The 115,343-nt window shown below is 35.2% G+C and carries 86 protein-coding genes, 2 tRNA genes and 1 pseudogene (1 of these 89 running past the window's edge); 52 read left to right on the forward strand and 37 right to left on the reverse strand.

The annotated features are described in order from the left end of the window. The 7 genes from BW942_RS03020 to BW942_RS03055 all read right to left on the reverse strand — a co-directional run. A partial coding sequence (locus tag BW942_RS03020) for a TIGR04388 family protein (RefSeq protein WP_082279630.1) occupies nt 1–494 on the reverse strand: 494 nt, incomplete at its 3' end. 140 nt (nt 495–634) lie between these two features. Further along, on the reverse strand, nt 635–2,167 hold the full coding sequence (locus BW942_RS03025) for an Ig domain-containing protein (protein WP_001973203.1): 1,533 nt from the start codon (nt 2,165–2,167) through the stop codon (nt 635–637). Between the two features lie 217 nt (nt 2,168–2,384). Further along, on the reverse strand, nt 2,385–2,810 hold the full coding sequence (locus BW942_RS03030) for a hypothetical protein (RefSeq protein WP_000688885.1): 426 nt from the start codon (nt 2,808–2,810) through the stop codon (nt 2,385–2,387). 620 nt (nt 2,811–3,430) lie between these two features. Continuing rightward, nucleotides 3,431–3,970: an Lcl C-terminal domain-containing protein gene (locus tag BW942_RS03040; RefSeq protein WP_000702258.1), complete on the reverse strand. Its 540-nt coding sequence runs from the start codon at nt 3,968–3,970 to the stop codon at nt 3,431–3,433. Between the two features lie 540 nt (nt 3,971–4,510). Beyond that, nucleotides 4,511–7,378 (reverse strand): Lcl domain-containing protein, encoded by a 2,868-nt coding sequence (locus BW942_RS03045; protein WP_000048631.1) that lies wholly within the window; start codon nt 7,376–7,378, stop codon nt 4,511–4,513. Between the two features lie 7 nt (nt 7,379–7,385). Next, nucleotides 7,386–7,688: a hypothetical protein gene (locus tag BW942_RS03050; protein ID WP_001014223.1), complete on the reverse strand. Its 303-nt coding sequence runs from the start codon at nt 7,686–7,688 to the stop codon at nt 7,386–7,388. Between the two features lie 247 nt (nt 7,689–7,935). Further along, the gene (locus BW942_RS03055) at nt 7,936–11,115 is read right to left on the reverse strand and encodes an Lcl domain-containing protein (RefSeq protein WP_000601490.1); all 3,180 of its coding nucleotides are present in this window, start codon (nt 11,113–11,115) and stop codon (nt 7,936–7,938) included. 499 nt (nt 11,116–11,614) lie between these two features. Here BW942_RS03055 and BW942_RS03060 point away from each other — a divergent pair, with 499 nt between their 5' ends. Genes BW942_RS03060 through BW942_RS03105 form a run of 10 tightly spaced genes read left to right on the forward strand, consistent with a single transcriptional unit; the run spans nt 11,615 to nt 25,544 of the window. Continuing rightward, entirely contained in the window at nt 11,615–13,108 is a 1,494-nt protein-coding gene (locus BW942_RS03060) for a TolC family protein (protein WP_001984489.1), read from the forward strand. A gap of 11 nt (nt 13,109–13,119) precedes the next feature. Then, entirely contained in the window at nt 13,120–14,946 is a 1,827-nt protein-coding gene (locus BW942_RS03065) for an Ig-like domain-containing domain (RefSeq protein WP_000222559.1), read from the forward strand. A 23-nt stretch (nt 14,947–14,969) separates the two neighbouring features. Then, complete coding sequence (locus BW942_RS03070; RefSeq protein WP_001072501.1) at nt 14,970–15,665, forward strand: lipoprotein; 696 nt, start codon at nt 14,970–14,972, stop codon at nt 15,663–15,665. A 1-nt stretch (nt 15,666) separates the two neighbouring features. Then, complete coding sequence (locus BW942_RS03075; RefSeq protein WP_001037109.1) at nt 15,667–16,308, forward strand: tetratricopeptide repeat protein; 642 nt, start codon at nt 15,667–15,669, stop codon at nt 16,306–16,308. Between the two features lie 2 nt (nt 16,309–16,310). Further along, nucleotides 16,311–16,658, forward strand: coding sequence for a hypothetical protein (locus BW942_RS03080; RefSeq protein WP_001191636.1), 348 nt, complete (start codon nt 16,311–16,313; stop codon nt 16,656–16,658). Next, nucleotides 16,655–18,148: an efflux RND transporter periplasmic adaptor subunit gene (locus BW942_RS03085; protein WP_000584329.1), complete on the forward strand. Its 1,494-nt coding sequence runs from the start codon at nt 16,655–16,657 to the stop codon at nt 18,146–18,148. Before BW942_RS03080 ends, BW942_RS03085 begins: the two co-directional genes overlap by 4 nt. Continuing rightward, a complete protein-coding gene (locus tag BW942_RS03090) occupies nt 18,145–21,225 on the forward strand; it encodes an efflux RND transporter permease subunit (RefSeq protein ID WP_000844268.1) in 3,081 nt (1,026 codons plus the stop codon). Before BW942_RS03085 ends, BW942_RS03090 begins: the two co-directional genes overlap by 4 nt. An 11-nt stretch (nt 21,226–21,236) precedes the next feature. Then, nucleotides 21,237–24,152, forward strand: a complete 2,916-nt coding sequence (locus tag BW942_RS03095; RefSeq protein ID WP_011172089.1) for an efflux RND transporter permease subunit — start codon at nt 21,237–21,239, stop codon at nt 24,150–24,152. Beyond that, entirely contained in the window at nt 24,139–24,852 is a 714-nt protein-coding gene (locus tag BW942_RS03100; protein ID WP_002026245.1) for an MORN repeat-containing protein, read from the forward strand. The genes BW942_RS03095 and BW942_RS03100 overlap by 14 nt, the downstream gene beginning before the upstream one ends. Then, nucleotides 24,849–25,544, forward strand: a complete 696-nt coding sequence (locus tag BW942_RS03105) for a hypothetical protein (protein WP_001021181.1) — start codon at nt 24,849–24,851, stop codon at nt 25,542–25,544. Before BW942_RS03100 ends, BW942_RS03105 begins: the two co-directional genes overlap by 4 nt. Before the next feature lie 915 nt (nt 25,545–26,459). Here the strand turns inward: BW942_RS03105 and BW942_RS03115 are convergent. From BW942_RS03115 to BW942_RS03135, 5 genes are all read right to left on the reverse strand, one after another. Then, a complete protein-coding gene (locus BW942_RS03115) occupies nt 26,460–27,533 on the reverse strand; it encodes an LIC10486 family protein (protein ID WP_000433740.1) in 1,074 nt (357 codons plus the stop codon). 11 nt (nt 27,534–27,544) lie between these two features. Then, nucleotides 27,545–28,270 (reverse strand): hypothetical protein, encoded by a 726-nt coding sequence (locus BW942_RS03120; RefSeq protein WP_000389276.1) that lies wholly within the window; start codon nt 28,268–28,270, stop codon nt 27,545–27,547. A gap of 504 nt (nt 28,271–28,774) precedes the next feature. Continuing rightward, nucleotides 28,775–30,124, reverse strand: coding sequence for a threonine synthase (thrC, locus tag BW942_RS03125; RefSeq protein WP_000626010.1), 1,350 nt, complete (start codon nt 30,122–30,124; stop codon nt 28,775–28,777). Between the two features lie 3 nt (nt 30,125–30,127). Then, nucleotides 30,128–31,120 (reverse strand): SPFH domain-containing protein, encoded by a 993-nt coding sequence (locus BW942_RS03130; RefSeq protein WP_001173870.1) that lies wholly within the window; start codon nt 31,118–31,120, stop codon nt 30,128–30,130. 90 nt (nt 31,121–31,210) lie between these two features. Beyond that, nucleotides 31,211–31,792: an LIMLP_15305 family protein gene (locus BW942_RS03135; protein ID WP_001183762.1), complete on the reverse strand. Its 582-nt coding sequence runs from the start codon at nt 31,790–31,792 to the stop codon at nt 31,211–31,213. A 251-nt stretch (nt 31,793–32,043) separates the two neighbouring features. On the opposite strand from BW942_RS03135, the gene BW942_RS03145 reads away from it, so the two are divergent. From BW942_RS03145 to lepB, 4 genes are all read left to right on the forward strand, one after another. Next, nucleotides 32,044–33,639, forward strand: a complete 1,596-nt coding sequence (locus tag BW942_RS03145; protein WP_000601198.1) for an LA_3751/LA_3752 family putative glycosyltransferase — start codon at nt 32,044–32,046, stop codon at nt 33,637–33,639. A gap of 341 nt (nt 33,640–33,980) precedes the next feature. Then, nucleotides 33,981–35,516, forward strand: a complete 1,536-nt coding sequence (locus BW942_RS03155; protein WP_000615042.1) for an LA_3751/LA_3752 family putative glycosyltransferase — start codon at nt 33,981–33,983, stop codon at nt 35,514–35,516. Nucleotides 35,517–36,444: 928 nt separating this feature from the next. After that, nucleotides 36,445–38,043, forward strand: a complete 1,599-nt coding sequence (locus BW942_RS03160) for an LA_3751/LA_3752 family putative glycosyltransferase (protein WP_000769213.1) — start codon at nt 36,445–36,447, stop codon at nt 38,041–38,043. Between the two features lie 43 nt (nt 38,044–38,086). After that, nucleotides 38,087–38,683 carry a signal peptidase I gene (gene lepB, locus BW942_RS03165; protein WP_000122812.1) on the forward strand — a complete coding sequence of 199 codons (597 nt, stop codon included), beginning with the start codon at nt 38,087–38,089 and terminating at the stop codon, nt 38,681–38,683. Between the two features lie 584 nt (nt 38,684–39,267). On the opposite strand, the gene BW942_RS03170 is transcribed toward lepB, so the two are convergent. Then, nucleotides 39,268–39,945: a GNAT family N-acetyltransferase gene (locus BW942_RS03170; protein WP_001252177.1), complete on the reverse strand. Its 678-nt coding sequence runs from the start codon at nt 39,943–39,945 to the stop codon at nt 39,268–39,270. Here BW942_RS03170 and BW942_RS03175 point away from each other — a divergent pair. From BW942_RS03175 to BW942_RS03255, 15 genes are all read left to right on the forward strand, one after another. Then, nucleotides 39,920–40,165, forward strand: coding sequence for a hypothetical protein (locus BW942_RS03175; protein WP_000473521.1), 246 nt, complete (start codon nt 39,920–39,922; stop codon nt 40,163–40,165). The genes BW942_RS03170 and BW942_RS03175 overlap by 26 nt on opposite strands. Before the next feature lie 32 nt (nt 40,166–40,197). Continuing rightward, on the forward strand, nt 40,198–40,458 hold the full coding sequence (locus BW942_RS03180) for an RNA recognition motif domain-containing protein (RefSeq protein ID WP_000115710.1): 261 nt from the start codon (nt 40,198–40,200) through the stop codon (nt 40,456–40,458). Between the two features lie 1,166 nt (nt 40,459–41,624). After that, nucleotides 41,625–42,053, forward strand: a complete 429-nt coding sequence (locus tag BW942_RS03185) for a hypothetical protein (protein ID WP_000253510.1) — start codon at nt 41,625–41,627, stop codon at nt 42,051–42,053. 178 nt (nt 42,054–42,231) lie between these two features. Further along, nucleotides 42,232–44,880 (forward strand): valine--tRNA ligase, encoded by a 2,649-nt coding sequence (locus BW942_RS03190; protein ID WP_000744009.1) that lies wholly within the window; start codon nt 42,232–42,234, stop codon nt 44,878–44,880. Next, on the forward strand, nt 44,870–46,150 hold the full coding sequence (gene purD / locus BW942_RS03195; RefSeq protein ID WP_001197373.1) for a phosphoribosylamine--glycine ligase: 1,281 nt from the start codon (nt 44,870–44,872) through the stop codon (nt 46,148–46,150). The genes BW942_RS03190 and purD overlap by 11 nt, the downstream gene beginning before the upstream one ends. A gap of 1 nt (nt 46,151) precedes the next feature. Further along, nucleotides 46,152–46,997, forward strand: a complete 846-nt coding sequence (locus BW942_RS03200) for a hypothetical protein (RefSeq protein WP_001116208.1) — start codon at nt 46,152–46,154, stop codon at nt 46,995–46,997. Nucleotides 46,998–47,875: 878 nt separating this feature from the next. Next, on the forward strand, nt 47,876–48,979 hold the full coding sequence (prfB, locus tag BW942_RS03205) for a peptide chain release factor 2 (RefSeq protein WP_000453256.1): 1,104 nt from the start codon (nt 47,876–47,878) through the stop codon (nt 48,977–48,979). A gap of 173 nt (nt 48,980–49,152) precedes the next feature. Beyond that, nucleotides 49,153–49,806 (forward strand): LIC13197/LIC10919/LIC10469 family protein, encoded by a 654-nt coding sequence (locus tag BW942_RS03210; RefSeq protein ID WP_000861788.1) that lies wholly within the window; start codon nt 49,153–49,155, stop codon nt 49,804–49,806. A 62-nt stretch (nt 49,807–49,868) separates the two neighbouring features. Next, a complete protein-coding gene (locus tag BW942_RS03215) occupies nt 49,869–50,642 on the forward strand; it encodes an alpha/beta hydrolase (protein ID WP_000276400.1) in 774 nt (257 codons plus the stop codon). A 612-nt stretch (nt 50,643–51,254) separates the two neighbouring features. Continuing rightward, nucleotides 51,255–51,446: a hypothetical protein gene (locus tag BW942_RS03225; RefSeq protein ID WP_000584739.1), complete on the forward strand. Its 192-nt coding sequence runs from the start codon at nt 51,255–51,257 to the stop codon at nt 51,444–51,446. A 1,444-nt stretch (nt 51,447–52,890) separates the two neighbouring features. Then, nucleotides 52,891–53,274, forward strand: coding sequence for a fluoride efflux transporter CrcB (gene crcB / locus BW942_RS03230; protein WP_001011702.1), 384 nt, complete (start codon nt 52,891–52,893; stop codon nt 53,272–53,274). A 456-nt stretch (nt 53,275–53,730) separates the two neighbouring features. Continuing rightward, the gene (ligB, locus tag BW942_RS03240; RefSeq protein ID WP_082279631.1) at nt 53,731–59,403 is read left to right on the forward strand and encodes a lipoprotein adhesin LigB; all 5,673 of its coding nucleotides are present in this window, start codon (nt 53,731–53,733) and stop codon (nt 59,401–59,403) included. Between the two features lie 43 nt (nt 59,404–59,446). Then, nucleotides 59,447–59,884, forward strand: coding sequence for an LIC_10463 family lipoprotein (locus tag BW942_RS03245; RefSeq protein WP_000494002.1), 438 nt, complete (start codon nt 59,447–59,449; stop codon nt 59,882–59,884). After that, nucleotides 59,859–60,239 (forward strand): Bor/Iss family lipoprotein, encoded by a 381-nt coding sequence (locus BW942_RS03250; protein ID WP_011172086.1) that lies wholly within the window; start codon nt 59,859–59,861, stop codon nt 60,237–60,239. The genes BW942_RS03245 and BW942_RS03250 overlap by 26 nt, the downstream gene beginning before the upstream one ends. A gap of 9 nt (nt 60,240–60,248) precedes the next feature. Beyond that, nucleotides 60,249–60,587: an LA_3781 family PerA/PerB upregulated protein gene (locus BW942_RS03255; RefSeq protein WP_001235980.1), complete on the forward strand. Its 339-nt coding sequence runs from the start codon at nt 60,249–60,251 to the stop codon at nt 60,585–60,587. Here the strand turns inward: BW942_RS03255 and BW942_RS03260 are convergent. Both BW942_RS03260 and add read right to left on the reverse strand, forming a co-directional pair. Continuing rightward, the gene (locus BW942_RS03260) at nt 60,569–60,973 is read right to left on the reverse strand and encodes a VOC family protein (RefSeq protein WP_001183065.1); all 405 of its coding nucleotides are present in this window, start codon (nt 60,971–60,973) and stop codon (nt 60,569–60,571) included. The genes BW942_RS03255 and BW942_RS03260 overlap by 19 nt on opposite strands. Nucleotides 60,974–61,226: 253 nt before the next feature. Then, nucleotides 61,227–62,534 (reverse strand): adenosine deaminase, encoded by a 1,308-nt coding sequence (gene add, locus BW942_RS03265; protein WP_306795543.1) that lies wholly within the window; start codon nt 62,532–62,534, stop codon nt 61,227–61,229. A 1,459-nt stretch (nt 62,535–63,993) separates the two neighbouring features. Here add and BW942_RS03275 point away from each other — a divergent pair. The 3 genes from BW942_RS03275 to BW942_RS03285 all read left to right on the forward strand — a co-directional run bounded on the left by BW942_RS03275 (nt 63,994) and on the right by BW942_RS03285 (nt 66,527). After that, a complete protein-coding gene (locus BW942_RS03275) occupies nt 63,994–64,845 on the forward strand; it encodes an alpha/beta fold hydrolase (RefSeq protein WP_001047532.1) in 852 nt (283 codons plus the stop codon). A gap of 360 nt (nt 64,846–65,205) precedes the next feature. Next, nucleotides 65,206–66,000: a hypothetical protein gene (locus BW942_RS03280; RefSeq protein WP_000167513.1), complete on the forward strand. Its 795-nt coding sequence runs from the start codon at nt 65,206–65,208 to the stop codon at nt 65,998–66,000. Nucleotides 66,001–66,080: 80 nt separating this feature from the next. Then, nucleotides 66,081–66,527 (forward strand): hypothetical protein, encoded by a 447-nt coding sequence (locus BW942_RS03285; protein WP_000952185.1) that lies wholly within the window; start codon nt 66,081–66,083, stop codon nt 66,525–66,527. Between the two features lie 418 nt (nt 66,528–66,945). Here BW942_RS03285 and BW942_RS03290 read toward each other — a convergent pair whose 3' ends face one another. Next, nucleotides 66,946–67,194: a hypothetical protein gene (locus BW942_RS03290; RefSeq protein WP_000277019.1), complete on the reverse strand. Its 249-nt coding sequence runs from the start codon at nt 67,192–67,194 to the stop codon at nt 66,946–66,948. A gap of 287 nt (nt 67,195–67,481) precedes the next feature. On the opposite strand from BW942_RS03290, the gene BW942_RS03300 reads away from it, so the two are divergent. Together BW942_RS03300 and BW942_RS03305 are read left to right on the forward strand one after the other, a co-directional pair. Continuing rightward, nucleotides 67,482–68,261 carry a GNAT family N-acetyltransferase gene (locus BW942_RS03300; RefSeq protein WP_000536473.1) on the forward strand — a complete coding sequence of 260 codons (780 nt, stop codon included), beginning with the start codon at nt 67,482–67,484 and terminating at the stop codon, nt 68,259–68,261. An 82-nt stretch (nt 68,262–68,343) separates the two neighbouring features. Further along, nucleotides 68,344–69,435, forward strand: coding sequence for a hypothetical protein (locus tag BW942_RS03305; protein WP_000812257.1), 1,092 nt, complete (start codon nt 68,344–68,346; stop codon nt 69,433–69,435). A gap of 999 nt (nt 69,436–70,434) precedes the next feature. Here BW942_RS03305 and BW942_RS03310 read toward each other — a convergent pair. The 4 genes from BW942_RS03310 to BW942_RS03325 are packed head-to-tail and all read right to left on the reverse strand — an operon-like array spanning nt 70,435 to nt 73,417. Further along, entirely contained in the window at nt 70,435–71,130 is a 696-nt protein-coding gene (locus BW942_RS03310; RefSeq protein ID WP_000868621.1) for a glycosyltransferase family 2 protein, read from the reverse strand. A 2-nt stretch (nt 71,131–71,132) separates the two neighbouring features. Beyond that, the gene (locus BW942_RS03315) at nt 71,133–71,924 is read right to left on the reverse strand and encodes a hypothetical protein (protein ID WP_000433586.1); all 792 of its coding nucleotides are present in this window, start codon (nt 71,922–71,924) and stop codon (nt 71,133–71,135) included. 12 nt (nt 71,925–71,936) lie between these two features. Beyond that, entirely contained in the window at nt 71,937–73,007 is a 1,071-nt protein-coding gene (locus BW942_RS03320; RefSeq protein WP_000932425.1) for an LIC_10450 family protein, read from the reverse strand. Then, nucleotides 73,007–73,417 (reverse strand): hypothetical protein, encoded by a 411-nt coding sequence (locus BW942_RS03325; protein WP_002076170.1) that lies wholly within the window; start codon nt 73,415–73,417, stop codon nt 73,007–73,009. The genes BW942_RS03320 and BW942_RS03325 overlap by 1 nt, the downstream gene beginning before the upstream one ends. A gap of 750 nt (nt 73,418–74,167) precedes the next feature. Here BW942_RS03325 and rpsT point away from each other — a divergent pair. The 11 genes from rpsT (at nt 74,168) to BW942_RS03385 (ending at nt 88,271) form a co-directional block, all read left to right on the forward strand. Next, nucleotides 74,168–74,434 (forward strand): 30S ribosomal protein S20, encoded by a 267-nt coding sequence (rpsT, locus tag BW942_RS03330; RefSeq protein ID WP_001274025.1) that lies wholly within the window; start codon nt 74,168–74,170, stop codon nt 74,432–74,434. A 16-nt stretch (nt 74,435–74,450) separates the two neighbouring features. Further along, nucleotides 74,451–74,523: transfer RNA gene (locus BW942_RS03335), tRNA-Val, on the forward strand. Between the two features lie 30 nt (nt 74,524–74,553). Next, nucleotides 74,554–75,936, forward strand: a complete 1,383-nt coding sequence (gene glmM / locus BW942_RS03340) for a phosphoglucosamine mutase (RefSeq protein ID WP_017861773.1) — start codon at nt 74,554–74,556, stop codon at nt 75,934–75,936. Nucleotides 75,937–75,938: 2 nt separating this feature from the next. Further along, nucleotides 75,939–77,771 carry a glutamine--fructose-6-phosphate transaminase (isomerizing) gene (gene glmS / locus BW942_RS03345; protein ID WP_000334327.1) on the forward strand — a complete coding sequence of 611 codons (1,833 nt, stop codon included), beginning with the start codon at nt 75,939–75,941 and terminating at the stop codon, nt 77,769–77,771. Nucleotides 77,772–77,776: 5 nt separating this feature from the next. Beyond that, complete coding sequence (locus tag BW942_RS03350; RefSeq protein WP_001127234.1) at nt 77,777–78,823, forward strand: GlmU family protein; 1,047 nt, start codon at nt 77,777–77,779, stop codon at nt 78,821–78,823. Nucleotides 78,824–78,839: 16 nt separating this feature from the next. Continuing rightward, entirely contained in the window at nt 78,840–80,450 is a 1,611-nt protein-coding gene (locus BW942_RS03355) for a carboxyl transferase domain-containing protein (RefSeq protein ID WP_000402517.1), read from the forward strand. 1,342 nt (nt 80,451–81,792) lie between these two features. Beyond that, nucleotides 81,793–83,067, forward strand: a complete 1,275-nt coding sequence (locus BW942_RS03360) for an ammonium transporter (RefSeq protein ID WP_000872256.1) — start codon at nt 81,793–81,795, stop codon at nt 83,065–83,067. Nucleotides 83,068–83,105: 38 nt separating this feature from the next. Then, nucleotides 83,106–83,450 (forward strand): P-II family nitrogen regulator, encoded by a 345-nt coding sequence (locus tag BW942_RS03365; protein WP_000767694.1) that lies wholly within the window; start codon nt 83,106–83,108, stop codon nt 83,448–83,450. 532 nt (nt 83,451–83,982) lie between these two features. Then, nucleotides 83,983–86,016 carry a DUF4178 domain-containing protein gene (locus BW942_RS03370; protein WP_000891790.1) on the forward strand — a complete coding sequence of 678 codons (2,034 nt, stop codon included), beginning with the start codon at nt 83,983–83,985 and terminating at the stop codon, nt 86,014–86,016. A gap of 556 nt (nt 86,017–86,572) precedes the next feature. Further along, nucleotides 86,573–86,767, forward strand: coding sequence for a hypothetical protein (locus tag BW942_RS03380; RefSeq protein ID WP_001055027.1), 195 nt, complete (start codon nt 86,573–86,575; stop codon nt 86,765–86,767). A gap of 7 nt (nt 86,768–86,774) precedes the next feature. Further along, nucleotides 86,775–88,271 (forward strand): polyamine aminopropyltransferase, encoded by a 1,497-nt coding sequence (locus BW942_RS03385; protein ID WP_001192499.1) that lies wholly within the window; start codon nt 86,775–86,777, stop codon nt 88,269–88,271. Nucleotides 88,272–88,307: 36 nt separating this feature from the next. Here BW942_RS03385 and BW942_RS03390 read toward each other — a convergent pair whose 3' ends face one another. Continuing rightward, nucleotides 88,308–88,526 (reverse strand): hypothetical protein, encoded by a 219-nt coding sequence (locus BW942_RS03390; protein ID WP_000818304.1) that lies wholly within the window; start codon nt 88,524–88,526, stop codon nt 88,308–88,310. A 489-nt stretch (nt 88,527–89,015) separates the two neighbouring features. After that, a complete protein-coding gene (locus tag BW942_RS03395; RefSeq protein WP_000061753.1) occupies nt 89,016–89,519 on the reverse strand; it encodes a YfbM family protein in 504 nt (167 codons plus the stop codon). A 539-nt stretch (nt 89,520–90,058) separates the two neighbouring features. On the opposite strand from BW942_RS03395, the gene BW942_RS03400 reads away from it, so the two are divergent. Beyond that, a complete protein-coding gene (locus BW942_RS03400; protein ID WP_000721126.1) occupies nt 90,059–90,448 on the forward strand; it encodes a hypothetical protein in 390 nt (129 codons plus the stop codon). A 784-nt stretch (nt 90,449–91,232) separates the two neighbouring features. Here BW942_RS03400 and BW942_RS03405 read toward each other — a convergent pair. The 10 genes from BW942_RS03405 to BW942_RS03450 form a co-directional block, all read right to left on the reverse strand. After that, nucleotides 91,233–91,703: an EVE domain-containing protein gene (locus tag BW942_RS03405; RefSeq protein WP_001110309.1), complete on the reverse strand. Its 471-nt coding sequence runs from the start codon at nt 91,701–91,703 to the stop codon at nt 91,233–91,235. After that, on the reverse strand, nt 91,700–93,667 hold the full coding sequence (gene ftsH / locus BW942_RS03410; RefSeq protein ID WP_017861772.1) for an ATP-dependent zinc metalloprotease FtsH: 1,968 nt from the start codon (nt 93,665–93,667) through the stop codon (nt 91,700–91,702). Before ftsH ends, BW942_RS03405 begins: the two co-directional genes overlap by 4 nt. Before the next feature lie 159 nt (nt 93,668–93,826). Beyond that, nucleotides 93,827–94,390, reverse strand: coding sequence for an aminoacyl-tRNA hydrolase (gene pth / locus BW942_RS03415; RefSeq protein ID WP_002969751.1), 564 nt, complete (start codon nt 94,388–94,390; stop codon nt 93,827–93,829). Between the two features lie 46 nt (nt 94,391–94,436). Continuing rightward, nucleotides 94,437–95,075, reverse strand: a complete 639-nt coding sequence (locus BW942_RS03420) for a 50S ribosomal protein L25/general stress protein Ctc (RefSeq protein ID WP_000081487.1) — start codon at nt 95,073–95,075, stop codon at nt 94,437–94,439. Nucleotides 95,076–95,092: 17 nt separating this feature from the next. Continuing rightward, nucleotides 95,093–96,031: a ribose-phosphate diphosphokinase gene (locus BW942_RS03425; RefSeq protein WP_001012709.1), complete on the reverse strand. Its 939-nt coding sequence runs from the start codon at nt 96,029–96,031 to the stop codon at nt 95,093–95,095. Next, the gene (locus BW942_RS03430; protein ID WP_000805357.1) at nt 96,028–96,786 is read right to left on the reverse strand and encodes a sugar phosphate nucleotidyltransferase; all 759 of its coding nucleotides are present in this window, start codon (nt 96,784–96,786) and stop codon (nt 96,028–96,030) included. The genes BW942_RS03425 and BW942_RS03430 overlap by 4 nt, the downstream gene beginning before the upstream one ends. Before the next feature lie 25 nt (nt 96,787–96,811). Next, nucleotides 96,812–96,887 (reverse strand) — tRNA-Gln (locus BW942_RS03435). 4 nt (nt 96,888–96,891) lie between these two features. Next, nucleotides 96,892–97,785, reverse strand: a complete 894-nt coding sequence (locus tag BW942_RS03440) for a 4-(cytidine 5'-diphospho)-2-C-methyl-D-erythritol kinase (protein WP_000625234.1) — start codon at nt 97,783–97,785, stop codon at nt 96,892–96,894. Continuing rightward, nucleotides 97,782–97,964, reverse strand: a complete 183-nt coding sequence (locus BW942_RS03445; protein WP_000150599.1) for a hypothetical protein — start codon at nt 97,962–97,964, stop codon at nt 97,782–97,784. Before BW942_RS03445 ends, BW942_RS03440 begins: the two co-directional genes overlap by 4 nt. 332 nt (nt 97,965–98,296) lie before the next feature. After that, on the reverse strand, nt 98,297–99,208 hold the full coding sequence (locus tag BW942_RS03450) for a helix-turn-helix transcriptional regulator (RefSeq protein ID WP_001049175.1): 912 nt from the start codon (nt 99,206–99,208) through the stop codon (nt 98,297–98,299). 1,363 nt (nt 99,209–100,571) lie between these two features. Between BW942_RS03450 and BW942_RS03455 the strand changes: the two genes are divergently transcribed. Beyond that, a complete protein-coding gene (locus tag BW942_RS03455; protein ID WP_001225817.1) occupies nt 100,572–102,017 on the forward strand; it encodes a hypothetical protein in 1,446 nt (481 codons plus the stop codon). 69 nt (nt 102,018–102,086) lie between these two features. Next, nucleotides 102,087–102,641, forward strand: coding sequence for a hypothetical protein (locus BW942_RS03460; protein WP_017855220.1), 555 nt, complete (start codon nt 102,087–102,089; stop codon nt 102,639–102,641). Nucleotides 102,642–103,748: 1,107 nt separating this feature from the next. Here the strand turns inward: BW942_RS03460 and BW942_RS03470 are convergent. Continuing rightward, a complete protein-coding gene (locus BW942_RS03470; protein WP_000700529.1) occupies nt 103,749–104,084 on the reverse strand; it encodes an LIC10421/LIC12816 family protein in 336 nt (111 codons plus the stop codon). A gap of 1,454 nt (nt 104,085–105,538) precedes the next feature. On the opposite strand from BW942_RS03470, the pseudogene BW942_RS22200 reads away from it, so the two are divergent. Continuing rightward, a pseudogene (locus tag BW942_RS22200) lies at nt 105,539–105,733 on the forward strand (integrase core domain-containing protein); the annotation flags it as partial. 300 nt (nt 105,734–106,033) lie between these two features. Further along, nucleotides 106,034–107,335 carry a UvrD-helicase domain-containing protein gene (locus BW942_RS03480; RefSeq protein WP_000792448.1) on the forward strand — a complete coding sequence of 434 codons (1,302 nt, stop codon included), beginning with the start codon at nt 106,034–106,036 and terminating at the stop codon, nt 107,333–107,335. Nucleotides 107,336–108,877: 1,542 nt separating this feature from the next. Here BW942_RS03480 and BW942_RS03485 read toward each other — a convergent pair. After that, nucleotides 108,878–109,924, reverse strand: coding sequence for a WYL domain-containing transcriptional regulator (locus tag BW942_RS03485; protein ID WP_001290040.1), 1,047 nt, complete (start codon nt 109,922–109,924; stop codon nt 108,878–108,880). A gap of 111 nt (nt 109,925–110,035) precedes the next feature. Between BW942_RS03485 and BW942_RS03490 the strand changes: the two genes are divergently transcribed. Then, nucleotides 110,036–110,251 carry a hypothetical protein gene (locus BW942_RS03490; RefSeq protein WP_001092302.1) on the forward strand — a complete coding sequence of 72 codons (216 nt, stop codon included), beginning with the start codon at nt 110,036–110,038 and terminating at the stop codon, nt 110,249–110,251. A gap of 809 nt (nt 110,252–111,060) precedes the next feature. Here the strand turns inward: BW942_RS03490 and BW942_RS03500 are convergent. Then, nucleotides 111,061–111,300, reverse strand: a complete 240-nt coding sequence (locus BW942_RS03500) for a hypothetical protein (RefSeq protein ID WP_000465969.1) — start codon at nt 111,298–111,300, stop codon at nt 111,061–111,063. Between BW942_RS03500 and BW942_RS03505 the strand changes: the two genes are divergently transcribed. After that, complete coding sequence (locus tag BW942_RS03505) at nt 111,299–111,817, forward strand: LIC10415 family protein (protein ID WP_000453665.1); 519 nt, start codon at nt 111,299–111,301, stop codon at nt 111,815–111,817. The two genes, BW942_RS03500 and BW942_RS03505, sit on opposite strands and share 2 nt — an antisense overlap. A gap of 411 nt (nt 111,818–112,228) precedes the next feature. Here the strand turns inward: BW942_RS03505 and BW942_RS03510 are convergent, their stop codons facing one another. Next, nucleotides 112,229–113,650, reverse strand: coding sequence for an MDR/zinc-dependent alcohol dehydrogenase-like family protein (locus BW942_RS03510; RefSeq protein WP_000687497.1), 1,422 nt, complete (start codon nt 113,648–113,650; stop codon nt 112,229–112,231). 1,102 nt (nt 113,651–114,752) lie between these two features. Then, nucleotides 114,753–115,343, reverse strand: partial view of an LptF/LptG family permease gene (locus BW942_RS03515; RefSeq protein ID WP_001276589.1) — the 3' portion only. Its footprint extends 570 nt past the window's final position; 591 of the gene's 1,161 nt are visible here — the last part of the coding sequence; its start codon lies off the right edge, out of view; it ends in the stop codon at nt 114,753–114,755.

Genomic DNA, 115,343 nt, shown 5'->3' on the forward strand with positions numbered 1-115,343 from the left:
CTCTGAAACTGTGAAGTCGAGTTTTGAACCGCATTGGAGTTCGCTCCATATTTCTGTGACAAGTATTGACTTCTTTCTTGTAAAATCTCTGCTTCTACCGCCGTTTGCCACACAATCAATTGTTCCGATGCCTTACTTTGTAAGGAATTATATACGTAGGTTTGATATTCTTGAACAGATGCGTAGTGATCACTCGTTGTAATCGAGTTCACCATCATAGTAATCTGAGCTTGCACCTGTGCTTCCCATTGGGTCTGTAAAATACTCACACCCTGAAATACAAACGAGTCCCAGTTTCCTACCGTTTGCATTCCATTGGCGACATTAAAAGTCTGGTCCATAGAAGTAGCGTTAAACACAGGCGTATTTAGGTTTGGAACCACGACAGGCGGGGCGTATAACGGACTAAAAACTGACAACAAAAGACTAAAAACCAAAGCTCTAAGACTGTAACTTATTTCTATTATATATCTTTTTTCTAATTTAGTTTCCATTGTATTACCACCACCCTTCGCAAACTTAATTCCGTTTCTCTAATTCAAATTCACTTGCAAAAAATATACATTCAAAATTAGCAATATACTTTAAAACACTACTGTTCTCCAAAGGAAAGAGCTGACTGCGCCGTCCTCTGCTACTCCACACATTCGGGACTATTGATACACGAAGTTAAAGAAGTGTAACAGAAGTTAGATACTCCGCAACTATACGGCGCCGCAAAAGTACATCCGTCGATAGTTCCCGCGTAATAACATTTACTTTCTCCGTTTCCGATACTGATAAAAATCGAAGTGGAACTACTACCACCCGCAGCAGTATTTGCTGTAACCGTATAATTCCCGCTGCTAGTGGAAACAGGGTATCCTGAAATATTTCCAGTCGAAGAATCCCAAAAAAGACCCGCAGGTAAAGTTGGCGTAATCGTAAACGAAGTGATCGGACTTCCTGACAGTGGACTTGGATTACTTGGAATGATCGAAGTCGAAAACCGATTCAGGCCGGGCATAGGCTGAGTGTATCCGGTCACAGGAGTAAAATACCCAAATACGACGTTTCTAGTCGCGAGCGTAAAAGTGGTTTGTCTTGAACCAGCAGAGTTGGTGGCCGTTACGGTATACGTCGTCGCCGGATCCGAAACCGATGTAGGTGTTCCGGATATAACTCCCGTGCTTGTGTTAAAACTAAGTCCCGCTGGAAGAGCCGGACTAATAGACCAAGAACTAATCTGATTTGGAATATTCGGAGTATAACTTGGGTTCATGGAAGCAATCGGTGAGTTAGTTGGAAATGTGCACTGACTACTACAAGACGGATAAGACAAAGCCGTGATTTGTCCAATGGCAACTTGCAAAGAAAACGAAACCGAATCGGAAGCGTTCACATTTGTGGCCGTTATAGTGTAATTCGTAGAACCAGTTACCGTTGTCGGAGTTCCAAAAATGGTTCCATTGCTAGTGTTAAAATTCAATCCCGCTGGAAGTGTCGCAGGAGAAATAGAATACGTGATCGTACCGCTTCCAAATCCGTTTACTGTAGGCAAATAGGTGATTCCGACACCCAAAGACAAAATGTTATTCCCCGGTTGAAGAAAACTGTAGGTCAAAGTAGGATCATAGTTTGTCGAAAAGGAAATTTTGGCGGTTGTGTTCTGATCTTGATAAAGTTTTCTATCCTTATTATTGCGAATACTGTAATTTAAAGAAATTGTATATTCTGAACTTGGAACCGTTACCGTAGGAGTTCCGGTAATCCATCCAGTAAAAGAATCAAAAAAAATACCCGCCGGAAGGTTGGGAGAAATCGAAAAGGACTTAAATTCCAAAGAAGTATTTGGGTCTTGGGTAATAGTTGGGGTTAAAAACATATTACTGACCAATACTGGATAAGATCGATTGAGGATGGAACCTCCCGTATCCGAATATTGAAACGTAACGGTCGGTGCATTTGTGTCCGTACTGTTTCCGAGAGATGCAGGCGGGCGGCTCGTGCCGATGAGCGCTATCAATAAGTCCTCCCCTCCCTTCTCTTTGTTATCACAATTGAAAACTACAAAACTAAATACAACCCAACATACGATCCGTAAAAACTTAAAATTCGATCGAACCGGTTTACGATTCCAAATTAACAACAAACATAAGTTAAAAAATACTTTTCCAATTCTTTTCATTTACTTTTACAATTCCCTAAAATTCAAATCATCTAAAGCGATCCCAGCTCCAACGCTCTACACGTATAATCAAATAAAATTATATAATCTTTTTAAAATATTATTGGCACAAACTACATTCCAGAATTCTTATAGCACGCCTCTAAAATAAAATTCAAAATTATTAATGTAAATTAAATCCACCTTCGTCCTTCATATGCAACGAGTTCGCCTTTTGTTAACTTCTTCCTCTCTTACAAGCTTTGAGAATTTTTTCATCAACTACCTTTGATTCCAAATCAAAGATCGTAAATTTCTTATACATAAGTGTTTCACCCGTCTTTAACGTCAGGACATACGTGTCATTTCCGCATTCCGTTACGTCTTCAATCTTTTCAAAGTTATCTTTCTCTGTTTCTAAAACCGGAGAATATTTTCTTACAAACGCCACTTCACTTTTTGGAAGTTTAGCTCCAAAAAAATACTTAAAATCACCAAATACGTTTTTAGGTTGTTTGATGATTTGAAGGACCAAAGATTTACTCGGATTTAGCTTTTCGTATTCTACACTTTCGCTTAATTTTGTACTTTGGAAAAGAAAATAACCCAAGATACAAGCGATCGCTGTTACAACGATGTTTAAGGTTAAAAGAAATATTTTCATGATTCGTTTATGATCCCATTTGAATAGCTTTGATTCATTTGTGATTTTAAGATACACATAAATTCACAAATTAAAAACGAAAATCAAAAACAATACCTTCGTCTACTCAAATTTTTCAAACTTTATAAAAAAAGAATACGAATGCCCGATACTTACAGAAATTTATTTTGCAATGCGCCAAAATATAATCGTATCTTATTCAAAAGATCAAACTATAAGGACCTACTCAGTTTTGAGGCCGATTCTTATAAAACAAAACCTTCTTTTAAATAACGCGAACTCGACTTTAAATAAGCCTAACCCGCTTAGACTCTTAACAAAACGCCAGATCAACAAATGGAATTCTTGATGTTACTGTTTTATGAGTTCAATAAAATCCATAGAAACTCAGAAAAATATTCCATTATATTGATTGTTTAATTGTTCTATAAAACCGATTACCTCTCTCAGAAGACAGTAACTCATTTCTACTACATCTCGTTTTGTAAATGCAGTTTTTATTGTTTTCCTTTCTTGTCTTTTATCCTCAAAAAATATAATATAAATTCGTAATACGCCTAGCTCGCTTTCTGTCGAAAAAAAACATAAGTTGTTATGCTGCTTTTTTTCTATACGTTAAATTACGGTCCCGCAACACATCTTACATAATAACCCCAGTCCTTGGTAGAGGTCACGTATGCACTGCCGTACAAAAAATTTACAGTCCAAGCGTTCGCAAAATTCGTGTTAGTTGTAGTGGAAGTCCAATAATAATCCCCTCCTGCAATCAATACACTCGTGTCCATTGCAGGATTTAGCTGTGACCGATCCACGATACTTTTTAACTCGTTGATATTCGGTAGTCTCCATGTTTTACCTGCTGGCAAAACCGGTGGCTTTTTCGCCAAAGATCCATTACAGTATCTCAATGCATCTCCCCAATGGTATTGATCCGCATTACCAGACAAATTTCCACTCGACATCCCGCAAGTTGATCTACCCGAACCATTATGCGAACCTAATCCCGCAGCGCAAATCTGCCAAATCAGCCCCGTTCTTTTATCTAAAACGGTTCCGTCCAATTTATCTTCAAAGCGTGTCGGAGGAGCATCCGCTTGGATTTGCACGGTCAACATCCATATAAAACAAAACAGGCAAACATATAACTTTCTAATTTTCATTTTTATTTCTCCTATTCAGAGGACAAAAAATAGACGATAAAGGACACATACGGAGAGTGTTAGCCCCGTAAAAAAGACAAGAAATTCATTATAATATATTATATTTTTAAAATACATTTTACAATCTCCCTTCCACCTTTCACACATCAGCCCAAGTCACATTCTTAATTTATAATGCACTTATGGCAAAAAACACCTGCAAACTTCTCATTACATATTATTTTTAAATATAAAACTTCTATTATGCTCTATTTTCTGCCCTTAAAAAAATAATTTCAAAACCTGCACCACGCTCAAATTCAAGACTCCCCTCAACCAAAAAGCAGATACATCAAGCTTTCATAATGGATTATAAAAATCCTTATCTTTCAAAATCATAGAAGGATACATTCGAAATTCTTGATACAATTCCTTTCTTAAACAAATCTCAGCAATTTTGTTACTTACTTATCTCCAGTCTCGACTTCGTCGATAACCAATGACAACACTTTGCCACCTCTTAACTATTTCGTTCTCCATGGGCCGCTCTACATTTCTGAATCACGGCGCACTTGGAATACTTCCAGAAACACAACGCACCCTTTTCCCGGAACCTAACGGAGCAAAATATACGTTTTGTTTACAAAAATCCACATACCAAGTATTACTTAGGTTCGAAGTGAAAAAAGAAGAGCTCCAAAAATCCAACTCTACCCCTACCCCAGAACATCCCCACGAGAATGGAATCGAATGTGTTCCTTGGTATCCCAATACGGTTTCCAATTCTTCTGCGGCAGGAAGTCTCCAATCCGTTCTGTTTGCGTATCCTCTTGTTGTTCCTCCCACAACAGGAATCGAATTTAAATTAGAACAATACTGCAACGCGTCATAAAAGTTGTAATAACCACCCGTAACACTGTTGTGCCAAACCAGAGTCGTTTTATCATCTTTGGTAGCGGCTTCCGTTGGATAAGTCGAGTTAGTAGCAGAGGAAGTACTCATAACCGAACCAAGCTGAAAAAAACCATCCTGTCCTTGTCTCGGATCTCCCCAAATACTGCTCGTGTTACCTAAACAATTTGCCCAATCGGTTGCACCTGCAAAAGAAAAACAATAGACCTGTCCCGTCTTAAACACCAAACTTTTATACGTTACAGGCACGGTAGAAAAGTAAGAACCTGTCATAAACACACCCGCCACTTGCCCCGACACGTCGTTACTTTGTGCTGAATTATCCGAAACGTCTTTCACTGAATTCTTATCGAGTTGCCAACGTAAATAAGCGTTTTCCGGAAAACGAACCCAAGGTAAGGTCACAGTCAATACGTTATGCGCTTCTCCAGCATCAGAGTTCCATGCATAATTCGGTTTATACGAAGCATTAAAAGGAAATGTAACCCAAGAACTACCATTAAAGTATTGAAGAGTAAATACAGGTGTAGTGTTCTTCATTGGCTCACTAAAAGTGATAACTATCTTACCCGGATCCGGTTTTACGTTATGACTATTAATCGAAGGTGTAACTTTTACAACCTGAGGAGGGTCAATATCCTTCCAAACGTCAATCTCTCTACTTGCATATTGTGGACCAAAACCAGGTGAAGCATTGGCAACACAGATCAAAAGCTTACTTCGGTCTAAAGAAAAGTTCAGGTTATTGATTTGAGAAACAATAGCAATCGGATTCGCCGCTCCTAAACTTCCGCTCACATTCGAATTAGAACCGAACAAAGTAATTCCGTTATTACAACTACAATCTCCTTCCGTGGTATAAAGATTTCCGGCAGTATCTTTATATTTACCTGTAGGACAATTAGCAACCCCCGGATTAGGGCATAGAACACACATATCTGATTTCGGACACACGTCCTGAGATAAGGGACAAACGGACTCAGACTTTTTCTTTAGAAAATAACTCACCTTATTACCGCTTACTTCCCAAGAAATCTGAGGAGAAATTAAATTGTCTATGACCACATAACCAGAATAAGGTGCCGGAATTGTGCTTAAAATGTTAATCGTCGGCAAGGTGGTATCTATGGAATAAGTGGCTGACTGAACCGCGCTTAGATTCCCCGCTTTATCTCTTGCTAAAAACCGATACGTGCGATTTAAGGTTCCATTTGGCAAAAGGATTGAATTTGAGTACGCAGATCCAGTAAGTACCGTACCCGTACTACCAGAAATCGTCGGATTGGTTCCATCAATTGTATAAGCAATCACACTACAAGCAGCGCCACTATTATCAGTACACTGCAACGCAAAGTTTTGTTCCTTACCATAATTTCCAGCAGCTGGATTGGGAGTCACTGTCGGAGGAGTATCATCTCTAACCACTGTTAAACTAGCTTGTCCAGTAAAACCAGCAGTCACACATACATATAACGGATTCGTACCTACACTCAAAGAACCTGCGTTGATTATAAACGTATTAGAAACATTAGCCGAAACATTACCAGAACTCAAGATAGCCCCGTCGTTACAACCGGTTCCATTGGCACGGATCATAAAAGTACCGTTCTGATTGCTTTTCCAGACAAAAGACTGAGAGTTTACAGCACCACTTACATTACTTACATAAAAATTTCCTGTTACACTTTCCAATGTGACGTTCGGAAGGTTATAATTTACTTCGTAGGTAGTAGAATGTACATTTTCTAAATTTCCCGCTAAATCCCTACATCTATACTGAACTGTATAAATTCCTTGTCCAAAAGAACCGACTGTAAAACTAGCCATAGTCGGATTTTTAACATAACCTACCAAAGGAGAAAAAGAAGGAACTTTACCATCTGTAGAGTAAACTAAATTCCCCGGAGCCAAATTATCTGCACAAGTTACAGTAACATTTTGAGCTCCTCCATAAATACCCGAAGCAGGAAAGATAGAAGAAATCGGAGGATTCAAATCATTTGCAAGTAAAGCTAAAATCGGGTTATCTACCACACCATCTCCGTTCTCGTCATAACCTAACCCAGGATAAACGAAAACTTGATTTCCAGTACAATTTGGGCCGGTTTTTAATATCACTGCACCCCCTTCTAAAGCACAAAGATAATAATCTAACAACCCATCTCCATTCACATCCACACCAATCGGTTGTCCTTGTGCGTTATTTACAAAAATGATTTGAGGAACCCCACTTCCATTTAAAGAAATTCCGGAAGTACTGCCATTCCCACTAGGGTCCACTACAATCCCAATAGCAGAAGAACCATGCCCTCCATTTAAATCCACAGACTCTCCCGTGGAAAACGAAAGCGTCAATAGAGAGGCGGCCGCATTTGCTGCGTTAGACGAAGGATCACTCGCCGAAGGCCCCAAAAGGGTCAAAAGAGCGTTGTAAAGCGCCCCACCCGTAGCGCTGGATTTAGGATTACAAGCGGTTATAAATAGTAGTAAAAATAGTATAGTAAATACTTTGGACATTAGATTTTTATCTCCATTCAGAGGATATTGAGCGACCTAACACCGCGACCCGTAGAGAGCGGTGTTCTGAGTTCAAAAAATGAGATAGCCAAAAACCAACATTACCAAACAACCCGCAGAGAGTAAGGTTGAGTTTCGAATGGCGTTGGTTTTCTAGGGAATCGAGATGGACATACAAATTTCTTTTCTCTCGTTCTAGACTGAGGTCAGAAAGTATATTCCTTTGCATCACGTTTTTATAATACATATTAATAAAATTTTCCATCTTCACCTTCCAACATCCTCCCCAAAAAACTACATTCCCATTCATGATGCACCTAAAACACATTACTTTTTACTCAAAAGAAAAGACACATCCACTACATCAATTTTTTATAATACGTCCTTAAACTTCATTACTCCGAGAGCCTAAACCAAATTCACTTCCCACAGAATATAATATAACTTAACATCTCACAATTCCCTTAAAGGCTCGCCACTTTGTCCGACTTCGTTGATAACCAATACTATCCTTATTTAAGACCATCTTGCTCTCCATACCCTTCGATACCTTCAAATCATGGTCCATTTGCAACACAACGTATATATGCAGTATTCGATTTTCCTGTAAAAGGACTCATCCCCCCTGTAGGAAAATAAGCGATCCAAGCATTACTAGGAGATGGAGCATAGGAAGACGAAGACCAATAACCCGCATTTTTAGTATTTGGAAAAAGAACTGGATCAATCGTCACAATAGAACTCGCAGAAGACATATCCACGATACTATTCAATTCTTTAATATTCGGAAGTCTCCAAGACCTACCAGCCAAGCTCAAAGAACTACAATAACTAATCGCTACGGACCAGGTAGGTTTAGTCGCGGTTCCCGTATTACAAGTGTTACCCGAAAGACCAGCACTACATTTCTGCCAAACCAAGTTAGACGTGTTGTCCAAAATTGTTTCGTTGCCTAGATCGGTAAAGGTTTGAGATTGAGTTCCCGCGCCAGAAACACAACGTATATTGTTCGTGTTAGATCGCACGTAGACATCGGAAGCACCGTAGTTAAAGTTTACTCCCCAGGCGTAAAAAGGATTCGATTTTCTTAATGTAGAAGACCAAAAATAATTGGCAATAGGATCTGGAAAACCCTGACTTGGAAAAGCAGCGTTACCTGAACTATAACCGAAGACGGACAGTGTATCTAGTTCTCTTTGAGTAGGAAGTCTCCAATTTGTGATTCCTGCAAAACCTGCTCCTGCATTGCATTCGTTCAAATAAGAACAACCGTTGACACTCGATGGATAAACCTGATTACTATTGTCTTGAAAACTATAAAAAGGCCAATATTCTAATCGAACAGGTTGATTAGATGAGTCCTTAGGAGAACAATTCGCAGATGGAGTAACAATATCCACACAAGAAGTGACTCCACTATTCAAAGCAGAGATTTTACCTTCCGAACAAGTTTTCCATTTTAAACCGGAAGTGTTATCTTCTGTAACTGCGTCATTCGCAAATCCAGAATAATATCGAACCGTATAACTTCTAACCATTCCATATTGGTTCTGGCCGTCTTGGTTGCTTCCAGCACAAGGAACTAAATTGCCAGAAGTATCCCAACAACTAGTCTGATCTGTTTTAAAAGGTTTAAAGAACTCTTGTCTTTGAGCCGTAAAAAATGTTCCTTGAACATCATTCAAAGGAGTATTACCCGCAACATCTCGAAGAACATCTTTAGAAAGAGTCCATGTAACTTTTGCATTTTCTGGAAAACGAATCCAAGACAAATCAATTTGAAGAGTAGTCGCACTGACCCAGGTATATGTTGCCGTAAAATCAATACAATCCCAGCTAACACCATCAAAAACAGAAATGGTCAAAGGAGGATTTGTAGGAATAGGATAACAAACATTTTTAATTTTAGAACCGGAAGAAATTCCACCGAACGAAGTATCCATGTTCTTACTAAAAACAATTTGGATTCTACCTGGACTTGGAGTGACAAACACTGGAGTTGCGATATTAAAGTCTACTGGATTAGTAGAACTAACAGTAGGTCGAGTATTGTCTTTTGTAATCGTAAAAGAAGTATTTCCATAAAGAGGATCTAATGCTGCATTAGCAACACAAATCAAAATAGAATTAGCTCCTGAAACGAAGTTAGAATTTAAAATCGTACTCGTAACTGGCACACCTGCGGTAACGCTACCAGCTACATTTGTACCCGAAAGAATCGTTCCAAAATCACAGTTCGCACCAGAACGAATCGTAAAAACACCGTTACGATCACTCACCCAAGTGACCGACTGATCGCTGGTTGCATTCACAACACGACTAACAGGAGTAAAACTATTTGTAGTTACAGTAGCAACTTGAGTCGTGATAAAATAAGCCGCAGACTGAACAGGCGATAAATTCCCTGCAAGATCTGCCCCTATAAATTTTAAAGTGACTGCAGAATTCACGGGAATAGAAATTGGATTTTGAAATTCTATTCCATTGAGAATAGTACCGTTACTTGCATTGATATTCGGATCCGAGCCATCCAAGGTATAAGCGATTTTTCCACAACCTAAGGGATTGTTATCCAAACAAGAAAAATTGACAGATTGAGCCTTACCATAATTTCCTCCTCCAGGATTAGGAATGATAGAGGGCTGAGATTCATCTCGAACGATTGCTAATGTTTGATAACCGGTAAGCGCCGCTCTTGCACATACAAAAATTGTATTAGGCCCTATATTAAAGCTTGTAGCGGAGATACTAAACGAATTTATAATATTCGCGATAACGTTACCTGATTGAAGAATCGTCCCACTTTGACAATTACTTGCATTCAAACGAATAGAATAAGAGCCCGAGTAATTAGAAGACCAATTGAACGAAGCCGTACCAATTGCACCCGTTAAAGAACTAACACCGGAAGAATTCAAATTTGAAATTGTGACCGTAGGAACATTATGATTGAATTCGTACGGATCCGTATGAACGTTTTCTACGTTACCTGCCAAATCTCTACATCGATATTTAACCGTATAAGTACCATCGCTACTACCTAACGTAAATTTTTTAAGTTTCGGATTGGAAATACTACCTTGAATGGGTTCAAAAGAAGGAGTAGAAGAATCGATCGTATAAATGATGTTACCCGGAGCTACTGAATCGTTACAAGCAATCGTTAATTCAGTGGAAGAACCGTAAATCCCAGGACTCGGGCTGATCACAGAGTTTGGAGGATTAGAATCACTGGCAATTTGAGAAAGGATAGGATTGTCTGCAACACCGTCTCCATTTGTATCATATCCTTGCCCAACAATTACGGTCACCGCATTCCCAGTACAACGAGAACCAGTAGTTAAATAATAGTCTTTAGTGCTTTTATAACAAATATAATAATCTGCAACTCCGTTCCCATCCGTATCTATGGCAAAGGGAATTCCTTTTTCATCAAATAAAAAGATAATATCTGCAACTCCGTTATTTCTAGTAGAAATACCAAGTGTAGAATCATCACCAGTTGCAGAAACAACTGTTCCAGTATCACCTCCACTCAAACCGTTCAAATGAGACATATCGCCAATTACAAACGGATTTGTGGAAGGATAAAAAATTCCATTTATATAAGAACCTTGGTTGGCCAGACCTAAATAAGAAAGCAAAGAGTAATCAGTGCTCTGCGGTTTACAAAAGAACGAAAAGCAGAAAATAAGCAAAAGAAACTGAAACAAAACGAAATAACGTTTCAAAATCATCTTAAGTCCCCTTTCCAAATAATAAGTTTAAAAACTCAAATGCCGACCCAGCCTAACAATTGTTAGGCGATTTCTAAAAGAGCTAAAAGTGCAGTATTTAACACTACAAATCTACCCCAAACTAAAACGAGCTACGTTACAACAGGATTAACAAGACCTTAAGTTCGCTAAGAACCAACTTTTTGTTAATTACAAACCAAAGCGCACCCGTTCGCTCAGGTGATACAAGAAAGATTATCTGAGATAAATTGCAAATAAAAAAATCACATTATTTGAAAAAAATGCTGGAATATGTGTTGCCTCTGTATAGATAAGTCAATTAAGAGATAAAAACAAGGAAAAATTATCACATTTCATTTGTAATGTAAAAAACAGAAAGTTTTTGTAAAAATCTCGGATTTTATAAAGAGAAACGGGAAAACCTAAGTAAGGTTTAAAAGAAAAAGCGGAATCGACTTAAAAGATGAAAAGAAAATATCACACCTTAATCCTAGGCTTAATGTTCTTAACGCTTTTTTTCTCATCGAAGATTCGATCCCAAACTACAAAACAACCTCCGATAAAGATAACCTTGGATCAAGCTGTGCTCATCGGTTCCAGCAATAGTGTGGTCCTCAAAGTATTAGAAGCCAAAAAAGAAGTAAGTAAAATGTTGATTACAGAAAAATGGAGAGAGTTTCTTCCTAAATTCGGAATTCAATACTATGGCCTCAGAAATCAAAACGTAAATTCAGCGGATAATATATACAACGATATTCGTTTAACGGTTCAACAGTTGATCTTTGACGGCGGAGAAGCGAATCTCAATTTAGAAATTGCAAAGTTATCCGAACTACTCAACGAACAAGACTTTAAAATCAATCTTTCCAGACTTCGCCTAGACATTCAAAAAGCATATTTCAGAGCATTAGCACTAAAAGGAAAAGTTTATATTCAAAAAAAAGCTCAAGAAAAAGCTCAAGAAGCACTTCGAAAAGGACAAGTAGAATTAAGACAAGGGTTTATCACGAAAGTTCAATTAATGGATTTAGAAAGTAAATTAAAACAAACTGAGTTTAATGTGCAAAAATCTAAAAATGACAGTGATCAAGCCTTATTAGACTTAAAACAGGTCATGAACTTAGATTATTACGCAGAAATTGAACTAAACGAAAGTATATTTTTTGACTTTATCATCAATGCACCACCTAACACGCATAATTTGGATGAGTTAATTTCTAAAGCAAAAAACGGGCGCGAAGATTTGAAAAAAATGCAAATCATTGTTAAAAAGTTAAAAAACGAAAAAGAAGTATTAGATAATCAGTATATGCCAAAAGTTTATGTAGGTGCCTACGCCGGAAGAAACGGAAACAATAATCAATTCACTCATGATAGTTACGGGGTCAATTTTAATCTAGTGATGCCTTTGGGTAGTAGTGTGGTTCAATCCAATGGAAACACTGGGGTTCAAAAAGACGGAAACGGAATTCAAACCTATCCCGGATTTGGAAATCAAACCGTGGGTCCCGGAACAAACAGTTATAACTCCACTTCCGTTCGATTGTTCGACAATTTAAGTCAGTCCAGAAAAGCTATGGAAGGTGAGATACAACTTGCCGAAGCACTATTAAATTATCGTAATATGGAAAACCAAGTTGGATTCGAAATTAAAAAAAGTGTAGATAAGCTTAATCAATCTTGGGAGCTCATCAACATCGCTAATTCGAGAATTAACCTTCAGGTAGAATCCGGAAGGGCAATGGCCGCAAAGGTAGCCTACGGCCATGCGAAAAAAGAAGATCAGATCAATTCCGAATTAGAAATGATCAAATCCCAAGAAGATCTCACGGATGCATTAACTTCCTATGCAATTAACTGTTATGAGTACGCTCAAATTACAACGGACGAAGGTGGCTTAAGAAAATTAATCCAATACTCCAAAGGTTCGGGAAACTCGATATTATCCAATTTAATTAAAAATCAAGAAACGGGATCTAAGCCCAAAAAATAGGATTAGAAAAAATGACTTACACGTTTAAAAACCATAAGAGAATTTCCATCATCCGATTTTGTATTCAGATTTCGTTTTTTACCTTCGTTGTTCTAAACTTAAACTGTCAAGATACGGGAGAAAAACTTTTAGGACTGGGGGCGTTATGGGGAGATCCACCTCCAGAAGTTATCTTTAGTAGCCCTGCTTCAGGAAGTGATAGTCTTCCATCTACACAGAAATTTGACGTTGGGTTTAGTAGAGAAATGAATATGCAAAGTTGTAGAATTGCATTCAGTATGTCTCCACAAACTACTGGTTTTTTTACAGAACTAAATGGAACCGTTCTTACATTTGCACCATCTATGCCCTTAAATCCAGGAAGTTATACTTATACGGTAACTAAAAACTGTGAAGACAAAGCTGGTCTGGATCTCAAAGACCCTTTCAGTGCTTCTATTACTATTGGAAGCGCAAGCGCTGCAGGACTGTCTCCCTCCATAAGTGGGATGTTTGTTTATGCTGGGAACGCACCAGTTTGTAATGCTGGAACTGCTACAATGACCGATTTTTTTGCAAGTAACGTGACTACTGCCTGTATGGGAAATCCATTAGTAAATCAAGTTATTGTAAACTTTTCTAGACCAATGAACACTACGGCAACATTAAACGCTCTTTCTATCAGTCCTACAGTATCCGCAAATTACGTTTGGAACTCTCCCAATACTCTAACAATCCAACCGGATTTCGCTTTCAATTCTAACCAAAGATATATAGTCAATTTTGGAACGGGTGCCAAAGATCAAAACGGAATTGCTCTTAGTGGAAATACGGTAGGCACATTTTTTGTAGGCACTGCAAACGCAGGTCCAAATATAAACACGATCACGGTTCCAACTGGCAGTTTAGCAGGATGTCAAGCTGGAATCGGTATTCCTACAGACATCATAGCAACAACTGTAAACAACGGTTGTTTAGGAAATCCGAATACACAATCCATCGTATTTAATTTTAACACTCCTATGAATACTGCGGTTACACAAGCCGCGATCAGCATCTCACCTCCAATAAGTGGAACTTTTGCTTGGTCCGCCGGAAATCAAACCTTAGTATTTACTACGGACTCAAAATTAGAATACGGAACCAGATATAATATTTCGATTGGTACATCTGCCCAAGCCGCCAATCAAACATACTTAACCACACCAGTATCGGCTAGTTTTATCGCGGGTGGAAATAATCCAAATCCAATCGTACAAGCAGTTGGTCTTGTAAGTCAAGTAGGAGCTCCTGGTTGCGCTCCTTCGTTTCCTGCAGTCGGAAGCGCTACCGGTGGAAACTGGACCGCTGCATCTTGTTGGTGGGATAACAGTTTGCCCGTTTTACAACCTAGCAGTTATCGTTTCGAAGGTGGAGACGAAGGAAACAATAACGCAGCTTCGTGTAACAATAAAACAACGGACGACTTCCGACTTGTATTTAATAATTATATGAACTTAGGAAACACTGTAGGATCAGTTTCTTTATCCAGAGAATCCGGAGCTTCTACAGTAATTCGTTTATCTAGTTGGAGTTGGAGTGACTGCCAGGCTGTCTATCCTTTTGGATGTAGAGTTTTAGATCTCAGATTTTCGGAAATGGAATCCAGTTGTGGAGGTGTAAACGAATTCGGAAGTTCTGCAGATTTTAATCTCACAAACGCAAAGTTTGACTTTAGTGCCAACAATGGAGCTATTCCTTACCCGGCTATTCCTACATCGCCTAACTATCCCGTTTATACAATCCAGATAAGCGGGGCGGCAACGGATATATTAGGAAGACCTTTGACGCCATTCAGTTTTTCGGCGGCAAGTCAGTAATAAAACGAAACGGAGAAATTTCAATGAATCAATTATTTTATAAAATTATAATATTATTTTTTACAAGTATAATACTAAACGGTTGCGTAATCTTTGGCAACAAAACTGCTAGGGCTGCAGAAAAAGCTGCAACCGTAAAAGCCAACTATCAAATTGGTTATATAGAAAACCGAGATTTTCGTTTTGATCCATTTCGTATTAAAAATTTCATAAGTTTATTAAAATTTGAAATTATTAGGAACGGGAACGGTCTCGTAGAAGAAGAACCAGAAACTTCTAAAACAAATCCACCGACTCCTGTTGCGACAAGTAATCCTATGTTACAAAACCCAGAAGCTACAACGACGGCCCCATCTACTCCGACTGCCCCTACTACAACTACACCGGAAACTCCCAAACCAACGACTACAACTTCCACCGAAACCAATTCTTCTAAGGATTCTAAACGAATTTTTATGGAGAATGAAATCAAGAATTTGTCTTCTAAGGTAAATTTCGATTATTATCTACAAGGTTCTTTTGGAATGTCGGATAACGGAAGTATTTTAGATCGAAATTTTACAACTCTGATTTTTCTAGACGTTCACGATAAAACAGGAAAACTAGTAAAATCCGTTTCTTATACTCAGGATTCAAAAAATTTCTCCGACGCAGACGATTTAAAACAGGCAAGTATCAGCCTGGTAGATAAGATCATGAAAAAATCTGAAAACAAATAAGGTGAATAAGTTGGATTCTAAAAGTTTAATATTACAAACTAGGCTTTCATTTTTTCTTTTACTAACTACATTCTGTTTATTCCTTTCAGATTGCGGGCCTTCCGAAAAAGAAATGGAAGTGATGTATCAAAAAGGAATTTCTCTTTTTATAGCCAATAAACGAGACGAAGCTCTCAAAGTTTTTAAAGATTTATATAAAGAAAATGAAAATTACAAAGACGTAAAGTTTCTGTTAGGTAAACTTCTGTATTACAATCGTAGGTTTCAAGACGCGGAAAAAATTTTTCAAGAAATCTCCGATAAAGACGATACTGATTACAACGCGTTAGGTTGGTTAATTAAAACTCAATTTGCCGAAACTCCTCTAAAAAAAGATTTAACCGATAATCTTGAAAAATACTTATCTAAAAATTCAGAAAATATAGAAATTCTATTTATAAGCGCCAAACTTTTAGAAGAAACCGGAAAATCAGATCAGGCAATTTTAGCTTATCAAAAAATTATTTCTCAAACTCAGCTAATCGCATTCTCTCATAGCCAACTAAAAAATATATATTCAACTGCTAAATTAGATAAAAAAGCCGCTTATCATCATCAGAAATATTTGGATCTTATGGGACAAACGAACGTTTCGGAAAAATAAAAGTGCAATCAAATACCCTACCCATAAGAACCTCTATAAAGAACCAAGCTTCTAACCTAGGTTTACATTTTCTAAAATCGTGGGAACTCCCACGTCTTTTAACGATGATAAAAACCGAACAACAGCCCATAGATCGACTAAGGAACATATTCTGTAGGAACTACCACGTTTTCTTAAAAACCTACTCCACCTCTGAACGATATTTAAAGTTTTGGGACAAACTCAAAATGAATCTTATTTTTCAAGATAATCACCAAACAGTGATTTTATGCAAAAATTTTATCCAGCAAATTATTATTTTTGAATTTTTAGAAGCCCCTCATTTGAATCTCTGGAGGATAAAAAATTGATCATTAAATTTTTAAAATCTAAATTTGGTAAATTCTTTCTGTTATCTTTAGCAGCATATTTTATCATTTCTCTTTTTTTAACTCGCCTCGCAAAAAATTCTCAAAGTAAAATGTTAAAAAATTCGGTTTCGATGTTAACGAAACCTCTTTCCTTTTCACTTTCCTCTCCTAATCAATCCGAAGAAACATTTTCATCAGAAGAAGAATCACAAAATCTAATGTCCATTTTGGCGATGAATGTAGTTAAAGAATCTATTACACCTACAGTAGAAGCCTCAGGGATGATAGACTTTATAGAAAAAGTAGACGTCTATTCTAAAGTATCCGGAAGAATCGAAAAGGTCTATTTTAAAGAAGGGGAGGAAATTTCTCAAAATCAAAGATTATTTAAAATGGAAACCTTACCGTTAGAACTTGAATTGCTCAAACAAGAATCTACTCTAGAAAGTTCCAAGTCACAGGTAAAACTAGCCAAAGAAAAATATCTGAAAGCAAAAAACAACGTACTTGCTAAAATTCAGGAATACGAAAAGTCGCTTTCCGTTTTAGAAAAATCAAAACAAGAATATGAAAAGGCTAAAAACTCTTTTGCCGGTATAGAAGAAATCTATAACGCAGGGGGATTTACTAAGGAAGAATTCGAAAACGCTAAACTAAATCTAAATTCCAAAGAGACCTCCTATCAAATCGCGGAAAAGGACGTAGAAATCAGAAGTATCGGTTTAACAGATAAAGACATATTAAGAAATAATTATAAACTTCCTCAAACAAAAGAGGAACGAACCACAATACTCGAAGAGATCAATAGCCTAATAGAAAAAGCGGAATGGGAAGTAGCAGAAGGTGTTTATAAATCTCATGAAGCACAAGTAAATTCCACAAAAATGATGCTCAAAGAATCTTTAGTATTTTCACCTCTTACAGGAGTAATCTCAAAACAATTCAAAACCGAAGGAGAAATTTTAAGCGGCTCTGGACCAGGACAACACGTTGTATCCGTAATTAACGTCAAACAAGTTTATGCCGTTCTTAACATACCGGAATCAGAATCTATCAACTTAAAAAAAGGAATGAAAGTTTCCTTTTTAGCGGACGTTTATAAAGGTCAACAGTTTCAAGGTATGGTTCAATTATTAAGTCCTATAGTGGATCAAAAAAGTCACACTGTAGAAATCAAAGCCTTAGTAGATAATAAAAACAAACTACTAAAACCAGGAATGTTTATTAGAGCGAATATTACCACTGGTCAAGAACAACCTACAATACGAATTCCAAGCAACGCAGTTGTGTTAAACGAAGACGGAACCACAGGAATTGTTTGTGTAGTCCGCAATGGAAAGAGTTATAGAAACGAAGTCAAGTTAGGATCTCAGAGTGAAGGTAAGATCGTAATTTCGGAAGGTCTAACGGAAGGTGACGTTGTCCTTCTCGAAAGAATATCACAACTCAGGGACGGTATGTCCGTGAACCCCTACTTCGACAAACGATGAAAAGTGTAGTTCGTTTTTGTGTTTCAAAACCGATTACGGTTTTGATGGCTTGGTTTGCGATCATAATTTTTGGAATCATTGGATTAAAAAATGCTAAAATAACTTTACTTCCTGAAATTGTATTTCCTAAAATTTCAGTAATTACAGGTTATCCAAACGCTTCTCCCGAAGAGATAGAAAATCTAATCACCAAACCTCTAACCGATTCCATCGGCACCGTAGGAGGTATAGAAAAAGTAACCTCCGAATCCTTAGAAGGAATTTCGATCATCACAGTTCAGTTTTCTTTTCATAAGTCAGTGGACTTTGCAATGATAGAACTGCGAGAAAAAATCGACCTAATCCGAGATCAACTTCCTCAAGACGCCAGTAAACCAATTGCAACGAGGTTTGATCCTGCACAATCAGCATTTCAAGAAATTATAATATTCCCAAAAAATGAATCAGATTCTAAATCTCTCAAATCTTTTATAGAAGAAAATGTAAAAGTATTTTTGGAAAGAATCGAAGGTATGGCTTACGTACAAATTTCCGGAGGATTTGAAAAAGAAGTTAGAGTAGAGATTGATCCGGAAAGAATGACAACCTACGGAGTTTCTATACCAGAAATCCAAAAGTCAATTGTCTCTGCAAACATCAATGTTCCTGCAGGAAGCCTTCCTGTAGGAAACAAAGACCTATTACTTAGAACTGTAGGAGAATATAAATCCTTAGAAGACATCAAAGAAACGATCATTGCAACTAACAACACTGGAATCCCGATACCAATTGGATCGGTCGCATCCGTTTATAGATCTTATAGAGAAAGAACCGGCTTAGCCAGATACAATGGAAAAGATTGTATCGTTTTATATCTTTATAAAGAATCGGGTAGAAACTCAGTGGAGTTAGCCGATAAAGTCACCAAAGAATTAGAATCGATTAACACTACTTTTGCGGACAAATTGTCCGCACAGTTGGTATACGACGAATCTGTTTTTATACGAGATTCTGTCTGGGGATTGGTTTGGTCTTTGATCTTGGGCGCCTTTTTAGCGTTTTTAATTTTAATGTTACTGATACAAAGTTTTAGAGCTCCTCTAATTTTGTTGATTATCATTCCAGCTTCTTTATTGGCCACTTTTCTTCTCTTTTATATATTTCATATTTCTTTAAACATGATGTCTTTAGGAGGATTAGCTTTAGGCATCGGAATGTTATTCGATACTAGCAACGTTGTATTTTCTTCTATAGAACGTAATCTTACAAAAAGAAAATCAATTTTAGAGTCTTCGATTGAAGGAACCTCTGAAGTAGCAGGATCAATTTTATCTGCTACGTTAACCACAATCATCGTATTCTTACCGATTATATTTATAAAAAGTTTTATTGGGATTTTATTTTCTGAAATGGCAATTGCAATCATTCTTTCCATTTCGATCAGTTTGTTTGCATCAGTAACAATTATACCAACACTTTACGTACTTTTTGAAAATACAAACTTTGATTCAAAGCTGATCGATCATCCCATTTTTGCAAAATCGGCAGACCTATATCAAACCGCATTGATAACGTATGAGAAAAAATTAATAGAATATTTAGAACGTCCAAAAAAACTATTTTCTATTTTACTCACAGGAATCTTTTTTTCATCGATCTTTTTATTTATACTTCCGCGAGAATTTATGCCAACCGTTGATAACGGAGAATTTACGATCAATATAGAAAACGTTCCTAATAGTACTTTAAACAGTACAACCGGAATTGCAGAAGTGATCGAAAAAATCTTACTTTCCAATAAAGATATCAAAAGCGTAATATCTAAAATCGGATCCGATAATGACGATTTTATCGCCAAGGTAAATGGAAACTCCGGCACGAATATTGCCAAAATCAGAGTGATCCTCGTTTCAAATCCAAAACATACAACAACAGAAATTATAGAAGAAGTCAGAAGAAGAATTTCTTTTACGGAAGATATAAGAATTAACTTTGACGCAAATGGAGACATCATCGGTAAAATTTTAGATCCGAACGGTAGCCGATTGAACTTGGAAATCCACGGAGAAGATCTAAAAACACTTTCTACTATCGGAAAAAATCTAATCGACAAACTCAAAAAAGAACAAGTAGCAACCGATCTACGAAACTCTCTCGAAACTAAAAAGAACGAATATGTAATTGAATTCGATCCGATTAAAGCAAGCTCGTTAAAACTCACTAACGACTATATCTCCCAATACGTCAAAGTGGCCAGTTATGGTTCTAACATATCAAAAATTAAATATCAAGAAGATGACCTGAACATTCGTCTTTTAATCAAAAAAGATAGTATAGATAACTTAAATAAACTTCAAAATTTAAATATCAAAACTCCAACGGGTGAGTTTATAAAACTATCTCAATTAGCAAACATTCAAGAAAACACTTCGAGCAGTTCTATTAAAAGATCCGGTAACTCTAGAATCAACGTAGTTCAAGGCAATCTGAACTCCAATAAATCAATCGATTCAATCATTCAAAATATGAAATTACCTCTTGGATATCGCATTAAAATAGGAGGTGAATCTGAAAATATGGAAAAGTCTTTTAAAGAACTATTATTTGCGTTCGCATTAGCTTCCATTTTAATTTATATGTTACTGAGTAGTCAGTTTCAATCTCTCAAACTATCCGCGATTATGATTTGTACTATACCGCTCATGTTTATTGGTATTTTTCCTGCACTTTTTCTCTTTGGCAAAAGTTTTAATATCAGCGCATTCTTAGGACTTGTGTTGTTATTAGGTGTTGTAGTGGATAACGCTTCGCTTTATTATGAATATTTAATAATCTCATTAAACGAATCCAAAGAACTTTCCAAGGCAATCATAGAAAGTGGTAAAATTGTATTTAGACCCATTTTAATGAATAATCTAACTACGATTTTGGGTTTAATTCCAGTCGCCTTTGAGTTTCAAAAAGGAGCGGAGTTTCAATCCCCAATGGCAATTGTTGTCATCATCGGTTTATTATCTTCCTTTGCATTCAGTTTGTTTTTATTACCTATATTATTCTTTTATATATTACAAAAACAGAAATTTAAAACTATTAAATAGAAATATTTATCGTGAACGAGAATAGACTACCTTCAAAAATTACAACACAAATGATCATCGGTGCAGTATTATTGTTTGGTGTTATATCTGCATTTATGCTAAACTATTCGTTGTTTCCAGTCGTAAAAAATCCTGCTCTTTCCATTGTAGTGGATTACCCCGGAACCGACGCCGAAACGGTAGAAAATACAATCACCATTCCTCTAGAAAATCAAGTCTCTACAATTGGGGGAATTTCGGAAATTAGGTCCACTTCCGAAAAAGGAAAATCACTCATCCGCTTGGATTTTGAAAACGATACAAACATAGACGTCAAAACGTTGGAGATTAAAGAACGTATCGAAACCATTATCAATACGTTCCCCAAAGAAGTTAGAAAACCAAGGGTTTTGAATTTTGATCCAAATGAAATGCCCATTGCAGTAATCTCTTTAAACGCAACCGATTCCAGATCCTTAGGAGAATTAAGAGCCTTTGCAGATTCGATTGTTAAAAAAGACATAGAAGGAATCAATGGAGTCAGCAAGGTAACCGTTTCCGGTGGTAAAATCAAAGAAATTTTAATTTCTTTTGATATTAGAAAATTAAATTCTTATAATATTCGTCTAGCCGATATAAACGAAGCTATTTACTTCAACAACCGTACGTCTACAATCGCCTCCGTCGAAGAAAAAGGAGGATTGTATCAAGTAAGACTAAAAGGAAAATTTTCCAAACTAGACGACTTGGTCGATCTTCCAATATCCAGTCCAGACATTGGAAAAAGTATAACCCTAGGCAACGTAGCCAATATACAAAATTCTTATAGAGACGAAGACAGTACATATAGAGTAAATGGAAATCAAAATATTGGAATATATGTATATAAAAAATACGACGCGAACATTTTAAGTATTTCTTCTGAAATTAAAAAAACAGTCTCTCATTTAAGTCAAGACGGAACCAAGTTTGACTTACTTTATAATCAAGCCGATAATATTAGAAATACTTACTTTAATCTCATTTGCATTATAGCGGTTACCATTGCCATTTTGTTTTTTGCAGCAAAAAAAAAGGGAAATATTGACATTCCTAAATTTATTGGAACGATTTTATCACAGTTGATATTATCTTTTCTACTAATTTCATTCATCCATTTCATTTTAAAAAAAGATTTTGATTTGCTCTGTGTATTATCCATTTATCTATCATTTGCTATTTGGATCGTTTTTTATTTTAACTTCATTCAAAATCATACAATCGATTCCATTGGAGAAAAAAAGCTACTTCTGTTTATCACACCAAGTATACCCATATTGTTTTTTCCTGGAATTTTACTCAACAATACGGTTGCTGTAAATTTAATTAGAATGGCGATCATGACATCAATTGGAGTCTTAAACAATTATATCGTTTACAAATACTTCTATCAAAACCTTTCCACAAACAAATTAGATAAGTTTCCTACGATCATTACAATTCCTGAAAAATCGAAAACCCAATCAGTATTATACGAACCTCAAAAAAATAAGCGGGATCTAATTTTAAATTTTCTTTTGATTATAGTGCCAATCGTAATGATATTTGCGCTGATACAATCTTCAAAGGAAGTTTATTTTAACGTAGAAGACGACCGAATTTACGGATACGTAGAACTACCAGCAGATTCAAACTTTGAATATACGGATGAAATCGTTCAGAAGATAGAATCGAAGTTAGTCGCAAATCCAAACGTAAAAGACGTAATCTCACAAGTGGAACCAAGCCACGCATTTTTAATTATCAACTATCATAAAAGTTTTTTTTCAAGTGATTCTATCATTCCCTCACTCAATCAATCGGTTGGTAGACAAAACCCTGCATTTTGTTATTTTACAAAAGAATCTGATCTAGGTAGAATGAAAGAAGTTTCTTTAGACATCGTGGGACAATCTCACTCGGATCTAAATAAATCAGTACCTAAAATAGCAAACCTAATTACAAATTTACCTGGAATCCACGAAGTAATTCTAAATTTTAAACAACCTCGTAATGAACTACAATTGGACTTAAATAATCGTGATCCGTTACTTCAAAATTCGGAAATTGGCTCCTTCTTAAGAACTGTGGTTCAGGGCTCAGTTATTAGTAAATACAATGAAAATAATAATGAATTGGACATCCGAGTTCGTGCTTCCAAAGAATTTAGAGATTCTGAAAAACAATTAAACAAATTTTTAATTAAAAATAATTCAGGAGAATTTTCCTCGATCGGTAGTTCCTTTACTCAAAGAGAAACTCTTTCTCCAATTAAATTTTTTAGAAAAAACAAACGACCCAATCTTTCTATTTCTGTAAGAACGGACTCTTACAACCCAAATACATTACTTAAACTCGTACAAAATTCTTCCCAAACATTACTAAATAATAACGAAAGAATAGAATTGAACCATCGAATTGAAAAGTTATCCAAATCGAATACAAATTTTACAGTTTATATAATTCTAATATTACTAACTTGTTTTTTCTTTTTTATAATTTATACGGAATCTCTCAAAACGTCTTTTATATATTTTTGCAGCTTACTCTTTTTTTATTGCATTTTCGCATCAATTTATCTAATAATATTCAAAACTTATGATATAGGATTTCATATCGGAAGTGTTATAGTTCTTATATCCCTCTTACTACACATTTTATCTAATTTCCCTGAAATCAAAAGACAAAATACGATTCCTATAAATTGGGATTTTTATCTTGTGGCAATCGCGCTTTTTTTACCTTTACTGATATTATCAACTCCAGAACTTAACGTATTCAAAAAGGTTTTCGGATTATTTATGATCTCTTTAATATTATCTAGGTTTTTACTAATTCATTTTAATTTCAGGTTCGCAAATGTTTTCGAAAAAGTTTTATCAACAAATAACATATCCAAAATCAGTGGAGGAAAAAATGTACGCCGATAGAATATTTTATCCAATTCTTAAACTCTTTTCCAACTTGAAAGTTTTACTTCAAGCTATTTGGAAAACTAAAAAAGGGAAAATTTTTATTTTAATTATCTCCGCAATAGGGGTCTTTTTTATAATCACTTTTTATTTAAATATTACAAAGTATAAATGTATTACTGGTGATTGTAAAAATGGTTTTGCAAAAATGGAATACCGGGGCGGCTCCTATTACGAAGGTTACGTTAGAAATTCTCATCCTGATGGTTACGGATTATTTCAAAATAAAGAAGGGCATCTTTACAAGGGAGAATGGAAACACGGTGTCAAACATGGAAAAGGAATTTACCGTTATCCAGATGGATCTTCCTATTCGGGATATTTTTTAAATAATACTAAACACGGCCCCGGCGTATTTACCTGGAGAGACGGAACTAATTTAAACGTTAGATGGAACGAAGACGAACCAAACGGATCTGGAATTTTAACTTTATCCGATGGAATGCGGTTAAGTGGAATTTATAAAAATGGGCGTATCTTTGACGGAAACGGCGCTTTTATTTATCCAAATGGAAACGTCTATGTAGGTTCATGGCGTTTAGGAAAAAGGGAAGGTTTCGGGATACTCAAGGACGAACTTGGAACAATATTATACAAAGGAAATTGGAAAAACGATAAAGAAACCCCAGACGGTTTAAAAGAGGATAACAAAAAATGAATATAATAGAAAAAATTAAACAGTATATTACAGATAATGTATTTAAAAGAGAAATTGTAAAAAACGTCCAAATACACTTAGCACCAGAGAGTATCTCCACTTTTTCTGACGCTACTTTTTTTAAACTTACTTTAAAAACACATATTATATTTATAATACTCTATATTATAACCAATTTTTTACTCTCTTTATTCAATTTAAGCTATATAGTAGAATATACAGAAATTATGCGCAATTACTTAGCAGAAGGAAAAATTTCGTTATTAATGTATTTGTTAAATGCATTTCCATACAATATTATATTTTTCGCATTCTCTTTAATCGTCTTTGAACTTTATTTTAGCACAATTTCTTATTTAACCGTTAAAATCTTTGGAGAGAAGGGAGTTAGTTTTCTAAAATGTATATCCTTGGCAATTTCCAGTAATCTTTATATCCTACTCTCTTTCTTTCCGGTTTTATTTTTATTTAGTATTATTCCGAACTCCGCCAAAAGGGACATTTTTTATATGATTTTGTTTATAGGGTTCGTTAGTATCTTTGTAATTGCAGGGATCATCTTACAAATGATTAGCTTTATTAGAATGTCTAAAAAAATATTCAACCAAAATACCGGAAGAGCTTTTTTAACTTGGTTCAGTCCTATTTTTGTAGTCTTTTTATTTCTTGTTTGGATTACGAGGGCATCTTAGAGAATTTATCCAATAGAATTGTTGAAAAATTAATTCTCTATGGGTTTTCGTTGTATGGAAACGGTCGATTGAAGCGTTTTGTTAATTGTTGCTATGGAATTTTTCAACAACTCTAATCTAGTAATTCTCAAAAAAATAAAAGTACATTCAAAAACTTTAAATTGAGAAACTAGTATTTTTTTTAAGTAACATAAAATTTTCTGAAGTTTTAAAAAATGTGGGAACTCCCATAATTTATAAAATAGAAGTTTATAACAATTGAATCTGTAGTATTCAAGTGTGGAAACTACCACAAAATTTAGGTTTGTCTGTAAAATGATGTGGGAACTCTCACAAATCAAGATTTTGCAGACAAATTCTAAAATTGTAGAACTCATACTTTTAGAAAAGTCTTTCTCAACCGAACTCATGCTAAAATGAGATTTAAATTTTGATAATGGCAGTAAAACAAAAGTTTTGTGCAAAAATCGGATTGGACGATGATTCTTTTTATATCTTATAGTAGTTCCCACAATTTTTAAAGTTTAACTGTAAATCCGCGATTTGTGAAAGTTCCCACAGATTAAGTCATATTACAAATTTTTAAATATTTATTTTTGTGATTCGAGTCTGGGAGTTCCCACATTCATTTTTTATGGAAAAATCAGGTTTTTATAAAGCGAATCTCTTACACCGAACTCACGTTTATTTAGGTATTGATTTGATAAGAATGAGTAAAAAACCGATTTAAAATAATCGAATCGGCAATTTAAGCGAAGATAAAGTATTTTTGAGATAAATTTAAAAACAGAATTAGTGACATCGGATACCAATAACAATCGACATCCCACGAATTGTGATTGAGCCTTGTTACAGTCTGATTTTCCAAATACTGTACCTTAGGTTTTAAAAAAAGATACGTACTAAATTCAAAAATTATTTCATAATCAAAAAAACAAGTAAACCCACTACAAGTACCACACCTGCAACGATAATAATTCCAAGGGAACCTCCCCCGGAAGAAGTTTCGGTTTTAGTAGTTGAGGCAGAACTTGAAGTTTTAGTTTTTACTTTTGCAAGTCGGACGGGGCGTTCTTCAAACGCCTGTAAAAGAACCCCGGAAGGACCTTTGGCAAAAATATGGTATTCTCCTTTTCCGGCGGCGATTCCGATAAACTCACCCACTACGTTTCTTACGTTTCCGTCTTCGTCGATACCACCTAACGTCTTTGCCATCGCCTTTTCATCCATACTTCCAGTAGGTAGTTGAAAATAAAGTCTGTCTCCTTCCGTCAATTCGTCAAAATCAACTCCTCCAACAGGAGCAAGAACCGTCTTAGAAAGAATCACTCTTCCAAAAGGTTTTCTAAATTGATCGATCTGTCTTTGAACCGGAGTTTTTTCTTGGCTTTCAGGAACTTGACTAATAGAAGGTTCTTCAACAGGACGATTGACCGTAGGAATAATTCCAGTAAAAACGTTTTTAGCTCTAAATTTTAAACTAGATATAAATTCTACATCCGCTTGAATCCGAACAATATTCACTTTTAATGATGTTTTAATTTGATTCTCTAAAATATTTACGAGACTAGAAGCGTCGTTTTTATCCCAGTTCGCATAAGAAGATTCTAATACAGCTTTGGTGAGTTTAGAATAGACGATCCTTCCAATGCTATCAGAAAGCCCCGGATCATATGGTTCCGATTTTGCTGCTTCTACCATATCTAATGCAAATGCAGCAGAATCTTGAAAACTTCGAATTTTACGGATCAAAGACGAATTAGAAAATAAGGAAAAAATTTCTATGACTTCGTTTTTATACTTAGTCACTAAAGCGACCACGGCGCCACTTCTATTTTCAATATCGATTCTGATTTTTAAAAGATAAGCGTCCCTAATCTTACCCTGAATTAATTCTACCGCTTGTTCTTCCGTAAGTACAGATTCAAGCGCAAGATTCATAAGATTCGCTTGTTCCTGTAATTTATTGACTTGATTACTCGGTTCCATTCATCCTCGTTCTACATTTCAGAAGTTAAATTTTGCTCTTTTGCGAACTTTAATCTTTTAGGAATATAATCCTCTTTTAGAGGAATTTCAACTCTCGCAACAGTTTGAGAAACCCCTTTCTTACTGTAAATCGTAAACAAATGTCTGTCAAATCCACTCTGTGCAACCAGAATTTCTACCATCGTAATTCCGAGCCCAGCGCCTTCTGTTGAATCACCAAACTTCATATAAAACTCAAAAAGATTGTCAAAACCTCTGGAAATTCGGAACTTTTCTCTAACTCTTTTCTCTTCCTGTTCCGTAAGTTGAAAATTATTTAGAATCTTTAAAACGATTCTATCTTGATTAAAACAGAAAGTAACTTTTACTAAAAGATCGTGTTCCTTCATTTTTTCTCTATAAAATGGGAACTTTTTATTGCTCAAACTACTATGAAACGTCTCCATCCCTCGAGCGTAATCTTCAGGAGACTCTATATTCAATTTGGATTCTTTGAATAAGATTCGTTTAATCGATGCTTTTGTCGCATTGACGATCAGTTCTTTGGCAGAAGTAAAAAGAAGCTCGGAAAGATCAAGACGACCGTATCGTGCGAGAATCCCGTGAATGATATACCTCAGTTTTTTTTCACCTTTCGGTGTTAAAACGTAAGTGATCAATGAAATAGGAATCTCTTTTAAAATCGCAGAATCGACTTCTATCTGAAAGTGAGCTGGTAGGTCGTCAAAATCCTCCATGAATTAGAGATTCGACGAAATGCTTCCTATTTTCGACGAAAAAAAAAGAATTTTAAAAAAAGTCTTCAAAAAATGAAAACTCCTAAAATTTCAACCAAACGTTCACCATTTAAAATGAATGGTTTTTCCTAAAACCTTAGTATTATTTAACAACAATCAGGTCAGCGAAGACTATAAAGAATGATTTAACGTGAGTAAAAAATCTATCTAAAAGTAGTATTTTCGACATCTGGTATTACATAACTTAAGTAAAATGCCCCTTGTGGAAGCCAAAAAATTAGTCTTGGTCTTTCATCATTGGGAAAAAACCAACTTGAATTTTTAAAACTTTCACTGGGAAAACGGAATTGTGGGAACTCATACAACACAAATTTTCTTGAAACTTATAGGAGGAAAGCTACAACACAGAAAGATAAGAAAATTTAAAGTAGGCCCTTGCACCAAAAACTCCACCTTGTATTTTTCGGTTAGTGCGCGGTTTAAATCCCAATTTTCAAAAACAAATTATTTTGAAACTAATAAATCCCGAATTAAACCGACTACTTTATCCGCTTTAGGCTCTACCTTATGAATTGAATTTACAATTTTAAAATCCGTTCCAGGAATTTCACCTCCGTGGAATTTCAACTTAAACTCTGTGAATTTCAATCCGTGAGCAGTCGAAATGACTACTACACTCTCACCTTTAGAAATGGTTCCTTTTTGAATCAACTTTTCCAAAGCCGCCAAAGCCACACCCGTATGAGGATCATTGTATAAACCGAATAAGTCCGCTTTAGAGGCCGCATCGGCTAACTCCGATTCGCTGGCCTGTTCCACAACCCCATTGAACTTTTTAAGAGTTTTGATCGCCTTTTGAATCGAAACCGGATTTCCAATTTGAATCGCAGAAGCAAGAGTCGTTTTTGCAGAAACCGGTTCAAAACTTTCAAAATTCTTTAAATAAGAAAGATAAAGAGGATTTGCGTGTTCCGCTTGTGCTAAAACGATCCTCGGAAGTTTATCTATTAGCCCCAAAGAAAACATCATCTCGAAACCAGCACCTAACGCAGATACGTTTCCTAAATTTCCACCCGGAATTACGATCCAATCCGGAACCTTCCACCCTAACTGTTGAGTGATTTCCACTGAAATCGTTTTTTGTCCTTCAATCCGTAAAGAGTTCATCGAGTTTGCTAAATAAATTCCAGCTTCTCGAGTTACTTCTTTGACGATTTTCATACAACCATCAAAGTCAGTATCAAGTGCGATCACCTTAGCACCGTTAGATACTGGTTGAATCAGTTGCGCTTGAGACACTTTACCCGCAGGTAAAAATATAATCGCAGGAATTCCCGCCTTTGCGGCGTAAGATGCTAAAGCGGCCGAAGTATCTCCCGAACTAGCACAAGCCACTGCACGAATCGGAACCCCAGAAGAAATCATCTGTTTTACTTGAGATAATAAAACAGTCATTCCTAAATCTTTAAAAGATCCAGTGTGTGAGATCCCACACTGTTTCACATAAAAACTTCCGAGTCCAAGACTTTCGGTCAATCGATCCGAAGTAAAAAGATGAGTAAGACCTTCACCTGAAGTTACAATGTTCTTATCCTCGATATGAGGAAGAACCCATTCTCTTTTGTTCCAAATTCCGGAAGAATTGGGAAACTTGACAGAACGAAATCTACTATCAAACAGATCCTTCCATTCCTGTCCGGATACAGATTTTAACGCATCTAAATCGTGGGAAACTTGGAGAAGACTTCCGCACTTTTTACATTCATAAATGATTTCGTTTAGATCATATCTGGTTTTACAGGAATCGTTGATACATTCAAATTCAGCTTTGTATCGAGTAAAAGTAGAGATCATATTTTAGATAGAATTCAAAATGTCCTTTTTTTTGGTATCAAATTCTTCTTGAGTAATCAACCCCCCGTCCAAAAGAGATTTTAACTTGGCAAGTCTTGCAGTTGCATCTTCTCCGGCCGGTTTTGCTCCGCCTTGATTTTGCCCCATCATATTCGCCATCATTCCCGCCATGTTCATCCCCATTCCGAGGCCCATTCCCGCGCTCATTCCTTCTCCTGCGGAACCACCTGGATTATTGGCTGCAGCCTCTCCAATGTCCAACATTCTCTTTTGCTGATACATGTTTCCCATCGTTTCGATTTCAAATTTATCCGTAAGAACTTTCTGAATCTTCTGAAAGTTAGGATCATTCTGATCGAAATTGATCGATTGGATAAAAAAGTCTACAACCTCAAGACCGTATTTTTGAAAATCAGGTTGAGTTTTAGTTTTTCCGGCAGAAGAAGCTTCTTCGAGATGTTGAGAAATTTGAGTGATCGGAACTCCATTTTTTAATACGACTTCGGAAATAAAATCGCTAAGCCTAGTTACTACCATCGGCTTCAAAAGTTTATCCACACCGTCATGATCAAATTTATGTTGAGTACCGACTACAGTGTTAACAAAAGACTTAGAATCGATTACTTTTATATTATAATTTCCGAATGCTCTAACTCCCAACGTGATATGATATTTCGGATCTTCAATCTGAATCGGAGCTGGAGTTCCCCAAGTCATATTGATCACGGACTTATTTACATAAACCACTTCCGCAGTAAACGGAGTTTGTCCACCAAACGGCAAGTTTACGAGTTTTTCCAAAACAGGAATGTTTCCGGTTTTTAAAGTATGAGTTCCCGGACCAAAAACGTCTAACGCTTTTCCTTCTTTAAAAAAGACCGCTTCCTGACTTTCATTTACTACGAGTTGACCAAAATAGCTAATATCGTTTCTTGGAAATTTCCAAACGATCTCTCCGGGTTGTCCTTCGTATTTAATTACATCAATCAATGCCATAATTCATTCCTTATTATATTCAAATTTTATTATTTATAGATGATACAATTTTTTCGATTTCTTTTAAAAGGTAAGACCTGGTTCTAAATCTTAAAGTTTCAAGAATAATTCCTTTCTGGATCGAAAAGCATTTTCTAATTCATCCAAAGAAGAACGAATTTCTCCGATTTTATCTCGAACTTCCTGAATGGAGGAATTAGAGTTGATTCCCAGGATTTGAATTTTAGATTCAACTCCCTCGACTTCCTGAAACAAAGAAAAATCGAATTCCGCCAACTTTTCTAGTTCTTCTCGAGTGGCTTTCAAACCAGTTCCAAGTCCGTTTAATCCATATCCAGCAGATTGAATCGTATGGATTAACTTATCAATTAATACGACTGCAATTTCTCCACTTCCAATCAACTCCATTCTTCTTTCCAATACAAAAGTTTCTTCTAATCTTCGGATCGATTCTTTTAAATAAGAAATTCTAGAAGCCAACTCCTTTCTAAACATAGAATCTGCGTTCTGAAATTCGTGATCTTTAAGAGCGTTTGAATAAAGAGGTAGCTTTTCCATAAAACTACGAATCTTTCCCCTTTCTGATCGGTAACGAGAAATTAGATTTTGTACAGGTGATTGTGCTAAAAATTGACCAACTGCGTTCTGTCCAGTAGAAGTTTCCTGTTGCATAACTTATAGTTTTACACGATTTAAAATTAGATCAATGAAAAAACGAACCTCTAATATTTCTAAACATACCATATTTGATCGTAAGTTTTTTTGAATCGTTTACAAACGTATTTCACTTTAAATCGAAAGCAGATTGACCTTGAAAACAATTACTATAAGTTGACTTTCATCGGAAGCAATTTGTTTATTTTATTTCTAATCGTTTCCTTTTATAATCAATGTATCCATAAAATTTCTATTTTTACGAATCAATGATATTAAAACTGAAAGCCCTTCTAATTCAAATTCCTAAAAGTAAAATTTTTACCATCTCAGCCTCTTTCATTTTTCCGTATTTTTTATATTTGACGATTCCTCCTAAATACCTTCTTTCGGCGGATCATTACGAAAAATTTATTTTAGGAAAATCCATTTATCTAAACGCCTTTCAATCGTTAGACGTATTTTATCCGGGATTTGGATTTGATCCGGAACTCAAATTTAGTCTTTTAAAGATGTCCATTGTAAACGGCCATAAAATCATAGCGTTTCCTGTTTCATTAGGAATTCTTTATGCGTTTGCCTATCCATTTGGGGGAGTTTACGGAATTTATTTTTTATCTGCTTTATTGATTGGCGCGGCTTTATACGGAATTGGAAAAGAATTTAAAATCCCTGCTTGGCAGATTTTTTTATTCTCTATTCTATCTCCAATTGTTATGAACGGTTACTTGTTTATGGACGTAGGAGTAGGATTATTTCTTTTTGTATTTGGAATTTTGTTCTATCAAAGATCCAAAGAAAAACGATCCACTCAATTAACAGTTATAGGTGGATTTTTATTATCTCTGAGTTACTGGTTTCGTTTAGAATATCTGATTTTTATCGGACTTTATTGGTTTTGTGAGGGAATAATCCACCTTTCATTTTCAGAAAAACCCAAAGACAAAAAAAAATTCTTTTTAGCCTCTATAGTGCTGATACTCTTATTTCTGGTTTATTGCGGATTCAATCAGTGGTTTTTTAATTCTCCCCTAGGACCCAGATACAACGCAAATTACGGATCTGTTGGAAATCCAAATTTATTTAAGAATTTTATAAATTTATTATTTTATGGAAATCTTAAACTAGGATTATTTGGATATTCTCCTTTTTTATTTTTAGGCGTTTTATTTTTTATATTTATATTTATAAAAAACTGGGAAAATGTTTCAGAAAAAGAAAAACCACTTTTAGTTTCTTCAATTGTGGGAATTTTTGTGGCTGCAATCGTAGCACCTAACGATGGTGGCGCAGAATCTGGATCACGTTATTTAGCTCCTGGGCTTCTGGGGCTATTTGTTCTTATTTCTAAATTTTTTTCGTTTATAAAAATTCAAAAAAAGATTTGGAGAATTTCATTTTATCTATTACTTTTTATTTCTATTCTTCCTACTTGGATTTACTATAAAACTACAAAAGGATTTGCAAAAAATACTAAAGTCGTTCAAGAATTCATTCTCAAAGAACCGAAAGAAAATCTACTTATTTTTCAAAACGGTTTGATCGGAGGAATGGCGGGAGAAGATCTTTATTTTCAAGGAAGAGTTTATCAAACCGTTGGAGTAAAAGAACTTTTAGAATTTTTAAAAAAGTTCTCCGCTTCTAAAAATCAAAAGTCTGTTTCTTTTGAATACTTTGCCTATTCTCAAGAATATACGGAAGGGATGAAAGATTTAAAATACGATTCACATACGAAAGAAGGAATGATTGGTCATCTGAAACAATTCCATTTCAAAGAGATTTCGAATATTACATCCATTCAAATCGTCAATAAAAAAAATATCGGCAACATAGAAGTTTTTTATGGAATTTTTCAGGAAAAATAAAATACTTTATACTTTTATAATTTAGAAAAAAAGAATCTATTTTTTAAATCTATACGAATTCATCATAAACAAACCCAAAAGTTTTGAGAAACAGATAGTTCGAAATTATACAAAAGTTCAAAAAAGGAAATTCGTTTTATAAAAACCAAATCGTAAATTAAACTTCACCTACAGCACGTTCCAAAACCTAATTGTAGTTTGTGGGCAAGACCAAACTGAAAGAATTTGTTCTTGCAAAGCGACCATAAGACCCATTCGCTGAGTTTAACGAGACTATCTGTTGTATTGAGTTTTTTGAGATAGGTTTTTATATAAAGTCATATTAAGGATTCAATAAAACGATGATACAGAAAATCAAAGAACAATGGGCAGTATTCATTTTAATCGTAGCCGTACCAATTTTACATATTGGAATCGGAACAGAAAATACTTATATCGCAGACTCCGCTTTAAAAGCAATGCAGACAGATTCTTTAATTCAAAATAATTTTCAATCCGAAGAAATCAGATACCCCGCAGAAAAATTAGACCCGTTACACGAAGCATTTTTTCTTCCGGGAACAGGTTTTGCAAAAGAAATCCAAGGCAAGTTTATCGGTCAGTATCCAATAGCATTCACCTTTCTTTCATCTTTCTTAAGACTGATAGGTATCACTTGGAAATGGGTTCCAATGCTTTTATCTTTTTTTATGATCGTTTCTCTTTATCTACTTTCAAAAAGAAAACTGATTGGTCAAAAGACTGTTTTACTTGGTTACTTTGCAACAATCCTTTTCGCGCTGTGTTTGGACTTTAGCGAATATTCTATATACTTTCTTTTTAACTCCATAGGATTTTCTTTTTGGCTTCGTTATCGAGATTTGAAAAAATCCAGAGATCTTTACCTAGCCTTCTTCGTTTGTTCGCTTCCAATTTGGTTTCGATTAGAAACATTGCTCTTCTTAGGAAGTTTAGTACTTTCTGAAATTATAATGTATAGAAAAAATATAAAAAACTTAATAAAAGGAATAAATCCTTTAGGAATTCTACTTGGAATTCTTCCAATAATTTTATTTTTTCTTTGGAATCTTTGGGATTATGGACATATATTAGGCGTAAGATTTATTTTTAACTATGGAATCGAACACGCATCCATTTTAGATAGAATTCATCGTTTTTTTTCAATTATATTCGTAAACTATGTAAATGGGGCTCCAAAATTCGGGCTATTTTTCTGTTCTTCATTTTTATTACTTCCGGTTCTATATTATGTTTTTTTTAAAAACGAAAAAGATGAAAAAATCAATTTTCTGCTCTTGGTAATCGTTATAAATACAGTATTGGTAGGAATTCTAGCACCTAACGACGGTATTACGATTACAGGAAGATACCTCATTCTCACGATTATACCTTTATTAATCCTTTGGGAAACATGGAATTCTCAAATCTCTAAAAAGTGGAAAACAATTTCTGTAGTTTTAATTATTTTTTCGTTTTTTGTCTCTGGTCTAATTTTAGCAATAATGCAACACGCGATCAAACAGGAAAAAATATATAGGAACTTTTATGCACAGAACCAAAGTTCTGTTTGGATTTTTACGGATCCACTTCTATGCGGACAGGCCGGATCGGATCATCTTTCTAAAAACATACTTTGTATCAACCCGAAAACAAATCTGGATCGAATTGTAAATAATCTTATAACAGAATCTTCGATTTCTTCTTTGACTTTATTTGAGATGAGTGAAAAAGAATTTAAAAAATTTGAATATAAAATGCCTATGATTCTACCTTCCCAATCAAAAACACTTTTAATAAAAAAGTTGGATTTAAATTTTAGAAAAGAAAAACGTTTAGAGTATAAAGGAATAATTTCCACTCGTTACTATAAACCCTAACTCTTTTCTTTCCATAATTAAAAATCAGAAAAACTAAAAAGAACTATTTCTTTAAAATTTTGCAAGATACTTAAAACTAATTTTTAAATTAATATGAATTCAGCCATAGTTCGTTTTTCTGAAAAAATTGAAGCCCGAAGTTTATAAATCGACTCTTAAAATGCAAGAACTACTATGAAAATTTAACAATACTATAAACTCGCAAATTGCCAAATGCGACCTAATTTGCAAGAACTACTACATTTGATTAAACATTTCTAAAGAATTATAGCGTAAAATTCTTTCTCATATCACATTCACGCTAAATTAGTATTTAGAAGTATAAAAATAATATTATAACAGCTTGTTTCAAAAATTAGGATGTTTGAATCCCACCAATAGTTTTGTATTAGATACAATTTGAAAATTTTTATGTTTTTAGCAAAATTACCAGTTAATTTCGAGTAACTATTTTTATATACTCAAATAGTAAGTAACAAAAAAATATTATATAAAAATAATATATTTTTAAATCAAAAAATATAAAGATTTTCTAATAAAATTTCCAGAGAAAATAATTACTTTGAAAACATGGTTAAATTCAAAATTTATTTTATAGAAACTTTCATAAAAAAATATATTCTTTAAAAAATCCTGTTCTTTGAATATACTTTTTGAAAATACAAATGAAGATTAGAACCTGTGGTTATTGTTCATTTTTTTCGAAACAGATTTGCAGTGAGTATGACTGAATTCACAAAATGTGATATTCCATCTTTTTCAAAAGAATGTATGAATTTTTTGTAAAAAAGCTATATTCTTTGCAACTTAACACCAATTGAAATTGTATTGGGTATCGGTGATCATTGAATATTTATATATTTTTTTGGCACTAAATTTGATTCAGACAAGTATGTAGAATGTTGGAAAAGTTCTAATTTTATAAACAATGAAACTTAAAAACTTGTTCTTAAAATATTCAATTCGATTTCTACTTTTAATTTTTTTGATGGGATTAATTTTTTACGCAACGTATTATACAATACCTAAATTCTCCTTTGCTTCCGATAGTCTTGTTAAAGTTCTTCAGACAAAAGGTTGGATCGAATCGAATTTTCAGTCTCAAGAGATCTATTATTTAGGAAAAAAATTAGATCCAAATTTTAATTTTTTATTGGTTCAAACAATTATTTCTACAAAAGGGGAAAAGATTGGCCCTTTTCCATTTGCAAACACTTTGATCACTACACCTTTTGTTTGGATTGGACATCCAGAATGGATTTTATATTTATCAGCGTTTTTTTTTGGTTCATACTTAATCATTTTATATGCGATTTCAAAAAAATGGATTATTCCCATTATCGCAATGATTTCAACTCCTTTGTTTCATCATTTTATTTCTTTTTCAGACGTTTCCATAGCTGCTACACTGGTTTTGTTAGGAATTTTAATTCTACAAAATGAGAAATTGCTCTTTTCGAAAAATCATTCCGTGCAAACTTTCTTTTCTGGAGTTTTATTGAGTATAGCTTGTTGGTATAGACAAGAAGTGTTTGTACTGACTTCGTGTTTGATCGTTTCCACACTTACAATTAAAGTTTTTTCAGAAAAGGAAGAACTAATTAAAGAATCTAAACAGATTTTAATTTTTTTAAGTGGATTTTTATTGATCTTTAGTATATTTATATTTTATAATTTTATAAATTATGGATTTTTATTAGGGCCTCGTATTATTCTAAATAAAACAATTACAAATTTTGATTTAACAAACAAGGTTTCAGACATTCAAAGTCTACTTTTTGCCGGAAAGGGACGTTTAGGATTTTTAGGATATTCGCCCTGGTATCTTTTTATCTTTTTGCTTTTTATATGGAAATGGAAAAAAACAAGTCAATACGTTAAAATTTGGATACTTACCTTTGTTTTAAACTTAATTTTAGTCAGCATATTTACCCCTAACAATTCTAATATAGACTGGGGATCACGATATTTAACCTGTAGCGTTTTTATTCCACTTTTACTTTTAAGTGAAATTAAAATTTCGATGAACATCTTTTGGTCTTTTCGAAAAAATTCAAAGTTTAAAAAAACATATGAAAATAAAGTAGAATTACCTAAAATTGAAAACATAGAAATAAAAGAAAATTATAAAAAAATAATATTATTTGGACTTTTAATTCTGATTCTGTATTCGATCAGTGTTAATTTTAAAATGATCCAATTAATGAGAAAAATTTCAATTCAACTTTCTGAAATTCAGTCAGAAATTCCTTGGGACAATTCTAAAATTTTCATCACGTCAAAAAGCAATATTGCCAATACGTTCGGGCTCAATTATTTTTCTCAAACGATTCTACTGATCAAAAAACCAAAGGATTTAATACAAATCCTACAATTACATCCTAACGAAAGATTCATTTTAATCGAAGATAAATTGGATAAACCTTGGTCAGAATCTATTAGAAATCAATTTGTAAATAAACTGAAAATCACTATAATTAAAAGTCCTAAAGTACATTTACGTTTCACGGAAATTCAATCCCGCTAAAAAACCTTTTTCGATTTGCCACGTTCAGGAAGATTTTTAAACATTGTCTTACGTTAATATGAAAAGTATCATAATGCAAAAAAGTACGAGAAAGTATCTACGCGTTATTCTACCCATATTTCTTTCTTTATTTACAATTCTTCTAATACGAATTTTTTTATTTCAAATCTACTTCATCTCAGGTTATTCTATGGCTCCTTCTTACAAAGAAGGGGATTTAATCTTAGTTACCAAGTTTGGGTTTCCAACCCGTATCGGAAAGTGGGAAATATCTTTTGTTGAAAGTAAAGTGAATCGTTTCGACGTTCTCGTTTTGGATGGATTTGAAGAAGAACTAAGTCTAAAAAGAGTCGTCGGATTACCAGGTGATTATTTTCGTTTTGAAAACGATCGGATTCTAATCAACGATTCTCCTCTACAAGAAACATTTTTAAAACCTGGATTTAAAACCATCGCACCTTCTCTTTCCATGATCCCTATGACTGCAGCTAAAGGAAATGTTCCAATCGGAGACACTGGTAGAATTCCTCCGGGCTATTTTTTAATGTTAGGTGATAACCGTGAAAACTCTACAGATTCTAGGAATTACGGCTTGGTCCCATTCCAAAAATTACGAGGTAGAGTTTGGATTTTTTTATAAATCTCAGCCCGAATGATTATTTTTTTCAATATTAGAGTTGTTGAAAAATGAATCCTCCATCTTGTTTCAATTTCATGAAATGGTCGATTAAAGCAGCTTTGTTAACAGCCGCTATAGAATTTTTAACAATTTTATTTAATTAAAGATTTCTAAAGAGTTATCGCTCAAATTCTTTGAGGTTCGAGACAAATTCTTAAAGTTTTACTCAGAACTATAAAATTGAGTATTCATAAATGTTGTGATAAAAAGTCGATTAACATAAGTTCGTTATAATCCAATGCGAAAACGATTGAGACGGAGAAACTTTATGAATCGCGTTCTATAACAAATTAAATTCATGAAAAGATTTTGTTTTCAAGCGAACCCTCATGTTGATCAGAACTGAAAACGGGTCCGGTAACGCTAAATTCACCAAACTTTATTACGTCGAAAATTCACGTTATTTGAATGTTCAACTATTAGATCGAGTACTTTGTTATTTTAGTTCTGAATAAAAATAGGAACCACTATTTTTTATTTTTAGAATGAATTTACTACAATTGATCCAGCAGTACTAGAAAACTCAGCAAATTGTTTCCACAATTTCAAAAAATATCAGTAAGAAAAACGTTTTGTTCGTTCCATTCTGAACTGGTAATTTGGTAAAGAACATGCTCGGATAATCTATGTTTGATGGGAAGATTTGGATGATAAAATGATCCGATTTTTTTAAGTCCTATCTTTTTCATCACGGACTCGGAACGAGTATTTAAAACAGAAGTAAAAGAAACAATCTTTGAAAATCCAAACCGCTCAAATCCGTAATTTAAACAGACAAACGCAGCTTCCGTCGCATATCCTCGATTCCAAAAAGAAGAATTTAATCTCCATCCGATTTCAACCGCAGGAGTAAACGGAGCGGTAAAAGAAACGTTTAAAAAACCGGTATAACCGACCCATTCTTTTGTATTTTTTATTTCCAAAATCCAAAGCCCATATCCAAATTCTTCAAAATGAATTTTCATTTTTGCGACGAACCTTTCGGAATCTTCTTTCGTTAATAAGGCAGGATAGTGTTCCATCACAACCAGATCGGAACTCATCTGATAAAACGGTTCCAAATCTTTATTTTCCCATCCCCTTAAAATCAATCTTTCAGTTTCCAAAACCATTTTTTTATCCGTCAAAAATCGTAAAGCCTGCAATTTCATTTTGAGATAGGAATAAAACCGACTTTCTAGAAAAATTCCATCCGATATGTTTAAGAAAATAAATCTTCTCAAAACAAATCGTGAAATTCTTTTTAGAAACGTCGTTAAAATAAATTTAATATTGCCAAGGAAAATTCTGTCGATATTATGGATAAAGAATTATAGTTATCCACCCGATTTTCTAACTTCCGAACGTAGTCCTATCTTAAAGTTTGCTCTTCTTTTCAAGTTCTGCATCTCTAAAATTTTTCTACTTCCTTTTCCGGGAAACGCTGTTTTAAAATCAAGATAACTTGATTTTATTTATAATTACATGAGGTAAACATGTCGGTTAATATTTATGTAGGAAATCTTTCTTACGATTTGAATGAAGGAACATTAGGTGATCTTTTTAGAGCTCACGGAACCGTGAATTCGGTAAAAATTATCATGGATCAGTATTCCGGAAAATCTAAAGGATTCGGTTTTGTTGAAATGCCCAATAAAGAAGAAGCAGACAAAGCAATCAAAGATCTGGACGGAAAAAATGTTCTTACTCGCAACTTGAAAGTAAACGTTGCAAAACCAAAAAACGAAAGATTTTAATTTTAAATCTTATGGTTTTTTAATATTAGAATTGTTGAAAAATTAATTCTCCATTTGTTTCTATTTTATGGAAATGGGCAATTGAAGGAGTTTTGTTAATCGGAACTAGGGAATTTTTCAACAACTCTATTTCAGTTCATTCCCTTAATCATTTTTTGGGCTTCTGAACCAAATACTTAGAATTTTTTCGTTCCTTTGAATAAAACCGCTGAAAAAAAATTGTCTTTCGCGGTTTTCTTTTTTCTCAGTCACCTCTATAAAATCTAAAAAAAATCACCGTCCAATCAAATTTTTGCATAAAATCGTAGTTTTACAACTATCCCACTTTTATATCTCGTATTGAATTTTTTCGTATCTAAAGACTAAAAAGTTATAGTAGTTCCCACCTTTTTTTATGAAAAAATTCAGTTCTGAACTTAGGTTCAAACGTATAAAAACGGTATTTAAAATTAATGAATAACTTTACAAAAATGTAAGCTCTCGTAATATCTAAAACCTCACTTTTTATCAATAGTCATTAGAATTGAAAAATCAATTCTCCACCATTTCCATTATATTGAAACGGGCAATCAAATCAGTTTTGTCAATCTTCACTATAGAGTTTTTCAATAACTCTTTCATAACAGAAGAATGAAAAAATTATTCATAAAGTTTTTTACTTCATTAACAATTGCAAAATAATAATTTCATAATAATTGAATATTTAAATCTATATTTGCAAAAAAACGACAAATCAACTCTGTAAAATTTCTTTTACCAAAAAACCAAAGACAGACATGTTTTTTAATTTTTTTTAAAATTTTGAAACGTTTCAAAACCACAAATAAATTAGTTTTAATTAAGTAAACTCGTGAGATTATCATGAACGTTTTAAATTATATATATTTGTTCTTATTATAATTCTGCCAATTGCCTTCAATAAAATTCTTAGAACAACGATTAAAGCCCTTTTTAGACGCTGACGAAATCTTTTTAAAATTTTCAAAAAACCAAATATAGGAAAAAAATTATGAGAATGTTTTTTTTATAAAATAGAATTAAAAAGTGAAAAATAAGCAAAAAATTACTTTTCAAAGAGTTAACTGATCTGATAGATACATACAATCCTTTTTAGACAAACAAACTAATCGGATAGTTGATCAACTTAATTTCAACAGGAGATACAAATGGTATCAGGAATTACACTCATCGTGCTCAGCATTCTCGCTGTGCCTTCCCTGCTTTTGGCAAAAAAACCAGATGCAAAAGAGTTACTTGCAAAGATTTCACCTTATCAAGGTTGGATCGGTCTGGTTTTCTGCTTTTGGGGAATTTATGGAATCGTATTTCAAGGACTTCTCGGTCTTGGATGGCTTCCTACTTGGCCAATTTACTGGGTAACTGCTCTTTTGGGAAACATCGTTCAAGCAGTTCTCGGATTCATTCTCGGTTTCGGAACAATCTCTACTTATGTTCTTTCTAAGAACGAAGAAGCTAAGAAAAAAGGTGCTGAACTCTTAGCAAAATTGGCTCCCATCCAAGGTAAATTGGGAATTTTTGGAATTGCAGTGGGAATTTGGACAATCGTTGCGTCCTTCCTTTTCTACGGAGTATAATTCCATTTTTCCGGGTGAATTCTCACCCGGAAACACCCTTCTTTGTTTCTAATTCCGTTTAAATTCAGTTCTCAGTTTCCGAATATCTTTCCAAAGACTCGTTCTTCTTGAGTCTACTTTTCTCCATTTGAATCCTCTTGACCCCATGAAAAAACAATAAAACCTGTTTTTAACGGACATGAAAAAACAAATAGGCGATCGCTACGAACCAAAAGATGTAGAGAACAAATGGATTTCACTTTGGGAAAAGAAGAAATCTTTTGCACCGAATTCAAATGCGAGAGAATCTTTCTCGATAGTCATTCCTCCTCCCAACGTTACGGGATCCTTACACATCGGGCACGCTCTCAATCATACAATCCAAGATATTCTTGTCCGTATCGAACGTAAAAAAGGAAAGTCCACTCTTTGGCTTCCCGGTATGGATCACGCGGGAATCGCGACTCAAATGGTCGTAGAAAGAGAACTCGCCAAAGAAAGTAAAAAAAGAACCGATTTTACTAGAGAAGAATTCATCCATAAGGTTTGGGAATGGAAGAATCATTCTGGAGGAATGATCACCAAACAGCAAAAACTTTTAGGGGAATCCGTCGACTGGTCCAGAGAAAGATTTACTCTCGACGAAGGTCTTTCTAAAGCAGTATTCAAAGTTTTTAAATCTCTTTACGACGAAGGTTTGATTTACCGAGGGGAAAGAATCATCAATTGGTGCCCAGCTTCTCAAACAGCGATCTCGGATTTAGAAGTAGAGTTTCGTGAAACCAAAGGTAAACTTTATCATATTAAATATCCGATCCACGGTAAGAAGGATCAGTTCCTTGTAGTTGCGACTACAAGACCGGAAACTATGCTCGGCGACGTAGCCGTTTGTGCAAATCCAGAAGATGAACGTTATACATCTTTGAAGGACGTCGTTTTGGACCTGCCACTTACAAATAGACAAATTCCTTTGTTGTTCGATTCTTTTGTAGATAAAGAATTTGGTTCCGGTCTTGTCAAAATTACTCCCGCTCACGACGCAAACGACTTTGAAGCTGGACAAAGACTTGGTCTTAAACCTTTACTCGTAATGAATCCTAACGGAACCATGAACGAGAACGCTGGTATTTATCAAGGCCTAGATCGTTTCGAAGCTCGTAAAAAAGTTCTCGCAGATCTCGAAGCCAAAGGTCTGATCGAAAAGATAGAAGATCACATTCACGCCGTAGGACACAACTCAAGAGGTGGCGCGGTGATCGAACCGTATCTTTCCACTCAGTGGTTCGTTAAAATCAAACCTCTTGCCGATTTAGCGGTGCAGGCCGTTCAATCCGGTCAGGTGGAATTTATTCCTAAGATGTGGGAAAAAACTTTTTTCGAATGGATGAACAATATTCGTGATTGGTGTATTTCCAGACAACTCTGGTGGGGCCATAGAATTCCAGCTTATCATTGTAAAAAGTGTAAACACTTTGAAGTTTCAGAAACAGCTGTTACTGTTTGTACTTCCTGTGGCTCCCAAGAAGTTGAGCCTGATCCGGATGTTCTCGATACTTGGTTTTCTTCTCAACTCTGGCCTTTTTCCACTTTGGGTTGGCCTGATCAGACGGAAGACTTAAAAAGATATTACCCTACTTCCGTTCTAGTCACTGGATTTGACATCATCTTCTTTTGGGTTTCTAGAATGATCATGATGGGTATGAAGTTTATGCAAGCTCCACCATTTCATAAAGTACTCATACATGGTTTGGTGCGTGATAAGGACGGTAAAAAATTCTCTAAGTCCGTTGGTAACGTTATCGATCCTCTCGTAATGATGGACAAATACGGTACCGATTCTTTCCGGTTTTTCCTTGCTGCAACTCTTCCCGAAGGTAAGGATATTTTATTCGACGAATCACGATTAGATGGTTATCGTTCCTTTTGTAACAAGATCTGGAATTCTTCCCGTTTTATTCTTATGAATTTAGAAGAATCTTTTGTTCCCATCGGAATTACTCCAGACATAGAAAAAGATCTTGAACCTATGGATCAATGGATTCTTTCTAGATTCAATCATTGTCTAGAAGAATACAACAAGGCTCATTCTAAATTCCATTTTTATGAAATGGCCGCTGCAATCTACGAATTCATTTGGGGTGATTTTTGCGACTGGTATATCGAACTAGTCAAACCAAGGGCATACGGCAAAGTTTCTCCTCGTTCTGCGGAAGTTGCTAAACAGGTTCTTTCGGACGTGCTCATCCGTGCATTAGGGCTTTTACATCCTTTTATGCCATTCCTAACCGAAGAAGTTCATTCGGTTTTTTCAGACCAATACATTGTCACGACTCCGTTTCCGGAAAGTTATCCTGTCGCATCCGATTCGTTAGGCGTTCAAAAACTCAATCTACTCCAGGAAATAGTCACTAAAATACGCGTCATGCGATCTGAAAACGGAGTCGCTCCAGATAAGAAATGTAAGGTGATCGTTAAATCTTCTGACAATCTTTCCAGCTCCACGATCTTAGAAAACGAAGTTTCTCTTTTACAACTCGCTCGTTTAGAGTCGATCCGCATAGATACGTTGTATGAAATCCAAAAAACGGATTCTGTTTCTCACTTTACCAAAGGAGAAATCGTTCTTCCTTTAGAAGGCCTGATAGACGTTGCTAAAGAAAAAGCTCGTTTAGAGAAAGAACTTCAAAAATCTGAACTGGAAAAAGAAAAATTAGAAATTAAACTCTCCAATCCTGGTTTTCTTTCTAAAGCAGCCCCAGAAGTTGTGGAAAAAGAAAGAGATAAACTAAAAACTCTCATTGATAAAGTAGAAGTTCTAAAAAAGGGGATTCAAAATCTTGCAGGTTAAGTTGAAAGTCCTTCTTATCGGTTCTGGCGGTAGAGAAAGTGCAATCGCCTTTTATCTCCGTAAATCTGTTTTGTTAAGCGAATTGAAAGTTTTTCCTGGAAATGGCGGTTTTCCGGACCAAGAACTTCTTCCTCCTGATTCGTTCCAAGTTTTGGACAAGAATTCGGTTCAGTCCTTTTTAAAACAAAATCCTTTCGATTTGATTGTAGTCGGTCCGGAAGATCCATTAGTGGCGGGTTTTGCGGATTGGGCCGCAGAACTAAATATTCCGGTTTTTGGCCCCGATTCGTTTTGCGCCCAAGTAGAAGGTTCTAAAGATTTTGCAAAATCTTTGATGACTGAAGCTAAGATTCCCACCGCAGAATATAAAACATTTTCCGAATATTCTGATTCTTTAAAATACCTTGAGTCCAAATCGATTCCGATCGTTATCAAAGCAGATGGTCTGGCAGCAGGCAAAGGTGTTACTGTAGCGACTTCAAAAGAAATGGCCCAAACCGCACTTAAAGAAATTTTTAAAGATAAAAAATTTGGTTCCAGTGGCAATCAAGTAGTCATCGAAGAATTTATGGAAGGTCAAGAAGCGTCTATCTTTGCGATTTCAGACGGAGATTCCTATTTCCTTTTACCTGCAGCTCAGGATCATAAAAGAGCATTTGACGGTGATCAAGGTCCGAACACCGGAGGTATGGGCGCTTATTGTCCTGCGCCGGTAATTTCCGAAAGTATATTACAAAAAGTGAAAGAACAAATTTTCGATCCTATGTTTGATCTATTCCGCAAAAAAGGACATCCTTATCGCGGCCTTCTTTACGCCGGTTTGATGATTTCTCCAAACGGAGAACCCAAAGTTGTTGAGTTCAATTGTAGATTTGGAGATCCGGAAACCCAGTGTGTTCTTGCAATGTTAGACGGAGATCTATTAGAACTTCTTTATAGAGCTTCCACTGGTAAAATCAAAGGGATTCAAGCAGCCGTTAAAAAAGGCGCGGCTGTTGTTGTTGTGCTTGCCGCGCAAGGATATCCCGATTTTTATGAAAAAAATATTCCACTCAATCTTCCAGAAACTTCGGGTCAAAACGTTCATCTTTTTCATGCGGGAACTTTAAAAAAAGATGGAAAAGTTTTTTCATCTGGGGGAAGAATTCTCGGAATAGTAGCTCAAGGTGCCGATCTAAAAAGTTCGGTAGATCAAGCTTATTCCTTCCTGGAAAAAATCCAGGCTCCCAAAACGTTTTATAGAAAAGATATCGGATATAGAGCCCTTTAACATGCCATTTTTGATTTCGGGAAATTTAGATCTCGTAGAAAGACATAGCCTCAAGAAAATGGAAAAATTTCTTGGGATCATTTTATCTCCGGTTCAGTTTCCGGTTGAACAATATAATTTATTGAGACACGCCCTTCATCGTAATTTGGATCCAGATGCATTGATCCGAAAGATGAACCGTCAGGAACTCTTATCTTTTATCTACATTCTGACTCAATTTGGAGACGTGGTTCGTGCTGAAACTCCTGCAGAATATCTAAACGTCGAAAAAATTCCTTTGGTTCTGGAGTGGCAAAAGGGTCAATATATGATTCCTTACGAAGTGCTGGATCATCTTTCCACTTCTAGAATATTCAAAAATCAGAATTATCTTTTTGCTTTAATTCCTTCTTTACCTATTAAAGAAAAAAAAGCCTGGATCGAATGGATTGGTTCCGGTTATGGTAAAACGTTTCCTCGCGAGATCAATCATGAACTTTATTTTCAATGTAGACATCTGCAAAAACCATTTCAAGGTAAATCCTTACTTAGAGAAGAATCGATTCAATTGAGTCAACTTTGGCCTTTCGGGAAAAGTGAGATTGTAGATTGGTTTCACAAAGGTATCACCCCGTTTTATTCCGCAATGAAAGAACTTTCCAGAACGGAAAAAGATCCTTTTCTTCTTCACGTTTTGGATCTGATTCGTTCAGGTAAACTAATCTTAAAAAAGAATCCAGAAGAATTTAGAAAAAAAGAAGAATTCATTTTAGTAGCTACTGTGGAAGGAAACACTCCTCAACTTAGAGACACGATTTTTTCTTGGGAACAAGAAAGAGATAACAAAGAAGATTTTCTTTTTCAGTAAATCGGTTCGTTTTTAGTCCAATTGATAAAACGCCCCTAGATTGGTTTTATCTTAAGAAAATTTTTATAAAACAAATTTTTAATTTTATGAGAGTCGTCAAACAACGATTTGGTTAGAAATTTGATCGGATGATCTTTCTTTTTGAATTTTATAGAAGTGATCTTGAATTTCCGTTGTCTCTTCGACACATAATACAATTGAAAAATTTGTCGTGGGAATTATTACATTTTTAACTACCTAATGTGACTTAATTTGTGGGAACTACTACATGAACATTACTCCTAACTATATAATAAGGTACCTAATATTTTACATAGAATCAGCGTTTTGTAATCAAATTAACGGTACTCAATTTTCTAGAGATCAGTATCTGTTTTAAACTTCAATGGGGACCAATGCGACCTAATTTGTGGGAACTACTGCAAACTTAAATTTTACAATAAAATTTTCAAAATATAGGAACTCATATTTTTAAAAAATTCATTACGCCGAACTCACGTTAAGTAGCGTTAGGGATGTGGAGCGTGCGTAGCAGTCCTTTCGTTAGAAAGGACCGGAGGCGTGAGCCGAAGCGTAACAAGCCCGGCCTGCACCTTTTACTTTTCTACTTTAATTTACAATTCAATTCAGTGCAGGAACGCCCCAATTGATTTTATAAATCCGTGTTGTTTTCCAAGTTTAAGAAATGCATCTTTTCGGTTTTGAAAATTGCTCTCATGGATTATTAACACAAACAATTTGAATCTTTTATTTATAGATAATAATGAATATGTTCTATTCATTAAAATGGGGAAAAAATTATTATGAAATTTAAATAGAATCAAGTTGGAATCGTTATTATTCTATCGAATTTCAATCAAATCTTAGTGTAGATAGTTATGGAAGTTAAATCGGCAAAAGAACTCAAAAGAATCTCTAAAGAATTACAAGAGAATTTTTTAAACCGTTGGAAATTGTTGAATTTGGAACAAGATAAAGATCGTCTCAAGTCGCTCACAGAAAAAGCGGAAGATCCAAATCTTTGGAACAATCCAGAAGAAGCCAGACTTGTAAGTCAGAAAAAAAACGAACTCGAAAAAAAACTCAATCCTTGGTTTACTATTCAGCAGGATATATTAGATTTTCCTGATTTAGTGGATCTCACCTTGGACGAAAAAGGCGAAAACGGGGTTGGAGAACTTTCTTCCGAATACAATAGACTTCAGGAAAAGTTCGAGGAATTAGAACTTTTAGGCGCTTTAAAAAATCCGGAAGATTTAAAACCTGCCTTTTTAAACATTCATCCAGGAGCCGGCGGAACCGAAAGTCAAGACTGGGCGGAAATGCTCCTCAGAATGTACACACGTTATTTCGAAAAAAAAGGGTATCAGTATTCTCTAATAGACGTTCAAGCAGGAGACGGCGCCGGTATTAAAAATGCCACCTTACACGTAATAGGTGATTTTGCATTCGGATTTCTTAAAGGCGAAAACGGAGTTCACAGACTCGTTCGGATTTCTCCCTTTGACGCGAATAAAAGAAGACATACTTCTTTCGTTTCAGTTCACGTCAGCCCCGAAATAGACGACGATATAGACATCAAAATCGAAGAGAAAGATATTCGTGTAGACGTTTATCGTTCTTCGGGCGCGGGCGGTCAGCACGTAAATACTACCGACTCCGCGGTTCGAATCACCCACATGCCGAGTGGTATCGTAGTCGCTTGTCAAAATGAAAGGTCTCAGATTAAAAACAGAGATACTGCATTCAAAATGTTGAAAGCTAGACTTTACGAGTTGGAACAAGAAAAAGCAAAGGAAGAGTTGGAAAAAAAATCCGGAGAAAAAAAAGACATCACTTGGGGTTCTCAGATTCGTAGTTATGTATTTCATCCTTATAATCTTGTAAAAGATCATAGAACCGATCACGAAACCGGTAACGTTGCAGCCGTGATGGACGGTGACATAGAACCATTCATTCTTGCTTATTTGAAAACGCTTTAAGTTTTTTGAATGTCTTTTGGGACGGCTCCTAAGTTATGTTTTGGGAGTAGCTCGTTGAGTTTGCACAGGATCGGGCTAAGGCCTTCGGTATAACTTTTTCTTACGGAAAAAGTTATATGATTAACTCCTCCAATCACAGAAACAATTACCGTATAACAACCATAAGGTTAAAAATGAAAGTAGATCCGACAAAGTTTATAAAACGAGAAGAAGCTCTTAAAGTATGGTTACGTAAAAATAACCAAAGTTTGTTTTTAGATAACATGGAAAGAATACTAAATGATCTTCCCAAAGAGGAAATTACGGAGAAATTTAAGTTCGGATTAAAATCAGCTCTTATACACTGCTGTCATGATCAAAAAATTAGAGAGTTAAATTTTATCTGGCACAACGTATCCGATCATGTCTCCCCTGCTTATGCCGTTGGAAAAGATTTAGTTGTAGATCATCAAATTCATACTGAAAATCATTTTGACTCTCTTAAAGAAATTCCAAAAATTGAAACTATATCAAATCACGGAGTTACAATTGAATTGGATTTTTCGCTACCAACTGACGTTGCCATTAATAGTTATATAAAAAATTTGCTTCCTGAAATTTTAGATATGGCAATGAGATTAGATGATCATCGCATCCGATGGAACATTGTAGAATCTTTTACAGACATAGTTCATATTTGGAATTATAAAATCGGATTTGAAGTTTGTGAAGAATTAAATCATAAAAATACCAGATTGAACGAACTAAAACTTCAGTCCCCTTTTTGGATTACTTTAAACGAATTTGATCGATGGCCCGTACCCATTTTTGTATTTTCAGATTTTTAAATTTAGAAACGGTTTCTTAATCTTATATTTTATTTCTAATCATACTTAATAACAATTTCTTAATGTATAAATTTCTTAAATATTCCTGCATCCTTTTTCTTCTATTAGAAGTTTTTGGTTGTTTTGTTTCTCGAAAACTGATTTTTATAGCTCAAGGAAAAGATACTCTTCCTTCTTATTCTGGTACTCTACTTCAAATTCAAAACGAAGATAGAATCGTTTATGCTTATTTTACCCGAAACAGCTCCCGACTTGCTGTTGTTTTTCACGGTCAACATGGAACCTTGCAGAGTATGTCTTATCTTGGAGCTAAACTTTCACAAATGGGTTTTTCCGTTCTATTGGTTGAATATCCTGGATATGGAAAAGCAAAACGTTACTCCAGTTCTGAAAGCAATATTTATTCAGACGCCGATGCTGCCATAAATTTTGTGCAGAAGAATTTTTCTTTTTCGAAACAAAACACGATCGCGATCGGATACTCTCTTGGAACGGGGGTTGCTGTAGAAATGGCTCGAAAAAATTTAGTTTCCAAGATGATACTTTTCGCGCCTTATACATCGATTCCAGATGTTGCTTCTTATCGATACGTTCCCATACTTCCTCAAATCTTGATTTGGGATCGATTTAACTCAATATCAAAATCCAAAGATCTTATATTGCCCGTATTGATCATCCATGGCAAAAAAGACGTAGCCGTTCCTTACTATATGGGAGAGACTTTGAATAAAAGTTTTTCCAATGCAAAACTCATAACTCTTTTTAATGCAAATCATTCTCTTTTCGGATCTATAACCGAAACTCATTGGAAACTAATCCGAGATTTTATCCAATGATTATTTTGTGATTTCCCAAAAGGGTTTAATACTTTCTTGAAACCGATCCTAAATCTACAAAATGATTTACAACACTTTCAAAACTTGTCAAATTTCTTTGGTTTGAATTTATTTTCGAATTATTTACTACGCGGACGCATGAAAATAGTACCAAGTTATTTAACGGCCCAATTTACGAAAAAAATAGCGGTACTTAAAAAATACCACAAATTCGAGATTATGGCATTTTAAAGCAGGGCCAAAATATTCAAATTTTTGAAACAATCTAACCCAAGTATTCTATTCATGCGTCCGAGTAGTAAAGTTGTTTAAAAGGGTAATTGGGATAGAAAAATATTATAATAATTGAATATGAATATTTTTCCCGGAAAAATTAAATACGGTTGTTTGTGGGGAATGTTGATTCCGTTTTTTCGTATCCGTCGACGTTACGGTTCTGCTTTTAAAGGACAATTATGGTAAGACGCATACAATCGCGGACTGGCTCGTTCTTGCGGGAAAACATATTCTTTTCTTCGGCGGAATTCTCGTATCGATTCTCCTCGCGTTGGTCTTTGGTTTGCGATCAAGGATTCAAAACCGGTCGAAACGCTTAGAATCTTTTGGCCCGTCTTGATAATTTTAATCTATTGGATTCCTCCGAATTTGGTCCCTGGACCGGTGGACGATTCCATTGTGACAATTGGAGTCGGAATCTATCAGATCTATCGTTATTTTAAGATCAGTAGTTCTTCAAAAATACACGATTCAACCAATCTATTAAAATCTAAAATAGGCAATCCTTACGTGATAAATCCCTATTAAAATAACATGAGTTAGACGTAAGAAAAATCTGGGCAAATCCGGCCGCCACGGGCAGGCAAGACCGAGTTCTCGTCTATAGCCAATCAATTGCATGCAAAAAACATTATATAATATATCGTCTTTGGTTTCAATTTAGAACGCGATCTATCGAGCGCCCATAGAAACGAGACGCTGAGTTTGAAGAAGGTTTCTGCTAAGTTTCAAACACAATTCTGCCTCTCTAAGAGTCGGCTCAGGAAGCAATGCATTGAGCTTTACAAAAATGTGGGAACTATTACAAAAATTGAACGAGATTAAAACTGCTTGAACATTCGCAAATTGCCAAATGCGACCTGTCGAACGACCCATGGGGAGTGAGACGCTGAGTTTCACAGAGCGACCATAGAAGCAATGCATTGAGTTTCACAAAAATGTAGGAACTACTACAAAAATTGAACGAGATTAAAACTGCTTGAACATTCGCAAATTGCCAAATGCGACCTGTCGAACGACCCATGGGGAGTGAGACGCTGAGTTTCACAGAGCGATCATAGAAGCGATGCATTGAGTTTCACAAAAATGTGGGAACTACTACATTTTATTAAAAATTTCTTAAGAATAACGGCGTAAAATTCTTCGAGATTTTGAAGCAAACTCTAAATCCACGTTAAAATATCGTGAGTTCGACGTAAGGAACTCACGATTCTGAAAAAAGTTGGAACCTGAATTTTATAGATCGATTCTTTAAATGTAGGAGCTACCACAATTTATAAAATAGACGTTTATAACGACTGAATCTGTCGTATTCAAGTGTGGGAACTCTCACAAAACTTTTAGGTTTGTCTGTAAAATGATGTGGGAACTACTACTTTTAGAAAGGTTTTTTCTTACACCGAACTCACGTTAAAATAGCTTTTCATTCTTGTAATCACCGCAAAACACCGGTTTTACGCAAAATTTTGATTGAACAACTATTCTTTTTGAATTTTACAGAAGTTCCATTAAACATAAAAAGAGCCCGGAATGTGGGAACTCACAAGAATTAAATTATGAAAAGAACAGTCTAAAAGACCGTTGATCCACAACGAGACGTAATCTGTGGAAACTACCGCATTTTGTGAAGCTTCAAAGAAGATTGATTTTAAAGTCTATTCAGTCAGAACTACATAATGGAGTATCTAAAACTCTACCTAAACGAAACCTTGATCGTGGTAACTTTGAAAGTTGTAATTTACCTTGTACTATACAAAAAAGCTCTGTTCTATAATAGAGTTTTGCGACAAAATTTAAGATACCCATTTTATAGAAATCCATAAAAAAATTCTAAATAGAGTTGTTGAAAAATTCCATAGTTTCAGATTATTAGAACTGCCTCAATCGACTATTTCATAAAACAGAAACAAGATAGAGAATTAATTTTTTAACAACTCTAATATTATATTCGTACATTAAAATTTACTACATTATGAATTTTTCAAAAAGTTTATTATTAATCGCCTTTGGTGGCGCAATTGGTAGCATTTTCCGCTATTTGTTACAATACTGGTTTGGAAACGTTTTAGGCTATTCTCTTCCTTGGGGAACTTTAACTGCAAACTTACTTGGTTCTTTTTTAATCGGAGTTGTTTATGCAATATCCGATCGTTTTCCACTCTTTGACCCTCAATGGAAGTTTTTATTGGCTTCTGGTTTTTGCGGAGGATTTACGACATTCTCCACTTTTTCCTACGAAACCTTTCAAATGTTAAAGTCAGGTCATTACATTTTATTTTTAGGGTATATCTGTTTGAGTGTGGTTGGTGGAATTGGTTTTGCTTTCGCTGGAGTTTGGATGATAAAAAATTTTTGATAAACCATGCATAACTTCTTAAGTTATACGAAATATAAATTCAATTAAACATCGTTATACGATACCAAAAAACATTTCTTAAATAATACCTAATTTATTCTTAATGAAAACGATATAATAAAATACCCGGCGTTTTGTGATAAAAATTAACGTTATTTGGTTTTATAGAAATCAGCAATGATCCCATTTAATACTTAAGTATTCATCTTTTATTATATACTTTGTTTTTATAAATTTTAAAATGTTTTTATTTACAAACTTTTTACATCCAATAAATCTTAAGAGAACTTCTATAAAATTGATTTTTAATTTTTGTTGATAGTCGCCAAACAACGACTTGATGCAAAAATCTAATTGGATAATTATCCTTTTTAAATTTTGTAAAGGCTCTCAATAAATAAACACAGCAAATACACAAAATGAAAACTTCAAATAAAACAATTAGAGTGAGTGTTTATGAAGAAAATATTTTGTATTTCGATTTTTCTTTCGATGTTTTTTCAAAGTTGTATGTCTTGGCCACTTTTAACCAGTCTAGCAGGATTAACAGCTGGCAAAAAAAGCAAAGAGCCATCCTTTTTCCACCTTCTGTTAGGTAACTCCAATCCGACTATTACAAGAATCGAACTCAGTTATCAAGATTCTTCTATCGCAAACGGTACCAGCACAACCCTAGAAGTTACCGCAATCTTTGATAACGGAACAAATCAGAATATTACGGATTCGACATCCATCGTCCCCGATTCCCAATCCGTTGTAACAATCGAAGGTAACAGAGTCAGAGGAATCGCTTCTGGTTCTTCCATTATAAAAGCAGAATACAACGGCCTATACTCTGAACAAAAAATTACCGTTACACCAGCCATTCTTAACTCAATTCAAGTTACGAGTTTAGAGTCAGGTATACTACCTAAAGGTACTAATCGTCAATTCTCAGCCATCGGTATCTTTTCGGATGGTTCTCATCAGGATATTTCCAACGAACCACTGATCGTTTGGTCTTCCAGTAATCCTGATTTGGTTCGAGTAGATGATTCAGGGTTGGCATCAGGGATCAATTTAGGAACAGCTCATATTCGTGCATCCTTTCAATCAAAACAAGGGGCTGAAGAAATGACCGTTGGAGATGCTGTTCTCTCTCAAATCCAAGTAACTTCAAACGATCTGAATATTCCTCTCGGAAAAAAACAAAAACTAACAGCTACGGGAATCTATTCGGATAACTCTAACAGGGATATTTCCTCTTCTGTTATTTGGAATTCTTCTAATTCCACTATCGCTAATATTCAAAACAACGGAATATTAGAAACAGCTGATACTGGTATTGTCACTGTTTCTGCTTCTAGCGAGAATATAATCGGATCCGTAAAACTAATCGTTACTCCAGCAGCCTTAGTTTCTATTTCTGTTTCTCCGACAAATTCTACAGTTGCAAAAGGTTTACAAGAAAACTTTAAAGCTACAGGGATCTTTACAGATAATTCAAACTCGGATATTACCGACCAAGTTACTTGGGATTCTTCTAATACCGATATTCTCTCAATTTCCAATGCAAGTGATAGCCACGGATTAGCTTCCACACTCAACCAAGGGAATGTTAAAGTCACTGCTTCCATCGGTGGAATACAAGGATCCACTGATTTTAAAGTTACACAAGCTGCATTGACTTCCATCGAAGTCTCTCCAACTCGCACTTCCATTGCAAAAGGACTAACTCAAAAGTTTACTGCGATCGGGATTTTTACGGATAACTCTAAGAAGGATATTACGGATCAAGTCACTTGGAATTCTTCTTCAGCAATCGTAAGCGTGTCTAACTTAGACAACAATAAAGGTCTGGGAAAAACCAACTCAGTTGGAAACACGACTATTACCGCAACCTTAGGAAAAGTTTCAGGTAACACTTGGTTTACTGTAGTTCCTGCGGTTCTCACTTCTATTCAAATCAATCCTGTAAATCCTTCTCTTGCAAAAGGGTTAACTCAAAAATTTACGGCTACTGGGATCTACTCTGACAACTCTAACAAGGACATTACTTCCGCTGTTACGTGGTTCTCATCCGATTCTTCAATCGCGACGATTTCAAACGCCCAAAAAAATCAAGGAAACGCTTACGGAGCAGCTACAGGAGCAACGGATATTAAAGCCACATTCGGAAAGGTAAGTAGTCCGGTTTCTACGTTATCTGTTACAGCTGCAAAGCTTGTTGAAATCCAAATCACACCGGCTGCTGCTTCCAAAGCAAAGGGACTCACAGAAAGATTCAAGGCTACTGGTATCTTTACGGATAACTCAAATTCCGATATTACAAATCAAGTTACCTGGAATTCCTCTAATACGGATATTGCTGAAATTAAAAATACCAGTGGAAGTAAAGGTATTACAAATACACTCACTCCAGGATCGAGTGAAATATCCGCAGCCCTCGGTTCAATCAAAAGTTCTAAAGTAATTTTAAAGGTAACTCCGGCACAATTGATTTCCATTGCCGTAACACCTATAAATCCGTCAGTTGCAAAAGGTCTAATACGACAATTTAAAGCCACCGGAACATATACGGATCATTCCGTACAAGACGTGACTGCCCTAGCTACCTGGTCTTCTTCCAATCCCGGAAAAGCAATGGTTAACAACGTTACAGGTTCGGTTACAACAGTGGCTACCGGAAATACAAATATTAAAGCAACGATAGACTCCATATCTGGCTCTTCCGTTTTGAATGTCACTCCTGCACTTCTTACTTCTATCGAGATAACACCGACGATTAACTCTATCACTCACGGTCTTACAAAACAATTTAAAGCGACTGGTATCTTTTCAGATAAATCTACTCAAAATTTGACTCAGCTTGTAACTTGGATTTCTTCCGATCCATCTAAGATTGAGATCGAAAACACTTCCGGTAAAAAAGGTATAGCGACAGCCTCTAAATTAGGAAGTTCGAATATTAAGGCCGTCTACAAATTCATCCAAAGCTCCCCAATTCCGATTACAGTCACTGACTTAAAACTGAAAAGTATAACTATCAGTCCTTCCTCAAGTTCAATAGCCAAAGGATTGACCCAGCAATTTAAAGCGATCGGAACTTTTATAGATGGCTCTGAACAAGAAATTACGAATCTTGTGACCTGGTATTCTTCCAAATCCGACGTTGCCCCTATCAATAACGCTGCCAATGCAAAAGGTTTAGCAACCGCACTTTCAATAGGTTCTTCCAACATCTCTGCGATTTACAATTCTATAAGCAGTAATAAAATAAATTTTAATGTAAGTGCTGCCACGTTAGATTCCATTAAAATCAATCCAGTCAACAATAACATCGCCAAGGGACTTACCCAACAATATACTGCGCTTGGCGTTTATTCAGACTCCACCATTCAGGACATCAGCGATTCAGTTACCTGGTCCAGTTCCAATTCTGACTCGATCAGCATCTCTAATTCGACCGAAACCAAGGGAAAAGCGACCGCTTTACAGATTGGAAACAGCAAAATCACTGCGACTTACAATTCCATCTCGGAAAACATAGACATAACGGTCAGCGCAGCAACCCTTTCTTCGATTTCAATATCTCCTATCAATACAAATATAAACGCAACCGTATCAAAACAATTTTTCGCGGTGGGAACGTATTCGGATGGGACCAAAGCGGATTTAACTTCTTCGGTTACATGGTCCAGCTCAAATAAATCTCAGGCAAAGGTGAGTAACGCATCTAAAACGAAAGGATTGGTTACAGGGATTGCTTCTGGAAACTCTATAATCACAGCGACCTACGGTTCAGTATCTGGAAATACAATCCTCACAGTAAACAAAACGGACACGATAGCTCCAACGGTTCAATCGGTAGTTTCCTTATCACCTACTACCATCCAAGTTGTATATTCAGAATCCATAAACAATAAGGAAGCCCTTGATTTATCCAATTACAAAATAATTGATAGTTCCAATTTTATAGGACATTGTTCAGATAATACGGACTTCAATTCCAATTCTCAAACCGCAGATTTTTCTCTTAGTAGTATCAAAGGAAGTAAAAATACTTTTACGATCACACTTTCACATTCACAAATCTTAAACAAATCATACACACTTGTAGTCAACAAACAAGGAATTCACGATCTTTCTTCCATTCCAAATTCCTTAAGTTGTCCAAATAACTCTGATTTTATAGGAAAAGAACAACTCAAACTTACAAGTGCAGTTTGTAATTCCTTAAACCAAGTGATCGTTTCTTTTTCCAAACCTTTATATTCGGGAAAGGAAGCAACAAAATCCGTGGAATGTTCAAATCCGTCCCAGTGTGAATCCAGATATAAATTTGCAGGTGTGTCTTCATTGGGAAGTATTACGAGCGTTAGAATTTTAGATGGAAAAGTATGCGGTGGAGCACCGGCAGACTCCTCGAAAATATGTTTAACACACTCCCTTCTTCAATCAGGTGGTCAATATACGATCATCGCCGCAAATGATTTGAACGGAGACGGCTTTGACAACAAATCCTGGGGAGCAATTAGAGATTCATTCGATCAAGAAAACCTACAATCTTCTCCGAAAGATAGAATCAACTTTATAGGTTGTGGAAATTCCCCTCTCAACTTTATGGATGGCCCGATCATGTCAGATCCTTTTGGAGACGGTTCCGATTTCGGCTTTCTTGTAGATTACAACAATCAAATCTATCTAGGACCGAATGTAAAAGGAAACCAAGCAGCTCGATTCAATTACGACGGAACTTTTCCCGAATCTATTTTTTTCTCTTTTACCAAAGATATAAATGCCGATAACCGTGCGTCTTCAAGAGATGGAGGAATTCCGGTTCCGAATTACGTTACGATCGGTCATACCGGTTGTACTCTCAATAGTGCAGACATTACTACTGGATGTGGTCCGGATAACGAAGATGGACGTGGAGTTTTTGCCATCGGATCATTAAACAAAAAATCTCATATTTTTATAGCAGGTTCAAGACCAAGGAGATTCGACTATCTCTATTATTCCTCAGATACCGATACAAATCTTAATTTTAAATATATCGATATGGGAGAAATTACTGGAACGGCGACTGCAGGAACTTCATCTATCGCGGTTATAGACGATCGGATCCATGTGGGTTTTGCAAAAAAAAATAAAAATCTAAACGCACCTGATTTCGGTAAAATCACCTTTAATACATCCGATCAAAATAGATGTGCAGCCGGAAACAATTGTGACGCCTCTGACGGATACCGCGGTAATCGTTTTAGAATCGATAGAATGCCTTATTTCGGCGGCCTCTCCGTGGAGGATGCAGACAATTATGAAACTTATACATCTGATAACTCCTCGATCAACTGGGGTTATTATGTGGGAATAGATTCTCTATTCGTTTTTAAAGAAAAACTTTACGCCGCAAACGGAGGATTTCCAAATTCACTACATAATGGAAGTATAATACACTCTACCAGTGCAAATCCTAGTCCTTGTGAGGGGAGCAATCGTTGTTCCAGTTGGAAAGACACAGCACCTAGATCCAATCCGAAGTGGCATAACTCTCCTCATAACAATTGGTTTTCACTGGAGCTTACAAAGTATCGGAATTTAATTCCGGCGGATAAAGCATTCTCTCAATTCGCAGAATTTAACGGAAGATTGTATGTAACAAGAACGATCTGCGTAACGAAAGAAGATCACTCCGGACTCAGACAAAGTTTACAAACTGTGGAAGGTTGTACGGACGGAAGTTATACAAATCGAAGACCCCAACTTTGGAAATGTGATCCGACTCTAACCGGCGATACAACAACCTGCGAAGCAGAAGATTGGTCTTTAGTAGGAGATAACGGAACCGGATTTACAAACTTTGGAGACAATTCCAATCACAGTATGACGATGATGGTTGCAAGTGGATCTTATCTCTACATAGGTTTTGATAACGAAAACGGAATTCAAATCTGGAGAACAAATCTTGAAAATCCTGGAAGTTCATCACACAACTGGGAACCTATAGGAATAGGCGGATTAAGAGACGTTACCAATCGTCAAATTTATTCGGCTATATCCGGAATGAATTTTGGTGTAAATTTCGTATATATAAGCGTAGGAAACAAAAATAAACCGGTCAAAATTTACAGACAACAGAATCAATAATATGCAAAATTCATTAAGAATCATCGTGACGATAATGGCTTGTATGTTTACCGGATTAATCTCCTGTAAAATAAACGAAAATTCAGAAAGGCTTATATTCGATCAAAGCGAACAAAACGGAACAGTTCGTCTTCAGACTTTCGTTCACGGAAAAATCAGTCCTGAAAAAAATATTCAAAATTATGAATTTACCATAAACCAATCCGAAAACGTCCGTGGAAACATACAAATCGATTCCACGGATCCGGATCTAAAGGTTGAACTAATTAAAAAAGGATTTCTTTTTGACTCAAAGAAAGAATGTACAAATACAAATTTAGGAAATACATACTCTTGTAAAATCGAAAATCAATTATTGGAAAAAGGCAGATATACTGCAGCCGTTTATAAAAACACGAATACGAAAAAATCAGATTTTAATCTTTTTATAGGAATATTCGGGAAGGGTTATATAAATGTCAAAGCAACATCCAATTATTAGGATCTTCATAACATTTTTGATTTTAAGTTTATTTACCTCTTGTCAAAACGTACAAGTAAGTTTCGCACAAAAACCACCAAAATCGTGTATGCCGCCTATACTGAGAAGACAGTGTAAAAACGATTTGGAAGAAAGGGCCAGACTCAACGCACAACCGCCTAAGGTTCATGTCGTTTCTCAATCCTTTTATTTTTGGGGAATGATTCCAAAAAAACACCACGTCAATGTAAGTGACTATTGTACAAACGAGATCAAAGAAATACGTCAATATTCCACGTTTTTAGATTCTCTTTATGAACAATTGACTCTCGGAATTTATACTCCTAGAACCTTAAATCTAACCTGTTATAACTGAGTTAAAACTATGAGACTTTTTAAAATATTATTTTTTACTTTAATAACGTTAACAATGATTAACTGTTACAATACTACATTACAAATCCATGATAAAAAGTATTCGATTGCTACCGAGTCCGAACCTGAACAAACCTACAAACAAGGAGGTTTGTTATTAGGTTTGATAAACACATTTGATACTCCGGAAGTTCAATGTCCCGAAGGAAAACCAGAAATTCTAATTTCAAGAAACTTCTGGGACAATTTGATCCATTGGATAATCGGCGGAATATATACTCAAAGAACCGTACAAATATTCTGCAAAAAAGAAACTACCAATCAAGTAAATCAAGAAGGTCCCGGATAAAAGCCGGGATTCCAAGCGACCTCCCAATAAAATCCTTCCGGATCTTGGAAGTAACCGGAGTAACCTCCCCAAAAAACTTCCTGAGGTCGCTTAACAATTTTGGCACCTACTTTTTCCGCCTTTGCGATTACTTGATCCACTTCTTCTTTAGATTGTCCATTGTAAGCAATGGTAAAACCTCTAAAACCGTTACCTTCCGCGGAAACACCCGCGTCTGCGGCAAGTTCTTCCCAAGGATACAAAGCGAGCCAAGTTCCGTTTAACGTAAAGAAGGCGACATTTCCTTCAAATTTCATTTTAGGAAACCCAAGACCTTGTTCGTAAAAATGAACCGCTTTTTTTAGGTCCCTCACTCCGAGAGTAATCAAATTCATTCTTGGTTGCATGGGACTCAGATTTCAGAAATCGAAAGGATCGAAAAGTAAAATTCAATTTATTTGAAAAGAATTCTACCGTTTCATAAATTCTATGGTTTCACTGATGACTAATAAAAGCAAAACTTTGAGTTCAAAGTTACTAGAAATTATCTTAAAATTCGGCATTTTAAACAAAGATAAAGTATTTTTGAGTTAAATTCTAAGTTTTCCAAACGGTAATTTAAAGGAAACGAGAACGTTCAAATTATTTTCAAAACAATTTTTATCTTTTTAGACCGTATCTTGTTTTTACGAGATGAATGTTTTTTTCCATTTCGGCCCAGAGAGATTCTTTATTGGGATGGAAGGAAGCAAAAACACCTTGACGGATCAAATCTACGATCTCATCCAAAGAGAAATCTAAGAATCTCCAAAGTTTATAATATTCGTATGTAAGATTTACATTGAATATCTCAGGATCGTCCGTATTGATACTAAGAGGAAGACCCTGATCGTAATAATAACGAACTGGATGGTTTTGTTCTTTTCTAACGTATTTACCAGTAAATACGTTAGACGTCACACAAATCTCGATTGGAATATGATTCTCCCTAAGATATTTTACTAACTCGGGATCTTGGATCGCAGAAGTTCCGTGTCCAATCCTCTCCGCTTTGAGAAGTTCCACCGCCTCCCAAATTGCCCAAGGACCATCGTCTTCTCCGGAATGCGCCACCACTCTGAGCCCCGCTTCCCTCGCTTTTTGAAAAACCCCTTGATAATCCCTGGCGGGTCCCATAAGTTCCGCGCCTCCAAGACCAATTCCAATCACTTCCGGATGTCTCAGTTTTAGAACCCGATCTAGATTTTTCATCGCATTTTCTGGCCCAAAGGATCTGGAAACATCAACTAATAGACGTATGACGATACCGTCGTTTTCTTTTTCTTCTCGAATTCGATTGACTAAAAAATCGATCATTTCTTCAAAATCGAGACCGTTCTGAATAAACTTAGAAGGTGCAAAAAAAACTTCCGTATAAAGGATGTTATTCGCTCTCATGTATTCCGCGAGACTTTCTATAAAAAATGAGAAATCAGAAGGTTCTTTAACAAGCGACTGAATAAAAAAGAATACCTGAATGAAACTGTTTAAATCCTTAAAATTGAATTTAGCTTCAAACTCTTCATCCGTTACATTAATTCCATTTTTAGCCATCAATCTTTTCATCGTGTCCTTATTAACACACGCCTCAAGGTGGAGATGAATTTCCGTTTTAGGAAGTTCTCGTAGGAAATTAATTACGTCTTGATCGTCCGGTTTTTCCTTAGAAAGATCTCCGGACGGAAAAAGGCCTTTGAGTGGAACCGGAGTTTCCTGAGAAATCCCAGTTGTAGGAACTCCTAAGATCCAAGAAGGCGGATCTAGGACCTCAAGTTCCATGAGACCGACTCTTTCGTTTAAGAGTTCGTTGATTTGTTTATCAAAAGAAATTTGTAAAGAAGAAGAATAAGGTCGGTCCGCAGGAAGTCTAGACTTCAAACGGTTCAGTTCGGTCACGTCTCGATCGATGATCCGAATTCTATCTAAAATCTCTTGAAAAGTTAAAGCCACTAAGGCAATATATATTTTCCAGGAAAAGATTTCAATTCTGATTCAAGTATCAAAGTTTGAATGACCTAAGAACCAAATGACCCCTAACCTTTCCACTTTGCTCCAAAATCAATCCGATCTTTCCTGAAAACCCAATGTTTCGTTCAAAAATGTTCCATCCATCAAAATTCAACAGAACTGATTCTACTTAAAACTACATAATAAAGTACCCAATCCAATAGTTTACACTTCAATCATATGAATTAACAAAAGAGAATCTGGACGAATCCGACATTGCCGTACCGCGCGTTCAGCTCAGTGAATCAATTACATGAAAGAAATGTAATGCAATATTTCGTCTTGAATTACAGTTGATTATAAAACACGATCCTTAGAGAACCATAACCAACCCCATCTCACTTCTATGGGCACTCGACAGATCGCGTTGTGGGAACTAAATTTCACAGAGGCTTTGTCGTAATTCCGACAGATTAATCTTGAGATACAACACTTGTGAGGTTGGTTATGGTAGAGGGCATTTTGCCAAGTTTCCTACGTTTGAATCTCTTTCGCATTGGATTATAATCACTACTCGGACGCATGAAAACAATAGAAACCAGTTCAGTCTGTTTTGTCAAAAATTTACTAAATGACTATAATATATTTTTATAATATTTTTGTTTTACTGATTTCTAATCATTACTCAGAACTGTATAAATAACGTGAGTTCGACGTAAGAAAACGAGAAAGAATTTTCTAAAAGTATAAGTCCCTCTAATTTTAGAATTTGTTCGTAAAATCGTGATCTACTGGAATTTCCACATCGTTTTACAAACAAACCTAAATTTTGTGTGAGTTTCCCACACTTGAATACAACAGATTCAATTGTTATAAACTTCTATTTTATAAATTTTAGTAGTTCTCACATTTTAGGAATCGATCCGCAAAGCTCAGATCCTAACTTTTTTAGAAAAATGAATCATGGATTCCTTACGTCGAATTCACGTTCAATAAGTTCTCAATATTTTTTACATCGAAACAGAACTTTGTAATAAAAATCTACCGCACTCAAATTTTATAGGAATCAATAGAACATCTTTCATTTTGAATAGAATTGGTCCTTTGGATTTCAAAATTCAATCACAAGAAAAGATTTAAAAAACTGTATAAAAAACTTAATGATTTCATTTTGTTAAAAACTTGCCAAATAACTGTAACAGTTTTTTCTAATGTTTTGGACAAACTTCTATAAAATAGATTTTTAATTTTTAGAATTGTTGAAAAATTAATTCTCCATTTGTTTCTATTTTATGGAAATGGCAATTGAAGCAGTTTTGTTAATCGGAACTAGGGAATTTTTCAACAACTCTTTTATAAAGACCACAAAACAAAAAAATATGATTGAACAAAGATTCTTTTTAGACTTTATAGATGTTTCCTTGAGCAAAATGGAGATCATATGAACTTAGAAAAATGGAAACAATCTGGAGAATATTTTTCTTATCAAAACTGGAAAATTTTTTTAAAAGAAGAAGGTAAAGGTGAAAATATACTTTTGATCCATGGATTTCCGACCGCGTCTTTTGATTGGGAAAAAATCTGGCGACCACTTTCTAAAAATAGAAGAGTCATCGCTCTGGACATGTTAGGATTCGGATTTTCATCCAAACCTAAAATTGATTATTCAATTTTTTTACAAGCGGATATAATCGAAAAATTATTAAGCGACAAAGGAATCTTAGAAACCAAAATTCTCGCTCATGATTTAGGAGATACGGTAACACAGGAATTACTCGCACGTTTTATAGATAGAAAAAATTCGGGAAAAAAAGGACTGAATATTCAAGCGATCACTTTACTTAACGGAGGAATTTTTCCGGAATCTCATAGACCCAAGTTCATACAAAAACTATTACATAGTCCTTTGGGATGGATTCTTTCCGAATTTATGAATCGCAAGTCTTTTCAAAAAAGTTTTTCCTCTGTTTTCGGAGTAAATACAAAACCGAGTCTAGAAGAATTAGATCAATTCTGGGAGTTAGTTTCTTTTGATGGTGGAGAAAAAATTGCCTATAAATTGATTCGATATATACAAGAGAGAAAAATAAACCGGTCACGTTGGGTAAATGTTTTACTCAATTCTCCAATCCCAATTCGAATGATTAATGGTATAGAAGATCCGATAAGCGGTACGAATATTGTAAAACGATATAAAGAACTCGTTCCTTCGGCAGACATAGTAGAACTTTTAAGAATTGGTCACTACCCTCAAGTGGAGGCTCCGGACCAAGTACTAAAATCCATTCTATAAAAATTGGATCTTCTTTATTTTTAAAATATTATCATTCAGAACTATATAACAATGCACAAAATTTTGTTTTAAACTGGAATTTATTTTAAAATTTACGACATTTATTATATAGAAACTAGTAAAGATAGGATCACCAAACTTAGACAAAAGAATTTTGTACTCAGTTATCAACCCGATATTTTTGATAAAATAACAGGAATTTAAACAAAACCGTTTAGCAAAACTTAGGGTTCATCGATCTTATGATTTGCAATTTTTTGACTTAGGGATTTCCTTGAAAAAAAAAATAATCAAAGATTTTGATGGAATCGTGAAACAAAAAGACTTCATTTTAAATCTCTTTGACTTTATTATACTATCATGACCAAATCGAGTTACGGTAATCCTAGATTTTTCGATTTCGTATATGACGAATTTTTAACCGGCGCAGACGGTTCTATCTTTCCGTATCAAGAAGGTGATCTTTTCAATTCTCTAACAAGAGAAAATATATTAGAACTATTAGAAATCACCGGAATTCTTCCTGAAATCCGAAAGAAAGGTTATACCAAAGTTCAACTTGAAATTTCAGGTATGGGAGAAGATTTTCAAAGACTCGTTTTAATTTCCGATAAGGAAATTTTATTACATCTTCGTTTAAGCATTCAAGAATATAGATTAGAAATCAACGACTACTTCTTCAAAGAGAAGTATCTGATCATAAATTGGTTACAAACACGTCATCCGAAATCTCAAACTATGGATAAAAGTAGATTGTATCCCGGACAAGACGTCCCTGGCCTTGGAATTTTTCACCAGATTTCAGACTTTATAGGTTTTTTAATTTTATCTCTCAGATTAAACGGCTCAGTAATTCGACCTGAATACTTTCACGATGCAGTACTCTTTTCTAAAAAATTTAGATTTTTAACTCCCGAATCGCAGGCCCTATTTATCGCGCTCAGAAGGGATTTCAAAAATCAATCCATTCGCGGAATTTCCACCGATCTTCATTCTGGTAAAATCCAAAATCATAAAGACATTCTAAAATGGAAGGCCGTCGAAATGATTCTATTTTTAGAAAAGACTTTAAACTCCTTTGTATTCAATAAAAAATTCGACAAGAAAGTAGCCAAAATCTTAGATACGATCAAACTCAACATCATTGAATCTTAGTTAGGCGAAAGTTTTGAATTTTGCTTTTAACAAACAAAAAATAAATTGATGGCAAAAATTAATATTCGGGATGTTAGGTGATGTTATCACAACTTGGCTTTACGATTCTACACAGAAAAGGATTTACGTCGAGTTCAAGTTACACAACCGAACGTTCATCTCTTGATTTTTTAATCAATAAAAAGTCTTTGCTAAATAAACTAGACAAAGAAGGTGATTTTATGGGTTGTTTTGTGAAAGAGTTTGATAACTTAGATATTTATAAAGAATTATTACTTTTACAACTCCCTAAAACTGACTCTGGACGATCTTTAATTTATATTTGTCCTGAATGTGGAGATATAAGTTGTGGTGCATATGCTTGCAAGATTACATTTGATAGTTCAAAATATATATGGAGTGATTTTGCATATGAAAATGGTTATGAAGAGCCATATTTAATGACAAATATAGAATCTATTTTCTTTAATAAAACTGAATATGAAAAGATCATCCAGAAAGCTTTCAATTTTTTCAGAACTATATAACCGAACACTGAATATTTTACACTAACAGCCCGTTACAATAAGGACTCGCAGCACTTAATTTTATAGAACTCAATAATACCAAAACACAGTAGTTCTAAAAATTGTCACTGCGTTTCATGATCTCTCGTAGCCTCGCCACATTTCATCTAAAAGTTTACATTGTATTACAAAAACTATTATGATAGGTGATATTCTTTTAAAAATTTCAAAGAAAAATTCTTTAACGTGAGTTTGGCGAACGAGAAAGAATTTTCTAAAAGTATGAGTTCCTACAATTTTAGAATTTATTCGTAAAATCGTGATTTGTGATAGTTCCCACAGATTAAGTCTCTTAAAATAAAATATACATCTTTGAATAGTTCTTTTCGCGATTATAAATTGTGAAAGTTCCCACATTTTAGGAATCGATCTACAAAGCTCAGATCCTAACTTTTTTAGAAAAATGAATCATGACCGAACTCACACTATTTATAACTTTAGTAATCTTAGTTAAAGTTTCGTGTTTGTTATCAGATAATAAAAAATCCCGAATCCGTCTATTGAATGGATTAAAGACGGAGCAATTACTATCTTCAATCAAACCAATAAACACTTTCATTAATTTATCAGTATATGGAAAAATACTCAGATTGTCTGTAAATGTTTCTCTTGTAATTTTTTTATACAACAAAATACCTTTTAAACATCGGTTTTCTTCAACTACTCCAAAAGTAATACCTAATTAGCTTGTTTCAAAATTTAGAATGTAGGATCTACTTCAAAAAGCCAATCATTCCGAGTTAGATGCAATTTTTGAAAATTTATACATCTTTAGTAAAATCGATCGTTTATTTTTAGTACTATTTTCATACATCCGAGTAATAATTAGGTCACAGAAATTTATTTCCCATGTAATCTAAACGTAAAAAAAACGAATAGTATTTTGAATATTCTAAAACCGAAGGAGTTACTATTATGGGAACTGGTTTCGTGAATAACAAGATCAAAACAGAACGAAAACTGGAAGTTCGGATCGCCGAAAACCAATTAGAAATAGAACGAACTCTTGCACTTCGTTATGAAGTTTTCAATCTCGAATTGGGAGAAGGACTTCCTCAATCCGCTGCAACTCGTAAAGATAGGGACGAATATGATCTTTTCTGCGACCATTTGATCGTAATCGATAAGAACCAAGAAAACAAAATTGTAGGAACTTATCGAATTTTAAGAAGATCCGTAGCAAAACAAAATTTAGGTTTTTATTCAGACAACGAATTTGACATTACAAAAATTTACGAATTGGATGCAGAAACCGCAGAGATCGGAAGAAGTTGTGTTCATCCAGAATATAGAGACGGTTCTGTGATCTCTATGCTTTGGGCGGGACTCGGAGCGTATATGCAAAAATATAACGTTAGATACCTTTTTGGATGTGGCTCTATACATCAAACAGATGTACAATCTGCAAACGAAATTTATGCATATCTAAAAGATAAGAACGCTCTCGTTGGAAAAGAATTTGATATAACACCACTTCCAAATTTTGAAATTTCTGATTTCGATCCTAACTATCAACCAGACGATATGAAAGCAGTTCATAAAAGAGTTCCCGCATTAATTAAAGGTTATCTCAGGGCGGGAGCTCAAATTTGTGGAACTCCGGCATTGGATAAAGTTTTTAAAACCATAGATTTTTTTATACTATTCGATATTCGAGATATAGAATCCAAATATGGAAAACGTTTTCTAGATTAAACAACTCTCCGGAACACCTTGACGGGAGTTCTGGAGTTTTATTAGTATCTTTTTAAGCATTTGCTTTGTAGATCCCTTTTCAATGAAACAAAATGAAATAGACTTTCAACATCCTAGCATTCGGGATCAAATTCGATTTTATTCCTTAGTTACGATTTCTGGAATTCTGATGATCGTCTCTTATCAATTTGGACTCTCTTCTTATTATTTAGGCTGGTTTGCATTTTTTATCAGTGCGTTTTCCGTCGCGGGAAATGACGCAGTACAAACCGTAGGAACTTTTATAGAAAGTAAAAAAAACGTTCATTGGATTTCAAAGTTAGTCGTCTTAGGTGGAACCGTGATCGTTATTTTTTTAATCGCTTGGATCTGGAACGATGCTCAGATTCATTTTGGTCGATTGGAAAATTTTCCAGAAGTTCGACGATTTAATCTGATACAACTTTTAGCTCCTTTGATTTTAGTAGTGATTACTAGATTAAAATCCCCTATCTCCACTACTTTTTTGATCTTAGGACTTTTTGGTGGAAGTAATATCGAAAAAATGCTGACTAAATCATTTTTTGGTTACGGAATCGCGTTTGGTATCGCGATACTCGTCTGGGGAATTCTGGTAAAAGTCGATCCTAAAGAATATAAAGAAGATCATGTTCCCGATCTTAAAAGTGAAAAACGTTGGGCGCTTTTTCAGTGGTTATCTACGATTTATCTTTGGGTCGCATGGCTACGACAAGACGCAGCCAATATTGTAGTTTATTTACCTAGACAACTTTCTATTTTAGAATTCATCCTCGCAATGGTTATGTTAGTTGCTGCTCTGGGAATCATTCTTTACACAAATGGAGGAACCATTCAAGAACTCGTAACTGAAAAATCGGATATTCAATGGTCCAAAGCAGCAACAATCGTGGATTTAGTTTATGGAACAATTCTAATCGTATTTTACGAATGGAGTAAAATGCCCATGTCAACTACTTGGGTATTTTTAGGAATGTTAGCAGGAAGAGAAATCATTCTTAATTTTATGACGTTTAGAGATCTTCCTTATTTGGAAACGTTTCGAAAAGTAGGAAAAGACGTATTGTTTGCTTCGATGGGAATCGCGGTCAGCGTTTTTATTTTTATTTTAGCTTCTCAAATTTATCCCGATACGACTTCAGATTTTTTAAAGTAGATCCTAAAAACTTTTGTAAAAAATAAGTAAGCTTCTTAACTTAAATCACAATAGAAAACATATACTTTTTAAAAATAAATCGCCTACACTCCCCAACAAGTATTTAAGAAAAATATTATAATAGAATTCTTTAATTTTCTAAAAACCTCTGAAAAAGATTTTATCTAGAAAAGATCGTCATCTTTAGACTTTACAAAAGTGCACCTCATAAAAGTTAATTTTTACGTAAAAACCTTAAAAACTTGTCTCAAAACACCAGAATGTAGGAACTCCTAGGTGAGTTTAAAACAATAAAGTTTATTTGAAACTGTCAAAGGTGTGGGAACTCCCACAAATCGTAGATTTCATAGTTAAACTTTGAAAATTGTGGGAACTACTATAAGATATAAAAGAATCACCGTCCAATCAGATTTTTGGACAAAACAGTTATTTTACGACCATCATTAAAATTTAAATCCCATTTTAGCACTGAGTTGTTCGACTAAGAAAGACTTTTCTAAAAGTATGAGTTCCTACAATTTCAGAATTTGTTTGTAAAATCGTGGTTTGCAGTAGTTCCCACATTTAAGGAATCGATCTATAAAGCTCAGATTTCAACTTTTTTCAGAATCATGAGTTCTCAACGCCGAACTCACGTTAAAAAATATTCTTTCGAGAAAAGAGTTCCCACATTTTTAGAACTAACTGTAAATTCCCAAATTTGCAGTAGTTCCTACATTTTACTAAAAACTTTGCGATAAGGATGCGAAGCGGCAAGCAAGCAGCCGCCATATAACTTTTTCCGTAAAAAAAGTTAGGTCTTTTTCGCGTAACAAGCCCGGTCTTATCTTTTTTTATTTTAAATGAAATTAAAACCCGAGCAAAAACTGTTCTGCCCTCTTGATCTACAAACGCTTTATAATTTCACATCTTGAAATTAGACATTTAAAGAATCAAAATATTATAATTTACTTAACTCAAATCGAATGTTTTTAGGATCTTAAGAAAAACACTACGGTTTCAATCCAAAAGATTATAACGCAGAATACAGTAAATCGCACGAAAGCCGTCTTTCCATCCGATCTTTTTTCCTTCTGCGTAAGTTCTACCGTAATAAGAAATACCTACTTCAAAAATCCGAACGTCCGGAATTTTTGCAACCTTCGCCGTGATTTCCGGTTCAAACCCAAAACGATTTTCCTTAATATCAATGGACTGAATGATTTCTCGACGAAACGCCTTATAACAAGTTTCCATATCCGTTAAGTTGATATTCGTAAACATGTTGGAAAGAGTAGTTAACACCATGTTTCCTAGACGATGCCAGTAATAGACAACTCTATGTGGACGACCTCCCAAAAACCTGCTTCCAAAAACAACATCCGCCTTACCTTTGTAAATCGGATCGATCACTTCTGGAATTTCAAACGGATCGTATTCTAAATCAGCGTCTTGAACGATAACAATGTCCCCCGTTGCCGCTTTAAATCCAGTTCTTAATGCAGCCCCTTTTCCCTGATTGATTTCGTGAAAGATAATCTGATTGGCCAGCTTTTTAAAAGCGGGAGTTTGAAGTAAATCCCTCGTTCCATCTTTGGAACAATCGTCTACAAGAATGATTTCCTTATTTTTGATCGGAACTTTTTTCACAGTTTCCAGAATATTACGAATCGTATTTTTTTCATTATAACAAGGAATGACGATGGAAACTTTCATACTTACCCCAAACCAGTAATTTCAGCCATTCGAAAATCTCGAATGATCGCGTCGGCTCGTGCTATTATTTTTTCTAAAGCGATTCCGAAAACCAAATTCTGATAGGATTCAGCGGCTTTCGGGAATTCTTTCTCATCTATTTTGACCGAAAGAGTTTGGGAGATTCTCTTTTTATCAATACATTCACGAGCAGAAGTTATAATTCCTTTCAGAGCAATACAAACTTCTTTCAAAAGATTTTGGCCGTCTTTTTCCATCGCACTTTGATTTCCATTAGCGTCCAACAAAGCTTTAACGTGCTCACCAATTCGAATCGAGGGCAAACCCCTTCTACTGATTCCCATTCTTTCAACGATTGCAATCATATCTTTGAAGATAGAAAACTCAGGCGTCCCTTTAAAGATATAAGTCAAAGCAGGTAGTTCGGTTTCGGTAAAGGAAAGAATAGCTCCGTAAAAATAACGGATCTCAGGTTTAGCCAAAGGATGAAAATCAATTCTTTGGTATTTTTTGAGTTTTGCTTCCTGCTCTTCCAAGATCTTATTGATCGTATCTCCTTTAGCGGCTTGTTTCTTATCTTCTATTTCTTTCTGTTTGGCTTTTAAGGTTTCTAAAAATTGAATCTCATCCTTAAGGAATAGAGAAAGATTTCCTTTTTGTTGAAGAATCATAGTAAGTCTAGATTCAAATGCTTTCAGATCGAAAGCTTTTGGATTCTTTTTTGAATTTTCAGAATATTCCGTCCTCAGTTTATCAAGAACGGCTTTAATTTCGGAGCTTTGTAAGGGTTCCATAGGAGTTATCTCCTATTCAGTATCGACCCAACTTTCCAAAGAGATAAGTAAAGAAGAAATATCTTCCGAACAATAAAGAAGCGCTGTTCTAGAATCTCGAAACATTTGTTGCTGATTGTATGGAAGTTGTTTGATGTGATTATCATTTTTGGTGTTTAAAACGTTCAAAGCGCTTAAAACCATCTTTTTAAGTTTTTGAACCAACCCGAGCATCAGCTCCTGCATCTCCCAAAGAGTCACTAGTTTGAGTTTTTCAGCATCCGTATTTTTAGATTGAAGAATCTGCTTTTTGGAAGACTCAAATTTAGCCGTGTAGTAGTTGACTGATCTAGGATAAGTGGTCAGTTCTTTATGGTAATTTACTAACCGATCCAGCTTTTGAAAAAATTCGATGTCAAACTCCCGATTTAAGTTTCCTATGATGTTTTTATTTTCGGAAGGATCGCCAGTGATTTCGAAAATTTTTGAATTTTGAAGATTATTCAAAACAGAATGAATTCTTTCTTTAAGTTTAGTAAGTTCAGAGATTTTTTTCTCGATAACGTTTCCGTCTCCTAGAGAAGTAGAAGAACCGTATTCCATTTTTAACAAAGAATCACCTGAGTCGTGTTTGGTGGAAAGAGCGGGGCCATCCATAATATTGAGATCCATTTGACTCAAATCCAAATCAGCATTAGAAACGTCTCTGGCTTTACGATGATCCCTTTGAAAAATCGGTTTTGGAATCGCTCCTTCGTTAGTAGTTTGAAAAGAACTCGGTTTTGGAATTTTTGCAGAAGACTGCTCTTGGGTTTTAGACATGATTTCTTGCAGAGAAGAAATTTTTTTCGCCGTAGAAGGATCCAGTGAAGGTAAAACTTGTCTAACGGGAGCACGCGAAACTTGTTTGTGTTTTTGTGCTTCATTAGGAGATTCTAAAGCAATCCTCACGAATTCCAATCTTCTAGTGTCTCGATTGAAACGAAGGGCAAAACGATTTCCTTGTTTGTCTATAAATTTCTGATTGAGTTGACCCAAAGAAAGTGTGTTAGGATCTACAGAAGAGATAGAATCTACGACGATATATTCAAATTTGTTTAACATTAACAATCTTCCTCAAAGACGGTTCCATTATTAAGTTGAAAAAAATTTTCAGAACCGAATACGTCGTGTTTGTCGAACAAAATGGGAAATGACTTTAATCCAATACCTAAGTAAAAATCCAAATACACGTTATGCAAAATATCTTCCATTAACAAATCAAATGAACGGAAACTATGGAAACAATAATTAAAAATTTGTAAATAAGAACTTTTTTGAATGACGAACGAGGTAGAAACTTTTTCTCTTTCGATCGACAAAAAACACCTCCCCGACTTTTCAAAGTCATGAAGAAGTAAAATTCCCAATTCAGCAAGTTCGGAAAGATTTACTTCCTCTTCTTGAAGACGGGAAAAAAAGTTTCGATCCAATGAAACAGTCAAAAAAATATTTCTAGAGTAATCTTGCATCATATCGATCCTCCTTACCAAAACGGTTCCGAAAACCGTTCGAAAGGATTTATTTCTGAGCACTACAGAATAAAGTTGTAAGGATTTCCGCTTCTAAGCGGCGATCTTAGCACAAATAAATTCAAGATGGCCATGATGCGTTCTAGATATTATAAATCGGAACTAAGAGCTTGCCCCCAAAACCTCAAAGAATTTTACACGATAATTTCTTTAGAAATTTTTAATAGAATGCAGTAGTTCCTACAAATTAGGTCACATTTGGCAATTTGGGAACTTTCAAGCAGTTCTAATGTCGTTAAATTTTCGTAGTAGCTCCCACATTTTTGTAAAACTCAATTTCACAGTCGTTTGAAAAACTCAGCGTCTCGCTTCTATAAGCGCTCGAAGTAACTCACCTCTATGGATCTGTGTTTAGGATTTGGGACAAACTTTAGTACAAAGAAGTATGAAAATGATACTATGAGTTTTCAAAAGTTAGAAATAGGATCTACTTCAAAAAAAGATATAAGATAACGATCTGTAAGAACTTTTACATTTTTGCAAGATCCAACACTCACTTTCAAAAGCCTTCGTGGTAAATGTGGGAACTCACATTGAAAAAGAAAGGTTCACAACATAACCGCTTAAAGAGACGTAATCGGTGGGAACTACCACGTTTTTAAGGTTTTAAGAAAGAGTCTAAGAAGAATTCATTTGACAGAGGCTAAGGTACAGAAAACCTGTAAAAACTCATTCAATTAGGAAGTGTAAGCCTTGGCTAATATCAAGTCTTCAGAAAAGGACATTCGAAGAACAAAGCGTAGAAATGCGGCTAATTCCCAGAACCGGTCCAGGCTCAGAACTCAGGCTAAAAAAGTTCTAAAAGCCATCAAAGAGAAAGACCAAAAAGCGGCAATGACTCTTTTTATAGAGTATACCTCTCTTTTGGACAAAGCTGCAAAAACAAACTTAATCCATTCTAAAAACGCAGATAGAAAAAAAAGTAGAATGGCAAAAAGACTCAACTCTTCAGCAGCTTAAAACAACGGAATATAAAGGGCGATTAGCTCAGCTGGTAGAGCGCCTGCCTTACAAGCAGGATGTCGGCAGTTCGATCCTGTCATCGCCCATAATCCTTTTCCGGAGCAACTCAAACCTCTATGAATACAAAAATTCCCGTATTCAATCATCCGGATTTAATGGCCTCTGTTTCCGGAATCCGAGGAATCATTCCCACTGGACTTTCTCCCGAGGTAATCTTTAATTCACTACGCGCCTTCGGAACTTGGATCGAAGGTTCCAAAATCGTAATTGGCCGGGACTCTAGACCTTCCGGATCTTACCTCGAAAACATCGCTCTGGGTCTAATGCAAGCAATGGGAAAAGAAGTATTACAACTTGGAATTGTTCCAACTCCCACAGTAAAAGCGGTGGTCAATCTATCTAAAGCGGGAGGTGGAATTATGATCAGCGCCTCTCACAATCCAATTATCTGGAATGCGTTTAAATTTATAGGACCAGGCGGTTTTTTTACAAATGCATCCGACCTAGAACAAATACTAGAAACGGTTCAAAATCAATCCTATAAACCAATACAATACAAACCTTCTTCTAAAATCGTTTTCGGAACAGAATGGTCCGAAAAACACATCGAGTCAGTCCTCAAACGAGTCGACGTAAACTCAATTCGAAAGAAAAAATATAAGGTTCTTATAGACTCAGTAAACGGAGCTGGAAGTTATTTAGTTCCTGAACTTCTGGAAAAACTAGGATGTAAACCAATTCTTTTACACTGCGTTCCGGACGGAACCTTCCCCAGACCTCCAGAACCAACTCCGGAAGCACTCAAACAAACTTCTCGTAAAATGAAATCTTCAGGAGCAGATATAGGATTTGCTCTGGACCCCGACGCAGATCGTCTCGTAGTTCTCACTCCTAAAAAAGGTGCAATCTCCGAAGAATATACTCTTCCACTGAGTTTTCTTTCTCTAACTTTGGAAAAAATTCCTAAAAAGGCAAACATAGTCGTAAATCTTTCTACAAGTTTTATCAACGAATTTGTAGCCAGACAAAACGGAGTTCCTGTATTTCGTTCTAAAGTAGGAGAAGCAAATGTAGTTTCCGAAATGCTCCGCCAAAAATCGATTTTCGGAGGAGAAGGAAACGGTGGAGTCATCGACCCAACAATTGCATCCTTTGGAAGAGATTCTCTTTCCGGAATTGCACATATCTTAAACGTTATGGCTGCGACCGGAAAAAAGATCGATTCTATCGTAGAAGAACTTCCTGCAATTTATATGCAAAAAACGAGTTTTAAAATCGCAGGTAAAAATCTTCAAGACATCTATTCTAAATTCCGTGGAGAATTTTCTACCTTCTCCGAAGAAACAATAGACGGACTTCGTTTAACTTCCGAAGATTCTTGGATTCATATTCGTCCTTCTAATACAGAACCAATCATTCGAATTATAGGCGAAGCGAGGACTAAAAAAGACCTCAATTCTCTGCTGGACCGCGCAGGAAGACTCATGGAGAATGCCTGAATATGTGTGGAATCGTCGGTTATGCAGGTAAAAAAAACGCGGAATCGGTACTAGTCGTAGGATTAATCTGTCTCGAATACAGAGGTTATGATTCTGCAGGAATTGCAGTTTTAGATCAAGGTGATATTTTAGTTCGAAAATCGAAAGGAAAAATAAAAGATCTAGAAGCTTATTTGCGTGAATTCCCAGCGCCTGGAAACGTAGGAATCGGTCATACTCGTTGGGCGACTCACGGAGAACCCAATCAAATCAACGCTCACCCACATACAGATACAAATTCCACCGTCGCAGTAGTGCATAACGGAATCATCGAAAACTATTTAGAACTCAAAAGCCAATTAAAGAAAAAAGGTCACGTATTCCAAAGCCTAACCGACACGGAAGTACTTCCTCATCTTTTAGAAGAAAGTAAAAAAAACGGAAAGTCTAATAAAGATTCATTTTTAGAACTGTTTGGAAAAATCCACGGTAAATGGGCTATTTCATCCGTATTCGAAACCGAACCGGATCGAGTTTACTTCGCTCAAGATGGTGCTCCTTTATTGATCGGAAAAGGAAAAGGAGAATATTTTTTAGCCTCCGATATTTCTCCTCTAACCAGAAACTGCGAAGAAGTATATTATGTAAACTCTGGAGAATGGGGCTATTTTTCTCAAAACGAATTCAAATTGTTTGATTTTTCAGGAAAAGAACTCAATCCTACTTTCAAAAAACAAGAACTTCGTTGGGAAGACCTGGATAAAGGTGGTTATCCTCACTACATGATTAAGGAGATTCACGAACAAGCGGGGATCTTTCGTAAAATCATTCAGGAAAGAATATTAGAAAATAGTGAAATTGTTTTTCCAGAAATCAAACTGAGCAAAGACGTACTTTCCAGAGTCAATCGAATCATCATCCAAGCCGCCGGAACTAGTTATTACGCCGGAATGATCGGCAAACACTATCTCGAAAATTTCGCAAAAATCCAAACAGATACAGAAGCTTCTTCTGAATTTCGTTATAGAAACCCTGTCGTAGAAGGTGACACTCTGATTATGGGTATTTCCCAATCCGGAGAAACCGCAGACACGTTAGCTTCCATTCACGAAGCAAAAGCAAAATTTATCAAAGTTGTTTCTCTTGTTAACAACGTTAACTCTACGATCGCAAGAGAATCAGATTCTTATATTCGAACCGACGCCGGCCCAGAGATAGGAGTTGCCAGCACCAAGGCGTTTACCGCTCAGGTTTTAAATCTACTTTTATTTTCCATTTATATGGCTAACCTCAAATGGTTGATCAGTGACGAAGAGCAAAAAATACTTATCGAAGAAATCAAATTACTTCCTGCAAAAATCGATCGGATACTCGCACAAGCAAGTAAGATAGAAGAGATGTCTTCTCACTTTACCACGGCAAAAGATTTTATATTTTTAGGAAGAACCTACAACCATCCGGTTGCAATGGAAGGCGCGTTAAAACTGAAAGAAATTTCTTACATACACGCATCCGGTTATGCTGGCGGAGAATTTAAACACGGACCAATCGCATTAATCACGAACGAAGTTCCCGTAGTTTGTATCGCACCCAAATCCGAAATTTATACCAAGATGGTTTCCAACATTCAAGAAATCAAAGCTAGAAAAGGGATCATCATTTCGATCGTGACGGAAGGGGATCAAGAAGCAAAATCTCTTTCGGATTATTGTTTTGAAATCCCGGAATGTTCCGAAATTCTAAGTCCGATCTTAAACGTAATTCCTCTTCAATTACTCGCTTATTACTCAGCGATCGCTAGAGGTTGTCCTCCGGATCAACCTAGAAACCTTGCTAAGTCCGTAACCGTAGAGTAACTACCATGCCCAAGGTTCAGAGAATTCTCATCGATGAAAGAGAGGTTCCGGCTGGTTTACGATCCTTAACTCGCATTCGATCTTTTTCCGAAATTCGAAACGGAATTCTGAATACGATCCAAAGAACGAAAGAAATTTATCAAGACGCGAAAATTTTTTATGCTCACTCTAACTCAGCCTTTCAACAAGCCTTCTTAGAAAGAAATCCAAAACTTCTTCCTTACGATGAAAAAGACGTAGACTTGATATTATCTTCCGAGTCTTGTCTTCCTTGGAACTCAATCGATGGAATTGCAAAAAATATAGAAGTTGATCTAGAACTCAGTAAAGACGTTCGAAAATGGATTCGAAAACTCAAAGTAAAATCGAATCATTTCCACGTAGTCGGAAAATCAAAACATTTGCATGTTCATCCGTCCGCAACCGTTTATCCAGGAGTTGTGTTCGATACAACGTCTGGACCGGTGATTGTTGACAAGGACGTAAAAATCACTTCATTCTCGTTCATCGAAGGTCCGGTTTATATAGGACCAAATTCCCACATAGACAATGCAAGAATTACAGGAGCCACAAGTATCGGAACAACTTGTAGAATCGGAGGAGAAGTCGGAACCTGTTTGATCGGAGATTTTACGAACAAACATCACGAAGGATTTTTAGGGCATTCCGTTTTAGGAAACTGGGTAAATATAGGAGCGCTTGCAACCACATCCGATTTAAAGAACAATTACGGTGTCGTAAAAATTAGAGAAGAACAAGACGAATGTATTACAGGTTCTATTAAGTTCGGTTCAGTCATCGGAGATTATTGTAAGATCGCAATCGGAGTAATGTTAAATACCGGAACCGTGATAGACTTTGGATCCAATGTAGTATCGTCCAGAATCGGAGGCTACATTTCACCTTTCACCTGGGCTGAATCAGGACAACCTTATATTCTCGATCTATTTTTAAGGGACGCACGTAAGATCATGGCGAGAAGGAACCGAGAGTTAACGTTATCCGAAACTGAATTGATCCGTATATTATACGAATCTAAAGTAAAAAAATAAAAATCCGGAGGGTTTTGTGGAAATCATAGAATCCAAAATACGTACGTCTTCATCAGAGTATAAAGAAAATTTCGAAGATCTCAAACAAAAGGTGGAATCCTTACGAAATCTGATTCGTAAAATTGAATTAGGTGGCGGTGAAAAAGCGATCGAGCGTCACAAAGGAAGAGGTAAACTCACAGCAAGAGAAAGAGTTTCCTCTCTCATCGATCCTGGGACTTCTTTTCTAGAATTCTCACCTCTGGCTGCGGAAGGAGTTTATTCAGACTCAGTTCCTTCCGCCGGAATTCTAACAGGAATTGGAAGAATCTGCGGAGTTGATTGTGTGATCGTTGCAAACGACGCTACTGTTAAAGGAGGAACGTATTATCCTCTTACGGTAAAAAAACATATCCGCGCACAAGAGATCGCTCTTCAAAATTTCCTTCCTTGTATTTATCTTGTGGATTCAGGAGGAGCCTTTCTTCCGATGCAAGACGAAGTGTTTCCAGATAAAGATCATTTCGGAAAAATCTTTTATAACCAAGCCAATCTTTCCGCGTTAAAGATCCCTCAGATCTCAGTAGTTATGGGAAGCTGCACTGCGGGCGGAGCTTATATTCCTGCAATGTCAGACGAATCCGTAATTGTCAAAGGAAACGGTACGATTTTTTTAGGCGGTCCTCCTCTTGTAAAAGCGGCAACGGGAGAAATTGTAACTCCGGAAGAATTGGGTGGAGCCTTAGTTCACAGCACGATTTCAGGTGTAACTGATCATTACGCGGAAGACGACTCACACGCTCTTGAAATCACAAGAAACATAGTATCTACATTCCATCACGCGGGGAACGTAACACAACGGGGATCGATCAATTGGGAAGAACCTTTATATCCTGCGGAAGAAATTTACGGAATCATACAAAAAGACATTCGTAAGTCTTATGACGTACGAGAAATCATTGCAAGAATCGTAGACGGTTCCAGGTTTCAAGAATTCAAAAAGTATTATGGAACCACTCTCGTAACAGGTTTTGCAAAAATTTATGGAAAGATGGTGGGGATCATAGCAAACAACGGAGTTTTGTTTTCGGAAAGTGCGCTTAAGGCTTCTCATTTTATTGAACTTTGTAATCAGAGAGAGATTCCTCTTTTGTTCCTTCAAAACATTACCGGTTTTATGGTAGGTAAAAAATATGAAAATTCTGGAATCGCAAAAGATGGGGCAAAGATGGTGAATGCGGTTTCTACTTCCATTGTGCCTAAGTATTCTGTAGTGATCGGAGGTTCTTACGGCGCTGGAAACTACGGAATGTGTGGAAGAGCTTTTAATCCTAGATTCTTATGGATGTGGCCTAATTCCAGAATCTCCGTAATGGGTGGTGAACAAGCGGCTAACGTTCTTTTGACGGTAAAGATGGAACAATTAGAAAAAGAAGGAAAAAAATTATCTGAGGCAGAACAGTTTGCATTTCGTAAACCGATCTTGGATGATTATGAAAGTAAATCTTCTTGTATTTATTCATCTGCAAGACTTTGGGATGATGGAGTGATCGATCCAGCCAGAACAAGGGATATTTTAGGAATTACTGTCTACGCAAATCATTCTCAAAAGTTAGAATATCCTCGGTACGGAATTTTTAGAATGTAAAAAATTGTAAGAACCCACCTTCTCTTGATTTGTAATTTTAATTTATCAACCAATCTTTTAGGTGTTTATTTTTTTATCCCGATTTACAAATTTAAAAATTTCTAATACTTCAAACCAACAAATGTATCCTATTTTTATTTTTCCTCGGTTTCCTTTCTATAAAAAGCTAGATTGAATTTACGTGAATTCGGCTAAGAAAGAATTTTCTAAGGTAGTAGTTCCTACAATTTTAGAATTTATTCGTAAAATCTTGATTCGTGGTAATTCCCACAAATTAAGTTACATTAGGTAGTTAAAAAAGTAATAGTTCCCACACCAAATTTTTCAGTTGTATTATGGGTTGAGAGACAACGGAAATTCGAGATCACTTCTATAAAGAATCATAACTAACCCCACAAGTTAAAGAGGATTTTAGAATCAGAAGGATCAATAAACGCACATCTTTCAAGTGTTCCGACAAGAATGAGACTTTTTACTTGCAAAAAGTATGTTTTTCTGATAGAGAAAAATCTCCCAACCCTTTCTACTTCCTGAACTCAGCGACTCGCCTTCTAGAGATCCTCATCACCCACCCAAAATTAGAAAAACTCATGCAACGCTCTCTATAGATCGCGTTGTGGAGTGTAAGTTTTAATTTGTCGTAATTCCGCCAGATTTTGAGATTCAAAACTTGTGGGTTGGTTATGATAGAAAGCGAGACTCTGAGTTTTTCGAACAACCCTGAAATTGAGTTTCACAAAAGTGTGGGAACTACCACGATATTAGAACTACTTGAAAGTTCGCAAATTGCCAATGTGCCTAAATTTCTAGGAACTACTGTATTTGATTAAAAATTTCTAAAGAATCATCGCATAAAATCCTTTGAAATTTTGGGAGGCCTTTAATTTGATTTCGCTTTAGTCAGAATGACGGCAATTTTTATATTTTATAAGCATACTTTATATAAAATATACAAAATGAAAAATACTGGTCCATTAATTCAGCAAAGTGTATTTTTTGGATCAACTTAAAATTCCTAGCTTTGCTTCCAATTCATTTAAATTTCACTTTGATTCTTTAAAAAATTGAATGCTCCATATAAAAAATCCGTTTTTTGAACCGGTTTATTTTTCCGTAAAAATTGAAATGTGGGAACTACCTCAAATTAGAATTTTACAGATAGGTTCTGAAAATATAGGAACTACTATTTTAGAAAATTCTTTCTTTGGGTTTGCGTTAAATGATGTGGGAGCCCACCATTTTAAAGATTACTTTTGGTTTTCTGAAAATTTTTAAATTATTCTTCAATTGGTACTAATCTTGCAAACAAAGAATAAAAATTGATTTGGGGATAGGAATGATTATGAAATGGACCAAGAGACTGCTCTTATTGCTCACCCTACTTCTTCCATTTGTTTTATTTGGGCAAGAAGCTAGCACTCCCGTAGCGGACAAAGGAGATACGGTCTGGATGATTGTAGCATCCGCCCTCGTATTTTTTATGATACCTGGGCTTGCATTGTTTTATGGAGGTCTTGTAAGATCTAAAAACGTTCTTTCGACTATGATGCATAGTTTTGTAGCAATCTTAGTTTTGACCCTGCAGTGGACCATCTTTGGATATAGTTTCGCTTTTTCCGGAACCAATCCTTATTTCGGAAACTTTGATCTTGCCTTTCTAAATGGAATCGATGAAAACACTTTAGAATTAACAATTCCTAAATATATTCACTTTCTTTTTCAAGGTATGTTCGCATTAATCACACCCGCCTTAATTTCTGGAGCAATTGCAGAAAGAGTAAAATTCGGCGGTTATATAATTTTTATTCTTCTTTGGTCCACTCTTGTTTATGATCCAGTTGCACATTGGGTTTGGGCGGCAGACGGTTGGCTTTTTAAAATGAGCGCTTTAGATTTTGCTGGTGGAACCGTAGTTCATCTTATCTCAGGAATTGCAGGTCTTGCAGCCGCAATCGTTCTGGGTAAAAGAAAAGGAGAAGGACCCGCTCTGATCGCTCCCAACAATCTTACTTATACTTTAATCGGAGCCGGTTTACTTTGGTTCGGTTGGTTCGGTTTTAACGCTGGGTCCGGACTTGCGGTAAACGGAATTACCGCCAGAGCATTTTTAGTTACTTTAATCGCACCTGCAGCCGCAGGAGTTGCTTGGCTTGTAATCGAATATTTCCATACTAAAAAAGCAACCGCCCTCGGAGCCGCTTCGGGTATTGTGGCCGGTTTGGTTGTAATTACTCCCGCTTCTGGTTTTGTAGGAGTTCAAGGAGCAATCATCATGGGACTTCTTGTAAGTCCGGTATGCTACGCAGCGATTCTTTTAAAAGGAAAACTAGGATACGATGATAGTTTGGACGCATTTGGAATTCACGGCGTAGGTGGTGCGTTAGGCGCGGTTCTTACAGGAGTTTTCACTCTTACACTCGGCGCAGGTGTTGCGAGTAAAGGAGATCAAATTTTGGTTCAACTCATTAGCGTCGCTGCAACCGGAGCTTATTCTTTTATCGTTTCTATGATTCTAGTATTTTTGATCGATAAAACAATCGGCTTTCGTATTTCCGAAGAAAAAGAAATTACTGGACTGGATTCGGAAATTCACGGAGAAAAAGGTTATATCCTTTAATTAAATATCTATTAAAGAATTTTGAATAAGGAGATTCTATGAAATTAATTGTTGCCATCATTCAACCTCATAAATTGGAAGAAGTAAAATCGGAACTTACTAAAAACGAAATTTACAGACTTACCGTAAGCGACGTTCAAGGTTACGGTCAGCAAAAGGGAAAAACGGAAGTTTTCAGAGGTCACGAATACCAAGTAAACCTTTTGAGAAAGGTTCGTCTCGAAATCGCAGTAAACGACGAATTCGTAAAACCTACGGTAGACGCTATTCTAAAAGCAGCAAAAACAGGAGATGGTAAAATCGGAGATGGTAAAATTTTTATTACTCCTCTGGAAGATGTAATACGAATTAGAACCGGAGAAAGAGGAAGTTCCGCGATCTGAAGTAGATGGTGTAAGAGATTTAAGATTGTTTCGTAAAAAGTTGGATTATAAATCTGAATTTTACAGACTTATTTCTAAAATGTGAGAACTCTTACTTTTAACTTGAGTTCGATCTAACTGACGTAAACAATTCAATGTTGGACTTAAGCAGTGTCGCTTTCGCGAAAGCGATTGAGGCGTAGTTAATAAATTGTAACTCAATACGATATATCGTATAACGTTTCTTTTATGCAATTTATTGACTGGAGCTGAAAGCGCGGTCCGGCCACAAGTGGCCGGATTCGCCCAAATTTCTTACACCAAACGCATGTTATTTAGAAGTCTGAAGAAGTTTTCTGTGAACGTCTCTGGTAATTTTTGAAGTAACATTTGATTCTGGAATTATACAGATTTTCATCTCAGACAAACAAGTTCAGAGATCCTTAAAATAAAAGTTCTTAGAAAATTTAAAACGGCTTTTCCGAAATTTTTCCGACACATTTTTTAGAAATTCAGATGACAAAGATTTCTCCTTTCCATACAACCTATCCTTGTGTTAGAACTGAGTTGTCCGAATTGTGGAGCGCCCGTTCCGTTTCAAAGTAAGGTTTCCATTTACGGAGTTTGTCCGAGTTGTAAAACCTTAACCCTTCAAAAAAATCAATCTCTCGAAAACCTTGGAAAAGCGGGAGAACTGGTACCCGATCTTTCTCCGATTCAGATTGGAACTTCCGGCAAAACCAAAGATGGAATCTCTTTTAGAGTTGTAGGTAGAATTCAACAGAAGTACAATTTAGGTATTTGGAACGAATGGCACGCACTTACTTCTGAAGGAAATTCTATCTGGCTTGCGGAAGCACAGGGCCAATATATGATCACACAACTTCGTCCTACTTCTCAGAAGGAATCATTTCCAGAACATGATCCGATTCAAAATTTAGATTCTCCTCCGGACGTTTATTTTATTTCTTCGAAAACGGCAAAACAACTTGTAACAGCAGGAGATACCCTCCGAATTGAAGACGAACCTTGGATGGTAAAAGAAATCGGATTAGCGACTTGTATCTCTGGAGAAGGAGAACTACCCATCGGTTTTGAAACCGGTTCCACTTCCGTTCTTATAGACCTTGCCACAGACGAAGGGTGGTTTGCTACATTAGATTATTCTCATGCTCCTCCCTTGTATTTTAAAGGAATGCTTTACAGCTTCGATCAGATTCAATTTACAAATCTTAGAGATCCAAAAACTTTTACAGGATTTCAAAAACTACAAGAAGCCAAGGCAATTCAGTGTATGGGGTGCGGCGCTTCTTTAAATCAAAGAAATCCAGATTTTTCTAAATCCATCGCATGCGAATATTGTGGAACTGTAATGGACACAAGTCGAGAAGAGTTAAAAGTTCTTTCTAAATTTCAAGAAGTGATTAAGGACCGAGTTTTTCTTCCACCTGGAACCAAACTACAACTCAAAGGAAAAGAATGTGAAGTACTTGGAGTTGTTAAAAAGTCCGTTCACGTAGATGGACAGATTTTTCCTTGGACAGAATATTTATTACATTTCACAGGCGGTTATTATTGGTTGAACGAAACCAACGGACACTGGACAGCCTTTGAACCCGTATCATCGATTCCAAAAACCGTAGAGGGATCTTACCCACCTAAAAAGAAGTTTCAAAAAGAAGAATATAAATTATTCAACTCTTCTACTGCAGGAATTGATTTCGCTTTTGGTGAATTCTATTATAAAATCCATGCTGGAGACAAGGCAGAACTTGCAGATTTTATCGCACCACCTAAAATGCTTTCTTCAGAAAGAACTCAAAACGAACTCTTCTGGTCAATCGGAGAATACATTTCTGCAGAAGAACTCAAAAAATCGATCCCAGTAGATGTGGAACTTCCAGTTCCAGAAGGAATCGGAACTGCGCAACCAAATCCATTTACACTTATCCGAAAACGAAACGTAAAAATCGCAGCTTGGCTTTCTACAATCATGCTGATCATTCAAATTGGTTTTTGTTGGAACTCTCAAGACAAGGAAGTTTTCAAAAAAGATCTGGTATACGTTCGTAATCCAGCTCCGGGTGGAACAACAGACGTTTCATTCGTAACAGAAAACTTTCGATTAGAAGGCAATGACCGCAAGAACGTTCAAATTCAAATGACTTCTCCGGATCTTTCTAATCATTACATTTACTATTCATTAGCGTTAATCAACACGCAGACCGACATAGCATACGATACCGGTCTCGAAATGAGTTATTACGAAGGATACGAAGATGGTGAAAGTTGGTCAGAAGGAAGTAAGTCGGCAGACGTCATCATCGGAGAAGTTCCCGCAGGGGAATATTATCTCAGATTGGAATCCGAATCCGATTATCCGCAAGGAAGTAGAGCAAATGTTTCCCTTAGTATCAAAAGAGACGTGGATCGGTCGGTATATTACTTTTTATTTTTACTCGCTCTCTGGTTACCTGTGCCTTATTCTTTATTCAGAAGTTTTTCTTTCGAAGCTTCGCGAAATGAAAACAGCGACTTTGCACCCAGTAACTTCGAAGACGATGATTCTAATTATAATGACGATTAAAAAAATATACAGCTAAAAGAAACCTGTTCTAAAATTTTAAGATGTGGAAATTCAGTAATAAAAGATTTTACCCCAAAATTTACAACGTATCCCAGAACCTAATTGTATTTTATCAGAAAAACCAAGCTGGATCATTCGGCGTTTCGCTTTGTATGAGCGCTCGAGAAACTATATCTTTGACGCGGTCCCTTAAAGAGGAGTTGTAGCATTGAATTTTTTTAGGATAGGTTTTTATAATTTAATAAGGAAACCCGACGTATTGAAATTAATATATTTCGTTAAGACTTGGATTTTTATCGTTATTTTCGAGATGATAGGTGCAGGACCTGCCTTAAAAAACACAATTTGTAGAAACTATTACACTTTATTATTCAAAGCTCAATTCATAAAAAGATATAATTTTCGGAAACTACTACACTTTATTAAAATTAACAAAAACATAATTTTTACAGAATATAATACAATTATAATAAATTACTCTATCTTATTACAATATTTTGAATATACCAAAATGAACTTTAACCCAATATTACGATAAAACCAAAAGGAACAATTTATGAATTTAGTAAAACGGCTTTTATATCCCGCCTACGTGCTTTGGATCTCCGGTTATCTAACGTATAATAACTTTTACGGTGGAGGTTCCAATGAAGTAGACGAGATAGAGAATGTACCCAAAACTGTACGGGAAAACCCTGGTGTCTACCGCTCTCATTATACAAATTTCATGAGATATTCTGGAGGCAAATAGAAACAATTTGCAAACGGCGCTTTACATATCAGTCTTAATCATATCTTCTTGTGGCCTCGTTTACGAACTGTTAGCTGGGACAATTGCCTCTTATTTATTAGGAGAAACTGTCACACAATTTTCGCTTATCATTGGAACATATTTGTTTTCAATGGGAGTAGGATCTTGGCTATCAAAATATTTAGAAAAAGATCTGATCCCAAAATTTCTTGAAATAGAACTCGCGATAGGACTCGTAGGGGGATTTAGTTCGGCAATACTTTATTTGAGTTTCGGCCAGATTCGATATTTTCAGATACCGTTATTTTTACTTGTAATCTTAATAGGAATCTTAGTAGGGCTAGAAATTCCAGTATTATTAAGAATATTAAAAAAAGAATTACAGTTCAAGGAACTCGTATCAAGGGTTTTAAGTTTAGATTACGTAGGGGCATTACTCGCATCGATCCTATTTCCAATCTTTTTTGCTCCAAAGCTGGGATTAATGCGAACTGGATTTATATTTGGAATTCTGAATGTGGGAGTAGCGCTCTGGGGGACTTGGGTGCTACCCTTAAGACAAAGCAAAATAATTATACTTCGAGCGCAATCTGTCGTGGTGTTGACCTTATTAATTTTAGGGTTTTCTTATTCGGATTTGATCACATATTATAGCGAAGAATCTTTATATACGGATGAGATCATACTATCTAAACAAACCCAATATCAAAGAATTATAGTAACAAGATGGAAAAATGAAATCCGACTTTTTTTAAACGGACATTTGCAATTCTCGTCGAGAGACGAATATCGCTATCATGAAACATTAGTCCATCCGGCATTACTTGCTCACCCTACTCCGAAAAAGGTATTGGTTCTCGGAGGAGGAGACGGATTAGCAGTTCGTGAAATACTAAAACATAAAAACGTAGAATCCGTAACATTAGTAGATTTGGACTCAGCTATCACAAATCTATTCTCAGAACATGGGATATTAAAGAAACTAAATGAAGAAAGTTTAAAAAATTCTAAAGTAACAGTGATCAACACGGACGCATTCTTATGGCTGGAAGAATCAGACCAGATATTTGATGTCGTATTGATAGATTTTCCAGATCCGAGTAATTTTTCTTTAGGAAAATTATATACAACTGCTTTTTTTCATACTTTAAAAAGAAGAATGAACGAAACCTCGGTATTAGAAATACAATCCACATCCCCCCTCTTTGCGCGATCATCTTATTGGTGTATAGAAAGAACAATCGCGTCTCTCGGGTTTTATACTTTACCTTTACACGTATATGTCCCTTCTTTCGGAGAATGGGGCTTTGTACTCGCTGGACAAAGACCAATACAATTCAAAAAAGATTTTCCAAAAGATCTTAAATTTTTGAATATTCAAGAATTAGAATCTATTCAAACATTTCCACAAGACATGTCTCGCGTTCCAGTTGAAATCAATCGATTGGATAACCAAGCACTTGTGCGTTATTACGATCGAGAATGGAATCGGATTTTAGATTAAAAACAGTCAAAACAAAACGTAAGATAAGTCAAAAAATTAACTTTCTTCGATTTCTTTTTGAATTTCTTTTGGCAGCCAATTCCAAACGATGTGATAGTATAATCCTTTTACTTCGTTGTAATTTTCATGAACGAATTTTTCAACAAGCTTTGGATTTTGATAGAGCAACGGCTGATGCATCCAATCATGAATATTTTCCAAAAATTTAAAAATTCGTTTTACTTCGTCTAAGGGAATTTGAATTTTTTCTGCCATTTTTAGTCATTTCCTCCAAACACTAATAAAAATGTGGGAGTTTCACAGAACCCTCTCCTTGAGAGCTTATCGACTTTTGAAAATCCATATGAGTTCCCACAAATTCCTGCCTTCTCTCGACAATCAAAACTTTTTCGAACTATTTTTTGTATGAGTTCCTACATTTTCAGGTTTTAAAACGGAATTTTGTTTGAATCCAAAAGTTTTGCGGGAACTACCACAATTTTGAATATTATAGAAAAGTCCAAGTGCGGGAACTGCTACATTTGAAAACGCGCGTTTAATTTGAACCTAAGAAGATTGTGAGGACTAGAACAAAGCCAAACAATCGGCATAAAAATTTGAACCTGGCGCATTCAATCTCAATTCATACAGCACAACTTTCGTCCAGCGAACTCAGGTCTTGAAATCGATCGCAAAGAAAACGATTTACTAAAATATTTATTCAAACTTTTTAGATTATAAAAATATAATTTTATTATATTAAATTTAACTTATATATTGAATCACACACAAATTGTTTTCCGCGGCGCGAGCATAAAAATCGACAAGATCGAGATAATAGTCCGTTACGTATTCCCGATCCTCGTCGTCCCCAGTCCAATGATCCGGATACACGTTTACTTTTCGAATGGCCTCTCGATCAAACCGGCTCCAAAGTTCTTCGGCGGAAAGCCCCTTCAAAAAATGATGGACTTCTTTCACTTCCGCCGCGGTCAAAAAACTTGCGGGACCGTATCCAACATCAACCTCGTCGGAAAGAACGTTTACTCCAAATATGACGTTTCTCTCGGGAGGTTTGCCCTCGTAAGAATCTCCGGTCAAAAGAAAATGAATCATCTGCCAGGTTTTGTCTACATCATAATGAGGATCCGGAGTTTGCGGGTTCTCTTCCCCTTCGCCGTACAACAATTCTACGAGTTTTTCAGGGTCTTGGATATAATCCTGCAACGTAGACTCCGTAACCATTAGAAAACTTCCGATCATCGACATCTTACATTTACCCTCGCAATTATTTTAAATCATCCTGTTTCAATCTGCTTACGCCATATTCTTCTAAAAATAAATACATTAGAATATTCTTAAAATTTAATACAGAAGGTATTTCGTCCTAAACGCTCGCATCCGATTATTTTTCACTCTTTCTAACGTTTCTGTATGATTTCAAAGCGGATCTGAAACCATAAAATCGGAACTCATACAAAGAAAGTCGACTCAAAAACTCTTCAAAAAAAATACTACGAATGATTCTCTACAATTCATCCAAACTTCATTAGGCCAGGATCTCTTGAATGAATCGCGCGATTTCCATCTCCATAGATCGCGTCTAACTTTCGAACAGAAAAAGGATTCTTTTCATTCTTCCTATCTATCTCAGTTCTTCTAAGATTGACAAAATTTTTTACAATGAAAATCTAAACAAACATGAAAATGAATTCTTAGGATAGAGACCTATGACTTAAATCCGAATTGAAATCTTTTCAAGCTGAACGCTATATGAGTTTCAAAACAATTTCTACACGAGGAACCGAATGAAAAAAATAATCTACATTTCTATGATTTCTTCCATTACATTATCTGTTCTGATTAACCTTACCCTTTCAGCACAATCAGAAAGAAAAATAGAAACGACTGTCCACGACTTTATGGAAGACTATACTAAACCGGCAATCAAAGCTGCCAAAAAAGGAAAACCGGAATATATAGAAAAAATCTTAACAGCAATACCAAGTTTTGCACTGGAAGAACAAAAAGCGAAGTGGACTGAAATTTCTCAAGAAGCTTTAAAAACAAAAGACTATGAACAATCTTGCAAGTCTTGTCATAAAGAATTTAAGAAAGAATATAAGAAAACCTATCGCAAAAGACCAATTCAAGTTTCACCAGAATTGATCTCTTATTTGAAAGAACTTAAAAAATAAGTTTTAACTAAAAAGGATCTCTATAAAATAAATTTCTAATGGTCGTTCAATAGAATTGTTGAAAAATTCCATGGTAGAGATTCGCAAAACTGTTCCAATTATCTATTTCAACGGAAATAGATGGAGAATTCATTTTTCAACAATTCTAATGATGGTTTTTCAAAACTGTATTTGGCTCCTACAGAATCAAATACCATGAATTTTGAAACAAGTGAGCGATTAAAAATGAAATCCTTCACATATCTTAGCTAATCATTGTTCAAATAAAATCTTGATCTTTAGATCTTAAAATTTATTTTAAAAAGATAACCTTGATTATCCACATAATGAATGTTTGATGCAAGGGAACCCATTTATAATCTGTGCAGTTCCCACATTTTATTTTTTACGAAAAAATTAAGTTATTATAAAATAAAAATCTTATATCAAACTTGCGTTCAATTAGCTAAAACGTTAGAGTTAAAAAAAGCAGTAGTATCTAAGTTTTGAGATAAACTCTTTATAAAATTATTTTTACAACTAACACACATAAAATGAAAATATTAGAAAAAAACTAAAGTATGAATTAACGTGAATTCGGTTCGGCGTAAGGAACTCACGATTTTAAAAGGTAGAATCTGAACTCTCTACAGATCGATTCTTTAGATGCGGGAACTACCACAAAACTTAGATTTATCTGTAAAATGATGTGGGAACTCTCACAAATCACGATTTTACGAACAAATTCTAAAATTGTAGGGACTCATACTTTTAGAAAATTTTTCTTACGTCGAACTCACGTTAATTAAAGTTTTACACCTGCAAGTCCCAAAATAAATTGAAACTCGGTGGCAGAAACCGGTTGAATAGAAAGTCTAGACCCTTTTTTTAAAAGAATCATATTCTTTAATGGTTTATGTTTTTTCATTTCTTCCGTCGTTACGGGTATCGAAAATTTCTTTTTGAATTTAATATCCACCATAAACCAGGTAGGACTTTCAACTTTACTCTTAGGATCAAAATATTTATGAGAAGGATCAAAAGCAAAATGATCCGGATAACCAGGTTTTACTACTTCCGCAATTCCAACAACCGAAAGTGGATTTGCTCTACTATGATAAAATAGAACCAAATCTCCTTTTTGAACAAGATCGCGTAAATAGTTCCGGGCCTGATAATTTCTTACACCTTCCCAAGGTGCAGTTTTAGAAGGAGAATTATAAAGATCGTCGATTGAAAAGACGTCTGGCTCCGTCTTAAATAACCAGTAATTCATTCCATTCCGGCGTTATAAGCTGGATTCGTTTTAATCCCATTTTGTTTTTTAGATTTTACTGTTTTTTCCGGTTTTTTTTTGGTTCCTTCTTCATTTGCAGGATGAACAATCGTCATCAATTCGTCGTGAGAGATGGTTTCCTTGGCAAGAAGAGCTTTCGCTAAACCTTCAAACTTAGAGGCATTTTTGCGAACAAGATCCCTTCCTTTGTTCAAACAAGTTTGAATAATTTCACGGACCTCTTTGTCGATCATCGCAGCAAATTCTTCAGAATAATATTTACTGCTATGACCCATATCTCTTCCAATAAAAACATTAGCTTGATCGCCACTATAATTTACGGTTCCGAGTTTTTCCGACATCCCCCATTCGCAAACCATCTTACGCGCGATATTCGAAGCTTGCTGAATATCGTTGCTGGATCCGGTAGAAGTAACCCCAAACTTAAATTCTTCGGCGATAAATCCACCCATTGCTACTACGATCTGATCCAACCAATACGTTTTAGGAAGAATATGCTTATCTTCTTTTGGTAAAGATTGAGTTAGACCGAGGGCACGTCCTCTCGGAATGATCGTAACTTTATGAACTGGTTCTGTATAAGGAAGAAGAGTTCCCAGGATCGCATGTCCCGCTTCATGGTAAGCGATCACTTCTTTTTCTTTCTCGGAAATAAAGAACGATTTTCTCTCAGGACCCATCATTACTTTATCGCGTGCCTCTTCTAATTCTTCCTGAGTGACTCTTTTTTTATTTTTACGGGCCGCAAGCAACGCTCCCTCATTGATGAGATTCGCGAGATCCGCTCCTGTAAAACCTGGGGTCCCTCTCGCAATCGAATGAAGAGAAATATCACTGGTCATCGGAACTTTACGAGAATGAACTTTGAGAATTTCTTCTCTCCCTTTAATATCCGGAAGATCCACCATAACCTGACGATCAAAACGACCCGGACGGAGAAGAGCCGGGTCTAAAACATCTGCACGGTTAGTTGCAGCCATTACAATTACACCTTCGTTCTTTTCAAAGCCGTCCATCTCAACAAGCATCTGGTTTAGAGTTTGTTCTCTTTCGTCGTGACCACCACCAAGTCCGGCACCTCTTAAACGACCCACGGCATCTATCTCGTCTATAAATATGATACAAGGAGAATTCTTTTTACCTTGATCGAATAGATCCCTGACCCTCGAAGCACCAACCCCGACGAACATTTCTACGAAGTCCGATCCCGAAATGGAAAAGAAAGGAACTCCCGCTTCTCCAGCAACAGCTCTTGCAAGTAAGGTTTTACCAGTTCCAGGAGGCCCAACTAACAAAACACCGGTGGGAATTCTCGCACCGATTGCATGAAACTTTTTAGGATCTTTAAGGAATTCAATGATTTCGACTAATTCTTCTTTTGCTTCTTCGCAACCCGCCACATCTTCAAAAGTAACTTTTACTTTCGGATCCATAGTCATCTTCGCTTTGGATTTACCAAAGGAGAACGCCTTGTTTCCAGTAGACTGAATCTGTCTCATCATAATAAACCAAAAAAGACCGATCAAAATTACTATGAGTAAAATATTACTTCCGATCACGCTCCAAAATTTTCCTTCTTCCGCAGAACGAGCGTCAAAAGAAACATTAGCTCTTCTTAAAGAAGAAATTAAATCCTTGTCTAAAGGAGCAACCGTCGTTCTAAACTTAACCGGTTTAGCGGTTTTTGAATCGGCATATTCGGAAGGAATATAATAACCTTCGATTACGTCCTTTTCAATTTGGATTTTGTTGTATTTGTCAACGTTTCCCTTATATAGTTTACCGAGAGGTTTTTTACCTTCTACCGGTTCTAACATATTCAAAAAGTCTGAATAAGAAATATCTTTGGTAGCGCCTGCATTATTTTCGTAGTCGTAGGCGATGATCAAAACGACCATCATAATAATTAAAACGAAAAATACGTTTTTTAAATTTTTATTCATGGGGTTCTCCCTTTAACTTAGACACCTGTGAGATACACAAAACAGGCAAGAGGTTCCTTCCGATAGAATTTCACGTTTCTTCAAAAAGGCAAGGAAGAATTGGTAGAAACCATTAAAAGGCATTCAGAAGAGAACAAAAATCGGTCAGATTTTTTTACATCAAAGATGATATTTTTCGATTACGTCGTCCATATCTCCGAGCGAGATAGAACGAATCGCAGCTTCTGCATCATTGATGATTTGAATCAAACTTAAATTTTCCATCGGTTCGAAATCTTCCTTTAAAAAAGATTCCCTATTTTTCAGATTAAATCCGTCATTCTGAATACCAATTCGAATTCGAATGAAATTTGGAGAACGAAGAGATTGAACAATGGATTTTACACCTGGATGATCCGTCTCTTGAGTTCCTTTATCGACTACAATTCTACCAAGAGGAAGAGTCCAGTCTTCTTGAATGACTAAAATTTCTCCCACTTGGATTTTAAGAAACGAAGCGATATATAAAACGGATTCTCCCGAAAGATCGCTAAAAGTCTGAGGTTTTAAAAGTACAACCTCTTCTCCCTCAAAATCACCCCGACCGATCAAAGACTTTTTCTTTTTAGTCTTGATTTCAACATTGATGTTATTCGCGATAACATCTAAAATTTTGAAACCAATATTTGAACGGTTATTGTTGTACCTATCCCCTGGATTTCCAAGTCCGACGATCAGCTTCATGAATACCTATTCTGTTTATCAGATTTGATCTGATGAAAATTTTGTATTACTTCTTACCTTTTTTAGCTTTAGCGTCATCTGCAGCAGAGCCTTTAGCTTCCGCTCTTTCAGCGGCAAGAAGAGCTTTCGTTTTATTCACGGAAGTAACGATCGGATCACCGTTGATTAAAATTTCCCAACTTGTGGGAACTTTCAATTGGCTGATTTTAATCGAGTCGCCTACATCGAGATCGGTGACGTCTATCGTAAGATTTTCCAAAAGATCCTCTGGGATCGTCTTAACTCTGATTTCGTGAATAATATGTTCAAATTGACCTCCGGTTTTGGAACCTTTTGCAATTCCGGTGGTTTCGATACCGATTTTGGTAACAATCTTTTGACCTGGCACGACTTTATAAAAATCAACGTGACGGATTCTATCGATTTCTGGAAATCTTTGAATTTCTTTCACGAAAACTTTTTGTGCCCCTTGACCCTCTACATCGAGTTCAATCAAAGTTGACTGTCTGATACCAGAGTGAACCATCTTCTCCAGTTCTTTCTCGTTTACCGCTCCGGAAGTCGCAACTCCACCTCCGATAATATTTACAGGAACCATCCCAGATGAACGAAGACGATTGTTTTCGTTTTTACCGGTTGTTGTTCTTTTTTTAACTGCAATTTTGTGAATCGTGTTCTGGCTCATTCTTATATTACCTAACCTTAATCGAATAAAGTGCTTACGGATTGATTTGTATGAATCCTTTGAATTGCATTTGCAAACAAAGGAGCTACGGATAATGACTTCAATTTATTAATTTTCTTAGACTCAGGAATTGCAATCGTATTCGCAAGAACAACTTCAGAGAATTGAGTAGAGTTGATCCGATCCACTGCTTCTCCGGAAAGAACTCCATGAGTCGCTGCGCAATAAACGGATTTAGCTCCGTGTTTTAAAAGTACGTCCGCAGCCTTACAAATTGTACCTGCGGTGTCTATCATATCATCTAGAAGAATACAATTTTTTCCTTCTATTTCTCCGATCACATTCATCACTTCGGAAACGTTCGCTTTAGGTCTACGTTTATCAATGATTGCTAATGAACCGTTTACCTTTTTACCGAAAGCTCTAGCTCTTTCCGCACCGCCCGAATCTGGAGAAACGATTACTAAATCATCAATTTTCTTAGTATTTACATACTCGGCTAACACAGGAGCAAAATGCAGATTGTCCACCGGAACACGAAAGAACCCTTGAATCTGATCTGCGTGTAAATCCATAGTCAAAATCCGATCTAGTCCTACTACTTCTATCAGATCCGCAACAACTCTCGCAGAAATGGGAACACGGGGTTCTACCTTACGATCTTGGCGACCATAACCATAATATGGGATCACCACACTGATGCTGGACACGGAGGCTCTACGAAGAGCGTCCATAATTAAAATTAATTCCATCAAATGATCGTTAGCTGGGGCCGAAGTGGATTGAACGATAAAAACTTCTTTTCCACGAACGTTATCTTCGATTTTAACTGAAATTTCTCCATCAGAAAATTTCTTTAGATTAATTTTACCAGACTGAATTCCTAAATGAGTACAAATTTCTTCGGCGATTTGTTTGTTAGAATTTCCTGCAAATACAGCAATGTCTCCGTTCATGGATGGACCGCCTCCCCTTTAATTAAAGCGGAAAGCATCTGTAGATCTTCAGGGGAATTTACGCCATGACTTTCAAGATGATTTTTAAGTTTCATAGCGCCTAGTTTTTTTCCGGAGTTTCTATATAATTTCACTAGATCAGGAAGATAATATTCTCCCTGAGCGTTTTGATTTCCAATTTTTCTCAGAGAATCAAAAAGACCTTCTCCGTCGAATACATAGGTTCCAGTGTTAATTTCGTTGATCAATTTTTCTTCGGTAGAAGAATCTTTTTCTTCTACGATAGCTGTTACTTCACCGGAGGAGTTGCGGATAATTCTTCCATATCCTGTAGGTTTTTCTACGACTGCAGAAAGGATCGTTGCAGAAAATTCATTCTCTTTGTGTTGTTTTACTATATTAGAAAACGTTTCGGAAGTAATCATTGGAACGTCTCCACAGGCAACGATCACAGAACCTTGGAAATTTTTCAGTTCCGTTTCGGCGCAAAGAAGAGCATGAGCAGTTCCAAGTTGTTCTTTTTGTTCGGCAAAAGTAACACCTGGAATTTTGGAGCAAAGAGACTGAACCAATTCTTTTTTGTAACCTACTACTACTACGATCCGTTCTACACCAGAACCTTTTAGATGATCGAGTACATGTAAAAGCAGCGGTTTGCCATTGAGTTCTACCGCAACCTTAGGCTGATCCGTTTTCATACGGGTGCCCTTCCCTGCGGCTAATACCACAGCGACCTTATCCTGAGTAGGTTTCATCTTTAATCTATGTTAGTAATTTCATTGGCTGGGCTGCTAGGATTCGAACCTAGGAAATGGCGATACCAAAAACCGCTGCCTTACCACTTGGCGACAGCCCAGTTTCTAAAAGTTAAATCGTACGAATGTGAGATTTGAGAATTCCTGCCTAAGCCTTTGTAACAGTTCTTCTTGGATCTCGAGACCCTGCACCAGCCCGTACATACTCGAACCCGAACCGGTCAAAGAACAATAACTGGATCCAAACTCCAGAAATTTGTCCTTGAGAACTCCCAATTCCGGATGAAGTTGGAAGGCAACCGGCTCAAAATCATTCCAGAGCCTACCCTGAAGAGAGCTCCAATCTCCATTTTTTAGTATAGAAATTAGATTTTTCGACAGAGTGTTTCCATTTTTCTGAGAAGCGCTCTCTTGTAAAGGTTTTTTCAATAAGGAGTACATTTCCGATGTATTCATCACCTGCGGAGTTAACGCAAGAATTCCTTGTCCATGATGAACTTCTATTTCTTCTAAAATTTCTCCCTTCCCAGTAACGAAGGCATGTCCTTCTCCTAAAAAAAAAGGAACATCGGAACCAATTTCAGCAGCAAGAACGAACATTTCATCGGAAGTAAAAAAAGGACACCAAGAAAAAAGAAAGTTTAATAAAGAAGCCGCGTTTGTACTTCCTCCTCCAAGACCACCTGCCGGAGAAATCCGTTTTGTAAGATGAATTTTCACACCCGGAAGTTCTGGAAAAAGAGATCTCGCCTTTATAAAAGTTTTATAAAGAATATTATTTTTAATATCACCTCTTTCGGAAACCTGATCATATAGTTTACGTTTTTCTAATATAATTTCGTTATTGGAAAAAAGTTCAAAAACCCCGTTAGACGCAGGTTCTATTTCTATATCATCACCCCAAGAAATTTTTAAAAATACACTTCGAATTTCGTGAAACCCATCAAGACGTTTAAATGGAATTTCCAATCCAAGATTAATCTTAGCAGGAGAAATCAACGTTTACTCCAAAACAGTTTATGAAAAAAAAATTCAAACCGGCAAATGACACACGCGTCTTTTATTAGAATTTTATTTGTAAGTATTATCAATTCTTCCATTAGTGAACCTTTATAAAATTCGAAGACAACTTTCTCAATACCAATTTCTTCATGAAATCTTCGTTTTGCGATTGTCATTTAATAAAAAATCCATGCCTACAATGGTTTTTTATCGATTCGTTTTAACGAAAAAAAAAAAAAAAACGAAAGAACCAATGTTCCAACAAATCAATAATTAAAGTATTCATATTTTGCACTTAAACGGGCTTTTGTGATAAGATTTGCGGCTCTCTATTATATAGCTCCTAAAAGTTCAAATGTAACATTAAACACATGATTTCTGTTTTATGAAATTTATAGACAAATAATAAATTTCGAAACTAGTAAAAAATAATCTGAAATAAAAACATAAAAATTTTTAAATTTCATGTTTTTCTAATATTTTTTAAAAAACATTGGCACGATCGTATCTAATGAAGAATCGATTCTAATTCTCTCAGAATCCGCTTTGCCAAATGAGTAGGACGTTCCAAAATTACATTTTTTCCAAATGGAAGAATTGTTTCCAAAAACCAGTTTTCTTCCCGAATTTTGGCTTTGGATAAATGATAAACGACATTATCCAATTTTTGAGTTTTTTCGGTTCTTTCCAAATCAAGTTTACGATTGAGATTATAAAACACTTCCCGAGTATGCCAAATTTCTGCGATTCCGGATGAATTCTCCCAACTTTTACGAAATTCTTCAAATTCTCGAATATAATCTGATTTTTTTTGACCAGCTGGTTGCAAGATCGGGTCCGAACCAATTTTTAAGGAAAGAATATTGTCCAAGCGAAAATTTCGAGGCGCCTTTCGTTCATGACAATATCCTAATAAATAATCTTCTAATGAATGAAATAAAAACCAAGGATCTACTTTTCTAAGAGTAGATTTTTCGCCCATTCTGGATTGATATTCCAGGATTAAAGATTTTTCGTTTTGAATCGCATTTTGAATATTAGTTTTGTAAACCGAAAGTGCTTCCTGGCCAGCAATGGGAACAATAGAAATGATTTTCTGAAGTATTTTACGAGCAGTTGAATTTGTTTTTGGATCGGAGCTGGCTTCTACAACTTCTTCTAAAATTTTTCTAAGTGTTAGCCATTCTCGAATACTCAAACGTAAACTAGAATCAAAACGAAAAGGTAAAATCAAACCAAATGTATCCGTTTCTGAATCATAATCGACTTGGATCAAATCGGCGACGTGAGGAGTTGCCCCCAGAAAAAAAAGTTCTCCCAATTGTTCTTTTAAATCTTTTTGATTGTTGATTCCGGTCACACTGGCAAGTTCTTCGAGAGTCATTCGTTTACCATCTCGAAGATGGCGAATCAGATTCAATTTAAAATTCAGTCGAACTGTACTTGGATTCACACCTCAAATGTAAAAATGGCACACATTCTGTAAACCGGAAATGTAAGAATCTTGGTTTCGAACATTCCAAATCAAACAACTTCTCGCAGACATAAATTTTCGATTTTAAAGTTTGGGGCAACTCCTGCTAAATCTTATTTCTATTAAATGATTTAAACCGTAGGACCGGACTTATTTCGCGAAAAAGGCCTTCGGCATCACTTTTTCTTACGGAAAAAGTTATATTGCGGGCGCATTCGGTCGCCTCAATGGCGACTATTTCGCACGCCCCATATTCCTATCACAAATAACTGATCCAACTACTGAGATTTCCATAAGTTCTAAAAACGGAAAAGAATTTTCATTTATCTTTAAAAAAAGTATATAAATATTTTAGAATATACCTAGAAACCTAAAATTACAAAAAAAGCATTATAAAAGTTTATCTTTATGATCCTTATAAAGTTAAGTATCTTAAATTTTTATAATAAAGCCTTATTTATCTAAACATCAGATTATAGGAACTCCTATAAAAATTGAAAAACAAGTAAGATTATTCAAATGTTCATAAATCTTCAATATAATTATTTCCGTGGGAACTCTTCAGTTTTATAATGAATAAAGAATTCTAATTGATTAGAGTTGTTGAAAAATGAATTCTTCATTTATTTCCGTTGTATTGAAACGGACAATTGAAACAGTTTTGCTAATCCCATTATAGAATTCTTCAACAATTTTATTGTTTTAAAAAGTTCTAAGTCCTCTTTACCGGTTGAATCATTTGTTTTTTACGAATTCCTATATAGTAAAACACTATAAACTTTGTAAACAAATCCTGGCTTAGAGATAGAATTTTGGATACTGATTATATAGTCGCAAGTAACGCTAAAGTTTTCATGTGAATTTCCACAATTAAAACTTTTAAAACAAATTCTTTGATAACGTAAGTTTCGGCGTAAGGATTCGTTTTATAAAAACCTAATTTTTCTGCAAAAAGTAAATATGGGAACTCTTTTGAATTTCGATTACAAAAAATATGAATATTTAAAAATTTGTAATGTGACTTAATCTGTGAGAACTACCACAAATATATATTTTAACATGAGTTCAGTCCAATGCGAAAGTGATTTATGTTGCGACCATAGAAGTAATATTGAGTTTTTCTTTCGCCAAGATTTTCTTACTTCGAAATCACGTTAAATAGGACTCAAAGAGTAGATATTGCATTTCTTTGAATTTAGAAATACAGCAATACTATATTCCACCAACCTCATTGAACTGAAAACAGGGAATCAAACTCAAGAAACTACATCCTGATTGACAATCAAAAATAGGAAAAGATTCTTTCGAAGTGCGAAAGATATTTCTCATTTTAATACTGAGTTTACCAGTTCTGTATTACATCATAACCGTCCTAAGTTGGGAAAAGAAAAAGAAAATTCCGATCACAGGAGATGAGCCACATTATCTAATGATTTCGGAAAGTATTCTAAAAGATTGGGATTTTGATCTTAAAAATAACTACGAAGAAGACAGAGTCACAAAAAAAATCATCGGTCCTGTAGATGTAGAAAATCATACGATAGAAAAAAATGGAAAATACTATAGTATTCATTCGATTGGAACTTCCTGCATTGTATCAATCGGATATACAATTTACGGAATTGTGGGCGCTCGAATAAGCCTTGCTCTTTTAGCTGGGATTTTACCTTTTTTATTCTATCAATTGGGAAAAACGTTTCAATTCGTTGGAATGGAAGCGGCAGGGATTGCGGTTTTATATTCAATTAGCCTTCCGTTTCCTTTGGCTGCAGGACAAATTTTTCCGGACCTACCAACCGGAGTATTATTGATCTTAGTTTTTACGATTTTACTTAGAATTGATTCTAAAACTTATAGAGACATTCTCTCGCCAAACATATTCTCACCAACTCCAGAAGTTTTAAAAAAAATATTCAAAAATCAAAATATTCTTATTTTTATATGTGGAATTACAATCGGAAGCCTAATCTGGTTCCATGTAAAAAATCTCCCGATAATAACATTTATACTTTTTTGGATTCTAATTGATAAAAAGTTAAATCTAAAATCCAAAGGAATACTACTTGGAACTTCTTTATTTTTTATTTTGAGCTTTTTGATTTGTAATCTTATATGGTTCCAATCGATTTTTGGTCCTTATGGAGAAAAAAATTCTCCTCCTACGTTCGACCTAAATTTTTCTCATTGGATCACAGTGTTTTTAGGTCTTTTTATGGATCGAAACCAAGGACTTTTTTTTCAAAATCCTATGATATGGCTTCAGGGAATTATTGGCTTTTTATTACTCATTCGAGATACAAATTCAAGAAGGATCGGAGTCCTCTTATTATTAGTTTTGATTTTACAACTTGGGCTCAACGCAGGACATCCTTGTTCTTATGGATGCCTTTCACTTCCGGGAAGATTTCAATGGAGTGCCGCAGTTTTATTTTTTTTACCCGTTCTTTATGGATGGAAAGTATTCAATTCTTTATCTAAAAAAGTGATCTGGAAAGTTTATGTCATTTATCAAATTTGGATCGGAAAATATTGGTTTGATCACACCGCCTCTCTCTATCACTTAATGGAGCCAAACTCCGATAAAAGATCCGGTTTTTTTCCGAAAAAAATTCTTCCTTATTTACCCTCGTGGACCGATCCCAATTTATCTTGGAAAGATTTATTAAATTGGATTTGGATTGGAATTTTTTTACTGCCGATATTAATATTGAGTTACCTTTGGGTTCGGAACAATCGTAAGAGTCCCAAGGTCTGAATCCTTTAGTTGACAAAGAAACTCAATAAGAACCAGTATTTTAAAAGTAAAAGGATCCAACAAATCATCATGAAACCGAATTTGTATATAAACTTTCTTAGAACCGTGGTTTACAGCGTGCCCCAAAACCTAATTGTATTTTATCGAAAAAATCGATCTAGAACACTCAGAACCTCATTTCTATTGGCGCTCAACAGGTTCTACCCCAGTTTTAGAACAAGTTCTTATTGCAAGAACTCAACATTTTCTTCCAAAAAAGTTCAAATTTTAAAACCAAAACAAATATTTTTTTCAAGAATATTAAATAAATTGAATACATTGACTTTCTGTAACCGCAACAAATCAAACCCAATCATAGATTTCGTTTCTAAAAAAATATTCATCGTTTACTTTTTAGTCATTTCGATCGCTTCTTCAAACCTAATTGCCCAAGAAGAAAATCAAACCGTAAAAGAAAAGATGACCTGTCAAAAAATTGAACTCATCATAAACGGACAAAAATATGACGACGGACATAAATGTATATCTGCAGAAGCAATTTGTTATTTGGTAGAAGGTCTTTCTTTGAGTTGTTTCGCAAAACCAAATAACGAACAAATTTCTGATAAACCAAAAACAAATTAAAAGAAATCTTTACAATATTCAAAAACGATTATTATCCAATTAAATTTTCGCATAAAACCGCAGCGTCATAACTATCATAAGAATTAAAAAAACATTTCATAAAGAGTTTTTAAAATAAATTTTCTTCATGTTTTTTATTAAAACGCACGAATAATTTCATTTTGCTAATAGATATAAAATCTCAAGGGATCCGATTACTTTTTTGGATTTTATAGAGTTTTCTAAAACAAATTCTAGGTTCATTTGTTTTTATTTTAGAATCTTCCCCAGAACTTCAAAAAATCAGAATTACAAAGTTTTTCATAATTTAACGTGAACTTGGTGTAAGGATTCATTTTATAAAAACCCGATTTCTCCATAAAAAATAAATGTGAGAACTAGCACGAATCATAATTTTAAGAACAAATTCTAAAATTGTATAAGCTCACTATATTTAGAAAATCCTTTCTCATTTTCTTACATTCAACTTACGTTAATTTAGAGCTTGTTCCAAAATCTCAAAGTACGGGAACTACTAAACAAGATTAGAACTACTCGAAAGTTCACAAATTCCCAAATGCGACTAATTTGTAAAAACTACTGCATTTTATTAAAAATTTCTAAAGAATCAGCACGTAAAAATTCTTTGGAGTTTTTGGACAAGCTCTTAGATTTGTATGACTTCCTACATTTTCAGAATATATCTGTAAAACAAAGATTTGTGAGAAACTCTCACATTTTTTGTAAAAAAATTTTGAAAAATTCTCTCAAATAAATTTAGCATATTCTCATTAATCATTTCTAGTTGCAGATGATGAATTTCACTAATTCTTGTAAAAAATTAAATACTGTAAATTTTCATCTCACTCAAAACTATATAATAAAAGTATTTAGTATTTTACGCTGAAACAAGTTGTGTAATAAAAATTTAAGTATTAGAATTGTTGAAAAATTAATTCTCCATCTGTTTCTATTTTATGGAAACCGGCAATTGAAGCAGTTTTGTTAATCATCACTATGGAATTTTTCAACAACTCTATTCAATTTTATAAATCTCAGTACAATAAAAAAGGCGCCCTTAGCGCCTTTTTTATTTTTAGTCTATGAAAAAGAAAATGAACGAAAATATTAAAGGCTTCCTAAAACGGATTGATATCTTTGAGCTTCTTTTTCTAAAGCTTGAGCCTGTTTCAAATATTTTTGGGATTGAACGCTGCTTGCGAGAAATTTTCCACCGGTAGATCTTCTTGCAAGTTCACGAAGTTCTTCCGCCCTGGTTACTTTTTGTTGAGCAATCGCTTTCAAATAATTTCCAATCGCAGTCTTTTGTTCTTTAGTAACTGCGCTTTCAACAAGCGCCTTTTCCAAAAGTTGATCTTCAACTTCTTCGGATACGGCAAATAGAGAACCTACAGATAAAAAACCAAAAAGGGAAACGATAAAAATCAGTTTATTTATTTTCATGATTGAAACCTCAGATGAGCATTTTTAGAAGAGCGAATCTTCAGTACTATTCTGACTCCACCGCTGTAAGAAATAAATCAAAAAAAAATTTATATCTTCTTTTTTGAAAAATTATTTCAAATACTTTATAAATTTTGTATATTCTATTTTCATTAAGCATTTTTAATTATAGATGATATGAAAGCATACATTCCGGTTAAAGTAAGCTTATTGCTTACGATTTTGATTTCAAAATTGATTGTGATAAGCACAACATAAAAAAGTATGCCTAATCAAGATACGTTTGTCCAGCTATAACACAACATTCTTCATTTTATAAACAATTTCTCTCAAAACTGTTTCTCAAAATGAGAAAATTGTACTCATTATAATCATTCAAAGTTCATTTTCAAAAAAAATAAGAAAAAAATGTCCATTCAGTCAGCATTGCTTAATTTTTAGGCATCCAAATTTCAAAAAATCGGATCTATATACAGCAAAACCTCTCACAAATGAATAAATCGTAGTTAAATTGATGTAAATTTTTCTTTCGGATTTGATTTTGGAGAATATTTTTATAAAAGCCCTAATAATTAACGTGAATTCGTAGTAAGAAAATGAATTTTCTTAAAATATGAGTTCCTACATTTTGAAAGTTTTACTACAAAATTTAAGTTTGCAGTAGTTCCTAGAGATCACATCGCATTGGCCCGTCTTGAAGTTTAAAACAGATTTTCCATACTAATGTTTGTGGCAGCTCCCACATTTTAAGAATCGATCTGTAAAGTTCAAATCCCAGTTTTTCAGAAAAATGAATTCATTACGCCAAATTCACGCTAATTATATTTTCCAAGATGTCCTGATTCTGCTCTAAACTATTTAAAAGAATATCTAATACTTTTTGTTCTAATAGTGGATTACGATCAAAACTTAAGATATCCAGTTTTATCAGAAAAACTCTACCGCAAAATTTAGAATTAATTCTCTTTGAAACTCAATAAAAAGCGGTAAGTTCTTAAAGATCACATCTCTTTATTACACATATCTGCAAAGTTATTGTAAATTTTGATCTCAACAACTACTGCTTGGATATATAAAAAATTCTATAGTGGAAATTAGTAAAATTACTTCAATTATCCATTTCAGCTCAACAGAAACATAGAGATTTAATTTTTAAAAAACTCTAATGTTATTTTCATATACAAGTAGTAAAAAATGTTTTAAGGATTTTATTATAGCTGTAGAAAAATTAATTTTTTTCGCTTATCATTGAAACAAATGAATAAAACTATTTTGTTACTGATCTATATAAATTGAATATATTAAATTTTTATTATAAATTTTGTTTAGAGCTTGTTCCAAATCCTAAACGCTGACCCTTAAGAAGGTGTTTTTCGAACGACCTGCAGAGCGCCAATGTATTGAGTTCAGGAAGTAAGATTGAGTTTCACAAAAGAAAGAGCCGATATTATTTCACTCCGGATAAGGTCACTGAAAATGCCTTCATAAAGAGTTTTAACGGAAAAATGCGAAATGAATGCCTAAATGAAAACTAGTTCAAAAATATTGAAGAAGCCCAGCGCCTTATCGAAGAATGGAGAATCTTCTACAATTCAGAAAAGCCGCCTAGTTCACTCGGAGGTCTGACATATTTAAAACATTCTGATTGAGTAGATTTTCATACATTACACTGATACTAAAAACGGGACACGTAAAGATACTTCTGAGTAAAACTAACTTACTACAACAGTGTATAAAAATAACACGTTAGATTTGTTTCAAAAAGTTAGAATCTAAAATCTCACTCAAAAACATAAACTCCTCAATCTATAAAAGCTTTTACTTTTTCGCAGAAACTACAGTTAACTACAGTTTATTTTCTGTATTCATTTTCATACGTTTTTGTAAAAACATTAAAAAAATAGAACTGTGCTTTTGACTCTCGGAACCGTATTCGATAAGAGGAAAAAATGAAAAACAAAGTTCAATACAGTTCAGCACAACAAAAAGTAATCAATGAAAACACAAGATTTGTACAAGTAGTCGCCGCCGCAGGTTCTGGTAAAACGAGCACGATGGTTGGGATTATCGAAAGAATTTTAGTTGAAAACTTATTTCCAAAAGAATCCGTTTTGGTTTTAACCTTTTCGCGCAAAGCCGCAATAGAAATTTCAAATAGGATTCAAAAAGTCACAGATAAAAATTCTATCAGAGTTCAAACATTTCATGCGTATTGTTTGTATGCTCTCAGCCAATGGCATCCTAAATTTACATTAAAAAAACCTAAAATTCTTTCTCCAGAAGAAAAAAATCAATTCTACCGAGGATTCTTAAAAAAAGAACGTAATAAAATCGGCGGAATTCCGTATGATTTTTTTTGGGCGGAAAATATTCCTTTTATCCAAGAAAATTTTTCAGAACTCAAAAAAGATTTAGAATTTGCTTATCAAAAATTTAAATATAACAACGGCTTTTTAGATTTTGAAGACTTAGTAAAAATGTTCTTAGACGGTCTTAAAAACGAAGAGGAGTGGACCTCTGAACCCAGAAGCCTCCTCCAAAAAATCATCGTAGATGAATTTCAAGATACGGATTTAGAACAACTTGAATTTCTAAAGTTGTTATCTCAAAGAGCGTCTATCGTTGTCGTAGGAGACGACAGCCAAGCGATTTATAGTTTTCGAGGAACTTCTCCCGAAGCTTTTTTAAACTTTCAACATCTTTTCCAACCCTGTAAGGTTCACTTTTTAAACACAAATTACCGATCTCTTCCGGAAATTATACACACATCCTCGATTCCAATCCAAAAAAATCATCATAAAATCAACAAAGAAGTTTTCCCTTTTCGTCACGAAAAAGGTTTTGTGGGAAAGATCTTCATCGAAGAAGCAGCTGACCTAATTCCATTTCTTAACCGAGCGATCCTTACTTCAAAAGACGATTTTAAAATTTTATGTAGATCTAATTTTAGGATTTCTGAATATATTAGAGAAGGTATTCCAAAACGTTATCTAATGACGATCCATGCAAGCAAAGGTTTAGAATTCCATACTGTATTTGTAGACGTTGCAGATGGTTGGAACGCAAGACTCGATTCTACTTTAAAGACTATTGAAGAAGAAAGAAGAATTCTATATGTTGGCTTATCAAGAGCCAAAGATCGTTTATTGATCTTAGGAACCAGTAAAAATTCCAGAAGAGAAACGATAGAAAATATATTTTTCCATTATTTCAAAAAACTCAAAAATATAGTTCCGGAAGATTTAATCTAAGATTTTTTTTACCCATGCTCATACAAAAACAAAAGCCGATCGCATGTTCTTTTACCGTAGCCACTTTAGATTTAAAAATAATTTTCTGAATTCTATTTTTTGCCCGATCATTCTTTAAATAGAAATATTCTAACCTTTGCAAATGCCAATTTATTTAGGAAAAGTTGTAAATCGATTATTAATTAATTCTAAAATGCTTAACTCTTGCAATTTCTTTAGGAAAGTCTTAATCAATCGTTTTCTAAATTGAACTTGATCGCAATCATTGAATTTTAAAGCATCCAGATTCAATTGAAATCAATTTCCTTTAGAGCTGTCCAAAATCCTGTCGAGCGACCGACGCTGAGTTGCCACCGACCTTAGGGAGGTTTGCTAAGTTACTTCGAACGACACTTAGAAAGTGAGATTGAGTTTCACAAAAATGTGGAAACTACTACGAAAATTTAACGACATTAGAACTGCTCGAAAGTTCGCAAATCGCCAAATGTGACAAAATCTGTAGGAGCTACTGCATTTGATTATAAATTTCTAAAAAATGATTGTGTAAAAAAATTTTTGGGGTTTTGGGACAAACTCTGATCGTGTTGGTATTAGAATTTTCAAATCCAGGTTCGTTTAAAAACAAAGTAAAACAAAAACAGAACTCTTTTTGTTATCAGTTGACTATAAAATGAATTTCTAATTTAATTAAGGTCTTTAAATTGTTGTTTCTTTATTAAACTAAATAGAATTGTTGAAAAATTAATTCTCCATTTGTTTCTATTTTATGGAAATGGGTAATTGAAGCAGTTTTGTTAATCGGAGCTAGGGAATTTTTCAACAACTCTAATAATAATTCCCATATTTTAAAGTTTCAAATAACGTGAGTTCATATAAGAAAGTATTTGAATAAAAAAGTAGGACACGCTTTCAATTCTTATAAATCAAGTATATTCTAATTCTCTAAAATATTCTTTGGAAGGGAAAAATCCCCCTGAATGTCGATCCTTAGAGAAGTATTCGCTGAGTTTTTTTGGCTTCAAAAGATCGGATTTATATAAGGAGCATTTTGTTGAGTTTGAACGCAACCTACAGAGCGACCATATTACTGATCTCTAGAAAATTGAGTACCGTTAATTCTATCACAAAGCGCTGATTCTATGTAAAATCGAAGGTCCTTATTATATAGTTATGAGTAAGTTCAAGGACAAAGAAAGATTTTGTTAAAAACTCAAGGAGCACATTGAACTTAAAAAACTAAATGAAACACTTTTTACGAAAGTGTTTCAGGCCACAAACCATTTTAGCGATTGAGATTTACAAATAATTCACCAAGATTTTCTTACACCAAATCTGTGTTATATGGTCATTTTTGAAAAAGAGATAAAGAAGAGAATAACGTAAATTAAATGCCATCCAGAGTGAAATGTAAAAACAATCCTCGTCCAATCAAATTTGAAATCGAGTGATAACCATGGAAGTGAAAACGCTATTTCCTACTGGTATTGGATTTTAAAAACGGATTAAAATTCTTCCGATTGTTTATATTAGATTCGATCAACTTTAACTTTCTATAAAGGATCGATAATAGATTGCCATTTGTTCAACATTCTTTCGAAAATTGATGGCGACAGATTCAGGTAAAATTTTTTGAATCGAATCCCTTGCTTCGATTAATAACGGGAAGAGTCCTTCTTGATTTGTAACTTTAAATCGAAATGAATCTCTAGAAAATTCTTCATAAGGAATTTCTGATATTGAATTTCGCACTTTATACGAAAATTCCGGATCACAAATCAGTTCGACTTCAATTGGTTCGTGAACTTGAAAAAGTATTGGGTGTAAAACCCAATCCTGAGAATTTTCCCTTTTCTGTCCTTGCGGTTGATAGAGTGGATTTTCAGCTATCGTTTCTACTTTCGTGATTTTAGGAATAATAAATCTTCTTCTTTCCTTTTTCTTTCTATCGTATGCTAAAAGATAATAGTCTTCCGAATTTTTTCGAATCAATCGTATCGGATCTGCCTCTACCTTATAGGTTTCTTCCGGAAAAGTTTTATAATATAAAAATTGAATGGGAGATTTTATTTTCAAAGCTTCTAAAAGTTTTTTTAAAAGTTCTTCCGAAGCACTTGCTTCAACCTGACTTAAATTCTTTTGAGTTTTCAAATCTGTTTCTAATTCTGGATAAATATCTAGTTTCCCTTCAAATAATTTCTGAGACAACGAATACAATTCTAAAGAAGGTGTCTCTTGATAGGATCTAAGAATTGTTTCCGCAAGTACGCTGAATTCTTCTTTATCTAATTTTAGTTCCCGATTGGATACGTTTCGGTCAAGAATGTATCCCTCTTGTGTAGAACGAACCAAAAAGCCAAGCTCTCCTAATTCTTCTATGTCTCTGGAAAGTTTTTTCCGATCTGAATCCGGATTTTCTAGATTTTGATAATGATCGGGAAGTAAAGAACGAATTTTAGTAAAACTCATAGGAGAATGACGGGTAAGCAAATTGAACAACAATGCGGAAAGTCTGGATTCCGTTTTTCCCGCTTCTTTTATGGGTATTGGGAAATCTTCCTCATCCTCGTTCCAGTTTTGAATTTCTGACATACCGAAAACTTTCAGAGACTCTACATTCTAATCAACTCGAAAACCACTTGAATCCATTCGCTTGGCTTACAAAATTTACTCCATTACAGATTTTATTCAAAAGGGATAAAAATGAATACAATTTTAAATTACGTAATTCCTCACGCTTTCGGTCTGATTTTCATCACGATCGGTTGGTACATTAGCATTTTAAACGTGGGGTTAACTCGTTTTACGGAAAACGTTCTGATTACAAAATGGACTCTTAGCGGCTTGGGTATGATTGTAGTCGGAGCTTATCTTCCTGAAATCTGGATCAGTATCAGGAATCTTTTTAAAAGGAAATAAAACCCAAACCGGAAGAAATTCCGGTTTTTCTTTTAAGGAACTTAATTTTAACGTGAATTTTGTATGACTTGAAAGGAATCGATGCGAGAAATACTCAGCAAAACGATAACCACCCCCCACAAGTATTTGATCATCTGTCGGAATTACAACAAATCCTCTGTAAAACTTAGTTCCCTACAACGCGATTCGTAGAGAGCGTTGTGCTGAGTTTTCCAACGCGATTCGTAGAGAGCGTTGTGCTGAGTTTTCCCTATTTTTGGATGGGTGAAGGTGGTAAGGTTTTCTCTATCAGAAAAACATACTTTTTGCAAGTAAAAAGACTCATTCTTGTCGGAACACTTGAAAAATGTGCCTTTTTGAGCCCAGAACGGCGATCCATAGAAAGCCCGTTCTGTTAAGTTCATTCTGATTCTAAAATCCTATTAACTTGTGGGGTTGGTGATGGGTCGCATTTTAAGACGTTCGACGGATCGCATTCTATAATAAATTAAAACTAAAGGTGATGATGTTGTATAATGTTTTCTGTATGCAATTGATTGACCAGAGTTGAGAACCCGGTGATGATCTTGGCGGCCAGATTCGCTCGGATTGAGTTAGTTCCTACAATTTTAGAATTTGTTTGTAAAATCGTAATTTGTGGTAGTTCCCACATTTTAGAAATCGATCTGTAAAACTCAGATCCTACTTTTTTCAGAATTATGGTCGAACTCATATTAGCTTAGTCTCTACTTAGAAATGATAAATCGATAGTTTTGAAACTAACTTTAGGTTCTTTATAAATTCAAAATTACAGTTCCTTAATGAATCGACTATTCAATCAGATACGTTTTAAAATTGATTTTTATCTTAAGTAGAAAATTAATTTTTTTTATAATTTCGGAAAAAAAATTTATTTCTTTCCAACGTTCCGTCCGATATTTAGTATAGATTGTCTCCAGAAGTAAGATCTTTGATGCGACATAGGGTATTTCAGAAAAGAAGTCCCTTTTGAAGTTTATACCAAGTGGTATTCTTTCCGGATCTGAATTCTGAAGAGGAGGAAAGAACATGGAAGTTCCACTCACAAATCTGATCCATTCCGCGGAAAAACTCATTCGCGACAAACGCTCTTCCGCTAGAAACGTTTCTACCCGTGTAGAGCAAGAAAGTTTGGACAAGACCGAATTTTCTTCGGGACTCACGTCTCGTTATTTGAAGATTCAGGAAACACTTTCTAGTCTTCAGGGAGAATTTACCCGTGAACAAATGAAACTAGGCATTTTAAACGAAGGAAACACGCCTAACAGCGAACTGATCAATATTTTGTTCGGTGAAACTCCTTTGTTTAGAGAACTTGCAGAAAACCCTGAAATCGATCAGAGCACTTTAAAAGAAAAGATTCAAGAAAAGAAAAATAAACTTACGGATACAATTCGTAACTTAGAAGTAGAATCCGAAAATATTTTTTCCGTAGGAATGTTGAAAGACCAAAATCATTTTTCTAAGTCCTTAGAAACGATCAGTGGTAAAAGCGTTCAGATGAAACAACTTTCCGAAAAAACGATCGAGAGATTAATCAAAGAATAAAAAAACGGGTTAATTTAATTTTCCTGTTTTTTATTTTTGAACCTCTTAATTCTTTCCAAAACCTCAAAATTTTAACTCATTCCAAAACTTTAGGATTGTAGGGACTACTATTCATTTAACTACGACAAGACGGTTTTAAGATTTATAAATTTTTCTTAAGAGACTTAATCTGTGGGAACTAACATAAATTTTACGATTCACGGCTGAATACTTCATCCCAAAACTTTAGGATTGTAGGAACTACTATTCATTTAACTACGACAAGACGGTTTAAACATCTATAAATTTTTCTTAAGAGACTTAATCTGTGGGAACTAACACAAATTTTAAGATTCACGGCTGAATACTTCATCCCAAAACCTCAAAATTGTAGGAACTACTACAAATTCACGTTAAGTTTACTCGAAAGCATTAGAAATGTTTAATTACTACTTTGATTGATTCCGAACTTTTAGCGGTTTTAAACGCCTGATTCAAATCTTCAGGTGAATAAAAATGGGTTACCATATTCTTTTCAAGCGCTTCTGAAATTTTTTTGTTTTCCTGTAATAGCTTGATTGCAAGTTGAAAATCTCCGCATCGGGACGAACGAATTGACTTTCCAGAATTCAAAAATTCTAATATATAATTTTTTTCCGATTTTCCCTGGAAAAGGATAGCTCCTCTCGGACGTATCAAAGAATTTTCATGACTTCGACTTGGACGAATCAAACGATCTATCTCCTCTACAGTACCTGCAATTCCCAAATCGAAACGAGGAATTCGTCCTCGAAAATCTTCAGTCGATAGTATTTTTTCGGCGTCCTCAATTTTACCGTAATATACTTTGAAATGTGAAGGTAAAGTCACCTTTCCAACATTAGGTGCTACATATACAGTCCGATTGGAACGATTTTCTTTTTCCCAACAAAAGTTTAAATTTTCATCAGCGAATTTTAAAAGACTAAGTTCGTCCACCACCAACTCCGTTAACTTTTTAATCCCAAAAACTTCTTGCCCGTTCGTGGTTTTTAGATGTAATTCTCTACTTGTAAGCCGAATCGCACTTTCAAAGCCACTTGTAGTTCCGGTTGTATCGTAAACAATTGTATAACGTTTATCAAGAGTTTCTATTTTTTCTTTTCCCAAATCGATCATTTGATCCGCTCCTAACTTGAAAGAAAGTTTTAAGAGATGATCCCGTCTAGAAAGTGCTGAAATTTTAAATCGAGTTCCCGAAGAATTTCGAAAAGCGGCTAACGCGGCTACTACGAGACTTCCTAATCTTCTCGGCCCTAAAACCGCAACCTCATCCCCATCTTTAGGTGGAGAAGATAGTACCGCTTGTAAAGAAGCCGCAAATGGTTCTATTAAAACCGCAACCTTATCAGAAAGTGTATGATAAGAAATCGCTGCATTTTGTGGTGCTAAAATATAAGGTCCAAATCCTCCAGGAAGTCTATCGATTCCGAGTACTTTTCTTGTAGGACTATGAGATGCAATTCCTTCCTCACAAAATTTGTCGAAAGGTTTTTCTCCTCTCGCTTCGAATGTATCATTGATCTCTACTACGTATTTTTGTTTAAGTCCATGGATTGACTCCATATCTTCTGCAATTACTTCATGTCCAATCACTTGAGGAAGTGGGAAAGGAAGAAAACTTCTGGAAAGATCTGTAGAACAAACTCCGCAAAGTTTGGTCCTTAATAGTTTATATCCTGGGCCGAGGCACAAATACTCTTTTCCGTTTCTATATATTTCCCAGCCTTTTTCCAGACTTCCTTTGAATAGATAATTCGCTTTTTCAAAAGTTTCATCCGAACGATAATCCATCGCCGAAAATTCGATCTTCATGTTCTGCTTCCCCTTTCTTTCATTCCAAATTTTCAAGAAGATCTAAATCTTCACCCAGTTATTGAGAAAGTAGTAGTTCCCACATTTTCTAAATTGATCTGTAAAATCTCGAACCGTGGTAGTTCCCACATGCGACTTTTCGCGTAATAACAAGTTTTTATAAAACCCAAAGATAATGATTCTAAAATTAAAGGTTTGCATAAAGTTATTGTTATATGAAATCAAATTAAAATTTCATTTCATATAACCTTACAGAAGTTTGTAGTAGTTACTACAAATTTCAAGATTTATGGTAAAATTTTTAAACGTAGAAACTCATACAATTTAAAATGACGATAAAGCCGTTATAAAAAAACATAATCTTCTAATAGATATATCTGTGGGAACTAACACAAATCTTGAAGTTGTACGGTAAAATTTGCATTACTCATTCCTATAAAATCAAACACCTAAATAACGTGAGTTCGACGTAAAAAATCCATAATTCATTTTTCTAAAAAAAGTTGTGATCTCGATTTCTAAAATGTGGGAACTACCGCAAATCACAATTTTACGAACAAATTCTAAAATTGTAGGAGCTCATACTTTTAGAAAATTCTTTCTCATTTACTTACACCGAACTCACGTTAAATAGAATCGTTGAAAATCCATAATTCATATCAACAAAACTGCTTCCAGCGACCGTTTCCATGAAATAGATGGAGAATTAATTTTTCAAAAACTCTACAACTTATCTCAAAAATACTTTATTTTTGCTTAAAATGCCAACTCCAATCATTCTAAAATATTTTTGAGATAGCTTCCTAATATTGAAATTAAGCTATGGGTATTTTATTATTATGTGTCTGAATAATCTCTATACAACCTATTACTCATAACTATATAATAAAGTACTTAATATTTTGCACGAAATCAGTGTTTTGTGATAAAATCAACGGTACTCAATTTTATAGAGATCAGTATCATAAATTTTTATTATAAAGCCATATTTGAGTGTAAAATATTGAGACTGTATTTTATAGGGACAACAAAAGAAATTCTTCAATAAAGTGCAGATACTTTTAATCATTTGAATATTTAATTTATATAATGAATGAAAATTTTATAAATTCATCCGACGAAACATCCAAAAACACAAACCTAAGAATAAACTTGGAGTAATCCAAACTCCTGCAAAAGGAGGTATTACTCCGTTTTCACCTAGAGATTTTCCTGCAGAGTTAAATATATAATAGATGAGTACGACTCCGATGGTTATTCCTAAAGAAGCGACTCCGGCGGTTTTTTTTGTAAAATACCCCGCAATCGTTCCAATCAAAGTAACTATGATCGTCATCATAGGTAAAGCAAAAACGGAATGTTTTTCTGTAAGAACGTCTCCGTAAGCAAGACCTTTTTGAATTCTTCTTTTTTCTTCTTCTTTTAACTGAAAGAGATTCATCTCTTCCACGGAACCTGCAGGAACTTTAAAGTAAGAAGGTTCTTCGGGAAGTTCGTATTCTTTTTCTTCGTAAGTTTCTTGAGAACTGAGTTTCAAATCGTTGTCAAAATGCCACTCTTCTACTTTCTTCATCTTCCAAAGTTTAGTTTCGTAATTGTATTTCGCCTTCAAAGAAGAGATTACCGTTTCTGGAGATCCATCCGGTCTAAGTCTTATATAATTGAATCCCCCATTGATCTCGTCCTTATCCGG

This window comes from Leptospira interrogans (assembly GCF_900156205.1).
Classification (GTDB): domain Bacteria; phylum Spirochaetota; class Leptospiria; order Leptospirales; family Leptospiraceae; genus Leptospira; species Leptospira interrogans.

Coding starts and splice junctions, on each gene's coding strand:
- BW942_RS03025 (WP_001973203.1), bottom strand. CDS start 2,167: ATGAAAAGAATTGGAAAAGTATTTTTTAACTTATGTTTGTTGTTAATT.
- BW942_RS03030 (WP_000688885.1), bottom strand. CDS start 2,810: ATGAAAATATTTCTTTTAACCTTAAACATCGTTGTAACAGCGATCGCT.
- BW942_RS03040 (WP_000702258.1), bottom strand. CDS start 3,970: ATGAAAATTAGAAAGTTATATGTTTGCCTGTTTTGTTTTATATGGATG.
- BW942_RS03045 (WP_000048631.1), bottom strand. CDS start 7,378: ATGTCCAAAGTATTTACTATACTATTTTTACTACTATTTATAACCGCT.
- BW942_RS03050 (WP_001014223.1), bottom strand. CDS start 7,688: ATGAATGGGAATGTAGTTTTTTGGGGAGGATGTTGGAAGGTGAAGATG.
- BW942_RS03055 (WP_000601490.1), bottom strand. CDS start 11,115: ATGATTTTGAAACGTTATTTCGTTTTGTTTCAGTTTCTTTTGCTTATT.
- BW942_RS03060 (WP_001984489.1), top strand. CDS start 11,615: ATGTTCTTAACGCTTTTTTTCTCATCGAAGATTCGATCCCAAACTACA.
- BW942_RS03065 (WP_000222559.1), top strand. CDS start 13,120: ATGACTTACACGTTTAAAAACCATAAGAGAATTTCCATCATCCGATTT.
- BW942_RS03070 (WP_001072501.1), top strand. CDS start 14,970: ATGAATCAATTATTTTATAAAATTATAATATTATTTTTTACAAGTATA.
- BW942_RS03090 (WP_000844268.1), top strand. CDS start 18,145: ATGAAAAGTGTAGTTCGTTTTTGTGTTTCAAAACCGATTACGGTTTTG.
- BW942_RS03100 (WP_002026245.1), top strand. CDS start 24,139: ATGTACGCCGATAGAATATTTTATCCAATTCTTAAACTCTTTTCCAAC.
- BW942_RS03105 (WP_001021181.1), top strand. CDS start 24,849: ATGAATATAATAGAAAAAATTAAACAGTATATTACAGATAATGTATTT.
- BW942_RS03115 (WP_000433740.1), bottom strand. CDS start 27,533: ATGGAACCGAGTAATCAAGTCAATAAATTACAGGAACAAGCGAATCTT.
- BW942_RS03120 (WP_000389276.1), bottom strand. CDS start 28,270: ATGGAGGATTTTGACGACCTACCAGCTCACTTTCAGATAGAAGTCGAT.
- thrC (WP_000626010.1), bottom strand. CDS start 30,124: ATGATCTCTACTTTTACTCGATACAAAGCTGAATTTGAATGTATCAAC.
- BW942_RS03130 (WP_001173870.1), bottom strand. CDS start 31,120: ATGGCATTGATTGATGTAATTAAATACGAAGGACAACCCGGAGAGATC.
- BW942_RS03135 (WP_001183762.1), bottom strand. CDS start 31,792: ATGCAACAGGAAACTTCTACTGGACAGAACGCAGTTGGTCAATTTTTA.
- BW942_RS03145 (WP_000601198.1), top strand. CDS start 32,044: ATGATATTAAAACTGAAAGCCCTTCTAATTCAAATTCCTAAAAGTAAA.
- BW942_RS03155 (WP_000615042.1), top strand. CDS start 33,981: ATGATACAGAAAATCAAAGAACAATGGGCAGTATTCATTTTAATCGTA.
- BW942_RS03160 (WP_000769213.1), top strand. CDS start 36,445: ATGAAACTTAAAAACTTGTTCTTAAAATATTCAATTCGATTTCTACTT.
- BW942_RS03175 (WP_000473521.1), top strand. CDS start 39,920: ATGTTTAAGAAAATAAATCTTCTCAAAACAAATCGTGAAATTCTTTTT.
- BW942_RS03180 (WP_000115710.1), top strand. CDS start 40,198: ATGTCGGTTAATATTTATGTAGGAAATCTTTCTTACGATTTGAATGAA.
- BW942_RS03185 (WP_000253510.1), top strand. CDS start 41,625: ATGGTATCAGGAATTACACTCATCGTGCTCAGCATTCTCGCTGTGCCT.
- BW942_RS03190 (WP_000744009.1), top strand. CDS start 42,232: ATGAAAAAACAAATAGGCGATCGCTACGAACCAAAAGATGTAGAGAAC.
- BW942_RS03200 (WP_001116208.1), top strand. CDS start 46,152: ATGCCATTTTTGATTTCGGGAAATTTAGATCTCGTAGAAAGACATAGC.
- prfB (WP_000453256.1), top strand. CDS start 47,876: ATGGAAGTTAAATCGGCAAAAGAACTCAAAAGAATCTCTAAAGAATTA.
- BW942_RS03210 (WP_000861788.1), top strand. CDS start 49,153: ATGAAAGTAGATCCGACAAAGTTTATAAAACGAGAAGAAGCTCTTAAA.
- BW942_RS03215 (WP_000276400.1), top strand. CDS start 49,869: ATGTATAAATTTCTTAAATATTCCTGCATCCTTTTTCTTCTATTAGAA.
- crcB (WP_001011702.1), top strand. CDS start 52,891: ATGAATTTTTCAAAAAGTTTATTATTAATCGCCTTTGGTGGCGCAATT.
- ligB (WP_082279631.1), top strand. CDS start 53,731: ATGAAGAAAATATTTTGTATTTCGATTTTTCTTTCGATGTTTTTTCAA.
- BW942_RS03245 (WP_000494002.1), top strand. CDS start 59,447: ATGTTTACCGGATTAATCTCCTGTAAAATAAACGAAAATTCAGAAAGG.
- BW942_RS03250 (WP_011172086.1), top strand. CDS start 59,859: ATGTCAAAGCAACATCCAATTATTAGGATCTTCATAACATTTTTGATT.
- BW942_RS03255 (WP_001235980.1), top strand. CDS start 60,249: ATGAGACTTTTTAAAATATTATTTTTTACTTTAATAACGTTAACAATG.
- BW942_RS03260 (WP_001183065.1), bottom strand. CDS start 60,973: ATGCAACCAAGAATGAATTTGATTACTCTCGGAGTGAGGGACCTAAAA.
- BW942_RS03275 (WP_001047532.1), top strand. CDS start 63,994: ATGAACTTAGAAAAATGGAAACAATCTGGAGAATATTTTTCTTATCAA.
- BW942_RS03280 (WP_000167513.1), top strand. CDS start 65,206: ATGACCAAATCGAGTTACGGTAATCCTAGATTTTTCGATTTCGTATAT.
- BW942_RS03285 (WP_000952185.1), top strand. CDS start 66,081: ATGTTATCACAACTTGGCTTTACGATTCTACACAGAAAAGGATTTACG.
- BW942_RS03300 (WP_000536473.1), top strand. CDS start 67,482: ATGGGAACTGGTTTCGTGAATAACAAGATCAAAACAGAACGAAAACTG.
- BW942_RS03305 (WP_000812257.1), top strand. CDS start 68,344: ATGAAACAAAATGAAATAGACTTTCAACATCCTAGCATTCGGGATCAA.
- BW942_RS03310 (WP_000868621.1), bottom strand. CDS start 71,130: ATGAAAGTTTCCATCGTCATTCCTTGTTATAATGAAAAAAATACGATT.
- BW942_RS03315 (WP_000433586.1), bottom strand. CDS start 71,924: ATGGAACCCTTACAAAGCTCCGAAATTAAAGCCGTTCTTGATAAACTG.
- BW942_RS03320 (WP_000932425.1), bottom strand. CDS start 73,007: ATGTTAAACAAATTTGAATATATCGTCGTAGATTCTATCTCTTCTGTA.
- BW942_RS03325 (WP_002076170.1), bottom strand. CDS start 73,417: ATGATGCAAGATTACTCTAGAAATATTTTTTTGACTGTTTCATTGGAT.
- glmM (WP_017861773.1), top strand. CDS start 74,554: ATGAATACAAAAATTCCCGTATTCAATCATCCGGATTTAATGGCCTCT.
- glmS (WP_000334327.1), top strand. CDS start 75,939: ATGTGTGGAATCGTCGGTTATGCAGGTAAAAAAAACGCGGAATCGGTA.
- BW942_RS03350 (WP_001127234.1), top strand. CDS start 77,777: ATGCCCAAGGTTCAGAGAATTCTCATCGATGAAAGAGAGGTTCCGGCT.
- BW942_RS03360 (WP_000872256.1), top strand. CDS start 81,793: ATGAAATGGACCAAGAGACTGCTCTTATTGCTCACCCTACTTCTTCCA.
- BW942_RS03365 (WP_000767694.1), top strand. CDS start 83,106: ATGAAATTAATTGTTGCCATCATTCAACCTCATAAATTGGAAGAAGTA.
- BW942_RS03380 (WP_001055027.1), top strand. CDS start 86,573: ATGAATTTAGTAAAACGGCTTTTATATCCCGCCTACGTGCTTTGGATC.
- BW942_RS03390 (WP_000818304.1), bottom strand. CDS start 88,526: ATGGCAGAAAAAATTCAAATTCCCTTAGACGAAGTAAAACGAATTTTT.
- BW942_RS03395 (WP_000061753.1), bottom strand. CDS start 89,519: ATGTCGATGATCGGAAGTTTTCTAATGGTTACGGAGTCTACGTTGCAG.
- BW942_RS03400 (WP_000721126.1), top strand. CDS start 90,059: ATGAAAAAAATAATCTACATTTCTATGATTTCTTCCATTACATTATCT.
- BW942_RS03405 (WP_001110309.1), bottom strand. CDS start 91,703: ATGAATTACTGGTTATTTAAGACGGAGCCAGACGTCTTTTCAATCGAC.
- ftsH (WP_017861772.1), bottom strand. CDS start 93,667: ATGAATAAAAATTTAAAAAACGTATTTTTCGTTTTAATTATTATGATG.
- pth (WP_002969751.1), bottom strand. CDS start 94,390: ATGAAGCTGATCGTCGGACTTGGAAATCCAGGGGATAGGTACAACAAT.
- BW942_RS03420 (WP_000081487.1), bottom strand. CDS start 95,075: ATGAGCCAGAACACGATTCACAAAATTGCAGTTAAAAAAAGAACAACA.
- BW942_RS03425 (WP_001012709.1), bottom strand. CDS start 96,031: ATGAACGGAGACATTGCTGTATTTGCAGGAAATTCTAACAAACAAATC.
- BW942_RS03430 (WP_000805357.1), bottom strand. CDS start 96,786: ATGAAACCTACTCAGGATAAGGTCGCTGTGGTATTAGCCGCAGGGAAG.
- BW942_RS03445 (WP_000150599.1), bottom strand. CDS start 97,964: ATGACAATCGCAAAACGAAGATTTCATGAAGAAATTGGTATTGAGAAA.
- BW942_RS03460 (WP_017855220.1), top strand. CDS start 102,087: ATGAAACCGAATTTGTATATAAACTTTCTTAGAACCGTGGTTTACAGC.
- BW942_RS03470 (WP_000700529.1), bottom strand. CDS start 104,084: ATGAAAATAAATAAACTGATTTTTATCGTTTCCCTTTTTGGTTTTTTA.
- BW942_RS03480 (WP_000792448.1), top strand. CDS start 106,034: ATGAAAAACAAAGTTCAATACAGTTCAGCACAACAAAAAGTAATCAAT.
- BW942_RS03485 (WP_001290040.1), bottom strand. CDS start 109,924: ATGTCAGAAATTCAAAACTGGAACGAGGATGAGGAAGATTTCCCAATA.
- BW942_RS03490 (WP_001092302.1), top strand. CDS start 110,036: ATGAATACAATTTTAAATTACGTAATTCCTCACGCTTTCGGTCTGATT.
- BW942_RS03505 (WP_000453665.1), top strand. CDS start 111,299: ATGGAAGTTCCACTCACAAATCTGATCCATTCCGCGGAAAAACTCATT.
- BW942_RS03500 (WP_000465969.1), bottom strand. CDS start 111,300: ATGTTCTTTCCTCCTCTTCAGAATTCAGATCCGGAAAGAATACCACTT.
- BW942_RS03510 (WP_000687497.1), bottom strand. CDS start 113,650: ATGAAGATCGAATTTTCGGCGATGGATTATCGTTCGGATGAAACTTTT.